Consider the following 115,343-nt stretch of genomic DNA (forward strand, 5'->3'; position numbering starts at 1 on the left):
CCCCGACTCCACCGGAGAGCCGGAGGAGGCCGGGCGCCGCGACCGGCGGGGCCTCGACCAGGGCGTGAGCGGACGGCGCCGCGGGCGGGCGGTCGGCCGGCGCGCGCGCCGGGGGCGCCGCGGGGGGCGCGGGCCGCGCTCCCCCCCCGCCCCGGCCGGCCGCCGGCCGCCCCCCCCCCATATGCGGCGCGCAGAGCACGACCTCATCGGAGACAGGGAAGTGGAGGCCGACGTCTATTGGGGCATCCACACTTTGCGCGCCCTGGAGAACTTCCCCCTCACCGGCCTTCCTCTCTCCTCGCACCCCGAGCTTGTCGTGGCTCTCGCGGCCGTGAAGGAGGCGGCCGCGCTCGCCCACTCGGACCTGGCGACGCTTCCCGAGGAGAAGGTCGGTGCCATCACCAGGGCGTGCCGGGAGATCCGAAAGGGTCGCCTGCACGACCAGTTCGTCGTGGACGTCTTCCAGGGCGGTGCCGGTACGTCGGCCAACATGAACGCCAACGAGGTGATCGCCAACCGGGCCCTCGAACTCATGGGGCATGAGCGAGGCAGCTACGCGGTCCTGCACCCCAATGACGATGTGAACCGCTCGCAGAGCACCAACGACGTGTACCCCACTGCGGCGAAGCTCGCCCTGTACGCCGCCACGGGGCGTCTGCTGGACGCGATGACCGTGCTGCGTAACGCCTTCGCCGAACGGGGAGGGGTGTTCGCGAAGACCGTCAAGCTGGGCCGGACGCAGCTGCAGGACGCCGTGCCCATGACGCTCGGGCAGGAGTTCGACGCGTTCGCCCTGACCGTGCGGGACGACGCCGAACTCATCGGACTCGCCGCGGAGGTCCTCCTTGAGGTCAACCTCGGAGGAACCGCGATCGGTACCGGGCTGAACGCGGACCCAGGCTTCGCTCACCTGGCGGTGACGCACCTGGCCGCCGTCTCCTCGGTGCCGGTCAGGCCGGCACGGGACCTGGTGGAGAGTACGCAGGGGGTGGGGGCGTTCATCCGGCTCTCCGGCGCGCTGAAGCAGTTCGCCCTGCGTCTGACGAAGATCTGCAATGACCTCAGGCTTCTCGCTTCGGGGCCCCGCGCAGGCCTCGGCGAGATCCGGCTTCCGGAGCTGCAGGCCGGTTCGAGCATCATGCCCGGCAAGGTCAATCCCGTCATCCCGGAGGCGGTCACCCAGGTCTGTTTCGACGTGGTGGGCGCTGATGCCGCGGTCTGCGCGGCCGCGCAGGCCGGTCAGCTCCAGCTGAACGCCTTCGAGCCCCTGATCGTCCACCACTTGCTGAAGTCGGCGAACCGGATGCGGGCCGCGTGTCAGCTCCTCGCCGAGCGCTGTGTGGAAGGCATCGAGGCCGACGAGGAGCGTCTGCGCGCGCTCGTGGAGAGCAGTTCGGGTCTCGCCACCGCCCTCAATCCGGTGATCGGATACCAGCAGGCCACGGCCTTGGCCCGGATGTGTCAGGCGACCGGCATACCGGTGCGCGAACTGGCGGCCGGTAGCGGGCTGGTCTCCGACGAGGAGCTTTCCGTCCTGCTCGACCCGTGGCGGCTCGTGCATCCGGCCTGAGACGCGGGCGCCCGGCTCGGATTCCGGCCGGCGGGTGCCGCGACGACGGGAGACCCTGTGGCCGGGCCGCGCGGGCCGGCCACAGGGGTCCGGGGAAGGTCAGCTCTTGGTGACGGTGCAGTCGTAGCCGGCGGTGCCGGAGCCGCTGTATGCCTCCGTCTCGAGGTAGTAGGTGTCCGTGCCGGAGGCGGTGCGGGTGAAGGTGAGGGCCTCGTCGGTGCCGGCGCCGTTGTTGACGGAGCGGGTGAGGGTGCTGCCGTTCGCGTCGAGCCAGTACAGGTCGGCGTCGTAGGCGGAGGGGACGGCGCAGGTGACGGAGGCCGTCTGGCCCGAGGTCAGGCTCAGCTTGAAGTAGTCGCGGTCGCTGGTCGACTTCATGCTGCCGGTCAGAGAGCCGGGGGAGGCCAGGGCGGTGGCGTCGTCGGCCGTGTCGCGCGTGTCGTTCGGCTCGCTCTCGGCCAGTGCGGCCCCGCCGCCCTGACTGCCGCAGGTCGTCACGGGCGTACCGCTGTAGAGGTTGGGGTCGGCGACGCCGCTGGTGACGCTACGGAGGTAGTAGCCGCAGGTGGGACGGTTCTTGAAGTCGAACGTCGAGCCGGGCGTCAGGCGCCAGATCTTGAAGCCCGAGTAGGTCAGCGGCTTGCGGTCCACGGCCTGCTCCGGCTGGTGGTCGGCGAGGACGACGTAGGCGTTCTTCCCGTACTGCGTCGCCATGCCGTTGCGGTCGAGGAACAGGGAGCCGCCTCCCTCCTCCACGCCGACGCCCCAGGCCGCTCCGCCGGGTGCGAGGCCGTCCTTGACGGCGCGTGCGAGGAAGGACATCGTGCGGCCCATGCGGTCACGGGTGACGAAGTGGGAGTCATTGATGACCCCGCCGTAGTTCGGCCACTCGAGCATGCCTGTGGTGAAGCTGATGTACCGGTCGTAGGGGTTGGCGAGGGCTTCGGCGCTGGTGACGCTGCCGTTGCACGCGTCGTAGACGATGGGGCTGTTGATGTGGTGCCCCGCACTCCCACCGCCGGAACCGCCGCCCTTGGTGACGACCGATTCGATGGACGCCTCCAGCGCGGTTCCCTTCCAGGCGGTGTACCGACACTGGTCGCCGCCCGCGAAGTAGACGAACTCGGCGTTCCGGACGTCCGCGTTGACTTGGCTGTTGTTGCCGTCGTTGGCGGCCGTGAGTGTCCACGTCGTGCAGGAGTTGACCCCGGTCAGTCCGGTGATCGCGTCGCACTCGGGGGTCTTGCTTCCCGACGTCGGCGCCGAACCCGAGAGAACGACGACGTCGAGCGATCCCGCACCGCCTCGGATCTCGTCGATGGCCCGGGTCATCGAGGCAGGGACTATGGCGCCGGCGCCGTTCATCGTGAACGCCGGGCCGTTCCACGCGGCACGGGTGACGTCCGAGGCGCTGCCGAGCCGGATCCTTTCGGCCGCCGCGTGCGCCGGCTGCTGCGCGATCAACGCGGAGGCCATGGCGGTCAGCACGACGCCGGCCGAGGCGAATCTGAATGAACGGAGATGCATCTGCGCTCCAAGCAAGGGGACTGGTCGATTCCGCAGCAGCCCGACGAGGGGAGGCGGTTGGTAGCGGAACATACAAGTAACGAGCTGTGGGCGGAAGATGTAAGGCGATGCTCAGCCACGACTGATCTCCTGTTCCGGAAATGCCCTGCCTAAAACGCCCAAAAGTGCCGCAAGTTGAAGCAGGCGGCGCGCGTTACGTGAACGTAATGGGACTTACATCTAGTCAGTGAACGCGTTGCTATGTAACTTCACTGCTGTGCCGGGCGGCCAGATTCCGCCGGCAGAAAATCACCGAGAGGTTCCACGCGATGAACACTCGCTTCGCACGCCCCGCAGCGGCAGCCGCTGTCACGGTCGTCATGCTCGGGTCCCTGTCCGCCTGCGGAGGCGACGACGCCGCCACTCCCTCCGGCAAGGTCGTCGTCGCCGGCCACGAGGTCGCGAAGGACCCGGCGCTGCACGATCTCCTCCCGGAGAAGATCAAGAAGGCCGGTCAGGTCCGCGTCGCGACCGACGTGCCGTACCCGCCCTTCGAGATGTTCGTGAAGGAGGGCGAGCCCACCCTCACGGGACTCGACTACGACCTGGGCCAGGCGCTCGGCGCAAAGCTCGGGGTCAGGTTCTCCTTCACCCCGCAGAAGTTCGACGGCATCGTCCCCGCCATCCAGGCCGGCAAGTTCGACGCCGCGATGTCGGCCATCACCGACAACAAGGACCGCCAGAAGGTCGTCGACTTCGTCGACTACTCCCAGTCCGGCTCGGGCATCCTGGTCGCCGAAGGCAATCCGGCGAAGGTGGCCACCCTGGACGACCTGTGCGGGCGGAAGGTCGCCGTCCAGGCGGCGACCAACCAGCTCGACCTCCTGAAGTCCCACCAGGCCGCCTGCTCGGCCGCGGGCAAGGGCCAGATCGACATCCAGACCTTTCCCAAGGACTCCGACGCCCAGCTCGCGTTGCGTGCCGGCAAGGTGATCGCCCAGGTCCTGACCAAGCCCGCCGCCGGCTGGGTGGCCAAGACCGCCGGCAACGGTGCGACCTTCGACCTCGTTGAGGACCCCGCCGCGCCGGGCGGCTACAACGCCTCTCCCAACGGCATCGCCGTCAGCAAGCAGCTGCCTGAGCTGACGGACGCGATCCTCAAGGCGCTCCAGGCCCTCATCGACGACGGCGACCTCGTCCACATCTACGACAAGTACGGTGTCGCGTCGATCGCCGTCCCCCGGGCCACCAAGAACGCGGCGGTCGACTAAAGATGATCGACACCAAGAGCCCGTCCGTGACCACGCCGCGCGCGCAGGAACTCGACATCGTCCCCGTCCGGAACCACGGGCGCTGGATCGCGGCAATCGCCTCCCTGGCCGCCCTCGTGGGCCTGGTCGGCTCCCTCGCCAAGAACGACAACCTGCACTGGGACATCGTCGGCGACTACCTCTTCGCCGACCTCATCTTCGACGGCTTGAGCACCACGCTCTGGCTGACCGCCGCCGCCATGCTCCTCGGCCTGGCGCTCGGCACGCTGATCGCCGTCGTGCGCCTCTCCTCGAGCCCCGTGCTGTACGGCCTGGCCAACGCCTTCGTCTGGGTGTTTCGCGGCACCCCGCTGCTCGTCCAGATCATCTTCTGGGGATACGCCGCCGCCCTCTACGCGTACGTGAAGATCGGCATCCCGTTCACCGACGTCACGTTCTTCCAGGCCGAGACGAACACCCTGCTGACGCCGGCGATCGCAGCCCTGCTCGCGCTCGGACTCAACGAAGCGGCCTACGCCTCGGAGATCGTCCGCGCCGGCATCCAGTCCGTCGATCCCGGTCAGGCCGAGGCCGCGCACTCCCTCGGCATGCGGCCCGCGCTGACCATGCGCAGGATCGTGCTCCCGCAGGCCATGCGCGTGATCATTCCACCCATGGGCAACGAGACGATCAACATGCTCAAGATGACCGCCCTCGTGTCGGTCATCTCCGCCCACGACCTGATGTCCAACATCCAGGACGTATACGCCCAGAACTACCAGGTCATCCCCATGCTGGTCGTCGCCAGCATCTGGTACCTGGCCCTCGTCACCCTCCTCAGCGTGCCCCAGGCGTGGCTGGAACGGCGCTACGGACGCGGGACCTCCCGCGCCGGACACGTCTCGCCGCTCCGCCGCCTGCTCGGCGGAACCGTGGAGCGACTCGGCAGGAACAACAAGGAGCAGAGCCGATGAGCACCCCGATGGTGCGGGCCGAAGGCGTCCGCAAGCACTTCGGAAGACTGGAGGTCCTCAAGGGCATCGACCTCACCGTCGATCGCGGCCAGGTCTGTTGCCTCCTCGGGCCCTCGGGTTCGGGAAAGTCCACCTTCCTGCGCTGCATCAACCACCTGGAGAAGGTCGACGGCGGCAAGCTCACCGTCGACGGCGAGCTCGTCGGCTACCGCCAGCGCGGCAACAAGCTCCACGAACTGCGCGAACGCGAGGTCGCCGACCGCCGCCGAGACATCGGCATGGTCTTCCAGCGGTTCAACCTCTTCCCGCACATGACCGCCCTCGACAACGTCATGGAGGCCCCGGTCAAGGTCGCGGGGGCCGCCAAGAAGGAGGCCCGGGAGCAGGCCCATGCGCTGCTCGAACGGGTCGGCCTCGGGGACCGCGCCGAGCACTACCCCGCCCAGCTCTCCGGCGGTCAGCAGCAGCGCGTCGCCATCGCCCGCGCACTCGCCATGAAGCCCAAGCTGATGCTGTTCGACGAGCCGACCTCCGCGTTGGACCCCGAACTCGTCGGGGACGTCCTGGACGTCATGCGGCAGCTCGCGGCCGACGGCATGACGATGGTCGTCGTGACCCACGAGATCGGCTTCGCCCGCGAGGTCGGCGACACCGCCGTCTTCATGGACGAGGGCGTGGTCGTCGAGGCGGGCGACCCCCGCCAGGTGCTCGTCCACCCGGAGCAGGAGCGAACCCGCGCCTTCCTGTCCAAGGTCCTGTGAGCGCCCCCACCAGCCGGCGGGAAAGGCTCGACCACTTTCTCGACCTGGCCCGGATACGGCGCCCCCGCTACCTCGACGACCTCGAACAGCTCGTCTCCATCGACTCCGGCTCCTACAGCCCCGACGGTGTCAACGAAGTGGCCGACTGGGTCGAGCGCCGCCTCGAACAGATCGGATTCGACGTCGAACGCGTCAGCTTCCCGCCGTCGCCCGACGGCCGGCGGACCGGCGACGCGCTCATCGGCCGCAGACGTGGCGGACTCCCCGAAGCGGCGGGAGGCCGCAGGATCCTCCTCGCCGCGCACATGGACACGGTCTTCGAGGACGGCACCGCTGCCGACCGGCCCTTCCGCGTCGAAGGCTCCATGGCGTACGGACCCGGGGTCAGCGACGACAAGGGCGGTCTGCTCGCCGGTCTGAGCGCCCTGGAGATCCTCGACGAGCACCGCATCGACGCCTACGACGAGCTGGTCTTCCTCGCCACCCCCGACGAGGAGATCGGCTCCCCGGCCAGCCGCGCCCTCATCGAACGTACCGCCGCGCACATGCACTACGGCCTCGGGCTGGAATGCGCCCGGGAGAACGGCGACGTCGTCATCGCCCGCAAGGGCGTCGCGGACTTCCGCCTCACCGTCACCGGCCGGGCCGCCCACGCCGGCATCGAGCCCGAGCGGGGAGCCAACGCCGCCCTCGCAGCCGCCCATCTCACCGTCGCCATCCAGGCCCTCAACGGTCACTGGGACGACGTGACCGTCAACGTCGGCGTCGTACGGGCCGGTACCCGCGCCAACATCGTCTGCCCCCAGGCCGAACTGCGCATCGAGGTCCGCGCCGCCACGACGACCGACATCCTGCGTGTCACCCGGGCCATCCGGGAAGCGGCGGACCACCCCGGCGTGCCCGGTGTCGCCGTCGAGGTCGAGCAGCTCGACCTCTGCCCGCCCATGGAGGACACCCCCGCGTCCCGGCGCATGCTTGAGCACGCACGCCGCGCGGCCCTCGCGGCAGGCATCGAGTTCGGCGCCGCGGCGACCGGTGGAGTGGGCGACGCCAACCTCATCGCCGGCACCGGAGTCCCCGTCCTCGACGGACTGGGACCCGTGGGAGGAGCCGACCACACCCCCAGGGAATGGCTCGACACCACCAGCGTGCCCCAGCGCGTCGCCGTACTCGCCGACCTGATCGCTTCCCTCGGCGACGCCGGCGCCTCCTGACCGGCCCCTCCGCACGGCGGAGGACGGCTTTCCTCCTCCGCCGTGCGCGCCTGTCGACCGGCCCACACACCACGGACGTCCCTTCACCCCGCTACCGCAGCTGGAGGCACCCTTGCGCATCCCGTCAGCTCCCACGCGCCGCACCGTCGTCGTCGGCGGTCTCGCCGCCGCACTCCTCACCCTCGCTTCCCCCGCCCAGGCCGACCTCCGGCCGCCCCAGGCCCACGCCGGCTCCCTCGTCCTGATCGGCGGCGGCCTGAAGGAGAACAACACCCAGGTGTATGGGGAGATCATCAAGCGGGCCGGTGGCCCGGGGGCCCGCATCGGCGTCATCACCGCCGCCTCCGTGCCCGAGAGCCAGGACCCCCACGCCGATGACCCCGCCCTGTGCAGCAACTCGGCCTGCAACGGCGCCTACTACGCCGACTTCTTCAAGCGTCACGGCGCCGCGGACGCCCAGTGGATCCCCCTCGACATCGACCACGTGGCGAACGCGGACTCGGACGCAGTCGTCGCCCAGGTCGAATCCATGACCGGTTTCTTCTTCGGAGGCGGCGACCAGTACCGCTACGTCACCACCCTCCTGCGCGGCGACCGGCACAAGGACTCCAAGGTCCTCGCCGCCATCCGCGCCAAGCTCGCCCACGGTGCCGTCGTCTCCGGCTCCTCCGCCGGCGCGCAGATCGCCTCCGGTCCCGACATGGTCAGCGGCGGCGAGTCCTACGAGGCCCTCCGAAGCGGCAGCGCACCCGGCTACTTCGACGACCCGGCCCGACTCGGCTACCTACCGCGGGGAGGGTTCGGCTTCCTCCGCTCCGGACTCATCGACACCCACACGGGCGCCTACGGACGCGAGGGCCGAGCACTGCGACTCGCCTCCGACTCCGGGCACGACCGCGTCTACGCCCTGGACGAGAACACCGCCCTGGTCGTCGACCGCCCCGGCACCCGCGACGAGCACGTGACCGTCCTCGGACCGAACGGCGTGGCCGTCCTCGACCTGCGTCAGGCGCGCGCCCGGGAATCCGCCCGCGGCTGGACCCTCCGCAAGGCGCGATACAGCTACCTCACCGACGGCGACCAGTACGACAGCCGTACGTGGAAGGCCCGGGTCGCTCCCGGGAAGCCGGCGTTCACGCCCACGGCCACGACGGCCGTGCCGGCCAACGGCGACGTCTTCTACTCCGCCGCGAACCCCGACGGCGCCGCCTATTCCTTCCGGACCACGGCACGAGCGCTCGCGTCGACGCGAGGACAGGACCGCGCGACCGCGACGACCTTCGAAACCGACCCGCAGTTCACCGTGACCTTCACGAAGGCACGAGGCTTCGCCGCCTTCACCGGTGACGGCGCCACCGCCCGAACGCTCGTCGCGCTCCAGATCGACATCGCCGCCGGCCGGTGAGCCGTGGGCGGAGCCGGCGCGCCTCGGTGACCGGCTCCGCCCGCCCTCCCCGACCGCGCGACACCAGAGGCGGGGGAGGGCTCGCCGCAGTCCCGACCGTACTTCCGCACCCCGGCCGACGGCGTGACGCCCCCGTGCGGAACGCCCCCTCACAGGAGTCCGGTGCGCCGGGCGGTCCTCTCGGCTTGCTTCATGCGTTCGTGGCCTGCGCCGCCGACGCGTTCCAGGACAGCGGCGACGAGCGACTCGGCGATCGCCATCGCGGGGGTCAGGCTGTCGTAGGGCGAGTCCGAGTTGACCTGGGTGATGAGGACGACGTCCGCGTGGGCGGCGGCGGGGGAGAGCCACGGGTCGGTGAACACGATGACCTTGCCGCCGCGCTCCCGGGCCAGTTCGGCGATCAGCGTCTTGTCGGCCTCGTAGCGCCGGTAGTCGAAGAGGACCGTGACGTCACGGCGGCCGAGCTGGGTGAGGAAGGACGTCCGCTCCACGTCCTTGTGGGGCAGGAGGCTCACCTGGTCGCGGAACTGCATCAGATGCAGACCCAGATACTCGGCCAGCAGGTGGGTGAAGCGTCCGCCGGCCAGATGCACCCGTCGCTTGGGGTCGCCGAGGAGGCTCACGGCGTCCTCGAACTCGTGCGGCGCCACCTCGTCGAAGGTCTGCGACACCGCCTGTCGCACGAGCGCCGAGCGTTCCCCGAGATGCGCGGCGAAGGAGCCCTCAGGGGACGCTGCCGCCTGCTGCTCCGCCGGTCCCGCGGCGGTGTACAGGGTGATGGGGGAGGCGTTGCGCGCGTCGAGCTCCTTGCGAAGAACCGCCTGCAGATCGGGAAAGCCCTTGTACCCGAGTCGTGAGGCGCACCTCAGGACCGTGGGTGCCGACACGCCGGCCCGCTCCGCGATGGTGGCGACCGTCTCGAAGACCGCGGCGGGGTATCCCGCCAGGAGAATGCGCGCGACCTTGCGTTCGGCGGGGCTCAGCTCTCCGAGCCGACTGCGGATCTCGTCGGCCAGCGTGGAACTCATGGCTTTCCCTTCTGCGGCGGGCTGCGCCGAGAGCTGAGCGCAGTCGGACGGGCCGCGTGATCCCGCCTCCCACGTTTCAGACAGTGGAGCGTAGGAGGGTAAATGTACTGCCTATTACGGAGCCTGGACACCCCCGTCCGATCGCGTTCATCAGACGGCGGCGCCCCCGAGCCGTGGGCCGAGTTCTACGGCCTGGCCCTCGACGATCTCGGCTGGCGAGGCGAGGCGAGGCGAGCCGGCCTGGTCGCTCGCGGCCCCACCGACGCTACGAACGCGAAGCCGACCGGTTCGCGGGCGCGACGTGCCGCAGGCCCCTCGATCAGGAGAGCGTGACCGGGGTGCGGCTTCTATACGCTGGCGGGGTGACTCATGGGCACCCAGGCGACGCCGAAGCGAGCGACATCAGGGCGGTCGACCTGCAGAGCTTCGCCGTTGCGCTGCGCCGGACGATCTCGGAGATCAGCCGCCTCGTCCACGGCTTCGCCGCCGCGCAGGGATTGCACCCCACCGATGTACAGGCGCTCTCGCTCGTACTCGACAACCCGGATCCGCCTACGCCTGGTCTGTTGCGGGAGCGTCTCGGACTCACTTCGGGCGCGGTGACTGCCTGCCTCGACCGACTCGAGAAGGCCGGCCACATCTACCGCACCAGGGACGACACCGATCGCCGGGTCATTCGCATCCACTACGCGGAGGGTGCCCGGGCGGCGGCGCGCTCGTACTTCATGCCGCTCGCGCAGGCGACCGAAGCGGCACGCGGGCGGTTCACCGACGACGAACTCGCTGTGGTGTTGCGCTACCTCGGCGCCCTGAACGCCGAACTGGCCGAGCTCAGGGTGCCGAGGCGCTGACTCCGGGCGGAGCGAACCGCCTTTTCGTGAATCGGGTGCATCCACGGAGCGGCCCCGCACGGAACCCCTACCGATCCACAGACTCCGTCACTCGTCGGCGGTGGCAGTTACCGGTCATGGTTCAATGTGTCTCAATCATTGAGATTGTTTGTGATCAAGAGATCCTTCCGGGAGTTTTCATGTCCACACCCCTGCGGTGGGCCGGCCGACTGCTGCCGCTCCTCATGCTCGTCGTCTGGCTCGCCATCGGAGGAGGGCTGGGCCCCTACGCGGGCAAACTCGGAGAGGTCGCCACAAACGATCAAGCTGCCTTCCTTCCTCGCAGCGCCGAATCCACCCAGGTCCTGCTGGAGCAGGAAGCCTTCCGTCAGGAAGAGTCCCTGCCTGCCCTGATCGTCTGGACAGCTCCGGGAGGCGGCCGGCTGGACCCCGCGGTGCGAGCGGCGGCGACGCAGGCGCTCGCATCGCTGAAGGGTGCGCCAGGGGTGATCGGCGCGCCCTCTCCGGCGCTGCCGTCCACGGACGGCGAAGCCCTGCGGGGGATCGTTCAACTCCGACCCGACCTGGGCGACGAACTTCCGGCGACGATCGAGAAGATCGATGCCACGGCATCCGCCGTTCCGAACACGGAGGCATGGCTCGGCGGACCTGCCGCCACGCAGGCCGACCTCACCGACGCCTTCGCCGGCATCGACGGTCTTCTGCTGGTGGTCGCCCTGGTGACAGTCCTGGTGATCCTGCTCCTCGTCTACCGAAGCGTCCTGCTCCCGCTGATGATCATCGTGGGAGCCGTGTTCGCCCTCGGACTGGCGTGCGCCATCGTCTACTTCCTGGCCGACCACGACATCGTGCGCGTGGACGGGCAGGTCCAGGGCATCCTGTCCATCCTCGTCATCGGGGCCGCCACCGACTACGCACTGCTGCTGGCCGCCCGCTACCGAGAGGAGCTCGGAGCTCGGGACGGGCAACGCGTGCCCGCCATGCGGGCCGCGCTGCGGCAGTCCATCGGGCCGATCACGGCCAGCGCTGCCACCGTCGCACTCGGTCTTCTCGCCCTCCTCTTCAGCGACCTGACCAACAACCGCGCACTGGGGCCGGTCGGGGCGATCGGCATCGTGTGCGCCGTCTTGAGCGCTGTGACCTTCCTTCCCGCGGTCCTGGTCCTGCTCGGCCGTGCCGCCTACTGGCCCGCACGCCCCAAGGCGACACCCGCCGACGACGCCCACCCGATCTGGCGCAGGATCGCCGCCCTCGTCGACCGGGCGCCCCGCAAGGTATGGGGAGGATCCCTCGCCGCTCTCCTGGTCTGCGCCGCCTTCTCCTTCACCCTCGACTCCAGGGGCGTGCCGCTCGACGAGATCTTCGTCAAGGACGCACCGTCCGTCGCGGCGCAGGCGCGACTCGGCGAACACTTCCCTGGTGGTGCAGGCAATCCGGCTGTCGTCATCGCTGACGCTGGTGCCGCGGAGAAGGTCCGATCCGCTGCCGAGGGGGTCGAAGGAGTCGACTCCGCCACTGTCTTCACGGCCCCCGGGGCTTCCGGGACGACCAAGCCGCTCGTCGCCGACGGGCGCGCGCGCGTCGACGTCACCCTCGTGGATGCCGCGGACACCGATGCCGCGAAGGACACGATCGCCGAACTCCGATCGGTCCTCCATGCCGTACCGGACGCCGACGCCCTGGTCGGTGGATACACCGCGCAGCAGTACGACACTCAGGTCACCGCGGAACGCGACCGCAAGCTCATCGTTCCCGTGGTGCTCGCGATCATCCTGGTGATCCTCTTCGGCCTGCTGCGCTCGATCCTGCTTCCCCTGCTCCTGGTGGCGACGGTCGCGCTCAACTTCGCCGCCACCCTCGGGGTGTCCTCGCTCGTGTTCGAGCACGTCTTCGGATTCACCGGAACAGACTCGGCCGTGCCCTTGTACGGATTCGTCTTCCTGGTGGCCCTCGGCGTCGACTACAACATCTTCCTCATGTCCCGTGTCCGCGAGGAGACCGTCCAGCACGGCACGCGGGAGGGAATGCGGCGGGGCCTGATCGCCACCGGCGGTGTCATCACCTCAGCCGGTGTCGTCCTGGCCGCCACCTTCGCGGCCCTCGGCGTCATCCCGCTCGCCTTCCTGGTGCAGATCGCGTTCATCGTCGCCTTCGGCGTCCTTCTCGACACCCTGGTCGTCCGTTCGCTGCTTGTCCCCGCCCTGGTACGTGACATCGGCCCCGCGGTGTGGTGGCCGGGCGCACTCCGACACCGACCCTGACGGCCGGCACGCCCACCCGGCACCTCCCCGCCCCCTCGCACCGCCCCCTTGGTTCTCGAGTCCGTGAACGAAGGGGGCGTCGTGGTCCGTGCCGCTCCCCGCGCGCGGGCGTGGCCCGTCTCATGTTCTGCATCCACCCGGTGCGCGAGTGGCGAATCGCTGACAGGTCCGGCACCACTGCGGCCCGACACGCGGAGTTCGGCCCCCATGCGCTCGGGGCGACCCACCAGGACGGAGAATTCTCCGCGGAGAACCACTCGGCACGCGCGGGAACCCACCTTCGGGTGCCGGCGCGACGACGCCGACCAGGCTCGGATTCCGGCGGTCTCCGAGCGCCCTGCAACCACTCCATCGGGCCGTTGGCTCTCAGTTCCAGCGCAGAGGCGGGAACAGTTCCGTGGACAGCGATGTAGTCATCATCGGCGCCGGCGCGGCCGGCCTCTCCCTGGCGTGGCGACTGCTGAGCCCCCCGGCAGACCTCACCGCTCCGACAGTCGTCCTCATCGACGCGCCGCCTGGGAGCGGCCTTCGTCCCCCGGAGCGCACATGGTGCTACTGGGAACAGGGCGAAGGCGACTACGACTCCTGGCTGAGCGCGTCATGGCGACAGGTACGAGTGCGGGCGCCCGACGGACGCCCCCTCCTGCGCGACCTGGGAAGCCTGCGCTACAAGATGCTGGGCTCGACCGCGTTCGCGCGGGGACTGGAACCTCGACTTGCCACGGCGCATCGGATCGAAGCCGTCGTCGAAGGCATCGTCGACCATGCCGAAGGAGTCTGTGTGGCCTACCGGGCCGCAGGTCGTCCGCTCCGCCACATCAGTGCCCGCCGGGTGTTCGACTCCCGGCCGCCCACCTCGGCGCCCCCTGCTCGAGTCGCCCTGCTGCAGCACTTCAAAGGCTGGTTCGTCCGTACCGAACGACCCGCGTTCACACCGGACACGGTCGAGCTCATGGACTTCCGCACCCCACAGCCGGAGCACGGCCTCTCCTTCGGATACGTGCTGCCGCTGAGCACCCACGAGGCACTCGTCGAGTACACCGAGTTCAGTGCGGCAGCCCTTGCCGACCACGCCTACGACGCGGCCCTGTGCCACTACACCGAGTCGCTTCTGAGACTGGGCACCTTTCACGTGCGCGCCACCGAGCAGGGGCGCATCCCGATGACCGACGCTCACCACGCCCGGCGCGCGGGCAGAAACGTCTTCCGTATCGGCAGCGCCGGCGGAGCCGTCAGACCATCGACCGGCTACGCCTTCGCCGCCATCCAACGTCAGGCGGCAGCCATCGCGAACGCTCTTCATCGTGGTCTCGAACCGGTGCCGCCTCCCGCCCATTCCCCGCGTTCACTGGCCATGGACGCGATTCTCCTCCGGGGGCTCGGCACCGGCCGTATCGCCGGCCCCGAGTTCTTCACGTCGCTCTTCGACAGGGTTCCCGCCGAACGACTCCTCCGCTTCCTCGATGGTGACACCAGTCGGTCGGAGGAACTCCGCATCGGACTCCACACCCCTGTGCTGGCCATGCTGCGAACCGCCGTGGAGGTCCCCTTCCTCGCCCGCCGCGCCTGAATGACCCGCCCCTCCTCATGAGAGTGAGCACCACCGATGTTCCTCAACGCAAACGCGACCGCGTCGTGGGGACGAGACCGCAAGGCGGTCACCATTCCCGCTCACCACGGTGAGATGCGGCCGCGCGACGGCCGACGGCCTCGGTGCGCCGTCATCGGTGGTGGAATCGCGGGAATCGCCGCCGCCACGATCCTTGCCGAGCGGGGCGTCGAGGTCACCCTCTACGAGCGAGAGGCGTCGCTCGGGGGACGCCTGGCAGGCTGGCCTGACGAACTGCGCGACGGGACGCCCGTCACCATGAGCCGGGGCTTCCACGCCTTCTTCCGCCAGTACTACAACCTTCGCGGACTGCTGCGCCGAGTCGACCCCGCCCTCGACTCGCTCACCCCGCTCCCCGACTACCCCCTGCAACACAGTGCCGGCCTGTACGACAGCTTCGCGAGGGTCCCCCGGACGCCTCCCTGGAACGCACTCGGTTTCGTGGCCCTCAGCCCCAGCTTCACCTGGCGCGACCTGCGACATCTGAGAGCGGGCGCGGCGCTGCCTCTTCTCGATGTCCGACTGCCCCAGATCTACGAGCGCTACGACCACCTCAGCGCCCGCGAGTTCCTCGACGAGATCCGCTTCCCCCCAGCCTCGCAGCATCTTGCGTTCGAGGTGTTCTCCCGAAGCTTCTTCGCCGATCCCCGAGAGCTGTCCGCTGCCGAGCTGGTCCTCATGTTCCACATCTACTTCCTCGGTTCGTCCGAAGGACTGCTCTTCGACGTGCCCAACGAGCCCTACCCGCAGGCCCTGTGGGACCCTCTCGGGCGATATCTCCGCCGGCACGGTGCACGTCTGCACACCGGCACCGCCGTGCACCGTCTCGACCCGGCTCCCGGCGAAGGCCATCTCGTCACGTCGACGGCCGGCGTGCGGCACACCGACGCCGTCGTCATCGCCGTCGACACGAGTGGACTGCGGTCACTCGTCTCGCGGTCCCCGGGCTTGTGTGACGAGCGCTGGCGCGCCGGAGTGAGCCGGCTCAGGACAGCGCCGCCGTTCCTGGTCTCAAGGCTGTGGCTCGACCGGCCGGTGCACGAACACCGGCCCGGCTTCCTCGGCAGCGCCGGATACGGGCCGCTCGACAACATCAGCGTGCTCGAACGCTACGAAGGCGAAGCCGCCCGCTGGGCACGGAGGACGGGCGGCTCGGTCGTCGAACTGCACTCCTACGCCCTCGATCCGGCCGGCGACCCGCATGGAGTCTCGCGAGAACTCCTTGCTCAGCTCCACCGGGTCTACTCGGAGACACGAGGCGCGCGGATCATCGACGAACGACATGAGGTGAGGGAAGACTGTCCGCATTTCGCGGTGGGCGGCTACCAGGACAGGCCCACGGTCCTCACGCCGGATCCGACTGTCACCGTCGCGGGCGACCTCGTCCGCACCGACTACCCGGTCGCGCTGATGGAGCGCGCGGCCACGACCGGATTCATGGCGGCCAACGCCCATCTGCGGCGGTGGGGGCTACGCGGACAGACGTTGTGGACGGTGCCGAACCGGGGCCGCTCAGAGGCTCTGCGTCTCCTTTCCCGGCTGGGCGGCAAGCGCTGAAGCGGCCCGTGGGTTCGCCCGCCTGCCGCTGAAGTCTCTGGAGACGGGATGGGGCCCACGCGGCCGCCGCTCCCCCTGTCTCTTCGGGGCTTCTGCGTCAGCCCGGGAATCGCCCGGTACTCCTGAGCTGCCAGCGGCGTTCGGCGTAAGCCAGGTCATCCCTCCACAGCCGAGCGGCCGTGGAGCGCATGGCGGGTCGCAGCAGCGGCGCCACCGCCCTCGCCACCACGAATCCGCGACGATCGGATGTGGCGACGACAGCCTCCACCACCGCGGTCCGAGGCCGGGCGGCACCTGTCCGGCTGAGCGGGGTCGCGTGTGTCTCCACCACGGAGCCGGTTCCCTCCCCCTCCACGATCCGCATGACGACGGTCCGGGGCCCAGGGGCCGTGAAGAGGGCCTTCACCGGAACCACCGCACGTCCGGCCACTTTGAAGGACACCTGGACGACCAGGGCGTCCTGTTCGTCGGCTGTCTCCCGCTCGGGAACGGAGAGCACCTCCAGGTCCACGAACGAGTACGGGTGCAGCCACGCGCCGTGCCAAGGGTCGAGTCGGTTCGCCACGATGTCCTGAGGTTCGCAGGCACCCACTGCGGTGTACACCGCGCTGATCGCGTTCACGGGCGACGGACGGTTACCGACCACGGGGCGCTCGGTCGGGGCCTCACCGCCCGCACGATCCAGCCGTAGCCACACCAGCACTCCGTCGTCGAACGTCGGCCATGGCTCCCATCCTGCGAAGGGGGCCCCGTTCAGTGCCAGACCGTGCCAGTGGCAGATCAGCGTTCCGCAGCGGACCGCACTGTCCTTCAGGGGGGCTCCCAAGTGTGGACAGGCGCCCGGTCCTGCGTGCAGTGACCCCTGCTCGTCGCGCCAGAGCACCACCTCCGTTCCTGCCACGGTCCGCCCGATGGGCCGGTCCGCGCGGACATCCCGACTGTCCGCGACGACGAACCAGTTCCCGGACGCCCGGTTCGTCGCGCGCCTCAACGCCTCGGCCATCGTCGAGGGCCGGGCCTGATCCCACGTCGCCCGTTGGTCGGCCCATGCGAGCGGGTTGCGCCGCAAGCGCAGAGGCATGCCTCGCCGTCCCCGTCGTCCCTGGTGGCTACTCACCCGCTTCACCCCTCGCCCTCTCGCGATGGTCCCCCGCCGCGCGGAGAGCGACAGGGGAGCCTGCCTCGATCCGTGTGTCGTTCACCGCTGGGAGTCCCCTGCGGACCCAGTGCCGCACCGTCCGCGCGGTGAGGGCCCTCGCGAGACCGGACAGGGCCACCGACGCCCTGCGCCGTCTGTCGACGACGGCCCTTCGGTGCACGACGGCGTAGCCCTCCGCCTCGATCACGTCCAGGATGTCCCGGTACAGCACGAAGGCCGTCCGGATGCAAGGTGAGGACGTGGGATCGAGCAGCGCGATTCCGGGTTCCGCTTCTCGGTAGACGCCACGCGTGACGTCCGCGGCAGCTCGCATGGCGGACGTGATGCGCGAGTCCCTGCTCCCGGTCAGCCGGCTCCACTGCAGGAGTTCCCGGTCCACACCGTGGGCGGCGAGCAGGTCGGACGGCAGGTAGATCCTTCCGCGGTCCAGGTCCTCTCCCACGTCCCTGAGGAAGTTGGTCAGCTGGAAGGCGATGCCCAGGGCGGCCGCATAGGGTTCGGCTTCCTCCCGGGGGCAGACGGTCCCCAGGACGGGGACCATCTGCAGCCCGATGACAGCTGCCGAACCGTACATGTAGGTGCTCAGCTCGTCGTACGTCGCGTACGAGCGCACCGAAAGATCGCAGCGCATCGAGGCCAGGAAGGCGCTGAAGCGTTCGGGCGGAATGCCGTAGCGGGCGCGGGTGTCCGCCGCGGCCGCCACCGCCGGTTCGCTGACCGCTTCCCCGCGGAGCGCCCTGTCCCACTGTGCTTCGAGGTCGGCGAGAGCCGCCGACCTCGAAGCTCGCGAGGAGCGTCGGTCCATGTCGTCGACGATGTCGTCGGCGTACCGGGCGAAGCCGTACAACGCGTGAACGGCGCTGCGCCGTTCCACGGAGAGGAGACGGGTGGCGAGAAAGTACGTCCTGCCGTGGCGCGCGTTGAGTCGTCGGCACCGGGTGTACGCGGCGCGCAGGAACGGGTCGGTCACTCCTGCGGCGTCGAGCTCCCGGGGTGTCAACGTGAGGTCCTTCCGGCGTGAGGGGAGGCGGACGACGGAGGCGTCCGCTCGACCCGCAGTCGGCTGCCCGCGCGCCGGACCTGCTGCCCGGCGATCCGCTGGGCAGCCAGCTTCCCGGAGATCAGTACGGGCGGAACACCTACACCCGGAGTGGTACCGCACCCGGCGAGGACGACGTTCTCGGTGCCGCGCACGAGGTTGCGAGGTCGGAACGGGCCGGTCTGGGTGAACGTATGGGACACAGAGAAGGGTGTGCCCGCGCCGTGTCCCTGAGCCGCCCAATGCGCGGGGGTCACCAGGCATTCCTCGTCGATGGACCGATCCAGTCCGTGCAGGCCCCTGCGCTCCAGCTCGGCGACCAGCGAGTCGCGGTACCTCGGCCCGAGCTCGCCCCAGTGAGCGGCACTGGGGCCGATGTCCGTGTTCGGGCAAGGAGCGAGGATGTAGTGGAGGTGCTTGCCGGGCGGCGCCAGCATGGCGTCCGTCGCGGTCGGGCGGGTGATGAGGAACGACGGATCGCTCATGAGCCTTCCCGTACGCGTGAGTTCACGGAAGGTCGTCGACCAGCCTTCGCCGAAGGAGAGCGTGTGGTGACCGAGCATCGGCCACGTGCGGTCGGTGCCCACGTGGAGGACCACCGCGCTGGGGGAGTGCCGCAGCCCGGCCGGGCGACGGGGTTCGCGCCCGAGGAGCCGGTGGGCCACGGGAAGATCAGGGGTGAGGACGACCGCGTCGCAGGGGATTCGTCCGCGATCGGTGATCACTGCCGTGATCCGTTCCCCTGAGCGCTCCAGTTCGTCGACACGTTCTCCGAAGCGAAGGCGTGCTCCCGCGCGTTCAGCCGCACCCGCCATGGCCGACGGCACCGTGTGCATGCCTCCCCGTGGGAAGAACACGCCCGCGACGGTGTCCATGTACGCGATCACCGCGTAGGCGGCCAGGGCGCGTGAGGGCGGCACTCCCGCGTAGAGCGACTGGAAGGAGAAGACCCGCTGAAGTCTCTCGTCGGAGAGGAAGCTGCTCACGGCGCGGTCGAGCCGGCCCAGGCCGCCGAGAGCAGCGAGTCGTGCCAGATCGGGATGGACAAGCTGAAAGGGTGAGTCGAAGTTGGCGTCGATGAAGCGTCGCTTCTGCACCTCGTACAGCTTGCTCAGCCACTGCCGCATCCTGGTGTAGCCCTGTGCTTCCGGCGCCCCCGCGAAGCGCTCCACCTCGGCAGCCATGACCTCGGCGTCGGTGTGCACGTCGATGCTGCTTCCGTCCCAGAACATCGCCCGGTAGGCCGGATGCAGGGGGATGAGCTCGACCCGGTCGCGCAGCGAGTCGCCCACTGCGGCGAACGCCTCATCGAGGATGTCCGGCATGGTCAGGACCGTCGGGCCGGTGTCCACCCGGTAGCCGTGGAGATCCAGTCGTCCTGCCCTGCCGCCCGGCTGTACCTCCCGTTCGACCACGGTGACAGCACGTCCCGCGCCCAGGAGGTGCAGCGCTGCCGCGAGGCCGGCGAAGCCGGCTCCGACCACCACCACGTGGTCCGTCCTGCCCGGCACCGTTCTCAACGGACACCTCCGATCGCAGATGCGGGGATCCCCGCGAACCGGTCGGCGAGAGGAGCGGCCGTGCGCGTGCTCGGTGCCGCATCCGTGAAGCCGCACGACTCCAGCAACAGTCGGCCGATGTGGCCGGTCGCACTGGAGGAGAGCGGCCCTGAGCTGAGAATCGCCATGCTCCGTGAGCACAGGCGCTCGATGCGCGCGGCGACGCGATCACGGGCTCCACTCGTGACGAGCAGATCGAGGACCCTCGCCACGTCGTCCTCTGCGGCGTCGAAGGACCCGACCACTTCGTCGAGCAGTCGTAGAGCCTCCTCGTCACCCTTCCGTATGCCGATGCTCCGGGCGACGGAGACCAGGTAGGTGGCCTTTCCCTCGCGTAGGTCCTCGCCGGCCGGTTTGCCTGTCACCGCGGGGTCACCGAAGGCCCCCAGCAGGTCGTCGTGGAGCTGGAACGCCATGCCCGCACACAGCCCGGCCCTGCGCAGCTCGCGCACCACATCGCGATCGGCGCCGGCGAGAATCGCCCCGAGCGTCAACGGGTGCGCAGCGGAGTACTGAGCCGTCTTGAGAACTGCCGCTCGCATCGCTCGTCCCGGGGACCGGGAACCAGTGGCTTGCGTATGAAGGTCCAGGTACTGGCCCGCGACCATCTCCGTACGCATCACACGCCACACCCTGCTGAGCTCCAGCGCATGGGGCGTCCTTGCGAGCGCCTCTACGAACGTGTCGTCCGCCCAGGCCAGCGCCAGGTCGCCGGCGAGAACCGCCGCGGCTCCCCCGAAGGTGCCGAACGGACGCCGGCGGTTCTGTGTTCCGTACTGTCGATCAACAGCAGCGTGCACCGAAGGACGCCCTCGCCGCAGTACCGATCCGTCCATCACATCGTCATGGATCAGGGCGCACGTCTGAATCAGTTCCAAAGCGGCCGCGGCCCGCAGAGTCGCCTCCGATTCTGGGGGGCCTCCGCCGCAGGCACGCATCGACCACCACAGCAATTGCGACCGCCGTCGCCTTCCTCCTGTGACGGTGAACGTCACCACGCGCTCGCCGATGTCCGAGGCGAACCTCCTGTGAGCGGCGCTCGACTCGTTCAAGCGGCGGCCGAGCAATTCATCGAGCACGGTGCTGACGGCCGCCGGGACGTCCCTGTCCACCAACAACGGATCCGAAGTGCGCATGGTGGTTTCCTTGCTGCCAGTTGTCGGGCAGAGCGGTTCTTCCTCCGATTCCGTACCGCCGATCCGCACGGATGCATCAGTTCTTCAGCTGTCCGGCGCAACGCTCCAGGGCCAGAGGCTGCGAGCGTCACCCCAATGGCGGGCGGCGTCTTCGACGTACCGCCCCGTCCCGCTACGGGAAACTGAGGGACGACGTCAAAGGAGTGTGCGGATGCCTCTGCTGCGCGACGCGGACCTCGCGAACGCATTCGACCACGCATCGCGAACCTACGATCGGATGACCTCCGCCAGTCCGGGTTACCACGCCCACTTGCGCCGCTCAGCGCGACGACTGGGCCTTCCCGCGGCAGGAGCGGGACTGTCCGTCCTGGATCTCGGGTGCGGAACAGGAGCCTCCACTGCGGCGCTGCTGCGTGCTGCCCCCTTGGCGGCCCTCACGGGGGTCGACGCCTCCGCCGGCATGCTCGCACAGGCGCAACTCAAGAATTGGCCTCCGCACGTGTCTTTCGTCCATGCGGCGGTGGAACGTATGCCCCAGGCGGAACAGCCCGGTTCGTACGATGCGGTCTTCGCCGCCTATCTGTTCCGCAATGTCTCGGACCCCGATCAGACCCTCGGCATCGTGCATCGGCTTCTCCGACCCGGCGGACGTCTCGCCATTCACGAGTACGCTCTCAGCGGCCGCGTCCTCCACAGATTCCTGTGGACGGCGGTCATGAGGGGTTTCGTGGGTCCTTGGGCCCGCCTCAACGGAGACAGCCCCCTCTATGCACACCTGCACCGGAGCGTCCTCGACTTCGACACGGCAACCGAATTCTCCGAAAGGATCCGCCGGGCGGGGTTCACGCGAGTCCGTTGTCTGCCGCAATCGGGTTGGCAGACGGGAATCACGCACACGTTCGTGGCGCAGCGGGAGTAGGAGCGAGCCGACCTGCCTCTGGGGTCACCGGATCCCGGCAGGAGACTCCATGGCGTCGAGCAGGCGGCCGGCAGTCCACTGCGGCCCGCGCTGACGCAGCGCCTCCGACCAGCGGGGCAGCCCCTCGGGGACGTGGTCGAGGAGATCGCGTACCGCGGCACCGGCGTCGTCCTCGGTCAGCGTCGCCGGGTTCAGACACGTGGCCAGCCGTGCGCGCTCGGCGTCGTGGGCGATGGAGAACTGGTCGCTGGAGAAAGGCAGAATCAGAGCCGGAGTCGCCGATGCCACGCACTCGGTGAAGGAGTTGTTGCCTCCGTGGTGCACCATGGCGTCGACCCGGCTCAGCAGCCATCGCTGAGGGACGATCCGCGCGACGTGCACCTTGGGTCCGGCGAACTGCGCCAGTCTGGGCGCCCCCTCGCCCGCGGCGACCACGACTGCCACGTCCGGACAGTGGGCGAGGATGCCCCGGATCAGCAACGCCAGTATGTCGTCGCGCGCGGACAGGAAGGTGCCGAGCGCGATCAGCACCACGCGGCCGGCGCGTGACGTGAGGCGACTGAGTACCCCCTCCCACTCGTCGCCGGGTCCCTTCTCCTCCGGGGGCACGCAATGGCCCCCGTGCAAGAAGCGCGCACCGGACGGCCGGTGTTTCGGCAACCAGGAGAACGGGGGGTAGTTGAAGACGACGGCACGCCTCGATGCCAGGGCGAACGCGCGGCCGGGTGCCGGAACCCGGGGTTCGTGCCCGCGGGCGACCGCGGCGAACCGCTCGGTGAAGGCGACATCGTCGCGCTGGGCGGCCCGCCTCAGCGCGGCCAGCTCCCGCGCCGCGGGACGGATGGCCCGGGGCCAGGCGTAGGGGACACCGAACAAGGCCTCCGGGCCGTGCGGCAGGTACGTGGGATGCCCTGGACAGAACGTGGCGAAGGGGAGCCCGAGGCAATGCAGGGCGAGCGTCACCGAGTAGCTGAGCTGGTCGACCACGAACCAGTCGGGAGCCAGCCGCTCCTGGAGGGCCCGGACCTCGGCGAGGACCTGCTCCGGGGCGGCGAGCATGTCCTCGCCACGGTGCCGGGACTGCGTGAGCAGCGCGGCGATCGCCCCCTTACGCGTGGAGCCGATGAACTCTTCGAGCCGCTCCGACTCCCTTACGCCCTGTCGTGTACTCCGGGCCACACCGGTGTTCGCGTTGCGCGTCACGGTCAACGGGGCGAACCTCGCGCCGGCCTCCTCGGCCAGCCTCGCGAAGGGAGGCGCGCACGCGAAAGTGACGTCGGAGCCTGCCTTGGCCAGAGCGCCGGCCAGCACCGACAACGGCTGGGCATGCGACTGGAAGGGGGGACTGATCACCACGATGTGTGGCATTCCGACCTCCTTCGGCAGGAAGGGTACGTCCACTGCTTCGTCTCGGAACGGCGCAGCGGATGCGCCTCCGTGCCCCTCGGTTCGCTCCGCACTGATCCGACAAGGGCAGTGCGCACCACTCAATCGGGACCGCTCCCATGTTTCATGACTGACCGGACGGATCCGCCGCTCGGAAGCGCTGGAACGGAGACGCTGCGCAGGGGTGCATCCACGTCGGGATGAGACGAGGAAGGCCTGCTGGTCGGATGTATCCCACCAGGAGTCGACATGGAGATCTCTGTCCCGGGCCTGGCACCGCCTGATCGTCACGGCTTCACCGCCGGAGACGGGAAACGTGACGTGTTCACAGAGGCACGGCGGGCCTTCTGGAGCCGGTCCGAAAGTGCGACTGAGTCCTCGCACCCGGCACACCTGCCGTCACCCTCCGGCAGCCTCCTGTCTCACCTGGTCGAAGAGGAGTACGGATCGGGTGCTGGTGAGAGGCGCCACGGGCGGCACGCCCTGGCCACCGATCAGGATGTCGTCGTCGCCCGCCTGCGTAACCGGGTTCGAAGGGGACGGATGCCCTGCCCGGAAGAGTGCGTACGGCTCGTGACCGGGGGAGACGGGGCGCGTGGAGCAGTCTTCGAGGCATGGCCCGAGGTCGTGCGCCTCCATGGAGGAGCCCGAGCCGCGAGATCGCTGCGCTCCGGCCTCCGTACCGCTCAAGCGCCCGAGACGACGGCCATGCTGCTCCACCTCGCGGCTGCGGTCGGCCTCCGGCCCCTCCCGGGAGACGGCGTCCTCCGGCTTGCCCGTGAGGGCTCTCGGAGCGTGCGGCACGCGGCATGGCTGCTGCTCGCCCGGTACGGGCGCCGATGGGGGAACCGGCTCCGGATGATACAGCCCGCAGACACCTACGAGCGCCTCCTGTTGGAAACCCTGCGTCACACGCCGCTCGCGGCAGCTCGGCGTTCGCTCCCCGCTTCGGGGCTGGTCGTCGCACAGTCCATGCTGCTGGGGCGGTTCGACCGGCCGGGCGAGGGCCTGAGCGGCGGCCTCAGTGTCCTCCTCGACTCCGTCGGAGAGGCCCTCGCCTCGACCGTCGGCGTCGCAGGCGTTCTCACCGTGGTCACCGCCTGTCGCCCCGACCTCGAAGACGATCGTGTGCTGTTGCGCCGGCGGAGCACGGGGCACTGGATTCTGCGGCTTCCCGTGGACAGTGATCGCCCGGTCGGTCCACAGGACGTCGGGGAACACCGTGAAGCCCTGGCCTGGTGGGCCACCACGCTGATGTCCGCGCTCGGACGGCGACTCGACGTCCTCCATGTGCGCTACGCCGACGACGGTTCGCTGGCTCTCGCCGAGGCGGCCCGAAGAGTCGGCGCCGGACTCGTCTTCACCGCGACCCCGGATCCTCATCGCCAGATGAGCGAGCGCCTCGACCACCCCGATGCGGATCCCGACCAGGTGCGCCTGGACCTGCACCGTGTGTACCTCGCCGACCGCCTGGCAGACCGAGCCGACCGGGTGGTGGGAATCGCGGGGCGCGGCGGAACGGCGGAACTGGTCCGACATTTCCCGCAGCTCTCCCGTAGGTACGGGACAGGGCGGCTGAGCGCCCCGCCGGAAGGCGTGGCGCCCTACGAGCCGCCGCCCGACGCGGCGAAGCGATGCCGGCTCCTCATCGACAGGATCGGTGGCGCGGCCGGACCTGCCGAGGAGTCCAGGCGAACGGTGCTGTTGAGCGTCGGCCGTCTGCACCCGGTCAAGCAGCAGGACGTTCTGGTACGGGCGTGGATCGAGTCGGGATGCCACCGCGAATCGGTTCTGGTCCTCGTCGGCGGAAGCACACGTGGGCCTGACCCCCAGGAGTCCTTGATACGCGACCGGATCCGGGCGGCGACCCTCGGCAACCCGGAAGCCCGGGAACGCCTGCTCCTTCTTCCCGCGCTCTCCAACGCCGACGTACGGACACTGGAACGCGTGCTCGCCGACTCCGGTCACCGGCTCCGGGCGCGATACGTCTGTCCGAGCGCGAAGGAGGAGTTCGGCCTCGCGGTCCTGGAGGCCATGGAAGCGGGGATGGTCGTGGCCGGGCCTGAGCGCGGCGGCGTACCGCACTACCTGGACGACGGAGTCAACGGTCTGCTCCTGGACACCTCGACCTCGTACGCGTTGGGCCAGGGACTGCGGCGCCTGCTGGCCCTGGACGACGAGACCGCCGAGACCATGGCCCGGCGAGCACAGCACCTCGTTCGCAGCAGGTACTCGGCGGCCGCCATGGCGCAGGCCCTCGCGGGCCACTACGCCGACGTGGCCTCGCGAGGCCGAAGAGAAGCGCCATGAAAGTGGCCGGCCGGACGCCCGACCCGTGATCGAGCCGTCGGCACGACACGGACGGCAGCCAGCTCCCTCGTGGGCCGCCCGACAGGGCGTGAACATGCTGCGTGCCCCTGGACGGCCGCCAGGGGCACGGTGCGACGTGGGACGCGCGGACTGTCAGTTGACGCTGACGAAGCCTTCCGGCACCTCCTCCCGTTCGTAGTTCGCCAGCGCCAACCCCAAGGCGAAGAAGGTGGGCGCCCATTCACCGACGAAGATGCCCCACCGGTCTGCCCTTTCCAGATTCTCGCTTCGTCGCGAGGTGATCCACGAAGCAAGGGACAGGCCGATCGAGCCGACGGCCGCAAGGTAGGCGTGCTCGCTGCTCACTCCCGCGTCATGCAGCTTCTTGACAATCATCTTCTCTCTCGCTTCCGTTGAACCGACAGCGACTCGGTGACCGCACTTCGGGGTCGGCAGGCCCGTCCGCTGTGAGGTGAAGTGGGTTCTTTCTCCTCGTGCTTCGCATTGTCGGTGTTTTCGGATGCATCGCCCTTATGTGGAACGAGCTGCCTCGCAGCGGTCCGTCCGTCGTGCGGTGGCCGCTCGGGTGCCTTCGCGGTCGTCAGGGTTCTCCCCTCCTTCATGGCCGCGGGCTGCCCTCCGGAGCGGCTGGGGACGTGGCACCGACCTCCGTCCCCCGCCAGCGCGTCGCGGAACAGCCAGGTGGGAACGGAGGGAAGAGATGACCGGCCAGGTCGATCCGCCAGAGGTGCCCCCCGGCGCAGTCGCACTCGTAGAGGCCTGCCCTCGGGGTGTACGCGCCGGGCTCATGTGTCTCGACGAAGCTCATGGGATCTCCTTGTCGGCGTGCGGGACCATTGCGTCAGGACTGCGCTGACTCCGCGCCCTCTGGATGCAGCAGCCACCCGTATGGCCCTGCGCCGTCGTCATCGGATTCCCGGCACGGGGATGAGCGGCGGCGCGTCGTCGACCTGCACGTGCATCCAGCGTCGGCCCGAAGTCCGAATCCGCTCATGAAGACGGCGAATGCCATCGCGAGAGGTCTCGCCGTCCCTGGCGGAGGGGGCCGACGAACGGAGCACACCATGCACACGGATCTTCTCGGGACGCCGGTACTTGCGGCGGGTGTCTGGCAATCAGGTCTCGCCCAGGTGCTGGGCGGGCTCGTCGTCGTCGCGGTTCTCATCGGAGCATTCGCGTGGGGCATCCGGGTCATGAACAGGGAACCTTCACCGCCGGACCCCGAGTCCCAGCCGCACCGCCCCGACACGGGCCGACTGCCCGGTGAGGTCTCTGAGTACCGCAAGCCGTCCGAAGTGCCGATGACGGACAACGAGCACCGGCTCATGCCGTACAACCTGAACAGTTCCGGAGAGGTCGACACCGAGCCGCCGAGCGAGGAGAAGCGCAAGTGGCGTGGCATCTCCAGCGGGGGCTTCGGCAGCGGTGGTACGGGTCATGGGGACTGATCCAAGAAGAGCGGCCATGAGAGTGCACGACCGCGTGTGAGCGCCTCAGGCAGGGGGTTCCATGCATCGGCGAAGGGCGTGCAAGGCGCGCCTGATGTGGCTCTTGACCGTGCCGAGTGGGAGTCCGGTCTCCTCTGAGATCTGCGCCTGGGTCATGTCACCGTAGATCGCCATTCCGACCAGGCGTCGTTGGACGGGGGAGAGGAGGCCGAGCTTCTGCAGGACGAGAACTCTGTTCAGAGCCTGCTCGCACTCGTCCTTGCTGTAGTCGCGGACTACTTGCGCGTGCTGACCCGTCAGTGCCCGCTCGAGGTCCGTCCTCCGTGTCCGTGCCGTACGCGTGTCCAGGATGACGTGACGTGCGATGCCGACGAGCCAGCCGCCGATGACGCCGCGCTCTGGCCGGTATCCGGCACGGCCACGCCAGGCGGCGATGAACACTTGCTGGGTGACGTCCTCCGCGTCCTGGGCGTTGCCGAGAGCACGGCGAGCGAGCGAGTACACCAGAGCGGAGTGCTGCTCGTACAAAGCAGCCAACGCGGCCGGATCGCCGTTCGCGAACCGCTGCGCGAGCTCGGCTTCCGACTCGTCGAGCGTCGTCGAGTGTCCAGCCGGACGGGCTGTCCGGGTGGGGGCCGCGTGCAGCGCCTTCTGGCCGCCTTGAGCAGGCGACGTGGGTCGAGCGGAGATCATGGCTTGCTCCTGGGCACGAGGATGCACCGTCCCTCACACCGTCCGCCGAATCAATGCACCCCGGCAAGACGCATTGATGCTGCGTCGAAATGGGGGGGGGAGCGAAACCTGCATCCCGGCCGCGGGAGCGCGGCGAGGCCGGTGACCGTGTCCGTCAGCGGTCTGCCCCCGACTCGGGGCTCCTACGAGGTGTGGCTCATCGGCGTTCCGAATCCGGCAGGGGATCGCCGTAGATGCGGGAAATGGAGTCGAGCGCCTCCCGCAGGCCCCGGGGGCGCAACATGCCGGAGTCGGGCGTCCGGCCCGCCCAGCCGGGGCCGGCCAGCAGCACAAGCGGCGCCGTCCGGGCACCGCGCAGGCCGAACGTCATGCCCGCTACATGGCGTGCCAGTGCGTGGCTCGCCGTCGAACGCGCTTGAGACCACAGCACGACGGCGGGAGGACCACACCTGCGCACTGCGGCATCCAGGGCCTCCGCCGGGACGGCGCCGCCGAACATCAGGGTCGCGATGCGCCGCTCGGAGAGACCCGCGGCAAGTGCCTCGAGCGGCAGCGTATGCGGCTCTGACGGCACGCAGGCAAGCAGCACCGGAGCCGTCTGCTTCCCCACGGAAGCGATGGCGGCGCGGCGAAGGGCGGTCGAGACCTGCCAGGACAGCAGATGCTCGACCTCGACGTAACGGTCGTCCGACGACTCCCATTTGCGGCCGACGGCGTGCAGCGTGGGCACCATCACCTCTTCCCAGGCAGTCACGAGGCCGTAGTCGGAGATCACCTGCGCCAGAAGGGTCTCCATCGCCGGGGCGTCCAACCGCACTGCCGCCCGCGCCAGACCGCGGCACTCCTGCCGCACATCACCCAGGGGCAGCCCACCTCCCCCGGCCCGCTTGGGGCCCGGGGACGGATCGGAGTCGGACGAGGCCGGAGCAGCGCTTTCCCTGCCGATGCCGGCCGCATCCCTTCGGTCGCTCCGGGCAGCCCTCGCGGCTTCCGCAGGGGGGATGCCCGACGCGGTGAGACGGCACATCTCCTCGAGCATCGCGACATCGGAGGGGGACCAGCGCCGGTGTTTGCCGTCGGCGCGGATCGCCGGCCCGATCCCGTAGCGGTGCTCCCAGGAACGAACGGTGGTCGGCGACACGCCCAGCCGTTGGGCCAGGGCCCCTGTGGTGATTCCCAGACTCGTGTCGGGCATGCGATCAACCTTACGGTGCAGAAACGCTGCGCAACCCAGAACGCTGCGCAGACCGGAGTCCGCCCGGTCGGCGCCGGAGGCGCCGCCGACGTGTGCCGACTACTCCCGCGGGGGCACAGGTGACGTCTCCGTACTGGCTCCGAGCTGGTACGGCCGAAGCCGATGCGCCCAGTCGGTGCGGGGAACATCGAAGGGCCTTCGGTACGCGGACATCTCGCCCGGCAGACGGTCGGTGGGGGGTCGCAGCGGATGCGAGGCGGGGTCCGGCGGCGGGGTCTCCTCGTCGCGGACCTTGGTCCCGAGGACGAACGCGCCGATCAGCACGGCGACGACGATCACTCCGATCAGAACGAGCACTGTGGCCTCCCGTGAAGCGATGGATGTATGCGATGTTTCGGTCGTCGGCACGCGTGCGGATGCGCGAGAGGTGAAAGCACTGCCCAGAGGAGGACGAAGGAGGGCGTTCGGCCCCTCGGCACCCGCGCCCTGACACCCTCGGCATCAGCAAGTCCCCCACCGCGCAGTCCGGCCTGGCCACCCTCCGCCATCGGCGCAGCGCCGACCTCGTCGGGCGAGAATCACCGGGGAGCGTCGCCGCGCAGCAGCAGGGCGGCCAGGGCCAGGGCGTTGCCGCGGGGGGAGGCGATGTCGAGGCCGGTGAGCTCGGTGATCCTTGCCAGCCGGTTGTCCACGGTGTTGGGGTGCAGCCCGAGCCGGTGCGCGGTGCCGCGGCGGTCGTGCCGGAGCTCGATGTGCACGCGCAGGGTCTCGATGAGTTCGGGCCGGTCGCCGAGGGGATCGAGGAGCGCGGCGATGCGGTCGCTGCTCTCGTCGTGGCGGGAGAGGTGGTACTCCAGCAGGACGTCGTCCATGCGGTGCACGCCGGCGGGTCGGCCGCAGGCGCGGGCGACCCGGACGATGTCGGTGGCGGTGCGGGCGGCGGTCGGCACGTCCTGGGGGGTGGCGGCGGTGACCGCGGTCACGCGGACATCGTCTCCGCAGACCTGCCGGAGCCGGGCGGTCAGCTCTTCGCAGGCACGGACGCCGTCGGTGTCGTCCGGCCGCCGAGGGGCGATCACGTGTCCGCCGTCGGCGCCGAGCAGGCAAGCGGCCCCCGTGTCGAAGGTGCGGTCCAGGACGGTCTGGACGCGGCGCGTCCGGCGGCGCTCCGCCACGGCCGAGGCATCGGCATCCCGCTCGCACGGCACATACAGGTGGACGACGAGGGTGGGGCCTTCGAGTCCCAGCTCCTCGAAGGCCCGCGTGGGCGGCAGGGAGCCGTCCAGCAGCCCCCGTACGAGGGACCGGTGGTGTTCGCGCCGCTCGGCGAACAGCGCGGCCTGCTCGTCGAGGTAGGTCTCGGCGACGGTTCCGATGACGGCCTCGTGGCTGCGGAGGAGGAGGTCGACGAGTTCCATGAGCGCGCCTTCCTCGCCGGCGGCGGTCTCGTCCCGAAGGGCCTGCCAGAGGACGTGAACGGCCGTGGAGTGGCTGCGCAGCAGGGTGTGCAGGGGCATCCCCTCGTCGGCGCGCTGGGCGGCGCGTTCCCGGAAGAGTCGGTAGTCCCCGGCGTCGTCCCGCCCGTCGCGTACGCGGTGCAGGAAGAGACGCAGCCCGTGCCGGACCGTCGCGGCGACCTCCACGTCCTTCACATCGGTGGGGAGCTCGCTGTATCCGGGCAGCCGCTCGAACGATTCACGGGCCATGCGGCGGGCGAGCTCGTTGACGTGGCTCTCGCACCGGGCGGCGAGCGCCCGGGCCGCGGGCGACAGGGCGGGACGCCCGTCGTCGGGTGCGGACGGCGGGGTCCTGGGCACCGGTGCTCCTCCCGAGGAGATGTGACGGATCACAACGCGGGGCGTCAACGACTGTGAAGGCTGCGGATATCCCTCCGACAGGCTCCGACGCAGACTCTACAGACATCAGACGGCCACACGAGGGGCGCGGGACGCCGCCCCCCGGGGCGACGCACGAGGAGCCGGACGCTATGACGGAACACAATGTCAGCGGTTACATGGAGTACGCGGAAGGGGTCTGGTCCGGGAAGCAGTCGTTGCTGGCCCACTTCACGGGGGAGTTCGCAGGCGGCGGACTCGTGCGGGTCGCCGAGCGGACCGGCTTCTTCCCGGCCTTCGCGAACGTGGCGGTGTTCGACACCGGCGACGGCCTGATGCTGGTCGACTCGGGAGACTTCCGCACGGCGTCCCAGCTGCACGACGCGGTGCGCGGTCGGACCCAGGCCCCCGTGAGTACGGTGGTGTACACCCACGGTCACGTGGACCACGTCTTCGGCGTGGGCCCCTTCGACCGGGAGGCCGCCGACGCCGGCACGGCGCTCCCGGAGGTCGTCGCGCACGAGGCGGTGGCGGCACGCTTCGACCGCTACCGCGAGACCGCCGGCTACAACACCTGGATCAACCGGCGCCAGTTCGGCGTGCCCTCCCTGAACTGGCCGACGGAGTACCGCTACCCGGACACCACCTACCGCGACCGGCTGACTCTGCGCAGGGGAGAGCTGACCTTCGAGCTGGTGCACGCCCGGGGCGAGACGGACGACCACACCTACGTGTGGATCCCGGAGCTGAAGACCCTGTGCGCCGGCGACCTGTTCATCTGGAACTCGCCCAACGCCGGCAACCCGCAGAAGGTGCAGCGCTATCCGGTGGAGTGGGCGCGGGCACTGCGCGCCATGCAGGACCTCGGCGCCGAGGTCCTGCTCCCCGGACATGGCGTGCCGATCGTCGGCGCCGGCCGCATTCGTCAGGCGCTCGGCGACACGGCGGAGCTGCTCGAGTCCTTGTGCACCCAGACCCGGGAGCTGATGAACGCAGGCGCCCGCCTCGACGAGGTGCTGCACGGCGTGAAGGTCCCGCCCGGCCTGCTGGAGAAGCCGTACCTGCACCCCGCGTACGACGAGCCTGAGTTCGTCGTCAGGAACCTGTGGCGGCTGTGGGGCGGCTGGTACGACCAGAACCCCGCGAACCTCAAGCCTGCCCCCGAAGCCGCGCTGGCCGCCGAACTCGCCGAGGCCGCCGGCGGCGCGCGCGCACTGGCGGACCGGGCGGGGCGACTGCTCGCCCGTGGCGAGCTGCGTCTGGCGACGCACCTGGCCGAGACCGCCGCGCTGGCCGCACCCACCGATCCCGACGTGGCCCGGATCCGGGCCGAGGTCTTCACCCGTCGGGCAGCGGCGGAGACCTCGACGATGGCGCGCGGCGTCTTCAACTGGGCCGCAGCGGAGGCCGCCGCCGTGGCGGAGGGTACGGACGTGGCCACCGAGCTGACACGCAGCGAGGAAGGGCGGCGACGGGCCGCGGGAGTCATCAGCGTGGGGGTCGTCGACGACGACAGCTGCGGTTGCGGCGCTGCCATGGACGACATCGCAGAGCAAGGGGTGTGACCGTGGACGCGGTGACGATGCGGGGCTCCAGTCCGACGGCCCCGACGGCAGGTGGCCGGCAGGCGTGGACCACTACCTGGCTCCTGCTGGTCTTCATGTTGGTGAACTTCGCCGACAAGGCGGTCCTGGGGCTGGCCGGGCCGGAGATCATGGAGGAGTTCGGACTCAGCCGTCAGGAGTTCGGCATGGCCCAGGCCGCGTTCTTCAGCCTCTTCTCGCTCTCCGCGCTGGGCGTCTCGTTCCTGACCCGCAAGGTGCGCACGTCGGTGCTGCTCCTGGCGATGGGCCTGCTGTGGGCGGCCGCCCAGCTGCCGATGCTCTGGGGGGCGGCGGGCTTCGCGACGCTGATCGCCACCAGGGTGTTGCTCGGCTTCGCCGAAGGGCCCGCGGCCCCGGTCGCGGTCCACCACGTGCACGGCTGGTTCGAACAGCGTGAGCGCACCCTGCCGACGGCCATCCTCATGGTGGGCGCGGCGGCGGGGGTGGCGGTGGCGGCCCCCACCCTGGGTGCGGTGATCTCCCACTTCGGCTGGCGCTGGGCGTTCGGGGCGGCCGGGCTCGCGGGCCTGCTGTGGGTGGCGGTGTGGAGGGCCAAGGGCACGGAGGGGCCGTCGGCCCCGCCGGTGGGCCGTGACGCTCGTTCCATGGAGGGGATCTCGGGGGCCGCGGACGTACCGCTGCGCGCCGTCTTCCTCTCCGGCACTTTCCTCACGGCGGCACTGGGCGCGTTCGCCGCCTACTGGGTGATGAGTGCCAAACTCACCTGGCTGCCGGACTATCTCCAGACCGTGGTGGGCTGGGACCTCGATCAGGCCGCCGCCGCGGTCGGCGGGGGAGCCGTGGCCAACGGCGCGGTCCTCCTGGCGCACGGGTTGCTGGCACGCCGGGCAGTCCTGCGTGGTACGGGCGGAAGGCTGCCGGCCGGTGCAGGCGCTGGTCTGCTGCTGGTGGCCTCGGCGGGCGCGGTGACCGTGTTCGCCACCGTCGACACGCTGTGGATCAAGGTCCCGATGATGTTCGGCCCGATGGCGGTCGCCCTGGTCATGATCACCGCCGCGCAGACGGCCATCGCCCGCATCACGCCGCCCTCGCAGCGCGGCGTCGTCCTCGGCGCCCTGGTGGCGGTCTTCGCCCTCGGCGGCATCGTCTCGCCCCTGGTCCTCGGCCGGATCGTGGACAGCGCCGCGACGGCCACGGCCGGCTACGAGAACGGCTGGCTCGTGACGGCGGCCCTGTTGCTGGTCACCGGCCTCCTGTCGGCCTTCTTCATGCGTCCTGAACGGGACGCCGAGCGGCTCGGCGTCCCGGAGTCACCGGGCGCGGCGGCCCCCGCCGTCCACTGAGGCGTGCGCCCCGCCGGCTCGGCGCAGACCGCGGCGGGGCACGGGGGGAGCTCCGGATGCGCCCCGGAGACGAGTGTGGAAGTTTATGGCAAAACGTCATAAACGGGTGAGGAGATCGGTGTGCCGGAGTTGACCGTCGAGGAGGCGCGCAGCGCCGCGGCCGAGGGCTGGATCTGGGGATACGCGCTTCTGCAGAACTACCGGACGATGTATCCGCAGGCGGTCGATTCCGATGATCCCCGGTACGTGGGCGGGTTCGGGCGCTTCCGCCACTACTCGGAGCCGTTCACCCCGGCCAACACGGATGTCGTGACCCCGAACAACGACACCCCGTACTCCTGGGCGTGGCTGGACCTGAGGGCGGAGCCCTACGTGGTCTCGGTTCCGGCCGTGGACCGGTACTACGTCCTGCCGCTGCACGACCTGGACACCTCGTACGTCGGCTTCGTCGGCACCCGTACGACCGGCTCGGAGGCGGGCGACTACCTGGTCGCCGGGCCCGGCTGGGACGGCGTGGCCCCCGAGGGCGTCGCGGGCGTGCTGCGCGCCGAGACCTCCCTGGTCGGGATCCTGGGCCGTACGTATCTGGCCGGCCCCGACGACGTACCGGCCCTGCGGGGCATCCAGGAGCGGTACCGGCTGCGCCCCCTGTCGGAGTTCGCCGGTGCCGAAGCGCCGCCGCCGGCCGACGAGCCGGTGTGGCCCGTCTGGCGGGAGGAGGACCTCGGCACCGTCGAGTTCTTCACCCTGCTGGACTTCCTGCTCCAGTTCTTCCCCGTCCTCGGGGCCGAGCGGGAACTGCGTGACCGGCTGGCCGCGTTCGGCGTGCGGGGCGGCGGGGAGTTCGAGCCCGCCGCGCTGAAGCCGGAGATCCGCGCCGCGATCCAGCAGGGCATCGAGGACGCCCGCGCCCGCCTGGAGGAGGCGAAGAAGGACGCGGCCGACTCCACCCACTGGTTCGGCACCCGCGCCGAACACGGCACCGACTACCTGACCCGCGCGGTCGGCGTCGACAAGGGCCTCTACGGGCTGCCGGCGGCGGAGGCCTGGTACGCGGGCTGGGCCCGGGACGACCAGGGCAACCGGCCGCCGAACGCCTCCACGCACGACCACGTCATCCGCTTCGCCCCCGGGAAGCTGCCGCCGGCCCGCTCCTTCTGGTCGGCGACGATGTACCGGCTGCCCGAGCGGCTCCTCGTCGCCAACGAGATCGACCGCTTCTCGATCGGCGACCGGACCCCGGGGCTCGTGTACGACGACGACGGCGGCCTGACCCTGTACGTGAGCAAGGACCGCCCGGCCGAACCGAAGCAGGCGGCGAACTGGCTGCCCGCGCCCGACGGCCCCTTCACCATCGCCATCCGCGTGTACGGCCCCGACGCCTCCGTCCTCGACGGCTCCTGGACCCTGCCCGCCCTGAGCGTCGAAGCCTGAGAGAGGACCCCGTCGTGCCCCACCCGACCGACAGCCTGGCCGACTTGGCCGCGGACGCGTACGTCTACGGCTACCCCCTCGTCTTCGACGTATCGATGATCTCCGCCTTCACGCACAAGGGCTTCGGCTCGCTGCCTCCCACCCCCTTCAACCGGTTCGGCCACTCCACGAAACTGGCCACCCCGGACGCCCACTTCGTCTCCGTCAACAACGACACCGTCTACTCGATCGCCCAGGTCGACCTCTCCGGCGGCCCGGTCCTCCTCCACGCCCCGGACACCGCCGGCGCCTACTACGTCCTCCAGTTCGTGGACGTGTGGAGCAACAACTTCGCGTACCTCGGGAAGCGCGCCACCGGGACGGAGGAAGGCGACTGGCTCCTCACTCCGCCTGGTTGGTCCGGCACCGCTCCCGACGGGGTGCGCGGGGTGATCGAGGCCCCGACCACGGTGATCTCCATCGTCGGCCGCAACGCCTGTGACGGCCCCGAGGACATGCCCCGCGTGCGCGCCCTCCAGCAACAGCTCACGCTCACCCCGCTCGGCAAGGCGACCCACCGGACCGGCCTGCCGGCGCCCGATCCCGACGTGCCCGAAGAGCTGCGCTTCTACGAGCAGCTGCGTGTGTGGATGGCGGACTTCCCGCCCGCCGGCCCCGATCAGGACCACCAGGAACGCTTCCAGCCGCTGGGGCTCCTCGAAGAGGGACCCTCGCCGTACGTGAATGCCGAACCCGCCCTCGTCAAGGCCCTCACCGAGGGACTCGCGACCGGCAGGACGCGCGTCGAGGCAGCGGCGAATCCGCCCGCCGAAGGGGACCGTCCGCCGGGGGCCTGGGTGATGAACCCGCACCTGTTCGACTACAACCTCGACCACTTCGGCGTCGGAACGCTGGACACCCCGCAGTGGCGGATCGCCGACCGGGAGGCGTCCTACCTCGTCCGGGCCGGCGCGGCGCGCTCCGCGCTGTGGGGCAACCACGGCTACGAAGCGGTGTACGCGCACACCTTCACCGACGCCGACGGCAAGCAGCTGAACGGAAGCCGGTCCTACACCCTGCGCTTCGAACAGCCTCCGCCCGTCGAGTCGTTCTGGTCGGTGACCATGTACGACACCCCCGACTACTACCTCGTCGACAACCCGGCCGGCCGCTACTCGCTCGGCGACCGCACCCCCGGCCTCGTGTACGACGAGGACGGCTCCCTCACTGTCTTCATCCAGCGCGAGCGCCCCGAGGACCCGGCCGAGGCGGCGAACTGGCTGCCCGCCCCCGCCGGCGACTTCCGCCCCATGATCCGCCTCTACACGCCCGGCCCGTCCGTCCTCGACGGCACCTACGGGATTCCGTCCCTCACCGCGAGGAAGTGAGGTAGCGATGGGAGACGCCATCGGAGGGATGCTCGCCTCCGCGGTGGGCATCGCCATCAGCCCCCTGCCGCTGATCGCCGTGATCCTCATGCTGGCCACCCCGAAGGGCCGGGGCAACGGCCTCGCCTTCACGGCGGGCTGGGTGGTCTCGCTCGCGGCGCTCGTCACCGTGGTCGTCCTCGCAGGCTCCGGCGGCGACGCGTCGGGCGGCGACGACGGACCGGCCTCCTGGACGCTGTGGCTGAAACTGGGCCTCGGCGTGCTGTTCCTGCTCATGGGCGTCAAGCAGTGGAAGGACCGGCCCCGGGAGGGCCGAGCGGCCGATCCGCCGGGCTGGATGAAGGCGATCGACAGCTTCACCCCGGCCAAGTCGGCCGGACTCGCCGCCGCGCTTGCCGTCGCCAATCCCAAGAACCTGGTCCTGGCGGTCGGCGGCGCCGTCTCCATCGCCGCCAGCACTGCCTCGGCCGGTGGCAAGACGGTCGCCGCCGTCCTGATGGTGCTGATCGCCTCCCTGTGCACCCTGCTGCCGCTCGGCGTCTATCTCCTGGGCGGCGAGAAGTCGGTGAAGGTGCTCGGCGAGTGGAAGGAATGGATGGCCGCCCACAACGCCGCCATCATGACCACGGTCCTGATCGTCCTCGGCGCCAAGTACATCGGCGACGCGGTGAGCGGTCTGGCGGGCTGAAGGTGCGCGTTCCCGTCCGCCGACTCCGGCGCCGCCTCGGCCGCCCGCAGCCCGCGGACGTGGGTTCCGGGCTGGTGACGGGACTCTTCTCGATCCCGGAAGGCATGGCGTACGCGGCGATCGCCGGCTTCAACCCGGTCGCGGGACTCTACGCGGGCGTGGTTCCGGCGATCGTGGGCTCGCTGACCTCCCGTACCGTCCTCATGGTCACGACCCTGACGAGCGCACTCGCGCTGACCTCGCAGAGCGTCCTCTCGGACGCCGGCCTCGACCCGAAGGACGCCGGGAACGTCGCCACCCTGACCCTCATGGCGGGCATGGTGATGCTGCTGATGGGCGTGCTGAGGCTGGGCGTGGTCATGAGCTTCGTCTCCCACGCCGTCATGACCGGCTTCTCCACCGGCATCGCGCTCCAGATCATCACCGGTGTCCTGAAGGACGCCACCGGCTACAAGCCCCAGGGCCACAACCGTCTCCACCAGCTCGTGGACTGGCTCGCCCACATAGGCGCCTGGCAGCTCGCCGCGACCCTCGTGGCCGCCGCCACGATCGCCGTATGGGCGCTGACCCGGCTCGTACGGCGCCTGGAACCGGTCGCCCTGCTCGTGGCCATGGTCGTCGCGTCCGCGGCCGTCGCCGTGCTCGGCACCGACGTCGAGCTCGTCGGCGGGATCGCCCACATCCCCGCCGCACTGCCGGGCTTCTCCGCACCCGACCTGTCCGCGGTGCCCGCGCTCCTCGGCGGCGCGGTCGCGGTCGCGCTCGTCGGCCTCGCGCAGGCGGCGAGCATCGGGCCGTCCGTGCCCAACCCCGACGGCTCCAAGTCCTCCGTGAACGGCGACTTCACCGCCCAGGGCCTCGCCAACCTCGCCGGCGGACTCTTCCAGTCGCTGCCCTCCGGCGGCTCCCTGTCCCGTACGGGCGTCGCCGTCTCGGCCGGTGCGCGCACCCGCTGGGCAGGCGTCCTCTCCGGCGTGCTGCTCGCGCTGATCGTCCTCGTCTGCGCCCCGCTCGCCGAGCACATCCCCATGCCGGTGATCGGCGGCCTGATCCTGGTCGTCGGCGGCGAGCTGATCTGGGGCAAGCGCCACGACATCCTCCTCGTCCTGCGCACGTCCCCGCTGTCGTCCGCCGCGATGGTGCTGACCTTCCTCGCCACCACCCAGCTCCCCCTCCAGCAGGCGATCGTCATCGGCGCCGTCCTGTCCCTGCTGCTGTACTGCGTCCAGGCCGCCCGCCGCTCCCGCCTCGTCGCCCTCACCGCCGACGACACCGGGCACTGGCACCCCGGCGACGTCCCCCAGGCCCTGCCGCCCGGCGAGGTCACCGTCCTCTACTACGACGGCGTCGGCCTCTTCGCCGAACTGCCCCGCATCGAGACGATGCTCCCGCGCACCGACCACGCCCGGAACGCGGTCCTGATCCTCGTCATGCGCGGTGTCCCCGACGTCCCCTCCTCCTCCATGGCCAAGGTCCTGCGCCGCCACGCGCACGACCTCGACCGACAGGGCGGCAGGCTGATCCTCGCGGGCGCCGAACCCGGTCTCGTCCACGCCTTCGAGGCGGCCGGCCTCGACCGGGACCTCGGCCCCGACGGGATCGTCCCCGCGGGCGGCGCCCTCCTCGACCCGCTCGACCGGGCAATGGCCACCGCCCGCGCCTGGATCGAAGACAGGGCCTCGGCGGGGGAGTGACGCCGGGCCGCCGTCCCTGGATCAGGAACCGGCCGCGGGGTCGGTCTGGCCGTGGCAGAGCGCGGCACCGAGGGGGCTGCGCCGGTAGCGGACGTGGCGGCCGTGCCGGATGCGGTCGACGAGGCGGGCCGCGGCGAGGGCGGGACAGGTGCCGGCTGACGGCGGCGGGGGTCACCACGCGCACAGCCTGCCGGCCGCCACCCGCACCCCCGCCCTCGGTCTGCCGCGCGCCGTCAACAACGCCGGCATCGGCGCGGGAGCCGCCCTCGGTGCCGGAGTCGCGGCCTTCGACCACCAGGGCGCCTACCAGGCCGCGACCCTCGCGAACGCCCTCACCTTCCTGCCGGCGCCCCAGGCGCCCCGCCGCCTCGCGGCATGTCAGACAGCGGGCCGTGCGCGGTCGGCCCTACGACGCATCAGGCGAGCAGCGGTGATCGGGCCTCGCGAGCATCTGTCGATATGCGAGTGAATGCGCCAAATGGTCAGATGTAGCGGTGGGACCGCTACCAGGTGGTCGGGGTCGGGCAGGCGGACGCCCCGTTGCCGACCGGAGCGCGGAGCCTGTCGACCACTGAACGGAGCATGAGATGAGCGCCCTGCCCTTCGAGGACACCACCGACTTCGAGAACGCCGACCGCGGTTTCATCGGTGCGTTGGTCCCCGGCGTGGTCGAGTCGGCCGACGGACGTGTGGTGTGGGACAACGACGCCTACGACTTCCTCAAGGGCGAGTGCCCCGAGACGGCGAACCCGAGCCTGTGGCGCCAGGCGCAGCTCGCCTCGAAACAGGGCCTGTACGAGGTCACCGAGGGGATCTACCAGGTCCGGGGCCTCGACCTGTCGAACATGACGCTCGTCGAGGGCGAGCGCGGTGTGGTCGTCATCGACCCGCTCATCTCCGCCGAGACCGCCGCCGCCGCGCTCGCCCTCTACCGCGAGCACCGCGGTGACCGGCCGGTCACCGCCCTGATCTACACCCACTCGCACGGCGACCACTTCGGCGGCGCCCGCGGCGTACTGCCGCGCGGCACCGAGGAGGGCGTGCCGATCCTCGCGCCCGTCGGGTTCCTGGAGCACGCGGTCAGCGAGAACGTCTACGCCGGCAACGCCATGACCCGCCGCGCGGTCTTCATGTACGGCGACCGGCTGCCCAAGGCGCCCGACGGCCAGATCGGCGCCGGCCTCGGCATGACCACCTCCACCGGCACCATCACGCTCATCCCGCCCACCGTGGACATCACGGAGACCGGCCAGGAGGAGACGGTCGACGGCGTCCGCATCGTCTTCCAGCTCACCCCCGGCACCGAGGCCCCGTCGGAGATGAACTTCCTCTTCCCCGACCACCGCGCCCTGTGCCTGGCGGAGAACGCCACCCACAACATGCACAACATCCTGACCCTGCGCGGCGCCGTCGTCCGGGACTCCCGCATCTGGTCCCGCTACCTCGACGAGGCCATCGACCTCTTCGACGGGCAGTACGACGTCGCCTTCGCCTCCCACCACTGGCCCACCTGGGGCCACGACAACGTCGTACGCTTCCTCTCCGAGCAGCGCGACCTCTACGCGTACATGCACGACCAGACCCTGCGCCTGCTCAACAGCGGCCTGACAGGACCGGAGATCGCCGAGGAGATCCAGCTCCCGCCCGCCCTGGAGAACTCCTGGCACACCCGCGGCTACTACGGCTCTCTCAGCCACAACGTCAAGGCGATCTACCAGCGCTACCTCGGCTGGTTCAACGGCAACGTCGCCACCCTGTGGGAGCACCCGCCCGTCGAACTCGCCAAGCGGTACGTCGACCTGGCCGGCGGCCCCGACCAGGCCCTCGCCAAGGCGCGCGACTACATCGAGCAGGGCGACCTCCGCTTCGCCGCCACCCTCCTCAACCACCTCGTCTTCGCCGACCCCGGCGACGCCGAGGCCAAGGAGACCCTCGCGGGGGTCTACGACCGGCTCGGCCACGGCGCCGAGAACGGCCCCTGGCGCAACTTCTACCTCACCTCCGCCATGGAACTGCGCCACGGCGAGAACGCCGCCCTGCTCGACGCCGCCAACCCCGAGATGGTCATGGCGCTGACCACCGGCATGCTCCTCGACTCCCTCGCCGTCCGCATCGACGGCCCGCGCGCCTGGCACGAGGACCTCACCCTCGACCTCGTCCTCACCGACGAGGACGCCCGCCACCGCCTCACCCTCCACAACGGCGCCCTCACCCACCGCCCCCTCTCAGGCGCGCCCCGCACCCCCGCCGGCCTCACCCTCACCCTCACCAAGCCGCAACTCCTCGCTGTCCTCGCGGGTAAGGGACTCGAAGGCATCACCACCGAAGGCGACCCCGCCCTGCTGACCCGCCTCTTCTCCTACGTCACCCAGCCCGACCCCGGCTTCCCGATCGTCACCCCATAGGAACGCCCTGCGGCCTGTCGTCAAACGACCGTTTGACGACAGGCCGGCGGGACGCCCTGCCAGCCGCTGGACGGCGACCCTGGCGCTCCGGCGGTCCCGGAGGCCGCACCCGGACGCTCATGCGTGTCGGGCGAGCTTGGCCGCGGACACGAGCAGGATCACGGCCAGCGCGGGGATGAGGACCAGGTCCGGGAACACGCCAAGGAGCAGTCCGCCCAGTACCGCGCCGGCCGTGGAACCTACGGCCATGACCGCGGTGAAGCGTAGGTTGGCGCCCAGGACGGCGAAGCTGCCGTCGCGGCTGTAGCGGGCGAAGGCCACCATCATGGTCGGCAGAGAGACGAGCAGGGACAGGCTGCCGGCAATCTTGATGTCCTCGCCGAAGAGCAGCACGATCGTCGGGATCAGCAGCTCACCGCCGGCGACACCCATGATCGCTGCGACCACACCGATGCCGAACCCGGCCACGACGCCGGAAGGGATCTGGGCCCAGAGCGGCAGCGCCGGCGTGTCCAGCGTGGTGGTGTGCGTGAGCACCAAGGCGGCTGCCATGAGGACCATGAGCGCGGCCAGCACCTTGTAGAGGGTGACCGACCGCATGCGGACAGCCCAGCTCGCTCCGGCCCAGGCGCCGAGGAGGCTCCCGGCCAACAGGTTGACCGCGACGGGCCAGCGGACGGCGACCTCTGCGGCCGGGACAGCGGCCAGCCGCGCGGGCAATGCGACCAGGACGACGACCAAGCTCATCGCCTTGTTCAGGATGACCGCGGAGAGGGCAGCGAATCCGAAGAGGCTGATCAACAGCGGCAGTCGGAACTCCGCGCCGCCCAGGCCGATCATCCCGCCCAGGACGCCGATGGCCGCTCCCGCCCCGAACACCACGGGTGCCGCGTGCGTCGAGCGGAGAGGAACCACGTTCTGTTCTGCGGTCATGAGAGGCATCCTCGCTGGTGGCTCGCCTCTACTGCTACGGCGCACTCGCACCTTCGGGACAAGGCACCACGCGTCCCCTCCTGACTTGTTCGGACCTCCGAGAATCGGCTGCGAGGCCGACCTGACGCAGGCGCTGGTGGTGAAGGCGAGGAAGTGGTCGGCGGGTAGTCGGTGTGCTCTCGATGGTGGGGGCTGGAGGCGCGAAGCGGTCCTGCTGCGGTGCGGTGCTGACCGGTCGGTGGCCGGAGTCGGTCCCTCTCTGCCCCCGGTGCGGTCCTCCGACAGATCACGAAGGCCCTGGCCGGACACCGCGCCTGGGAGCGGTTCCCCGCCACGCTCTGACGGGTGGGGACCGGACTCATGGCAGGGGTGTGGGGGCCCCACACGGGGGGGTGGGGGCCCCCACCCCCGCCCCGGCCGGGGTAAGAGGGGGGGGGCCCCCCCCCACGCTGGGGGGGGGGGGCCCGGTACTTTGGGGGGGGGTGGGGGCCCCAACCGGGTGTTGTGGGGCCCCCACACCCCTGCCAGTCCGAGGATCAGAGCGGGCGGCCGCCGAACGGCGGGAAGCCGTAGTAGGTGCCCAGCTCCTCGCGGTACCCCGCGTCGCCGAGGTGCTTCTCACGGTGGAACTCGGGGGAGTCCTTGATCTGTTCCTTGGTGAGGTCGACGAAGATCTTCCGGTCCTCCGGATCCACCCGGGTCACCGTGCTCGCCGGCAGGAGGACCTCCTTCCCGAAGATCCACACGCCGGTGTCCACGACGAGGTAGGCGTCACCGACCTCGTCGGAGTGCTTGTCGACCTTCCCGATGCTCCCGTCGGTCGCCTCCACCTTGTAGCCGGTGAGATCGGCGCCGGCCAGGTGGCCCGAGGTCGACCTGAAACTCCACGCATGCTCAGTCATGTGAAAACAACTCCTCCGATAAAGGGAGAACGGCAAGGGAATCGCCTGCCGTCTCCACTTTCCGTACGCCGTCCGCGGCGCACTTCACGTCTTGACCACGTCTTGCCGGAATTCCGCCTACCCGGCTTCCGGTCTCCCATTCGCCTCATCCGTACGGGATGCCGGCGCGGGCCGGTCGGACGGACCCGCTACCACCGATACCACCGGCCACTACCGGACTTGGGGCGGGCGACGAATCCGATCAGCCAGACGACGAGCAGGGCGATCGCGATCCACCAGAGAATCTTCAGCGCGAAGCCGGCACCGAAGAGAAGCAGGATCAGCAGAAGAACGAGAAGCAGGGGAACCATGATTATTACCTCCGGAACACCGTGTGCCCCGCTCTCGTTCTCACACACCTGCGAAATGCGGGACGCCGAATGTTCCATACGACGCGGGGCCTTGGCATCGGAAAGCGGAGCACCCGGTCGAGAGGGCGACAAGGGGCAGCACCCCCGTGCCGGGTGGCCACACGGCCAACGGCGAGGTGTGCGACCGCTGCGTCGCCGAGCAGGGACGAGGACGGCGGCGGGGACAGTACGGTGCGCGGGCGGCGGCCGCGGGTGCGGGTGGGCCCGTGCGGATCTCCCTGGGTGCGGTGGGCCGTGAGCGGCAGGCCGGCATCAGCCTGCCTAGCGGACCGGCAGCCGTACGAGCCCCGCTGCGCGCCTCCGAGCTTCCTCGCCAGAGTGTCCCCGCCCGCGCATCGTTGTGCACCGCCGACATCGACGCCCGCCACTCTCCGCCCGAGTCCGGGCGTCCCGACGGAAAGTCCAAGTCCCGCGGTGATTCGTCCCTATGAGCGATGACGCAGGTGCGAGCAGTCTGAGTGCCGCTCGGCCGGGATGTCGTGCACCCACCGCATCCCTCTCCCCACCCCCGCCCTCACCCCCACCCCACCCAGTCAAGGAGCCCTCCCCCTCGCGGCTCCTCCGATCAGGGAGAACCATGCGCACTCCTCGTAGCAGACTGGCCGCGGCGCTCGTCGCCGCCGCGCTGGTCGTCACCGGCGGCAGCACGCTGGCGACGCCGATGGCGTCGGCGGCGGCCGCAGCGGACGCGGCACCCAGCGCCGCCACGTACACCGTCACCGTCGGCGCCAAGGGTTCGTGGACCCACCCCGACGACACCCCCGCCGGCACGTACATCGACAAGGACGGCACGTTCTACTACCAGCAGGCGCATGCGCTGTACGGCGCGAGCGACCCCCGCAAGTGGACCTTCTCCACCGGAACGAACTTCGACACCGCCACCCGGTCCGCCGCCATCAGCGACGCGGTCAACCCGGCCAACTCCAACGACCGCAACAACGACACCACCTGGCGCTGCAACAACAGCCCGACGGGCGTGGAGTCCACCCAGGCGCCGTCCACCGGCTCGTACGCGCACCGCAACTACTGCGACCTCGCCGGAGTCTGGGTCGACCCGGACACCGGTGACTGGTATGGACTCGTGCACAACGAGTTCACCCCGCAGCCCTTCGGCGACGGCATCCACTACGACGGCATCGACTACGCCGTCTCCAAGGACCAGGGACGTACGTGGACCATCAAGGACCACGTCATCACCTCGCACTACAGCACCAAGCGCGGCGACACCACCGCCTTCCCGCAGCAGACCTACCACTACGGCACCGGTGACCAGCGTCTGTTCGTCGACACGGCCTCCGGCTACTTCTACGCCTTCTACGGTTCCCGGATCGTGAACAAGGGGGGTGGCTGGGCCGCGTTCTACGGGCACGTCGCCCGGGCCCCGATCGCGTCGAAGATGGCGCCCGGCTCCTGGCAGAAGTGGTACGACGGCGCCTGGACCGAGCCCGGCGTCGGAGGCCGCGAGAGCACCATGGTCCCGGTCGGCTCCGGCAGCACCACGGGCTACACCCCGCCGTCGAAGGAGTACGACCCGGCCAGCAGCGGCACCGTGAGCCAGCAGGTGGCCGCCGGTCTGACGCCCCCGACGTCCCCGCTGTTCGTCATGGACATCACGTACAACGCCCATCTCGGCCTGTACATCGGCCAGCCCCAGGCGGTCGACCAGAGCGGCAACGCCTCCCAGGAGATCTACGCCACCGACAACCTGGCCACCCAGAGGTGGTTCCGGCTCGGTGACACCGGCAGCTACAAGAACGCGTCCTGGTACCGCTGGTTCCTCGACAGCGGCAACAAGACCGGCTCCGGGATCGTCGGCAAGAACTTCCGCTCGTACTGCTCCTTCGGCTGTTCCAACGGCACCAGCAGCGAGTACGTCAACCTGACGATCGGCACCACGGAGCCCGCAGCCCCCGTCGACACGACCAAGGCGTACCGCATCTCCAACTCCGGTGGACGTGTCCTCGCCCAGGTCTCCGGCGGTTCGGCCACCACCTCGCTCGCCGCCGCCACCGGTTCCGCACTCGAGTCGTGGACCTTCACCCCGAACGGGGACGGCTCGTACCGCATCGCCAACTCCGCGTCCGGCCGGCTCCTCGGCGTGAGCACCACCTCCACCGTCACGCGGGCCTGGGGCACCAAGCCCACCGTCACGGCCGCCCCGACCGAGGGTCCCACCGTCGGACAGCAGTGGTTCGTCATCCGGGGCACCTCGCCCACCGACGGCACCGCCACCGGCACGTACAAGATCGTCAACCGGTACAGCGGCCTCGTCATCGGGCTCTCCGCCGACACCGGCCGTCTCGCCGAGACCACGCCCACCCGCAGCTGGAGCAACACCACGGGCAACGCGGTCGGCGGCACCCAGACGGCGGGTGAGCAGGCCCTCACACTGACCGCGACCACTCAGGTCCCCGAGACGGTGACCGTCACCCATCCGGGCGACCGGGCGACCACCCTGAACAAGCCCGTCTCCCTCCAGATGGAAGCCGTCGACTCCGCCGGCAAGCCGCTGACCTTCACCGCCACCGGCCTTCCGGCCGGTCTGAGCATCAGCGCCGGCGGACTGATCACCGGCACCCCCACGGGGGCGGGCACGTCCACGGTCACCGTCACCGCGTCCTCCGGCAGCGCCACCGGCACGACCACGTTCACCTGGGCCGTGACCGCCTCCCTCGACGGCGTCCACACCCTCACCGCCGCCGGCAAGGCGCTCGACAACCCCGACCACGGCACCACCGCCGGCACCCGGCTCATCACCTGGTCGCCGACCGGCGGCCTCAACCAGAAGTGGAACCTCACCCAGCAGACCGACGGGAGCTACGAGCTCAAGAACAGCGAGTCCGGGCTGTGCGCCGACGTCGAGGGCGGATCGACCGCCGCCGGTGTACGCGTCATCCAGTGGACCTGCACCAAGGGCGCCAACCAGCGCTGGAACATCGTCCGCCAGAGCGCCGGCACCTACACGGTCGCCTCCGCGGCGAGCGGGCTGCTCCTGACCACCGCATCCGCCGCCGACGGAGCCCTCGTCACCCAGCAGCCCGACACCGGTACGTCGCTCCAGCGGTGGACCATCGACTGACGGTTCCGCCACCGCGCCGCCGACCGGCCCGCCGGGCCCTCGCGCAACCGCGAGGGCCCGGCAGGCGTTCCCTCGCCGGGGGCCGCCGTACGCGCGCGCCGGCGTCGCGCACCCCACCCCGTTCACTCGTTCGGAGTAGTTGAACGATCGTTCCGGGAGCGACGGCCGGACGATGACCCCATGAGCCAGAACACCGCACCCCGCCCGCCCAGCGCCGACGCAGGCACCAGAGGCGCCGCAGGGGGAACCCTGTTCGCCGGTGTCCTCATGGTGGTCATCGGAATCCTGGACGTCCTCCAGGGCATCGCCGCCGTCGCCAAGGACGACGTCTACGCCCGCGTGGGGAACTACGTCTACGAGTTGAACCTGACCAGCTGGGGCTGGACCCACATCGTCCTCGGCGTCCTCGTCGGCCTCGCCGGCGCCGGAATCCTCATGGGCTCCGAGTGGGGACGGATGGGCGGCATCACACTCGCCGTCCTGAACACGGTCGCCCAGTTCCTCTTCCTGCCCTACCACCCCTGGTGGGCACTCTTCTCGATGGCCATCTCGATCATCGTGATCTGGGCCCTGGCCACGGACTCCACCTCCTTCCGGAAGCACGGCGCGGCCTGACCGGCGCGGCCTGATGGCGTGACCGGCCACGGCGGCCTCGTCGCCTCCGAGGCCGCCGTTCACGAGGGCAGCCGTGCCCAGGTGGCGGCGGCGGACCGCGAGGCGAGCGTGACTCCTTGGGGGCTGAAGGGCGTCGCGGCCTCGCCCACGAGGCCCACGAGGTGGCCCCTGGCCGTGACGCGTTCCAGGACCGCGCGGATCAGGGTCTCCGCGGCCGCGTCGACGGCGGTCACCTGCACGAGGTCGATGACAGCGCGTCCGTGGCCGGCTTCGGGCAGGCGCTCCGCCAGGGCGTAGGCCAGCCGTTCGGCGGCCGTGAAGTCGAGCTCTCCCTGCGCGGCGACCCACGTGGGCAGATCACCCGGCACCTCTTCGCCCCCGGCCCGGTACCACGCGGCCCCGGCGGGTCCGTCGCCCGGCCCGGGGTCGATGACCGTCGGGGTGCCGGGCGGAGGGTTGTGCATCAGATGGAGCCCGAGTTCCCGCGACAGCACGGTCAGCGCGGCGACCGCGCGCACGGGGTTCCCAGCCGCGTCGAGCAGGGGGCTGTAGCACCCCATTCCGGACCGCCCCGGGCTCACGGCCACCAAGCCCCCTGAGACACCGCTCTTCGCCGGCAGCCCCACGCGGAGCAGCCAGTCGCCCGAGCCGTCGTACATCCCGCATGTCGCCATGACGGCCAGGACCTGCACGGTCACCGGCTCCGGAACGACCCTCGCGCCGGTGACGGGATTGACCCCGCCGTTCGCGAGCGTCGCGGCCATCACCGCCAGGTCGACGGCATGGACCCGGATCGCGCACTGCCGGAAGTAGACGTCGAGCGCTTCCGACGGGTCACCCGTGAGGGAGCCCGCCGCGCGCATCAGGTGCGCGAGGGCGATGTTCCGGTCACCTGTGGCGGCCTCGGCGCGGTAGACCTCCTCGTCGACGTCCAGGGGCCGCCCGGCGAAGCCGCTCAGCGTCTCCCGGATGCGCGAGAACCGCTGCTCCGCGCTTGCGGCCGGCACCAGGGCGGTGGTCGCGATGGCCCCTGCGTTGATCATGGGGTTCGCCGGCCTGCCCGTCTCCGGATCCAGACTGATCGCGTTGAACGGCTCACCGCTCGGCTCGGCCCCCACGCGGCGGAAGACCTCGGCCGCGCCGAGTTCACTCAGCGCGAGCGCGAGGACGAACGGCTTGGACACCGACTGGATGGTGAAGAGCCTGTCCGCCTCGCCCGCCTGGTAGCGATGCCCCGACGCACTCGCCAGCGCGATGCCGAAGTCCGCGGGATCCGTCTGGGTCAGAGGCGGAATGTACGTGGCGAGGTGCCCGCTGTTCAGTTCCCGGAACTCACGGCACAGATTCGCCAGCACGGCGTTCACCGCATCGACCACGACACCCTTCACCATGCGGCCATCCTCGTCCAGATGCCGATGACGCCCCACCGGAGGACGGCATCGGGGCGCAGGACGTGGCCGCGAGACCGGGTCCGACCGGTCGGTCGTCTGCGGCGGCCCGGTGCGGTGGGGGCGCACCGCGGGATCCGGACCTCGAAGCCGAAGGCCGGGCAGGCCAGGGCGGCCTCGGTGGTGTAGCCGTTCCCACGGCCCGAAGGCGTTGTCAGTGGCCGGGGATAGGTTCGTTCCTGTTCCGCCGCGACGGCGAGAACATCCCCTTTGACGTGCATGGGAGAGGTACGTTGCCGGTCTGGGAGCTGTCGAGCACGGCGCGGGTGGTACCGCCCGCGCGACCGCGGAAACTCGCCAAGGTGCCGTTCGTCGAACTGGCCGACGGACGGTTGCAGGGAGTCGTGTCCAGCGGGTCCGACGCAGGACGCGTGTACGTGTCCTCGATCGCGACCGGGACGTACGCCTTCGCCTGCAGCACGAACAACAACCGCCCCTGCGGCGGCGCTCGGGGCGGCTTCTGCAACCACATCCGGGCACTCGTCGGCGAGGCCGTCCTGCAGTACGGCGCCGAGCGCGTCGCCCGCTACCTGAAGGCCGACACGGGCGACGCGTCGGGCACCGGGACCGACGCGCACACGCTCGTCGCGCTGATGACGGCCACGCGGCCCGCGCAGGGCGACACCTCGGCCGCGGCGCCGGTGTTCAGCCGCTTCCTGCGGCACCTCGCCTATCTGGAACTGGAGACGAGCACCGCGCCGCTGCCCGAGATGCAGTGGTTCCCGCCGACGAGGACGGTCGCCTGATGCGCACGGACCTGTTCACCGACCCCGTCGACGGGCTCGACGAGGCACTGTCAGCCGTCGACGCCTTCGACCGGGCCCTCGTCTCCGGGCTGCTCCGCCCGCAGCCCGACCAGGCCGCGGGACTCGCGGCACTCGCCACCGCCGTCGCGGGAACGCCACTGGCCGCGCAGGTCGCCGAGGCCGCCGACAAGGCCGCCGCCGGTGCCGCGGGCGAGGACCACCTCGTGGCGCTCGCCGCCGCCCGCACCGCCCTCATGGGCTCCGTCCACGACGCCCTGACCGAACGCGTCGCCGACATCACCGGCCGGCCGCGCGTCGAAGGGAACACGGCTGACACCACGGCGGACGAGCCCGGTGCCCACGTGCTGGCCGCCGCACGCGCGTGGCTGTGCGACCTCGCCCGAGCGGGCTGGCAGGGCATCGACCACGATCTGGTCAGCGGCGCCGCGCCCGTCGTCTCCGCGATGCTGCCGGACCTGCGGCTGCGCCGACAGGCCACCCTCCTCGACGGCTTCGCCGCAGAACTCGCGGCCTCCTGCCCCGGGGCCACCCTGGACCGCGTCCCGCTCCGCCGCTGGGCCGACCTCTGGACACGCGCCCTGCTCCTGACCCTGCCGGGCGCCACCCGGACCCCGGCCCTCTCCACCGCCACCGGCCGTCTGCTGCCGCTCGGCGTGGACGTACAGGAACACGCGACCGCCGTACAGGCCCAGGTCCACGCGGTGTTCGAACCCGCCGACGGAACGGAGCCGCGTCTGGTCCGGGCGGCGGTCTCCGCGCCCAAGCCGGACACGGTCGTGGGCGCGGGTCTGTGGCAGCTGCTCCGACCGCGGATGTCGTTGCTCGCCGCCGTGGGGGAGTGCCGTGCCATGGAGCTCGACGGCATGCCGGTCACGGACGAGGGCGACCTCGTCTGGGACGACGAGCGGGCGCGTACGGGAGAGCCGGCCGACCCGTTCGGCACGGCCCGGGTCGTCCTCGCCACCGCCACCGACCCGGCGACCGCGCCGCTGGACCGCCACCCGGCGCGGATCGCCGTCCCCGTCCTCCTGGAGGGGTACACGGTGGAGGCCGACGTCGAGGATGAGGGAGCCGGCCGGCCGGTGTTCGCGCTCGCCGGGCACCGGCTGGCCGTCGACACCGACCGCATCCCGACCGCCGGTCCGCTCACCCCGGAGGCGGTCGCCGCGTCCGGTGCGTGCCTCGGGCTGCTCCGGTGGGACGCGGGGGAGTTCGTCCTCCAGCCGCTGGCCGTCGAGACGACCGTCCGGAAGAAGGCCGTCGCCGCCCACGCGGGCGCGTGGGCCGGAGGCACCACCGACAAGGCGGGTGTCAGGGCGGAGAAGGCGGCCACGGACTCCGTCGCCGTACTGCGCGAACGAGCCGGGAAGCTGCTGCGCGCATGACCGACGCCGACACCTCTTCCCCCGGCCTCCCGCCGACCGGCCTCCCGTCCCCCGGCCTCCCGCCGACCGGCCTCCCGTCCCCCGACCTCCCGTCCCCTGGCCTCCCGCCGGCCGCCCCCGGCCCGGTCGACCTCAGCCCGGTCGGCCTCCCGCCCGCCGACCTTCCGCCGGCCGCCCCCGCCCCCGACCCCGACCCCGACGACAACCGTCGGCAGGTCCTCTACTGGCGGCTCCTCGCTCGGCTCTTCGACCCCGAGGAGCAGGCCGCCCTGGAGGCGGCCAGCCTCGCCGTCGTCGAGGACATCGGCCTGCCGTCCGCGCTGCTCGACCCCGGCGCGTCCGTCGACTCCGTCGTCCAGCGCCATCCGGAACTGGCCGACGAGTTCGACGGGTTGATGACCCCGGAGCCCGAGCCGGACGGCGCCCGCGACCGGGCGGCCGAGGTGCGCCGCGCCGCACTGGCGTCGAAGCTGCTGCTCAACGTCTTCTCCACCGGATCGGGAACGGTCTCCGCCGGGCAGCTGGCGCGCTGGCAGTCGGACGCCGGCTGGCTCGAGCGTTCGCTCGGCTGCCCGCCCGGCGGGCTGCGCGGCGGCCGGGGAGCCGGGGCCGTCGCCGCCGGCGGCGGCGCGGGGCTCGAACTCGGCACCGTCGAGGCCGACCTCGTCCGCCGGATGCACCTGCGCGAAGTGCTGGCCGATCCCGCCCTCGCCGCCCGGCTCACCCCCAGCATGTCCCTGATCGAGCAGCTCCTGCGCGACAAGGGAAACCTCTCCGGGATCGCCCTCGCCAACGCCAAGTCCCTCATCAGGCGCTACGTCGACGAGGTCGCACAGGTGCTCCGCACCCAGGTGGAGAAGGCCACCGTCGGGGAGCTGGACCGCTCGGTCCCGCCCAAGCGGGTCTTCCGCAACCTCGACCTCGACCGCACCATCTGGAAGAACCTCACCAACTGGAGCCCGGAGGAGGAGCGGCTCTACGTCGACCGCCTCTACTACCGGCACACCGTTCGCCGGACCACACCGCAGCGGCTCGTGGTCGTCGTGGACCAGTCCGGCTCCATGGTCGACTCGATGGTCAACTGCACCATCCTCGCCTCGATCTTCGCCGGACTGCCGAAGGTGGACGTCCACCTCATCGCGTACGACACCCGCGCGATCGACCTCACCCCCTGGGTGCACGACCCGTTCGACGTGCTCCTGCGCACCAACCTCGGCGGCGGCAACGACGGGCCCGTGGCGATGGCCATGGCCCGACCGAAGATCGCCGAGCCGAAGAACACCGTCATGGTGTGGATCTCCGACTTCTACGAGTTCGACCGCTCACAGCCCCTCTTCGAGGGCATCGAGGCGGTCCACCGGTCCGGCGTGCGGTTCATCCCCGTCGGCTCGGTGACCAGCTCGGGACGGCAGGAGGTCAACCCCTGGTTCCGGGAGCGGTTCAAGGCGCTCGGCACCCCGGTGGTCTCCGGCCACATCGACAAGCTCGTGCACGAACTCAAGACCTTCCTCACCTGAGCCGCCCAGAAAGGCCCTCGCATGTCCGACCTGCTCCGCGCCCCCGCCGAGATCAAGTACGCCGAGGAACTCGACTGGCTCGAGTCGATCGACGACAACCCCAAGCCGTTCTCGTGGCGTCTCTCCCCGAAGATGGTCCGCCTCTTCATCCTCGGCTCCGAGCGGGCCGACGGCCTGGACCGGGAGGTGACGCAGAAGTGGTTCGGCGACCGCAGCTTCGTCGAGCGCTCCATCGTCACCCTCGCCTCCGATCGCGGTCTGCTCCTGATCGGAGACCCCGGCACCGGCAAGAGCTGGCTCGCGGAGCTCCTCTCCGCAGCGATCAGCCGCAACTCCACCCAGGTCGTCCAGGGCACCGCTGGCACCACCGAGGACCACATCAAGTACTCGTGGAACGTCTCGATGGTCATCGCCAAGGGCCAGTCCCGCGAGTCGATGATCCCCTCGCCGATCATGACCGCGATGGAGACCGGCACCATCGGCCGCTTCGAGGAGCTCACCCGCTCCACCAGCGACGTCCAGGACGCACTCATCTCGATCCTCTCCGAGAAGTACATCTCGGTCCCCGAACTCGACAGCGCCGGCGGTGAGAACATCGTCTTCGCCCAGCCGGGGTTCTCGGTCATCGCCACCGCCAACAGCCGCGACCGCGGGGTCAACGACCTTTCCTCCGCGCTCAAGCGCCGGTTCAACTTCGTCCGCATCCCGGTCGTCACCAACAAGAAGAGCGAAGCCGAGATCGTCCGCTTCCGCACCGAGGAACTCCTGCGGCGGCACTCGATCGAGCTGGACGTGCCGCCGACCCTCCTCGACGTCCTCCTCCAGAGCTTCGCCGACCTCCGCGCCTCCTCCGCCGCCGCCGGGAGCGACGACGAGAAGCTGGAGTCCGCCCTGTCCACCGCCGAGCAGATCGGCGTCCTGGAGGACGCGGTCCTGCACAGCGACTTCTTCGGCGAGCGCACCCTCACGGCCCGCGCCCTCGCCTCCTCCCTGGTCGGTACGCTCGCCCGCCGCGAGCCCGAGGACCTGGCCATCCTCAACAAGTACCTGCACGGCGTCGTCGAGCCGCGCGGCAAGGAGCAGGGCGGCTCCTGGCCCGAGTTCCTCGAGGGCGGCCGCGAGGCGATCGCGAAGCTGGCATGAGCACCACCCCGGAGAAGCCGACAAGCGCCTCCTTCGCCGCCCTGCGCGGGCAACTCCACGAAGCGGCGGCCGAGTTCGCCGGAGGTCAGGACGCTCTGGAAGGCATCCTGCTCGGCATGGTCGACGACGTCGACCGGGCCGTCGCCGAGCCGTTGGAGATCTTCCCCGTCTGCCACCACTCACCGGCCTCGGCCCTCGCCATGGCCCGCCGGCTGCGCGAGAAGCAGCCCAAGGTCGTGTACCTGGAGCTGTGCGAGGACATGGCCCCGCTCCTCACCGAGCTCCGCAACTGCCGGCTGCCCGTCGCCGTGCAGGCCTTCGCGAGCGAGATCGACGGCTTCCCGCCCGACTGGGCCCCGCTCTCGGTCGTCGCCCCGATCACGGAGGCCTCCGCCGAGTACCAGGCCATCGCGTACGCCCTCGACACCCCCGGCGTGGAGCTCGTCCTCGTCGACCGCTCCTCCGACCATGTCTTCCAGTGGGACACCCGGCAGCCTGCCGACGGCGGGTCGGGCGCCGCCGAGACCGGGGCCGAGACCGTGGCCGCGGCCGGGACGGAGCCCGAGGCGGCCCTCCACGGCGAGGCCGTCGGCGTCGAGATCGGCGACCTGCGTCCGCGCTTCGCTGAACTGGAGGAGCACCTGCTGCGGCACGGCAAGGTGCGGCACTGGTCGGAGTGGTGGCACCAGTACGTCGAGGTCCCCCTCGGCGACAGCGACCACGACACCTACCGCCAGGTCATGTTCCTCATCGGCAGCCTGTTCCGGCGACTCGCCCCGGGCCGGGGCGAGCGGGTACGGGTCGACGAGGACCGCGAGCGCTACATGTGGACCCGCATGCGCGAGCACCTCACCGCGACCGGCACCGACCCGGCGGACTGCCTGTACGTGTGCGGCGCCTTCCACGCGGCCAGCCGCGTCGACGAGTTCGGCGTGCACGGCACGGGCGACTTCGCCATCTCCCCCCGGACCGCCACGACCTGGCAGTACGGGCTGATCCCCTCCAGCCACGCGGCGATCGAGGCGCAGTTCGGCCTCGCGTCCGGGTCGGTGTCGATCGCCGCGACGGAATGGGCGAAGAACCTCAAGCGCACCCGGGTGAAGCAGTACCGCCTGGAGGGCCAGTCCGGCACGAGGAAGCCGAGCGCGAAGAAGACGGCGGCGAAGACCCCGACGGCCACGCTCCCGCCCGCACCCGCGTCCGACCCCACGACCGGTCCCGTCCCCGGTCCGGCCTCAGGTCCCGTCCCCGGTCCGGCCTCAGGTCCTGTCCCCGGTCCGGCCTCAGGGCCCGTCTCAGGTCCGGCCGAGGACCGGCTCACCGGCTTCCTCCGGCAGCCGCCCGTCCTCCACACCCTCGACGAGGCCGAACTGCTCGGCTGGTCCGTGGACATCGTGCGCGCCGCCCGCCGCAGCGGCTACCTGGCCTCCACCGCCGACGCCATCGCCGTCTTCGAGACGTCGATCCTGCTCGCCGCCATGCGGGACCGGGCCAAACCGACGCCGTACGACTTCCAGGACGCGGCGGTCACCTGCATCGAGAAGGACACCGTCCCCGGCCGGCGGGACGTGCGACGGCTCGTCGAGATCATGATGGGCGGCGACCGGATCGGCCAGGTCGGCTACGCCGCGCTGCCGCCCCTCGCCCGTGACGTGCACGACCGGTTGGCGCCCCTGGAGCTGAACCTCCAGCAGCGAGGCGTGCGCCGGGCCCTGCTCGACATGGCGTCCCGGCCGGAGCTGCGCGCCTGCTCGGACGTCCTGTGGATGCTGCGCCGTCTGCTGCCGCCGGGCGCGGCCCGCACGGTGATGGGGGAGCGGCGGCTCGGCGAGCGGTCGATCCAGGAGTCCTGGGACCTCTCGCTCGGCACCCACCAGCGTGCGCTCATCGAGCTCGGGTACGAGGGCGTGAGCCTGGAGCAGGTGCTGGAGCAGCGGCTGCGCCGCGCGGCGTACGGACCGCAGGCCACCACGGCCGAGGTCCTCGCGGCCGTCGAGGACGCGACGCTCCACCTCGGCGGCCGACGCCTCCCGGACGAGCTCGGCACCAGGGCTCTGGAAGTCCTCGCCGGTGAGCGCACGGTGGACGGCGCCCCGGCGGTACTGCGCCGGGTGCGCGGTCTCCTGGCGTACTACCGCACCAGCGAACCGGTCCTCCCGCCGTGGATCGAGTCCTTCGTCAGAGCCGGGTACGCGCACTACTGCACTCTGCTGCCGACGGCCTTCCGGGACGAGGAGGCGACCGTGGGGCAGGTGGCGGCGATGCTGGGCTTCCTGTTCAGCATGGAGAGCCTGGCGCTCTCGCTGGGCTGCGACCGGACCCAGCTGGAGCTCGCGGTCGCGCAGTCGCACCCGAACGACCCGGCCAAGACGGCCCTGCTGTGGGCCGCCCGGGTCCAGCTCGGCACGCTGTCCCGGGGCGAACTGCGCGGCCGCTGCGACGAACTCCTCGGCAACCCCCTGGTGGTGCCCTCGTACCCCCGCTACCTCAGCGGCTTCGTGCACGCCCTGGAGCCGGTCCCGGGACTCGCGGACATCGTCGTGGAGGCCGTGTCGAACGCCTTCGGACGGCTCCCCGACCCCGTCCTGCTGCCGTGGCTGCCCACCCTCATCACCACGCTGCGGTCCCAGGCCGCCGAGCTGGCCCCGCTGATCGTCCGCGAGGCGGGCCGGATCTTCCCGGCCCGGCTGGCGGCCCTGGACGCCTGGGTCCCCCCGTGGCACGCACAGCCGGCGCCCCGGGCGCCGCTGGCCGCGCCCGCGCCGCGCGGCGCGGCGCTGCTGCCCCTCCACCCGGAGACCTGCGACGCGGTCGCGGACCTCCTGGGCTGCACGGACGGATGGGCCCCTGCGGACGGACCGACGACGGGCGCGACGGCCCCGTCGGGCGCGGTGCTCCTGTTCACCCACCGCGCCACCTGCGACGCCGTGGCGGACCTCCTGGGCGCCGCCGATCCCTGGGCGCCCGCGGTCCCGGCGCTTCCCTCGTCGTCCCTGACGACGAAACACCCCGCCACGGCCCACGCGGTGGCGGCGCTCCTCGCGACCCCGTGACCGGGCACCGGCCGCCGGGTCATCGGACCCCGGCGGCCGGTGCGGGTGAGGGAGAGCGGTCGTCGGACGGATCAGTCGTCGATGGCGTCCAGGACGGTGCCGAGGTCGACGAACTTGAAGTCGGTCGCGGGGCGGTCACCGTCGCCGGGGGTGTCGTGGCCGTCCTGCACGACGAGGAGGCCGTTCGGGTACTGCGCACCCAGGGGGGCGTTCAGGGCGGCGGCGCCGTCGCACTCCTCGGAGCCGTCGAGGGTGCTGCTCGCGGGCGCGATCCGGAAGCCGCCCTCGTACTCGTTGCGGTCCGAGAGTTCCCGGTCGTAGGCGGCGAAGGTGTTGTCGCCCTGGCTGGAGGCGAGCAGGTATCCGTCGCCGTCGGACTCGGTGACGAGCGTCAGACCCTCGACGTCCGAGGAGATCCTGGTCCCGCCGTAGCCGGGGTCGGCGCCGGGGGTGCACTCCTCGGTCTCCTCGTCGTAGACGCCGGGGACGCCGTACCCGCGGACCTTGTCGAGCAGCTTCGGCGTGCCGGTGAGGTCGGCGTGCAGCCGCCAGATGCCGATGTCCTCCTGACCGGCGTACAGGGTGCCGTCGGCGGGGTCGACGACCATGCCCTCGACCTGCGGCAGCTCGCCGGGCTCCCCGCACGGGGCCCATGACGTGCCGTTCGGCAGCCGGAACGTGGCAGGCAGGTTCAGAGTGCGGATCTTGCGGTACGTGACCGTGCCGCCGGCGGCCGGGAGCAGTTCGAGCAGGGCGATGCTGGTCCGCTCGCGGCGGCTGACGAGCGCGAAGGACTTCCCGGACGCCGGGTCCGTCCAAGTAGCCAGACCGTACGCGGTCCGCTGGTCGTTGATCTCGGCCTGGTCCCGCGAGAAGACGGCCGGGGCGGCGGGATCGGTGACATCGGTCAGCGGGCCGCCGGCGCGGTCGCGGTCGATGCGGTAGAACCGCAGCCGGTCGTGGCCGCGGTCGCTGGTGACGGCGAGGTCGGCCCGTCCCGAGGAGAGCCGCAGACCCTGGACGAGATCCACGTTGTTGAACCGGCCGGGGGCGTCGTCCGGCCCGTCCGCCGGGGGCGCGGCTATCGACTGCACCGGGCGCGCGTCCAGGTCGTAGACGCGGAGCCCACCCTCCTTGGCGGTCGCGATGACGAGGCTGCGGCCGGGGGCGGCGGCGTTGCGCCAGATGGCCGGGTCGTCCGCGTCGGCGTTGCCGCCCGCGTCGTCGTCGTGCAGCACCGGCGTCTCCGCGCGGGGGGTCACGGCCGGCAGCGAGCCGGCGGGACCACGGTCGCGGGCCTGCGTCCGCGGCTGCGCCTGCGCGTGGGCATCGGCGTCGGCATCGGCCTGGGCGGGCACGGCGAGGGCGGCCGCGGCGAGCGCCGTGGTGACGGCGAGCACGAGCGACCGGGTGGTACGGGGGCGAGTCACGCAAGTCTCCTCAGGAGGGGGGCTTGTACGTCCTGCGTGAGCGTGGTGCCCTTCCGTGTCGGCTCGGCGGCCTCCGCCCGACCGGGGGTCCGAAGTCCAGGTGTACGCACGATGAACCGCGGCGCGGGCCGCGGCAGTGTGCCGCGGCCCGCCCTTGCTGCTGTGTCGGGCGATCGGACGATCAGGCGGGGTTCTTCACGTCCGCCAGGTAGTTCGCCCCGATGAGGCAGTCGCGCATCTCGTAGCGGGGCGCGACGGTGCCCGTCCAGCGGAGGAACCCGGTCGTCCCGGTCGCCGTCGACATGTCGATGAACCGGCAACCGTCGTACAGCACCTTGCCGTACGTGGTCGGGGTGGACCCGGTCGACACCTGGTGCGAACCCATGAGCCCGCAGTCCACGTACCGCACCATCGGGCCCCGGGCGCCGTTGGCGTTGAAGTCGTAGACGTGCGTGACGGCGTTCGGCGCCCAGGACTTGAAGCTCAGGGCGGTGTCGTCGCAGGACTCGAAGGTGATGTTGCCCTTGTACCACTGGGAGTCGATGACCTTGTGGCCGACACCGCGCAGCTCGAACCGGATGCCCTGCGCGAACAGCCGCGTGACGGAGTCGGCCCGCGTGGTGGCGTCGGGGGTGAGTTTGAAGAACGTGCCGGTGGACGCGGCGTCGGTGAGGATGTACGAGCCGCCGATGAAGTTCATCGAACCGCCGCGGTTGTTCTTCACGAACACACCGGACTGGTACTCCACCTTGCAGTCGCGGAACCAGTAGTTGAGGAACTGGTCCTGCTGGGTCGCGGCCGTCGTCATCCCCATGACGAGGAACGCGTCCGAGTAGGAGCCGCCGACCTGGCAGTGGTCCCAGCCCATCTCGCTGTTCAGGTTGGACGTGGTGGCCGGCCCGTCCAGGCCGATGCCGCGCTTCCAGCTGCCGCGCCACTCCACGTCGCTGTACCAGGTGTCCTGGACGCCGTACTCGGCCGACGAGTAGGCGTAGTTGAAGCTCGACGTGGCGTTGGTGCTGGTGAACGTCAGGCCCGAGATGCGGATGTTCTTGTAGCGCTGGTAGTTGGTCCAGAGCGTGGTGTCGTCGGCGGCCGGCGAGTAGACGATCCGCGACAGCCGCTTCCCGTAGCCGGTGATCGACACTCCGTCGACGATTCCGCCGTTGCCCTCGCCGTTGACGTTCGGCAGGAGCGAGTCCGGCTGGGTCAGGAGATACGTGCCGGGCGGGACGACCAGGACCTTCTTCGGGATGGCCCCGGAGATCGGACCGGGCTGGAACGAGGCGAGCACCTCGGCTGCGGCCGCACGGAAGGCGGCGTCGCTCGGGGTGGCACCGGTCGGGTCCGCACCCTTGCTGATGACATCGACGCTGTACGGGTCGCCCCCGGAGCCGGCCGCGTACGCGGTACCGCCCCCCATGGTCAGAGCGCCTGCGGCGGCCCCGACTCCCGCTGTCGCCACGCCGCGTATGACGGAACGACGGTCCATGCCTCTGGTCATTTCTGCCCCCTGGTAATGATCACAACAAAGCCCTGAATATGATCACGAGGAGGTCTCAAAGGGCAAGATTCCAGCCAAGGTTACGCGATGTGTTCGCTCAGGGCGAGCAGAGGCGCCTCCACGAGAGTCGTCTCGTCGGGTGGTGTGCGGTCGGCCCGCTGGACGCGCACGCGTGGGTCGTCGGTGTCCGGTCGCAGACACCCGACTTCGGTGCCGATGACGCCCTATGGCGTGGCGGCGGACCGTTCACCCCTCGGCGGCCGATCACCCCCCGGCGACCGATGCCCCCTCGCGCCACGCCGTCTCCACGGCCGCCGGGATGTCCACCACCGGGAACTGCACGTGCCGTACGGTCCGTTCGCGATCCACGACCAGGATCGCGCGCTTCAGCCGGAGGGCCTGTCCCGCGCGGAACGTCGGGAGCCGGAGTGCCGCCGAGAGCCCGCTGTCCATGTCGGAGAGGAGCGGGAAGGGGATCTCCTCGGCCGTCGCGAACGCCCGCTGCTCGTCAGGGCGTTGGGTGCTGACGCCGCGCACCGCGACCCCTGCCGACGTGAACCTCTCGTACGCCTCCCGGAACAGCCGGTTCTCCAGCGTGCACCCCGCGGCGCCGGGGATGTCCGTCCAGTCGTCCGGCAGCGGGGCGGGCCTGGCCGTCGCGGGGAAGCAGAACAGGACGGTGGCGCCGGCTCCGGTGTCGACCGGGTCGAGCGCGCCGCCCGTGTGCGCCGGCAGCGTGAGCCGCGGCAGCCGGGTGCCGGGCAGGTCGTGGACGCGGTGCGCCTCGGCGCTCCGCTCGTCGGCGGAGGCGGTCAGCGAGCCGTCGCCGAGCAGCCAGCGGTCGGCCCAGTCCTGCATGGTGACCAGGACGGGCAGCAGTGCCCGCCCGGCGTCGCTCAGCCGGTACTCGAACCGCACCGGTCCCTCCTGGTAAGGGACCTTGTCGAGCACCCCGCTGTCGACGAGGTGGTGGAGCCGCTCGGTGAGCACCTTGCGGGAGATGTCCAGCTCGCGCTGGAGCTCGTCGAACCGGTGCCGCCCCCGCGCCGTCTCGCGGACGAGGAGCAGGCTCCACCAGTCGCCGACGACGGCCGCGGCCTGGGCGATGGCGCAGGCGGCGTCGCGGTCGGGAACGGCTCGTGCCATGACGTGTCCTCCTCGTTCGGGTCACCGGCCCGGGGTCCCGGGGTCCGGTCCGGGGTCCGGTCCCGGCCCGGACCGGACGGACCGGCCCGGACAGGTCCGTACCGGGCCCGTCGGTGATCCATCTTGCGCCATCGAGTGAGTTCCCGATAGAAACTCATTGTAAGTTCCCCATGGGAACTCACTTGGTTCCAGTGTTCTTCGGGGGAGGGATCCTTTTCATGCCCACAGCCTGGGCAACCGCCTGGCGCACCTGGCAGATGACCCGTCGCGCCTACCCATGGACGTACGCCGTCGGCACCGTCCTGCCCGCCGCGCTCACCATCGCGCTCGCCTACCTCGGCTTCCACGTCATCGGCGGCGGCGCCGACTTCGCCGCGGGCAGCGGCACCACCGCCTACCTCGCCTACATCGTCGTCGGCACCACCGCCTTCCACTTCGCCGTCCGACTGATCCTCTGGTCCGCGAAGGCCCTCATCACCGAACAGCGGCAGGGCACCCTCGGCGCCCTGCTCATCGCCCCTGCCGGCCGTCTCCCGTACCTGCTGGGCTTCACCGGCTTCGCGGTGCTCAGCAGCGTCCTGGAGTTCCTGACCCTCGGCCTGGTCGTCGCCGTCCTCGGCATCACCGTGCCGGTCTCCTCCGTGCCCGGCGCGCTGCTCGGCGCCCTCGCGTTGGTCGCGGCCGTCTTCGCGCTCTCGGTGGGGCTCGGCGGACTGATGATCGCGGCGGGCGAGGCCCACATCTCGCAGAACACCGTGTTCATCGTGCTCGGCCTGGTCGGCGGCTTCACCTTCCCGCGCGACTACCTGCCGGAACCGGCCCGCTGGTTCGCCGAACTCCTCCCCACCACCTCCGCCATGGACGTCCTGCACGGCAGCTTCACCGGCGGCCAGTCCCTCCCCGCACTCCTCCCGAGGCTCGCGGTCTGCGCCGCCCTCAGCTGCGCCTACCTCTTCCTGGGGCTGAGGTACCTGCCGCGGGCCGAGGCCCGTGCCGTCGAAAGGACGTACTGATGACCACGACCATGACCACGGCGATCGAAGTCCGCGGCCTGCGCAAGGACTTTCCCGTACGGGAGAAGGGGATTCTCGGCCCCCGCACCCTCAAGCGGGCCGTCGACGGCCTCGACCTCGACATCCCCCGCGGCCGCGTCACCGGGCTGCTCGGCCTCAACGGCGCCGGGAAGACCACCACCATCAAGATCCTCGCCACGCTCCTGCGGCCCAGCGCCGGCACCGTCCGCGTCGACGGCCGCGACGCGGACGCCGACGCCCGCGCCGTACGCCGTCGCATCAACCTCATCGCCGGCGGCGAGCGCATGGTCTACACCCGGATGACCGGTCGCGAGAACCTCTGGTACTTCGGCCAGCTCTACGACGTCCCGAAGGCCGAGCTGCGCCGCAGGACCGGTGAACTCCTCGACCTCGTCGGCCTGTCCGACGCGGCCGACACCATGGTCGAGCGGTACTCCCGCGGCATGACCCAGCGGCTCGCCATCGCCCGCGGCCTCATCAACCGCCCGGACTACCTCCTCCTCGACGAGCCGACCCTCGGCCTCGACGCCCCCATCGCCCGCGACCTGCGCCGGGTCGTCGCCGACCTCGCCGCGCACGACGGCACCGGGGTGCTGCTGACCTCGCACTACCTGGCCGAGGTCGAGGAACTCTGCGGCCATGTGTACGTGATCTCCGCCGGCCGTCACCTCGCCCAGGGCAGCCCGGCCGAGCTGAAGGCCGCGACCGGCAGCCACCGGACGGTCCGGCTGACCGTCACCGACCCGACGGAGCGCACCCGGGCCGTCGCGGAGGCCTTCGGGGCCACGCGCGAGACCCTTCCCGACGGCGGAGAGGTGATCACCCTGCGCCACCCCGGCGACATGGCGGGACCACTGACGGCGGCGGTGTTCGAGGCGGGCGGCTCCATCGGCGGTCTGGAGATCGCCGAGGCGAGCCTGGAGGACGCGATCCTGACCCTCGCGGAGCGGGGCGAGGCCGGCCTCGCGGGCCCGGGGTCCGATCGGCCCGACGCCACGCCCGCCCGGGCTGACGCCACGCCCGCCCGGGCTGACGCCATGCCCGTCCGGGCCGTCGCCGCGACCGTGCCGGCCGACGCCATGCCCGTCCCCTCGGAGGCCGCGACCGCCGGGGCCGAGGGCGGTACCCCGTGAACCGTCTCCGTCACGCCCTGCGGGTCTTCGCCGCGGAGACGCTCAAGCAGCACCGCAGGCTCTTCGGCCAGCCGCTCGTCGTCTTCTCCATGCTCGTCTGGCCCGTCCTCCAACTGGCCACCACCTACTACACCCTGCGCCCCGTCGCCACGGCCTCGCGGGCCGCCGAGAACTGGCCGCTCGCCGCCGACCCCGAGCGCCTGCTCGCCTTCCTGGCCACCGGCACCCTCGCGTACGCCTTCTTCTTCTCCCTCGTCCAGAGCGCCTGGCACCTCTCCTTCGAGCGGACCACCGGCACCCTCGAACTGCTCTTCCTCTCCCCGGCCGGCCGGCTCACCCTGATGATCGCCAACGGCGCCGGCGCGCTCCTCCAGAACGCCTGGCTGCTCACCTGCTTCACCGTCGCCGCCCTGACCGGCTTCGGCACGCTGTCGGTGTCGGCCTGGTGGATGTACGGGATCGTCCTCCTGGCCCTGCTGATCCCGGCGGTGGCGTGGGGAGCGTTCCTCAACAGCCTCCTGGTCTTCTCGCGGGACTCCGCCTTCCTGTACACGATCCTCGACGAGCCCCTCTGGTTCGTCTCGGGCGTCCGGCTCCCGCACTTCGCGCTGCCGGCAGCCGTCCAGGTCGTCGGCGCGGTCTTCCCGCTCACCGGCAGCCTGCTCGCCGTCCGCGGCGCCCTGCTCGAACACCGCACGGCAGGCGAACTCGCCCCGACCCTGCTCGGCCTCGGAGCATTGAGCGCCCTGCTCCTCGTGGCCGCCGCGCTGATCCTGCGGGTGGGCGAGGCCCGCGCCCGGCAGACGGGCGCGCTGAGCCTGGCCTGACAGGGCGGGCCGCCGGAACGGGGCGCGGTCACCCGATCCGCGCGGCCAGCCGCGTCATCGCCTGCTCCAGCTCGCGCCGCGCGCCGAACGGCACCAGCGCCGCCCGCCCGGGGACCCGTACGCCACCGGTGAGCGCGACCCGCGTGTGCCCGCCCTCCTCCTCGGCCTCCACGGCCGCCATCCCGATCACCAGGAACCGGCTCTGCAGCCAGCACCAGCCGGGCCGCAGCACGCCGTGGAAGTGCGCCCGCAGCCCGTACCGGCTGCGGGCGAGGGCCTCCACCCGTTCGCCGTCGCGCCGCAGGATCCGGACCGACCGCATGTCGGGCTGGAACTCCCCGAAGCCCTCCTCCAGATCACCCATCACCTGCCAGACCCGGGGGAGCGGCGCGGGCAGCACCCGCTCGACGAGCCGGGCACCCCGGACACCCGCGACCATGACGTGCATCCGCCGCACGTCGTCGAGCAGCAGGCCACCTGTGCCCTTCTCGCTCGCGCCGCCCCCACGGTTCGCGCCGCCCCCACGGTTCGCCTCGCTCTCGTTGCTCGCGTCGCTGTCGTTCACGCGGACCACGCCTTTCGGAAGCTCTGCCGGGCCCGGTGGAGCCGGGACTTCGCCGTGCCGGTCGGTACGCCGAGGAGCGCCGCCGCGGATTCCTCGTCCATCCCCTCGATGTCCCTCAGCACGAGCACGGCCCGGTGCCCGGGCGACAGGCGCGCGAGGACGTCGTCGATGTCGGCGGCCAGTTGTGGATCTCCCCGCTCCGGTACGTCGGCGAGCTCGGCCGGCCGCGCCCGCCCCGCCCGCTTCGCCACCCGCACCGCCTCCCGTACGGAGATGGCCCGCACCCACGCGTAGAGCGCCTCCGGCTCCCGCAGCGAGCGCAGCGAGGTGAAGACCGCGACCAGGGCCTCCTGCGTGGCGTCGGGCCCGTCGTCCAGCGCGATGGGACGGCAGATCCGGGAGATGTACGGGGTGAGGTGATCGAGCAGGTCGTGCAGGGCCAGTGTGTCGCCGCGCCGGGCGGCCCGGACCAGTAAGACTCCTCGGTCGGCGGGGGCGGCGATGTCGGCGGACCGGGCGGCGTGGACGGAGTCAGCGGGCGGCACGCAGAGCCGCCCCTCCGAAGACCAGGCACAGCGGTGTGTACACGAGCGCGTTCAGCCACGGGAACGCCGCTCCCGAGCCGTCCTTGCCGACGACGATCCACACCAGCCCGGCGGTCCCGCGGAGCAGGATCCCGGCGGCGACGGCAGCCGTGACCAGGCGCGGGATTCCGCGTCGGCGGCCACCACCGCGCGCGTGGAGCGCGACGGCGAACGCCGCGCAGCCCTCGAGCGCCGCGAGCGGAAGGACCACGGCCGGCCCGAAGGAGACGACGCTGCCGAGGACGGCGAGCGACAGGGCCCGCTCGTCGGCGGCGGGCCAGGTCAGGCCGGTGGCCCAGATGAGGTGCACGAGCGCGAGGACGGCGAGCAGCGCGGCGACGCCGCGTCCGCCGATGATCGTGCGAGGCCGCTCGATGTCGATGACCGCCATGGTGTTCCCCTCCGTTCCGAGGCCGACGCCGCAGCGCGCCGACACCCCGAGGAGGAGCAGCACGGCCCGAAGGTTCCCTGTGATCCGGCTCACGTCGATGAGTCCGGGGTGCCGGGGCGCTGGGGAACCAGGGGCCGGGAACGCAGACGACCCGTGGGCCTTGGTCCCGTCCGCTCGAGTTCGGACGGGAGCCGGCCGGATTACCGGCGGCCCACGGGTCGGGTGACTGCGTGGTTTTCGGCAGGTGACCTGCCGAGGTGCACAGAGTGCGACGGCAGGCCGTTAGCCCGCAGTCACCTCACGAATCCGAAAAGAAACCATGTTCTCGGATCACCTCCTTTCAGCGTGTGACCACAGCCTAGGAAAGCCCGCGGCGACGCTCAAGTCATTTATCGCGCGCCTTTTTTCTGATCAGCGGAGTTCCGGTCAGCGGAGCTCCGCCGCCACCAGCGCGGCCGCGTCGGCCACCAGGGGATCGACGGGCGCCGCGTCCTCCGCGAAACGCGTGGTCAGCACGGTGAGCACGATCGGGCCGCCGTCCGGTGGCCAGGTGACGCCCGCGTCGTTGTTGCCGCCGTAGCGACCGCCGCCGGTCTTGTCGGCGAGTATCCAGTCGGCGGGCAGTCCCTTGCGGAACCGCTCACCGCTGGTCGTGTTTCCGAGCAGCCACGCCGTGAGCCGCTCCCGGTCCTCGCGTGGGAGGGCGTCGCCGAGGACGAGGCGTCCGTAGCTGCGTCCGATGGCGCGGGGCGTCGAGGTGTCGGTCCCGCGCCACGGTTCCGCCGAGTTCAGCTCGGGCTCCCAGCGGTCCAGCCGGGTCGTACGGTCGCCGATCGACCGGGCGAAGCGGGTGACGGCGGTCGGACCGCCCAGCTCGCGCAGGAGCAGATTGGCGGCGGTGTTGTCGCTGAAGCGCAGCGTGGCGTCGCACAGTTCGGCGACGGTCATCCCGTGGGCGAGGTTCTCGGGCAGCCCGGTCTTCGGGGACCAGCCGGACCGCTCGACCTCCGCCGCCGTGTACCGGATGCGCCGTGCGAGGAAGGAGCCGTCGTGGTCGAGGTCCCGCAGCACGGCCGCGACGGCGAAGGTCTTGAAGACCGAGCACATGGGGAAGCGCTCGTCGGCGCGGTACGCCACGGAACGCCCGGACCGCACGTCGTGGGCGAACACCCCGAGCCGTGCGGAGTGCCGCTCCTCCAGCTCCCGGAGCCGGGCGACGAGGCCCTCCCCGCCGGGTGTGGAGGCGTACGCCGTCCCGCCGAGCGGTAACGCGACGGCGAGCGCGGCACCGGCACCGAGCACACTGCGGCGGGACGGGCTGAAACCTGTGATGGGCAAGGTGTCTCCCTTTCCGGAGCGATCACTGCACAGGGAGACACGCACAGGTACCCCCGAGCGGTTTCGACCCGCGCGGACGGGCCCCGGGGAGCGGCACGGACCTCCGACACGCGACGGCCGCAGCCGCCGCCGCCCGCTGTCAGCCGCGCCGCCGTCAGCCGTCCCGTCCCTGCCACGTCGTGACGCAGGCCTCGTTGCCCTCCCGGTCGGCCAGGACCCAGAAGGCCGGGGCCCGGTCATCGGACACGAGACGGCCGCCCGCCGTCAGCGCGGCGTCGATCCTCCGCAGCGCCTCGTCGTGCGGCACGCAGAGGTCGAAGTGGATGCGGTTGCGCTGCGGGCGCGGAACGTCCATCTGCTGGAACCACACCGCCGGGCCCTGCCAGAGGGGGTCGACGAGCGCGTCGGTGGGTCCGTCGTGGCCCTGTTCGTCCGCGTACCCGAGGAGCGCCTTCCAGAACGGCCGGATCGCGGCGATGTCGAGCGCGTCGATCGCGATCTCCAGGAGCTGGAGCGACCGCGGTGCCCCCGTCGCGATCTCGGGTTCGGTGCGCAGCCCCAGCTCGCCGACGGCGGCGGACACCCGGTGCGCGAGTGCGACGTCCAGGGTGGTGACGCCCGCGTGCTCGGCGGACTGCAGGGTGAGAAGGATCCGCCCGGGCCGGATGTCGAGGGCCAGGTGCCCGTCGGCGTCTTCACCGCACGCGGCGACCGCGACCGCCGCGACGTCGACGGCCCGCGCCATCGGACCGACGGGGACCACCGTGCGGAGCCCGCCCAGCAGATAGCGCCAACCCGCATCACCGACCGCGGCCGAGGCGCGCGGGCCGTTCAGTGTCGTCTCCATGCCGGCCATCCTCGCAGCCACGGGCACCGGGGCGACGCGCCATCGAGGAAACCGGGGTGCGGCCCCGCCAGGGTCACCGCACTGACAGGGTCACCGCACTGACAGGGGTTGCCGCACCGACAGAGCTGCGGCACGCAGAGGTTGCCGCAGATCGGCAGGATCGCCGCACCACCAGGGCGGGATCAACGCCCGTCGAACGTCCAGGCCTCGATGTCGCGGTACCGGATGGGTCCCGGTCCCCGGCCGAAGTCGCTGGCCACCAGGTGGAGCTTCTCGGCCCGCCAGGGGCGACCGGTGAAGCCGGCAAGACCGGCGGCCACGTCCACCACGCTCGACGGGTCGTCGCGGCGGGCGCGGGCCAGCGTCAGATGGGGGCGCAGCGGCCGGTCCTCGAAGGGGATGCCGCACTCCTTGACCACACCTCGCACGTCGGTGGCGAGCCGGTGCAGCCCGTCGACGTCCCCGTCGATCCCGCTCCACAGCACCCGCTCGTCGAAGTGCCCGCCGCCCCGCAGTGCCAGTTCGACCGGCCCGCGCGAGGCCGCGAGGTCCGCGAGCGGCGGCCCGAGCAGCGGCACGGTCCCGACCGGCAGCTCGCCGAGGAACGCCAGGGTGATGTGCCAGTCCTCGATGCGGTTCCACCGCATCCGGGGGTACGCGTCGTACGCGCGGCGGAGCTCCCGCTCCAGCTCGTCCTTCGCCGCGTCGGGCGGGGCGAGCGCGATGAAGACGCGAACCGTCGCCGCCCGGTCCCGGTCCTCCCGATCCCGCTCGCCCCCACCGGGCTCCGTTCCCTGCCCCCGTGCCTGAGTCATGATCCGTTCCCTGCTCGCCGGCCGACGTGCTCGCCCTGCCGGCCGTGCTCGCCCTGCTCGTCCTGCACCCGGCGAGGCCGGTGCCCGTTTCGGATGTGAGGGTACGCGCTGTCCGAGCGTCCCCCGCTGCCGGGACCTCGACCGTCAGCGCGCGAACAGGGCGCCGACGAGACGCTGGGCGACCAGCCGGGGCGGCGTTCCCGGCCGGGCCCGAGGTGCCCGTCGCGTAGACCGCGCGCAGGTTCAGGTCACGGGTGGCGGAGACACCGCTCCGGTACCCCGTGTCCGAGCCCGTCTTGCCTGACCGGCGGCGCGGCAGGGACGAGGAACGACGCACGGGAACTCCCCGGGAAGGTGATGATCGGCTTCTTCGAGTCTGCCCGCCCGCCCGGCCCGGTGCGCCAGGGACCGCCCCGGGCTCCACCCTGAACCGTCCCTGACACCACATCAGGGAACGGTTCCCGCCACCACAGGGCCGACTCAGGAGCAACCACCGCATGCCGGCCGAGGCGGGCAGCCCCGGCGGGCCGGGATCGCGCCCCGTGCGCTCCCTCGCGGGGGTGGTTCGCGGGGGCCGGTGGGCGTAGTCCGGCACGGCCCGCGGGGACGGGGCCCGCTCCGCCACGAAGCTGTGCGCTGCTCCCCGTACACCACGAAGACGGAGGTTCGTACGCAGATGACCCACGTACAGCTGAGACCGGCGGATCGGCGGCGCAGGCCCGGCGGAAGGGCCGGGGTGCCGGTCGCACTCGGCATGGCGCTCGTCCTCGCGCTGCCCGGCACCGCCTTCGCCGCGCCCGGCGATCTGGATCCGTCGTTCGGCCCCGACGGCCGGGTGACGACTCCGATCACCGGCTACGCGGAAGGCCACGACATCGCGCGCCAGGCCGACGGCAGGGTGGTCGTGGTCGGTGTGAGCGAGGCCGGCTTCACGCTCGCCCGCTACGACACCGACGGCGGCCTCGACACCGGCTTCGGCGGGGACGGCATCGTGACCAGCGACTTCGGCGGTGGCGGTCACACCGCCAACGCCGTCGCGATCCAGCCGTCCGACGGGAAGATCGTCGTGGTGGGCACCACCGAGGTGATCGCGGAGGAGGGCGGCGGATGCTGCTTCTTCTCCGTGGCCCGGTACAACACCGACGGCAGCCTCGACGCGGGCTTCGGCGACGGCGGCCTGGTGCGCGTCGAGGAGTTCGGCGGGTCCGCGGACGGCGCGGACGTGGCCGTCCAGCCCGACGGCAGGATCGTCGCCGCGGGCAAGGGCGGCGGTGGAGGCTTCGCGCTCGTCCGCCTCGGCACCGACGGCACCCTCGACCCCGGCCTCGGCGGCGACGGGGCGGTCGTCGCGGGCTTCACGCCCACCTCGCCGCAGGACGGCGGTGGTATCGCCCGGGGCATGGCGCTCCAGCCGGACGGCAGGATTGTGTCCGTCGGCTACGTGGGCAACACCGCGTTCGACATCGGCGTGGCCCGCTACAACAGCGACGGAACCCTCGACACCACCTTCAGCGGTGACGGCATGGTGACCGCGGACTTCGGCGGCACCGAGTTCGGCAACGCCGTGGCCGTCCAGCCCGACGGCAGGATCGTCGCCGCGGGTTCGGGCGGTCTCGGCTTCGCCGTCCTCCGCTACAACGCCAACGGCACCCCGGACGCCGGCTTCGGCACGGGCGGTCGTACGTCGGTGAACGCCCCCGGCGACGGAGGCATCGCGTACGGTCTGGCGCTCCAGCAGAACGGCAAGATCGTGCTTGCCGGACGCGCGGACGACCCGAACAGCTCCGAGGCCAACGACTTCGGCCTGGCCCGTCTCCACGTCAACGGCGCGGTGGACACCGGCTTCGGCGGTGACGGCTTCGTCGTGACCGGCTTCAACGACTTCGACGAGGCGCGTGGTGTGCTCGTCCAGCCCGACGGCAAGATCGTCGCGGCCGGGTACGGAGCGGGCTTCGCCTTCGCGCTCGCCCGCTACCAGGGGGGTGACGGCACGACTCCGCCTCCGCCGCGCGCCGATCTGTCGGTGACGAAGACCGGGACGGCCGCGGTGAGCATCGGCGACCGCGCCACCTACACGGTGCGGGTCACCAACGCCACGACGTCCACGGCCACAGCGACCGGCGTGTCGCTCTCCGACACGCTCTCGGGGGCCGGTGCGACGCTCGTCTCGGCCGTTCCCTCACAGGGCACCTGTACGACGACCGCGACCGGTGCGACCTGCGCCCTCGGCTCCCTGGCCCCGGGCGCGAGCGCGACCGTCACGGTCACGGCCGAGCCCCGGGCCGTCGGCACCCTCACCAACGCGGTCGGCGTCAGCGGCTCGCCGCAGGACCCGGTGACCTCCGACAACACGGCCACCGCGACCACGTCGGTGAACAACGCGCGCGGGTGCACCGTCATCGGCACCAGTGCCGCGGAGACCATCAACGGTGGTTTCGGTAACGAGGTGATCTGCGGCCTCGGCGGCAACGACACCATCCGGTCGAGCTACGGCAACGACACGGTCCACGGCGGCTTCGGGAACGACAACATCGACGGCGGCTACGGCGACGACACCCTCAACGGCGGCCCGGGCAACGACACCCTGGCCGGCTCCTACGGCAACGACCGCCTCACCACCACCGACGGCGTCTCGGGCAACGACACCGCCAACGGCGGCGCCGGCACGGACACCTGCACCACCGACCCGGGCGACAGTCGCATCAGCTGCCCCTGACGAGAACCGGGAAGGCCGCCTCGTCTCGCGCCCGTACGCCGTGGTCAGCCGAGGTCGGTGAGCGCGTCGGACACGGCGCCGGGGCGTCCGGGCCTCAGGAGCTTCTCGAAGACGGTGAGGACCAGTTCGTCGGTCTCGTCCAGGGGAAGGTGATCGTCGCGGCTGACGTGCCCGTCCCGGGGGCGGAAGCCGTGCTTGACGAACGACGCGATGCGGGCGCCGTCCCGCATCGCGTCCGCGCTCCGGCCGTCGGTGTGCACGAACGTGTAGCTCCGGCCGTGGACGCCCGCCCGCCCGGTCTTCTCCCGGCGACGCCCGTCGGCGCCGCCGTCGCTGACGTAGGCCCCCGGGTCCTGCGGACTCAGCGAGATCGCGCTCGGCCCACGGGCCGGCAGGGACGGGCCGTCGGCCTCGAACGCGCGGCTCGTGACCGCGTTCTGGCGCTTGGCGAACCACCCCGTGAAGTGCTGCACGGGTTCGATGGGGACGGACGCCCGGACGCTGCCCCCGGCGTCGATCACGTCGGCGCGGGTGCGGGCGTCGTCGACGTCGATGCGCCAGCCGCTGCGGGTGGGCCGACGCCAGAGGGGCATGTCCGTCATGGTCACAGCCTCTCAGACGAGGTGCTCCCGCCTTCGCACGCCCTTGGGCTCCGCCCGTCCGCCGCGGCCGCCGCCAGCCACGCGCGCGCGATGACGCGGTGGCCGAGCGGGCTCGGATGGACCCCGTCCGGGGCGATGGCCCCAGCGCCGTACACCTCGGCGGCGCGGGCCAGTTCCAGGTCCGTGCGGACCACCGTCGCGCCGTGAGCGGTCGCCGTGCGCAGGACGGCGTCGGTGCGGGGTGTGAGGTCCTCGAACCAGGTCTCCTGTTCGGGGCGGGCCGGGAGCAGGAACGGCGTCATGACGAACAGCCGGGCGGCGCACCTCTCGTCGGCGAGGGTGAGGACGCGGTCGAGGGAAGCCTCGAACTCCGGTACCGGGCTGAGGAGTCCGCGGTCGTACCGGCGCCAGGTGTCGTTGATGCCGATCAGGACGGTGACGACCGAGGGGGCGAGGGCGAGGACGTCAGTGGCCCAGCGTGCCTCCAGGTCGTGGACCCGATGGCCGTTGACGCCCTTGTTGACGACGGTGGCGGGGGAGGGCAGGGCCTCGGCGATCATCCGTACGTAGCCGTCGCCGAGGGACGTGGGGTCCTCGCGGTCGCGGCCGGAGTCCGTGACGGAGTCACCGATGAAGAGCAGCCGGTGGTCCCGGGTGAACCGCATGCGCGTCTCCTGTCAGGCCTGTCGGAAGGTCTGGCGCATGGTGCCGAGGCCGTCGATTCCGCACTCCACCACGTCGCCGTGCCGCAGGTAGGGCCGCGGCTCGGGCCGGCCGAGGGCCACACCGGCCGGGGTGCCGGTGTTGATGACGTCCCCGGGGTACAGGACCATGAACCGGCTGAGGTACCGGATGATTCCGGCGACGGGGAACACCATGTCCGCGGTCGATCCGTGCTGACGCTCGACGCCGTTCACCGTCAGCCGGAGCGAGAGCTTCTGCGGGTCGGGGATCTCGTCCGGGGTGACGAGCCACGGGCCGAGCGGGTTGAACGTCTCGCAGCTCTTCCCCTTGTCCCACTGACCGCCCCGCTCCAGTTGGAACGCGCGCTCGGAGACGTCGTGCGAGACGGCGTACCCGGCGACGCACGCGAGCGCGTCCTCGTCGCTCTCCAGGTACCGGGCGGTCCTGCCGATCACCACGGCCAACTCGACCTCGTAGTCGGTCTTCACGCTGCCCCGCGGAATCAGCACCTCGTCGTGCGGCCCCGAGACCGTCCACGGGTCCTTCATGAAGACCACGGGCTCGGCGGGGAGTTCGGATCCCGTCTCCGCCGCGTGGTCACGGTAGTTGAGGCCGATGCAGACGACCTTCCCGGGCCGTGCGACCGGCGCCCCGACGCGTACGCGGTCGGCCGGACGGTCCATGGCCGGCAGGGCGCCCGCCGCCACGGCCTCGGCGAGCCGGTCGAGCACGCCGTCGGAGAGCGAGCGGTGGTCGATGTCGTCGGCGATGCCGGAGGCGTCGAGCAGCCCGCCGTCCCCGCCCAGGACCGCGAGGCGCTCCGCCCCCGCTTCCCCGATCCTCAGCACGCGCATGCCAGCCATCCTTCACGATAGACATCGGATGTATCGACTCTGGAATGCAAGCAATCGCCCACACTTTTGTCCAGCCCTTTCACCGGATCAGGTTTGTCCTCCGATGTATCGTGTGGCCCGCCGATACCGCCACGCCCCAGGAGGCCGAGCCGATGGCAGCTGCGACAACAACGCCCCACGTCCTACTGGTCATGGAGGAGGAGCGCAGAGCCGATGTCTATCCGGCTCACGTCCTGGAGGACATCGGACGCCTGGGGCGCTGGCGCGCCCCCGCCCTCACCCGGGACGCCCTCCTTGCGGACCCCGGGGTGCTGGAAGGGGTCGACGTCCTGCTCACCGGCTGGGGAGCCCCGGTGCTCGACGCGGCGCTGCTCCGCCATGCGCCGAGGCTGAACGCGGTGATGGTGGCGGCCGGTTCGGTACGGCACCTCACGCCACCGGAGTTCTGGGCGCGCGGCATCCCCGTCGTCTCCGCGGCCGCGGCCAACGCCGTCCCCGTCGCCGAGTTCAGCCTCGCCCAGATCCTGCTCGGCCTGAAGCAGGTCCACCGCCTCGGTCGCGAGGTGACGGTCACCCGCCGCTTCCCGCACGACCCGCGGGTGTCCGGAGGGTACGGCTCCCGCGTGGGCCTGCTCGGACTGGGCGAGATCGGCCGGCTCGTCGCCCGGCACCTGCGGGCCTTCGGCGTCGAGGTGCTCGCCTTCGACCCGGTGATCGATCCGGCCGCCGCCGGGGAACTGGGTGTCCGACTGGCGGGCATCGACGAGCTGTTCGCCTCCTGTGACGTCGTGAGCGTCCACGCCCCCCTCCTGCCCGAGACCGAAGGCCTCGTGGGCGGGCGGCTGATGGCGCTCCTTCCCGAGGGCGCGACCCTGGTCAACACGGCCCGCGGGGCCGTGCTGGACGAGCCGGAGGTGATCGGAGTGCTCCGTGACCGGCCCGATCTCACCGCCGTGCTCGACGTGACCTGGCCCGAACCGCCCGCCCCCGACTCGCCGCTCTTCACGCTGCCGAACGTGCTGCTCACCCCGCACCTGGCCGGTGCCATGGGCCGGGAGCGCGCCCGCCTGGGTGAGCTCGTACGCGACGAACTGCGGCGGCTGGTACGCGGCGAGCCCCTGCGGCACGCCGTCGCACCCGCCCAGGCCTCGACCCGGGCGTAGCCTGGCCTGTTTCCCGCGGCCCGAGCCCTCGCGTCCGCTCAGACATCGGAGCTTTGATCGATGTCTGAGCGATGCCCCTCGGGAGCGCTCCCCGCGTCCAGGCGAAGCGCTTCGCCTCCCCACCCTGCTCCCTGACTGCTCAAGAGGGTGATGAGAGCCTCGACGGGGACGCGTCATCCAGCACCTTCCTTCGTTCCAACTCTTTTCATTCATCGGACTATTGACCCTCGTTCGGCCGAGCGTTAGCGTCCCCGGCAAGCGCTTACAGGCCAGCTGCCGAGGGCGGCGAACAGGAGTTGTCATGCAGAGAACGCGATGGATCGGTGCGGGTCTTCTCGCCTCGGCGTTGGCCCTGACGAGCTGTACGTCCGGTCCTGCCGGGGCGGACGCCAAGCAGGACTCCACGGCGGAACTGGAGCTGTGGACCAGGACGACACCCGGCGGCCCCGGGGAGAAGGCCACCCTGCGGCTGGTCGCAGGCTTCGAGAAGGCCACCGGGCACAAGGTCAAGGTCACGGCGATCTTCGACGACTTCGAGACGAAGCTCCAGCAGCGAGCCGCCCAGCGGCAGTTGCCCGACATCGTCATGAACGACGTCACCCAGCTCGGCGCGATGCACAGCCAGGGGCTCCTCAGGGAGATCGACCTGGACAAGATCAAGAACAGTGGGGACCTCGTCGAGCAGGGCCTGAACTCCGGCAAGAGCGTCGACGGAAAGCAGTACGGCATCCCGTACTCCGCCCAGGCCGGTGCCCTCCTCCTCCGCAAGGACTGGCGCGAGAACCTGGGACTGGAGGCCCCGAAGACCTGGGACGACCTCGCCGCGCTCGCCACCGCCTTCACCACCCGCGACCCCGACGGCAACGGCAGGCAGGACACCTACGGCCTCGCCGCCCCGCTGTCGACCAAACGCGGCTACGCCTCCTGGTACTTCTCCAACTTCCTCTGGGCCGCGGGCGGGGACTTCATCACCGAGGCCGGCCAGGGCACGTACAGACCGTCGATGACGAGCAAGGAGTCGACGGAGGCCATGCGCTGGTTCCGCGCCCTCGGCTGCGACCGGAAGGTCGTCCAGCCCGGCGCCGTCACCATGGACACCCCGCCGACGAACGAGACGTTCGAAGCGGGCAGGACCGGCATGTTCGTCGTCGGCCCCTACCTCATGCCCCGCTTCGACAAGTCCCTCGGCAAGGACAAGTACGAGGTCGTCCCCATGCCCAGGGGACCGAAGGACGCCACCGTGCTCGCCGAAGGCGGCACCGTCTATCTCATGGCCGGTTCGGAGAACCACGCCGGACAGGACGCGTTCGCCGGATACGCCATCTCCGCCGAGGGCCAGAAGATCGGCATGGAGGGCGTCGACGGCTCCACCGTCCAGCTCCCCGTGAACAAGACGGTCGACGTCACCGAGGTACGCCCCGACCTCCGCTGGAAGACGTACGCCGACGTCTACCGCTCCTCCGGGCGCTACGCCCCCTCCATCCCCAACTGGACCCCCGTACGGCAGACCACCGCCGAGACCGTCAACGCGCTGATGGCCGACTGCTCCCTCGACCTCGGCGAGAAGCTGCGTGAACTCGACACGAAGCTCGCCGGGATCCTCCAGGAGCAGGGAATCGCCGGATGACGAGCCTCGACCAGGTGAAGACGGCCGCGGACCCGGCGGCCGGCTCCACCCCGCCCGCCCGGCGCGGGCAGGCGCCGACCGCGCGAGGAGGAGGCGCGCCGCCCGTCTCCCGCCGCGTGAGGAACCGCCGCGGCGGCCGTTGGTGGACTCCGTGGCTCTTTCTCGCCCCGGCCCTGATCCTCTTCCTCTACTTCAAGTTCATCCCCATGGCCAGCGCGCTGACCATGTCCTTCCAGGAAGTCCAGCCCTACCTCGGCAACCGGTGGGTCGGCGGCGAGAACTACGCCACCGTGCTCTCCTCGGACGGCTTCCGCGAGGCCGCCTGGCACACCGTCGTCCTCGCCGTCGGCCAGACCGCAGGCTCGATGCTCCTCGGCCTCACCCTCGCCCTCCTCATGGAAGGACAGGGCCGCAAGCTCGGCTTCGTCCGCTCGGCCGCCTTCCTCCCCGTCGTCGTGCCGATCGCGGTCGTCGCCGAACTCTGGCGGATCATGTACCACCCCACCGAGGACGGCATGCTCAACTCCCTCCTCGGACTCGTGGGGTTCGGCCCGTCGGGATTCATCAACGACCCCGACACCTCGATGGCCTCCCTCATGCTCACCGGCATCTGGCGGGGCGCCCCCTACGACATGATGATCTTCCTCGCGGGTCTCGCCGGAGTGGACCGCGGACTGTACGAGGCCGCCAAGGTCGACGGAGCCTCCAGGTTCCAGCGCATCCGCCACGTGACGCTCCCCGGCCTGCGCGCCGTCCTCACCATCCTCTTCATCCTCGCCGCCATCCGGGGCCTGCGCGTCTTCACCGAGGTCTTCCTGCTCACCAACGGCGGCCCCGACGGCTCGACCGAAGTCGTCATGACCGTGATCTACAAACTGGGCCTCGAACAGAACCGGCTCGGCGTCGGCGCCGCCGGAGCCGTCCTGCTGTTCCTGGCGACGCTGCTCCTCACGGTCGGCGTCCACCTGTTCCGACGGAGGGGCAACGAATGAGCGCGCCGACCGAGACCGCCCTCGGGCTGACCGAGAGCCGCAGCGCCGCAGGCCGCGCCCTGAAGGTCCTCACGTACCTCCTCGTGCTCGTGGTCTTCGCGGGACCGCTGCTCGCCCTGCTCGTCAGCGCCTTCAACCACGTCAAGGACCCCACCCAGCTCAGCGTCGTCCCCTCCGACCCCACCGTCGACAACTTCACCGTCGCCTTCGACCAAGGCGTCCTGAAGTACCTCCTCAACTCGTTCTTCGTCGTCGGCTTCGGACTGCTGCTCCAGGTCGCCGTCTCCGTCCTCGCGGGCTACGCCCTCGCCAGGAAGCGGTTCCGCGGCATGACCCTCGCGTTCGTCGCGATCCTGGCCACGCTGATGCTGCCCGAGGAGATCCTGGCCATCCCGCTCTCCGTGATCCTCGCCGACCTGCCGGTCGTCCACATCGACCTGATCGGCTCCCTCGCCGGCATGATCGTGCCCGTCGGCGCCTGGGCGTTCTCCATCCTCGTCATGACCGAGTTCATGAAGGAGGTACCGAAGGAGCTGGAGGAGGCGGCGCGCATCGACGGCGCCGGAGACCTGCGGATCTTCGCGCAGATCATCCTCCCCATGTGCAAGCCCGCACTCGGCGTCATCGGAGTCTTCGGCTTCACGATGATCTGGGACCAGTACCTGCTGCCCCTGCTCGTGGCCACCGACTCCTCCTCGTACACCCTGCCGCTCGCCCTGCGCACGCTGCGGGTCGACCCCCTCGTCACCCCCGGCGTGGTGATGGCCGCGTCGCTGCTCGCCCTGCTGCCGTCCGTCATCGTCTTCCTCTTCTTCCAGCGCTCCTTCGTCCACGGCCTGTCCAGCGGCGCCCTCAAGGGCTGACCCGAACGGCCGACCCCTCCGAAAGGACCACCTCCCGTGCTCCCGTCCGGTCTGATGTCCTTCCCGCTCACGCCGTTCACCCCCGCCGACGAGGTGGACACGAGCGTGTTCGCCGACCACATCGAGGACCAGCTCGCCCACGGCCCCGCCGCACTCTTCGTCGCCTGCGGCACGGGGGAGTACTCCTCGCTCAGCGCCGCCGAGTACGCCGAGGTCGTCCGGCACGCCGTATGCGTCGTCGCCGGCCGCGTGCCCGTCTACGCCGGCGCCGGAGGAGGCCTCGGCAACGCCCGGGCAGCCGTCACCGCCGCCACGGACGCGGGCGCCGACGGGATCCTGCTGCTGCCCCCGTACCTCGTCGGCGGCACCGAGGACGGCTACCTCGGATACGTGGAGTCCGTCGCCCGCGCCGGACACCTCCCCGTCCTCGTCTACCGGCGCGGCCTCGCCAGGATCGGTGTCTCCACCGCCCTCAGGCTCCTCTCCGTACCCCAGGTCGCCGGGATCAAGGAGGGCGACGGCGACCTGGACTCGATGGCCCGCATGGTCACCGCCGTACGCACCAGCGGCCACCCCCGCGCCGAGACCTTCGCCTTCCTCAACGGACTGCCCACCGCCGAGGTCAGCGCCACCGCCTGCCGGGCCATCGGCATCCGCGACTACTCCTCCGCCGTCCTCTGCTTCGCCCCCGACATCGCCCGCCACTTCCACACGGCCCTGACGACCGGCGACACCGCCACCACCGGCCGGCTCCTCGCCGATTTCTACCTGCCGCTCACCGCCCTCCGCGACCAGGTCCCCGGCTACGCCGTCTCCCTCGTCAAGGCCGGAGCCCGCCTGCGCGGGCTCGACGTCGGCCACGTCCGAGCCCCGCTGGTGGACGCGGCACCCGACCACGTCGACCAGCTGAAGGACCTCCTGGCCCGGGGACGGCGCGCCCTGGCCGACGTGACGGGCGGCGGCGCCGGCTCCCCCGTGACGGAAGGCGCCGACGCAGAACTCGCGCCGGAACAAGGTGCCCCCGCCGTGGCGGTCGCCTCGTGAAGGTCACCTCCGTCGTCGTCACCCCCGTCGCCTTCGCCGACCCGCCGCTGCTCAACGCCGTCGGCGTCCACGAGCCGTACGCCCTGCGCGCGGTGGTGGAGATCAGGACCGACACCGGCGCCTACGGCCTGGGCGAGAGCTACGGCGACGCCGCCCACCTCGAACTGCTCCGCGCCGTCGCCGACGACCTGCCGGGCCTCGACCCCTTCGACCTCAAAGAACTCTCCCGGAGAGCCTCCGCGATCGTCGGCGGCCGGGTGGCGCGCGACGCCCACGGCCTCATCGGCGCAGGCGGAGCGGCCAAGACGGTCGCGAGCGTCACCTCGCCGTTCGAGGTGGCCTGCCACGACCTCCAGGGCAAGCACCTCGGCAGGCCCGTGTCCGACCTCCTCGGCGGCGCCACCCGCGACCGCGTCGACTTCTGCGGCTACCTGTTCGCGAAATGGGCCGCGCACCCCGGCCACGAGCCGGACGCGTGGGGACCGGCCCTCGACCCGGCCGGACTCGTGGCGCAGGCCCGGCTCCTGGCGGACCGCTTCGGCTTCCGCTCGTTCAAGCTCAAGGGCGGCGTCCTCCCTCCCGACGACGAGGTCGCCGCGATCCGTGCCCTGCGCGAGGCGTTCCCGGACCATCCGCTCCGCCTCGACCCCAACGCGAGCTGGGACCCGGAGACCGCCGCCCGGGTGGCCGACGAGCTGACGGGAGTACTGGAGTACCTGGAGGACCCGGTCGCCGGCATCCCCGCCATGGCGTACCTCGCCAGGACCGCCCCGATGCCCCTCGCCACCAACATGTGCGTGGTCACCTGGGAGCACCTCACCGAGGCGATCCCCGCCCGGGCCGTCGGCGTCCTGCTCGGCGACCACCACTTCTGGGGCGGCCTCAAGGCCACCCAGCAACTGGCGGCCGTCTGCCACCACTTCGGCGTCGCGATGTCCATGCACTCCAACTCCCACCTCGGGATCAGCCTCGCCGCGATGGTCCACCTCGCCGCCGCCACCCCCGCCCTCACCCACGACCTGGACACCCACTGGCCCTGGAAGCGGCCCGAGGACGACGTCGTCACCTCACCGTGGAGCCTCGCCGACGGCGCGATCACCGTCCCGCGCACACCCGGACTCGGCATCGAACTCGACCGCGACGCACTGGACCGGCTCCACGAGCAGTACCTGGCGTGCGGCCTCACCCGCCGCGACGACACCGGCTACCTGGCCCGCGTCGCCCCCGACGTGCGACTCCGCGAGGACGTCCACGAACCGGCCTGACCGCTTCGCCGTCCCGTCCCGCCCCTCCCCACCGCACAGGAACGATGCCCCATGACCTCCACCAGCGCCGACGCCGACCGCCCCACGGCCCCTTCGCCCGACACGACCTGGTTCACCCACGACCGCTTCGGCATGTTCGTCCACTGGGGCCTCTACTCCCTCGCCGCGCGCCACGAGTGGGTGAAGACCCGGGAGAAGATGACGGACGACCAGTACCAGGTGTACTTCGACCACTTCGACCCCGACCGCTACGACCCGGTCCGGTGGGCGCGGACGGCGAAGGCCGCCGGCATGCGGTACGTCGTCCTGACCACCAAGCACCACGACGGCTTCTGCCTCTGGGACAGCCGGCTCACCGACTACAAGGTGACGAAGACACCCCACGGCCGCGACCTGGTCGGACCCTTCGTCGACGCCTGCCGCGCCGAAGGGCTCAAGGTCGGCTTCTACCACTCCCTGATCGACTGGCACCACCCGTCGTTCCCCGTCGACGGAACGCACCCGCAGCGCGACGACGAGGAGTTCAAGGCCGCGGCGGCCGACCGCGACATCCGGGAGTACCAGGAGTACCTGCACGGCCAGGTCCGCGAACTGCTCACCGAGTACGGACGCGTCGACTACCTCTTCTTCGACTTCTCCTACGCGGGCCGCGAATGGTGGGGCGGCAAAGGCCCCGACGACTGGGACTCCCCGCGACTCATGGCGATGGTCCGCGAACTCCAGCCGCGCATCCTGGTCAACGACCGGGCCGGCCTCCCCGGGGACTTCGTCACGCCCGAGCAGTACCAGCCGTCCGCCCCGATGACCCTCGGCGGCCGCCCCGTCCTGTGGGAGGCCTGCCAGACCCTCAACGGAAGCTGGGGCTACGACCGCGACAACCTCGACCACAAGAGCCCCGACCTGCTGATCCGGATGCTCGTCGACGGCGTCTCCAAGGGCGGCAACCTGCTGCTGAACGTCGGCCCCACCGGCCGGGGCGACCTCGACCCGCGCGACACCGCCGCACTCGCCGAGATCGGCCGCTGGACCGACCTGCACGAACGGTCCGTACGCGGCTGCGGCCCCTCCCCGTACACGCCGAGCGCCGACTGCCGCTACACCCAGCGTGGCGACCGGCTCTACGTCCACCTCTTCTCCTGGCCGCTGCGCCATCTGCACCTGCCCGGTCTCGCGGGCCGGGTGCGGTACGCCCAGCTCCTGAACGACGCCTCGGAGATCCTCCAGGAGCCGCTCGACCCCGACCGCCCGGCGATGAACACCCAGATGGGCGGCCAGCCGGCGGGCACCCTCACGCTCCGGCTCCCGGTGCGGCGGCCCGACACACCCGTGCCCGTCATCGAGCTGCACCTGACGGACCCGTCCGGGCCCGGCGCCTCGATGTGACGGGCCGTACGCGTACCACTCATCCGACTCGTCCGACCGATCACGGAGGCACCATGCAACGACGCACGTTCCTCGCCGGCACCGCGGCAGGGGCGGCAGCCGCCGTCCTGCCCCTCTCCGCCCCCGCGTACGCGGACGCCGCCCGGCGCAAGCCCGCGCGCCCCCTGGGGCCCACCGTCGACGTCGGCTCCCTGGACGACCTCCAGGACGCGATCGACGCGGCGGGACCCGGCACCCGCATCGTCGTCGCGAACGGCACCTACACCGTCCCCGCCGCCAAGCCCCTCACCATCACCGGCCAGCACGGCTCCCGCACCGCGCCCATCACCATCGTCGCCGCGTCACGGGGAGGCGCCGTACTGCGCGGCGAGCGGAGCTTCGTCCTCGACGCGTCCAGCAACGTGACCGTGAGCGGTTTCTCCTTCCGCCAGAGCACCACCCTGGAGATCCCGCCGACCTGCACGTACATCCGGCTCACCCGCAACGACTTCCAGCTCGCGGACATCGAGGGCCTGCACTGGGTCATGGTGCGCGGCGACGAGGCCGTGATCGACCGCAACCACTTCCACGGCAAGACCACGCTCGGCATCTTCCTCGGCATCGAGGGCGCGGGCAGCGAGGCCATGGCCCAGGGCGTGCACGTCCACCGCAACCACTTCTCCGACCACACCTTCACCGGCGCCAACGGCGGCGAACCGATCCGCCTCGGCGTCAGCCCCCGCGCCCTGTCCAGCGCGCACGCGCTCGTGGAGTACAACCTGTTCGAGCGGGCCGACGGCGACCCCGAGGCCATCTCCGTCAAGAGCTCCGACAACGTCATCCGGTACAACACCATCCGCGACAGCCTCGGCGGCATCGTCCTGCGCCACGGCAACGGCACCCTCGTCGACGGCAACTACCTCATCGGCGGCGAGGAGGGCGTGCGGATCTACGGCAACGACCACGTCATCGTCAACAACTACCTGGCCGGCCTCAGCGGGCGGGCGATGGTCATCGGCAGCGGCACGGAACGCGACCACGTCCCCGGCGAATCGGCCGAGGCCCGCCGGGGCAACGACGCACCCGACCGCGTCCTCATCGCCCACAACACCCTCCTCGACAACGCGGGCGGCGCACTGTCGGGCGAGAGCCACCGCCCGCACGAACCCCGCGACGTCACCGTCGCCGACAACCTCCTTGTCGGCCAGACCGGCAGCCTGGTCGAGATGGCGACCACGGTCCGCTTCACCTGGCAGAGCAACATCCTGTTCGGCGCGGCGGCCGACGGGAACATCCCCGCCGGCGGGTTCCTGCGGGCCGATCCCCGCCTGGTACGGGGCTCCGACGGGGTGTACCGGCTGTCGAGCACGAGCCGGGCGATCGGCGCGGCCACGCTGTCCCCCGCGCCGGTCACCCATGACATCGACGGCGATGCGCGGGGCGGCGTGCGCGATGTCGGTGCCGACGAGTACGCGACGGCGACGCCGATCCGCCGACCGCTGACCCCGGCGGACGTGGGCCCCCACGCCCGCTGACGGACAAGGGGGCGGGGAGGGGCACGGGGGAGGGGCGCGGACCCTGCAGTAAGGTGGGCGCCCAGCAGACACATCCGATGTATTTGGCCTTGCACAGGAGGACGCCTTGGCAGTCACGGACGAGGCGATCGGCAAGATCAAGGAGATGATCGTCTCCGGAGCGCTCCGCCCGGGCGACCGGCTGCCCAAGGAGGCCGACCTCGCCGCCGAGCTCGGCCTCTCGCGCAACTCCCTGCGTGAGGCGGTGAAGGCCCTGTCCCTCCTGAACATTCTCGACGTACGGCAGGGCGACGGCACGTACGTCTCCAGCCTCGAACCACCGCTGCTGCTGGAGGCGGTGTCGTTCGTCCTGGACTTCCACCAGGACGACCAGGCGCTCCAGGCCCTGAAGGTACGGGGCATCCTGGAGCCGGCGGCGACGGCGCTGGCGGCGGAGCGCATCGCCGAGGACGAGATCAGGGAGCTCGGGGAGCTCCTCGACCGGCTCGGTGACGCCCCGAGCCTGGACGAACTCGTGGCCAGTGACCTGGAGTTCCACCGGCGCATCGCCGCGGCCTCCGGGATTCCCCTGCTGTGCTCGCTCCTCGACAGCATCTCCGGGGCCACCGTGCGGGCGCGGCTGTGGCGCGGCATCACCGAGGAGACCGCCGTGGCCAGGACCCTGGCGGAGCACCGGGCGATCCTGGACGCGCTCGCCGCCCGGGACGCGAGGACGGCGGAGGCCTGGGCGACGATCCACATCTCCAACGTCGTCCGCTGGCTCGACAGCGTGTGGTGAGCTGCCGGCCCGGCACCTTCCTCCGCCTCCTTCGCCCCTGGCGTCCGACGAGGGCGGGCGCCCCCGAGGGGCGCCCGCCCTCGTCGGCGTGCCGTGCGTGAGGCCCTCGCGGCGCCGTTCGTGGTGCCGTTCTCAAGGTCCGAGAAACATCCGATGTCTACTTGCCCCACCTCTCGGGCTCGCCGTATCGTTCTCGCTCAACAGGCCAATCACCCGATCTGTGCTGATGGTTGGGGCTGCTCCGCGTCGCTCGGGCAGACGAAGCCGAACACCGAGCAGGCAGCCCAGGTGTGAAAGGAACCCCGTTGTCCACTGACATCACGCGGGTCATCGCGATGGACACCTACGACATCCGTTTTCCGACCTCCCGCCAACTCGACGGATCCGACGCGATGAACCCGGACCCCGACTACTCCGCGGCCTACCTCGTCCTGCGTACGAACGAGCCCGACGGCCCCACGGGACACGGCTTCACCTTCACCATCGGGCGTGGCAACGATGTCCAGGTCGCCGCGATCGAAGCACTGCGCCCCCACGTCATCGGCCGGTCCGTGGAGGACCTCTGCGCCGACCCCGGACTCGTCAGCCGGGCGCTGATCGGCGACAGCCAGCTCCGCTGGCTCGGGCCCGAGAAAGGCGTCATGCACATGGCCGTCGGGGCCGTGGTCAACGCCGTGTGGGACCTGGCCGCCAAGCGGCAGCGGAAGCCGCTGTGGAAGCTGCTCGCCGACGCCGACCCCGAGTGGCTCGTCTCGCAGGTCGACTTCCGCTACATCACCGACGCCCTCACCCCCGAGGAGGCCCTCGACCTCCTCAGGCGCGGCAAGGCCGGGCGGGGCGAGCGCGAAAGCGTCCTGCGGGCCCGGGGCTACCCCGCGTACACCACATCGCCCGGCTGGCTCGGCTACTCCGACGAGAAGCTGACCCGACTCGCCAAGGAAGCGGTGGCGGCCGGTTTCACCCAGATCAAGCTGAAGGTCGGCGCCGACCTCGCGGACGACGTCCGCCGCTGCCGCGCCGCCCGCGCGGCCGTCGGCGCGGACGTCCGCCTGGCCGTCGACGCCAACCAGCGGTGGAACGTGACCGAGGCCATCGACTGGACGCGGGCGCTCGCCGAGTTCGACCCCTACTGGATCGAGGAGCCGACCAGCCCGGACGACATCCTCGGGCACGCGCGCGTGCGGGCCGCCGTCGCCCCCGTCAAGGTGGCGACGGGCGAGCACGTACAGAACCGGATCGTGTTCAAGCAACTCCTCCAGGCGAACGCCGTCGACATCGTCCAGCTCGACGCGGCCCGGGTCGGCGGCGTGAACGAGAACCTCGCCATCCTGCTCCTCGCCGCCAAGTTCGGGGTGCCCGTCTGCCCGCACGCCGGCGGGGTCGGACTGTGCGAACTGGTCCAGCACCTCGCGATGTTCGACTTCGTGGCGCTCAGCGGAACCACCGACGACCGGGTCATCGAGTTCGTCGACCATCTGCACGAGCACTTCGCCCACCCGGCCGTCATACGCGAGGGCGCCTACACGGCGCCCCTCGCCCCCGGCTTCTCGGCCGACATGCACGAGGCCTCCCTCGCCACCTTCGCCTACCCCCACGGCACGTTCTGGGCCGCCGATCTGGCGGGAGCGCTCGCCGACGAAGCCACCGTGGAGGTGATCGCATGACCGCCCACCCGCTCGCCGGGCTCCGCGCCATCGTCACCGGCGGCGCCTCCGGCATCGGACGCGCCGTCGCCCGTCTCCTCGACGCGCAGGGCGCCGCCGTCGCCGTCCTCGACCTCGAACCGGCGGCCGCCCACGACACGCTCACCGCGTTCCGCGCGGATGTCGCCGACGACACCTCGGTACGCGAGGCCGTCGCGGCGGCCGCCGCGACACTCGGCGGAATCGACATCCTCGTCAACAACGCGGGCATCGGCGCCGCCGGCACGGTCGAGGACAACCCCGACGACCAGTGGTACGCCGTCCTCGACGTCAACCTCCTCGGCGTCGTCCGCACCACCCGTGCCGCCCTGCCCCACCTGCGCCGCTCGGACCACGGAGCCGTCGTCAACATCTGCTCCATCGCCGCCACCGCGGGCCTGCCGCAGCGGGCCCTGTACTCCGCGAGCAAGGGGGCGGTCCTCTCCCTGACCCTCGCCATGGCCGCCGACCATGTGCGGGAGGGAATCCGGGTCAACTGCGTCAACCCCGGGACCGTCGACACCCCGTGGGTCGCCCGCCTGCTCGACGCGGCCCCGGACCCGGAGGCCGAACGCGCGGCACTCGGCGCCCGCCAGCCCACGGGTCGGCTCGTCGGCGCCGACGAGGTCGCGGCGGCCGTCGTCTACCTCGCGTCCCCGGCGGCGGCCTCGGTGACGGGCACCGCCCTCGCCGTCGACGGCGGCATGGCGGGACTCCGACTCCGGCCGGCGGGCACATGAGCGCCGACACGCGGGCCACGGGCGAGCGGGCGGCCGGCGGCGGGGCCGCAGACGAACGGGCCGCAGAGGAACCGGCCGCGAGAGAACGGGCTGCCGGCGAACGGGCCACGGACGGAAGCGCCGCCGACCCCGCGAGCCTCGCCCGCGCCGCAGACCCCGCGAGCCTTACCCGTGCCGCCGACCCCGCAGGCCTCGCCCGTGCCGCCGACCCCGCAGGCCTCGCCCGCGCCGCCGACCCCGCAGGCCTCGCCCGAGTCCCCCTCACCCGCGTCCCCCTCGGCCGGACCAGCGCCTGGACGACCCGCCTCGCCTTCGGCGCGGCCGGCATCGGCAACCTCTACAGCACCGTCACCGACGAGGACGCCCACCGGACCCTCGCGACCGCCTGGGACCGTGGCATCCGTTCCTTCGACACCGCACCCCATTACGGCCTCGGCCTGTCCGAGCGCCGGCTCGGCGCCTTCCTCCGGGACCGGCCCCGTGACACGTATACCCTCTCGACGAAGGTCGGGCGCCGCCTCGTCCCCGACCCCGGCGCGACCGGCGACGACCTCGCCCACGGCTTCGCGGTACCCGCCGCGTACCGCAGGGTCTGGGACTTCGGCGCGGACGGCATCCGGCGCGGCCTGGAGGAGAGCCTGGAGCGGCTCGGGCTCGACCGCGTCGACATCGTGTACCTGCACGATCCCGACGACCACGCCGACCAGGCACTGCGCGAGGCGTACCCCGCGCTGGAACGATTGCGGGCCGAGGGAGTCGTCCGGGCCATCGGCGTGGGCATGAACCAGACCGCGATCCCCACCCGCTTCGTCACCGAGACCGACATCGACGTCGTCCTGCTCGCCGGTCGCTACACCCTGCTCGACCGGAGCGGCCTCGCCGAACTCCTGCCGGCCGCGCAGCGCCGCGGTGTGTCGGTCGTGGCCGGAGGGGTGTTCAACTCGGGCCTCCTCGCGGATCCGCGGCCGGGCGCCACGTACGACTACGCGGCGGCTCCGCCGCAGACCCTGGCCAGGGCCCTTCGGCTGCGGGAGGTCTGCGAGCGCCACGGAGTGCCACTGAGGGCCGTGGCAGCCCGCTTCCCACTGGGCCATCCCGCTGTGGCGGGCGTCCTCCTCGGCCTGCGCAGCCCGGCCGAGGTCACGGACGCCGCCGACATGCTGGCCCGCGAGATACCCGAGGCCCTCTGGGCGGAGCTGCGCCGCGAGCGCCACACCCCTGGGTCCGATGCCGCCCCGGACTGCGGGTGAGGCGCCGATGAGGATCGGACTCCGCACGACCGCGACGGGCGCCGGCGCCGCCACGGTCGAACTCCTCGCCGCACGTGTAGCCGACCACCGTGCCGTCGGACGCCGGGCCCTGTCCCCGGTCCCGGACCACATCGAACCGCAACGCGCCGAAGGCGTCCACGGCCCCCGCGTCCTCGACGCCGTCCTGGTCGTCACCGGCACCTCTGGAGCGCACCCATGAGAATCGCCCTGCACACCCGGGTCCGCGCGGACCGCATCGCCGCGTACGAGGAGGCGCACCGCGAGGTCCCCACCGAGCTGACCCGCGCGATCCGGGCCGCCGGCTGCACCTCCTGGACGATCTGGCGCAGCGGCACCGACCTCTTCCATCTGCTCGACTGCGAGGACTACGCGCGTCTCCTGGCCGAGCTGGAGACACTTCCGGTCAACGTCGGGTGGCAGGCCCGGATGGCCGAACTCCTCGAGGTCGTCCACGACTACTCCGGCGACGGCGCGGACGCGGGACTGCCCGTGGTGTGGCACCTGTGAGCACCCTCCGCGGCCCCCTCGTCGTCGACGCCCACCACCACCTCTGGGACCTGTCCGTGCGCGACCAGGACTGGATCACCGGACCCGCCCTCGCGCCCCTGCGCCGCACCTTCACGGAGCGCGACCTGCGGGCCGAGACCACCCCGGCGGGGGTGGCGGCCACCGTCCTCGTCCAGACGGTCACCCTCGCCGACGAGACACCCGAGATGCTGGCCACCGCCCGCGACAGCGACCTGATCGCCGGCGTCGTCGGCTGGACCGACCTGACGGCGCCCGACATCGCCGACACCCTGGCCGCGCTGCTCGCCCTGCCGGGCGGCGAACGCCTCGTGGGCATCCGCCACCAGGTCCAGTCGGAACCGGACCCTGCCTGGCTGCTCCGTCCCGACGTCCGCCACGGCCTCACCGCGGTGGCCGCCGCCGGGCTCGCGTACGACCTGGTGATCCTCCCGCACCAGCTGCCGGCCGCGACGAGGACCGCGAGAGACCTGCCGGAGCTGACCTTCGTCCTCGACCACGCGGCGAAACCGCCCGTCGCGAGCGGAGACCTCGAACCCTGGGCCGCCCACCTGCGCGCCTTCGCGGCCCTGCCCCACACCGCCGGCAAGCTCTCCGGCCTGCACACCGAGGCCGACTGGCGCGGCTGGACCGTGCGGGACCTGCGGCCGTACGCCGACACCCTGCTCGACGCGTTCGGCCCGAGCCGCCTGATGTTCGGTTCCGACTGGCCGGTGTGCACGCTCGCGGCGTCGTACGGACGGACCCTCGCGACGGCGCGGCAGCTCACGGAGGCACTGAGCCCGGGCGAGCGGGCGGCGGTCTTCGGCGGCACGGCGGTGGAGACCTACCGACTGGAGGAGCGCGTCGCTCACCGGGCGGGCCCGCCGGCGGTCACGTAGGGTCGTGATGCCGCTACGACAGTCGCGGTGCCACGACGAGGGTGAACGCCTCGTCGCCGCAGGCGCGGGCGGGGGCGCCGCTCGACCGATCTGGGGTGCCCATGACAGGACAGTTCGAAGCGACGTTCGAGGTCGACCGGCCGGTGGAGGACGTGTTCGCCTTTCTCGCCGACGGACGCAACGATCCGGAGTTCAGCCCCCGGGTGCTGAGGATCGAGCGGGTCCCGGACGCGCCGACCGCCGTGGGCACCGTCTTCCGGAGCACCGTCAAGGACGCCGGGATGAAGACCGCGAGGGAGTTCCGCATCACCGCCCTCGAAGCACCCGTGAAGATCCGCTGGGCCGAGGTGTCGAAGAACCTCGTCACGGCGAGTGAGGGTGGCTACGACCTGGAGCCGCTCACCGACGGCCGGACCCAGGTCCGGATCTACAACGTCCTCGAAGGCCATGGCGTGGGCAGACTCCTCGCCGGCCTGGCGCTCTCGGCAGCCCGCAAGGACGCCCCCGGTTTCGGCGCCCGGATCAAGGCGGCGGCGGAGGCGGGGATCGCCCCGCGCTGAGACCGCGGGCGAGCCGCCTACCGGCCCCCGTCCCCGGGGCGCGGGACCGACACGCCCCGCGACTCCCGCGGCGGGGCGCTGAAGCGGACCGGCACGCCCGGCGAGTAGAGCACGCTCACGGGCGGACCGGGCGGCTGCTCCAGGCCGGCCGCGCTGAGCAGCGTCTCGTCGCAGGTGAGCAGCCGGGCGCGGTGCAGCGTCCAGCGCGGGTGGGTGTTCGGGAGGTAGAGCGGTCGCCCCCGGTACGAGCTGTGCATGCCCCAGCGGGCGGTCAGGAAGTGTTCGAGCGCGGTGGGTTCCCTCACCGCCTCGCCGATCTCCACACTGATCGCGCTGCGCGCGCCGCGCGGGCCGGGCCAGCGACGGCTGCTGGTGTACGTCACGGTGGAACCGTCGTGCCGGATGCTCATCCTGGACCAGACGTACGGGATCCGGAACGCCCACCGTCCGATGGTCACCGGGATCAGCCGGGACGCGTCGAGGGAGCGGAAGACGACACCCCTGCGCCCGTCGGCGTCCACGGAGTAGAGCCGGACGTTGGTCTCGGGAAAGGTGCCGAGATACGGGATCGGGGGGAGCCGGAGCCAGCCGACCCGGTGCATCCGGAAGGCGACCAGGCCCACGTAGGTGACGCCGTCGCGGGTGTCGGGGACGGTGCCGGCGGGCAGGAGCGGGGCCACGTCGGCGGGGTCCACGGCCCAGTGCAGGAAGGCCAGGTCGAGCCAGGACTGGGTGAGCAGGGTGAGGTCCGGGCGGTGCGGCGGGTCGGCCGATATCGGCTCGGGGAGCGCGGCGGGCGGCGTCTGCGGCATCTCAGCAGTATCGGGGACGGAACGGACGGAAGTGGCCCTCCACGGGTGTGTGGAGGGCCACTTGTCCACCTCTCGTCGGGGCCGGGCCCGGCCCCGACGAGAGGTGGGTGTGGTGTTACGGAGTCACCTTGAGGAGCTTGTTCGCGGTGCCGGAGGACGCGTTCTTGATGGCGTCCGCGGTGGCCCCGCCGGTCAGCGCGGCGGCCGTGTCGGCCGGCGTCGCCGACGGGTTGGCCGCCAGGTAGAGGGCCGCGGCACCCGCCACGTGCGGGCTGGCCATCGACGTTCCGGAGATCGTCTTGACGCCCGTGTCGCTGTCGTTCCAGGCGGAGGTGATCTCCGAGCCGGGCGCGTACAGGTCCACCACGGAGCCGAAGTTCGAGAACTCCGACTGCTCGTCGTCCTTGGTGCTGGACGCCACGGTGAGCGCCTCCGGCACCCGGGAGGGCGAGCCCTGACCGGCGTCGGAGGACTCGTTGCCGGCCGCCACCGCGAAGGTCACACCGGAGGCGATGGCCCGCTGGACCGCCGCGTCCAGGGCCTCGTCGGCGCCGCCGCCGAGGCTCATGTTCGCGACGGAGGGCCCGGAGTGGTTCTTGGTCACCCAGTCGATGCCGGCCACGACCTGCTCGGTGGTGCCGGAGCCGTTGTCGTCGAGGACGCGGACGGCCACGACCTTGGCCTTCTTGGCGACTCCGTGGGCGGTGCCGGCGATGGTGCCCGCCACGTGGGTGCCGTGGCCGTTGCCGTCGTCGGCGCTGTCGTCGTTGTCCACGGCGTCGAAGCCGTGGGCCGCCCGGCCGCCGAAGTCCTGGTGCGAGATGCGGACGCCGGTGTCGATGACGTACGCGGTCACGCCCTGCCCGCCGTTGTCGGGGTACGTGTACTTCTGGTCGCCGGCCGTGTCCGCCTGGTCGATCCGGTCCAGGCCCCAGGACGGGGGCTGTTCCTGGGTCTCCTTGATGCTGAACCGCTTGTTCTGGACGACGGTCCCGACCGCGGGGTCGGCGGCGAGGCGCTTGGCCTCGTCGACGGACAGACCGGACGCCGAGAAGCCGTTGACCTCCGAGCCGTAGGAGCGGACGAGCTTGCCGCCGTACTTCTTGGCGAGGTCTCCCTTGTTCGCGGACGCGTCGAGGATGACGATGAAGCTGCCGTCGACGGCACCCGGGGCGCCGAGTCCGTGGACGGTGCCCTCGGCGGGGGTGGAGGCCCCGGCGAGATTGCCCGCGAACAGCGCTGCGGCGGCCGCGGCCGCGGTACCCGTGGCTATGGCTGCGTTGCGAAGTCCGTGGGATCGCTTGTGAGTTGCCATGAAAGTGGATCTCTCCTCGTGTTGACGTGTGGGGCGTCAAACGTTCGAGAGAACCCTGTTCGGATTGGCAGGAGCAAATCAAGAGCGAACCAGGGGTAAAGGCTTATTCAACAAGGTTTCTTAAACAGCTCTCCGCACCGCCTCCATGTCACACACATGCCCTGGCCGACTCCTCCGCCGAATGGTCACGTTCGACCCTCCTGCCCGCGGGGCCCCGCCGGCCTACGGGCCCCGGTTGACGTCGACCGTGTGCAGCGGCGACGGTGACCGGCATGGGGAGAGAACACCGACTGCTCGTCCTGCTGGTCTGCCTGGTCCTGGGGGGTGCCCTCACCGCCGCCGTCCTGGCGGCGTCCGAAGGGGAAGGGCCGCACGACGCGGCGTCCGGCGCGATGACCGGCGCCGGGCACGGAGCGCCCGCGCCGGGCGACTTCGTCGACATCCGTGACGTACCGCCGACCCGGGAACGGGCGACGCGACCCGGCCCCGACGCCTCGACGGGCTCTTTCACCGTCGACTGCGGCCGCAACGAGGACGGCCACTACAACCAGGACAACCCGGTGATCTCACCCGGACTCCGCCACGGCGCCCACCACACCCACGCCTACGTCGGCAACCTCTCCACCGACGCGTTCTCCACCGACGAGAGCCTCGCCGCCGCCCCCACCACCTGCCGCGGCGGCGACCGTTCCACCTACTACTGGCCCGTCCTCCGCCGCCCCGACCTCCCCGCGACACGGCCGTACGAGAAGGCGGCGGCCCACGGCAACACGGGACGCATCCTCACGCCCGCCGACGTACGCCTGGCGTTCCACGGCAACCCGGCAGGGCAGGTCGTCCCCATGCCGCGCTTCCTGCGCGCCTTCACCGGCGACGCCGTCGCCCTCACCGCACGCGGCGACGGGGGCGTCAAGGCGCGCTGGGGCTGCGCGAGCCTGCCCGACCGCGCCACCACCCGCTACCCGCGCTGCCCGGCAGGTGACCGCCTCACCCGCACCCTGGTCTTCCCCAGTTGCTGGAACGGCCTCGACACCGCCGACCCCGAACGCACCCACCTGCTCTTCCCCGCCGCCAACGGCGTCTGTCCCCAGAACACCTTCGCCGTCCCCGAACTGCGCATCACCCTGGCCTACGACGCGCCCCCGGCCGGCGCGCCGCTCGCCCTGGACTCCTTCCCCGAGCAGCGCCACAGCCCGAAGACCGACCACGCGATGTTCGTCAACGTGATGACGGACGACCGGATGGCGAAGCTCGTCACCTGCGTCAACACGGGCCGGCACTGCTGAAGGAGCATCAGGGTGACCCACGTCACATGAACCAGGTGCCCCCGGGCCACGTGTGGGGCACGGCGCGGACGGCGCCGACGATGCTGGCACCGCAGACGGAGTGGATGGGATGGCCGGACCACGATGGCCCCGCAACAGACGGGGATCGACCGACGAAGCACTGATCAGGGCGGTGTACGAGGAACACGGCAACGCCCTCCTCGCGTACGCCACCCGACTGACCGGCGACCGGGCCACCGCGGAGGATGTCGTACAGGAGACCCTCATCCGCGCCTGGCGCCACTCCGAGGCCCTCGTCAACGGCAAGGGTTCGGTCCGCGGCTGGCTCCTCACGGTCGCCCGGAACATCATCACCGACCGCTACCGGGCCAAGGCCGCGCGCCCCGCCGAGGTGGCCGAATCCCCCGCGACACCCCCCGTCGAGGAGGACCACGCCGACTCGGTCGTCGACACGATGACCGTCCTGGGCGCCCTCGACCGGCTGTCGCCCGAGCACCGCGACGTGCTCACCGAGCTGTACTACCGCGAACGCAGCGTCGCGGAGGCGGCCGACACCCTGGGCATCCCGGCCGGCACAGTGAAGTCCCGCTCGCACTACGCGCTGAAGGCGCTGCGCGAGACGTTCAGAGAAGGAAACCGGCCGAGCGCGCCGCAGCAGCCCGCCGGACTCAGGGAGGTGGTCGCATGAACCGGCAGCAGCATGAAGAGGAGGAACTCCTCGGCCCGTACGTGCTCGGCGTACTCGACACGGCCGACACGCGGCGCTTGGAAGCACACGTGAACGACTGCGCGGCATGCCGGGAGGAGCTGTCCGCGTTGCGTGAGATGGAAGCGGCGCTCGGCGAAGTGCCGCCGGAATCCTTCCTCGACGGCCCGCCCCAGGGCGGCGACCTGCTCCTGCAGCGCACCCTGCGGCAGATGCGCGGCGAGAGCACGCGCGCGCGGAACCGCCGCGGCGGACTGATCGGCCTCGCGGCGGCGGCAGCACTCGCCGGCGTCTTCTGGGCCGGTACGGCGACCTCGGGCGCCGGCGATCCGGTCGCCCTGCCCCCGACCCCGCCGCCGACGTCCACGACGACCCCCGCCACCCCGCCGCCGGGCACCCGAGTGGCCTCGGCCACCGACGCGACCAGCGGCGCCCGGATGACCGTACGGGTGACCCCGGCGGCGGCCTGGGTCCGCGTCCACGCGGCGGTGACCGGACTGCCCCCGGGGGAGCGCTGCAAGCTCGTCGTGGTCGGCCGCGACGGCGGCAGGACCACGGCAGGGAGCTGGGTCGTGGGCAGGGCCCCGGGAGCCGGCGAGGGCAAGGGAGCCTCGCTCGACGGCTCGGCGGCCGTCGATCCGGCGGACGTGCAGGCCGTCGTGGTCGAGAACGAGGCGGGAAAGACCTTCGTGACCGTCCCGGTGTAGCGGGCGAAGGCGGAACCGGTCCATCGGTACGAGAACGCCGGTCGGGGACACCCCCGGCCGGCGCTCTCGTGCGAGAGGCCCCGAAAAGAATCTCCGGATCCGTTGAACCGGCCCCGTACGGCCCGCGTGTCTCCGGTGCAGACAGAGACCAACGAAGTACCGGATAAGAGGAGTTCTCATGATGAACCTGCGCAAGCTCACCATCGCCGCAGCCGGGACCGCACTCGTGCTCGGGGCGACGGCCTGTGGAACGCAGGGCACCACGAACGGCTCCCCGCAGCAGGCCCCGGCGCAGACGGCCGCCCCCGCCGCCGACGGCGACAGCAGCGCCGACGCGTACGGCAACGGCGCGGCCACCGGCACCGAAGCCGCCGCCGGGACCGCGTCCGGCCCGCTGGCGGTCCGCGACGACGCCAAGCTGGGCCCGCTCGTGGCCGACGCGGCGGGCTTCACCCTCTACCGCTTCGACAAGGACACCGCCGACCCCTCCTCGTCCGCCTGCGCCGGCGACTGCGCCAAGGCCTGGCCCCCGGTCCCCGCCTCCGCCACCAAGCTCGGCGGCGTCGGCGCCGCCGAGACCGGCTCGGTCAAGCGGGCCGACGGAACCGAGCAGCTGACCATCGCCGGCTGGCCGGTGTACCGCTTCGCCAAGGACACCGCGCCGGGCCAGACGAACGGCCAGGGAGTGGGCGGCACCTGGTTCGCCGTCACCCCGGACGGCAAGAAGGCGGGCGTGCGGGAGGCGGCCGAGCCGCTCCCGGCCCTCTCCCTCACCGACGACGCGAAGCTCGGCAAGATCATCCGCGACGCCAAGGGCCGCACCCTCTACCGCTTCACCAAGGACACCGCCTGGCCCATGAAGTCCAACTGCGAGGGCGCCTGCCTCGAGAAGTGGCGCCCCGCCAAGCTGGTCGACCTCGACGACGTCGACGGCATCGACCCGAAGAAGCTCATCACCTACACCCGCTCGGACGGCACGAAGCAGCTCACGATCGACTGCTGGCCCCTCTACTGGTTCACCGGAGACAAGACCCCCGGCGACACCAACGGCCACGGCGTCGGCGGCACCTGGTTCGCCGTCACGGCGACCGGCAAGCCGGCCAAGTAGCCCTACGATCCACGCCGCCCGCCGCACCCCGCCCCCTGCCGACACGGGGCGGGGTGCGGCACGTGGTCAGCCGGAGCGGGTCGCCGCCTCTCAGGCCTCGAAGACCGCGATCGCCCGCTTCCCGTGACGCCGGCACCGCGGCAACAGCGCACGCGGACAGAACCGTCTCTTTGATCTTCACGATCTTCTGCCCCGGAACCACTGGTCAGATGGTGCGATCGATCCTGCCCGGCAAGGCCTGCGCCGATCAAAGGACTTGAGCCACCTCTGAGCTCGGGCCCGCATGCGTGGCAGGTGACACCGGCGGGAAGCCGTCCAGATCGTCGTCCTTGACGGCGACGGCGTGACCCAGGAGATGCAGGGGGCCCGCTGTGACTCCCGCCGTTTCCATCCCCCGCCAGTACGCCAGCGCGAGCCTCGCGTCCACCAGACCGTGTACCAGCGGGAGTTCCGGGTCGGCGGCGTGCAGCAGCGACTCCAGCCGGCAGGAGGCGATCGTGTCGGGGAGCCACGAGCGCGCGGCGTATCCCGCTGCCGCGGCGGGCGGCAGCCCCGGAGCCGTACGACGTTCCACGGTTCCACCGACGCCGGCGGATCGACTTGCTCCTCCCGCGCCGACCGAGAGCAGACCCCCGCCGACGATCAGGACGTCGCGCCGCTCCCGCATCCGGGCCAGCGCCTTCGTCGTGTCGAAGCAGTGGGGGAAGGAGTCGTCGACGACGATCGTGCCCGGCCGGAGGCGCGCCACGTCGAGCGGCGCGCCGCCGCCGCTCACGGCCGTGACGAGGAGATCGGCCTCGTAGACCGCGGCCGGAAGGTCGGACCGGCCGGACTCGTGGATCTCCACGTTCCGGGCCAGACCGCGGCCGATGAGGCCGTCCGCCAGCGTGCGCAGCCGTGACGTGCTGCCCGGGACATCGCACAGGAGCAGCCGGGCGGGCGGCTCGGGCGCCAGGGTCAGAAGCAGTTCGAGCGACGAACTGCCGATGGAGCCCAGACCCACCACGGCGACGGAGAGATCAGTGAGGTCACTTAGCTCACCGGGCTGACCGGGCTCGCCGGGATCACTGAGCTGACCGAGCTGACCGAGCTGACCGGGGTCACCGAGCTGACCGGTATCACCCGGCTCATCGAGGCGACGTCGACCGACGCGTTCGCGGCCCGTCCGGACCAGCGCGGCATGGACCGTCTTGACCACGGACACCGCGGTCGCCGCATGCCCGGTCGTCAACGCCGTCGGACCCTCCGTCTCCCGCAGGACGCCGAAGCCGTATGCGGTCAGGGACGGGATCATCCCCGCGAGCGAGACGGAGCGGGCGCCCGAAGACGCCGCCAGCTCGACGGCCCGGGCCGTCCGAGCGGCGAGGTCGGGCGTCGACGCGAGCTCGTCCGCGAACAGCGGCAGGCACACGAATCCCGACCGTCCCAGAGGCGTGTCGATCTCCTCCACGAGCCGTGGGTGCCCGCCCGGGAAGAGCAACTCCCGGAGCTGCTCACGCGACGCCGCCGCGTCGGCGGCGGCCGACGCGCCGAGACTGCCCGCGCGGCCGGGCCCGCTGACTCCACCGTGCTCGCTGTGCCCGCCGGGTCCGCCGACCGCTGCCAGCGCGGCAAGCTGCCCCGGCGGCGGGAGGTACCCGACGAGCGCGGAGTCCAGGACGCCGGGGGCCGAAGCCTCGACCGAGTGGCGTGGCCGCCTTCCCGCCGTCCCGACCGCGTTCTCGGTCAACCCGTTCCGCAAGGCCCCGGTGAACGCGGCGAACGCCGCCTCCTCGGGGAACGCCGTGGTGGCCGCGCGCAGCGTCACCCGTAGCTGTCCCTCCCCTACCGGCCGTACCGTCAGGAACGTGTCCGTGCCCACCGGCGGAGGCGCGAGTTCGGCGTCGGAGTCGTCCCACCGCACGCTCAGCGTGTCGCCGCTCAGCGGTCCGAGGGCGGAGAAGTCCAGGAACGTGAAGAAGAACTGGGCCGCAGGCGGAAGCCCGCCGTCACCCCGAGGGGGCTGGACCCCCTGGGAACGGGCCGCCTCGACCTCCTCCACGACCGACCGAAGGTCGTCGGCGAACGTGCGGCGGACCTCCCTTCCGGCAGCGGGCCGGAGTCCGGACCGGAGTCCGGGCCGGAGCGGCACGGCCGCGGCGTAGGGACCGAAGACCAGGTGGGCGTCCGGATGCGCGTCGTCGCGACCGGACACGGCGAGACCGAGGACCAGATCCTCCTGCCCGGTCGTGGCCGCCAGCGTCCGGTAGTACGCGGTGAGGACCGGGGCGAAGAGCGTCGTCCCCGCGGCGGTGGCGATCCGGCGCAGCGCCGCCACCTCGTCGGCGGCCAGGGTGAATCCGGTCGAGCGGTACGGAGGTGCCTCGGGGCCCTCGGCGGACGTCCGTTCGCCGGCACGGCCTCCGAGGACCGGGCGCCGGTACGGCTCGTCGCGTCGGGCGGCCGCCCGGCGGGTCTCGGTGCCGCCGGACGCGGACCGCCGTTCCTGCAGATCGACGTGGTCGCGGAACGTGCCCCGCAGCGGCGGGAGTTCGGTGCTCTCACCCCGTACGACACGGTCGTAGACGGCGAGCAACTCCCGGCCGAGCAGCGCCACACTGTAGCCGTCGCCGATCAGGTGGTGGGCATGGACGACCAGCGCGTGTTCGTCCGGCCCGAGGGTGAGCACGCGCAGCCGCAGCAGCGGCCATGCCCAGGACTCGAAGCGCCGTTCGCGCTCCTCGGCGATCCGCGACGCGAGGAGGTCCGGCGCGGCGAGGGTCTCGAAGTCGACCGGGAGCCGCAGGGTGGGCGGAAGTTCCTGCTGGACGGGCGGTCGCACTCCGGCGGGGAACACGGTCCGCAGCATCGGATGGCGTACGACGCAGGCGTCGACGGCCTGCTGGAACGCGTCGGGCCGTAGGGGCCCGTCGACCCGCAGACAGGCGAGCCACGCCGTGGGCGAGCCGGGCGCCATGGCCTCCGCGAGCAGGAACCCGCGCTGGGAGGGGGAGAGGGGGAAGGGCGAGGGCTGGGGGGAAGGGGAGGACGTTCCGTCCTGCGGGCGCTCGACGACGCAGGTCCTCCCCTGATCGGCCGCCGCGGGTTCGTCCACCGGTCCGCGGTCGATGGCCGCCGCGAGCGTGGCCAGTGTCCGGTGGGTGTACACCACGGTGGGACGGGGCAGGGCCGGAATCGTCTCCCGCAGCCGGGCGAACACCTGGAGGATGAGCAGGGAGTCTCCACCGAGGGCGAAGAAGTCGTCCTCGCGACGGATCGCCTCCGCGTCCGCGTCGAGGAACTCGGACCAGACGCGGGACAACAGGACCTCGGTCGAGGTCGAGGGGCGCGATCCCCCTGCTCCCCGCACGGGCTGCCGCGGTTCGGTCGCCGGGGGCCTCAGACCGGCGCGGTCGATCTTGCCGGTCCCCGTCAGGGGGAGTTCCCCGACGAGGTGGATCCGGGTCGGGAGCATGTACTCCGGGAGCGTCCCCGCCAGGTGGGCGCGCACTGCCGTGGCATCCGGGGCCGTCACGCCCGGCAGGCACTGCACGAAGGCGCTGAGCCGTTCCTCACGGTGGACCACTGCCACGCGGGCGACCGCCGGATGCGTGAGGAGCGCCGACTCGATCTCGCCGAGTTCCACCCGGTGGCCACGGATCTTCACCTGGTCGTCGAGGCGTCCGAGGAACTCCAGGACACCGTCCCTGCCGCGTCGGACCCGGTCGCCGCTGCGATACCAACGGCGCCCGTCACGTTCGGTGAACGCGGCGGCGGTCAGCTCCGGGGCGTGGAGATAGCCGGGCGTGAGTCCCACGCCCGTGATGAGCAGTTCGCCGGGCTCACCCGGTGCGCAGCGCCGCCCGCCGTCGGCCGTGACGACGTCGACCTCCGTGCCGGTGAGGGGGATCCCGATGGGGAGCGTCCGCACGTCGTCGGCGGGCCGGGTCTCGATGATGTGGAAGGTGGCGTTGATGGTGGATTCGGTGGGCCCGTAGAGGTTGGCGATCCGGTGTCCGGGCCCGAACAGGTCGTACCAGCGGCGTACATGAGCGGGCGGGAGAGCCTCGCCGCCCACGTGGATCCAGCGCAGGGCCGACAGGTCCGGCGCGGGCCCGCCCTGCCGTACACGCGTCTCTGCTGCTTCGAGCAGCCGGGACCACAGGCTGGGGACCGAACTCCACACCGATATCCGGGCCTGCTCGACCCGTTCGAGCAGTGCCTCGGGGTCCCGGAGGAGCTGCCGAGGCAGGGTGACGACCGTCGCCCCGACGAGGAGGGGCGCGAGGAGCTGGCGCACGGAGGCGTCGAAGCACAGCGACGCCGTCTGGGCGAGCCGGTCGCCTTCGCCGTAACCGAAGGTGGCGAGCGCCCAGTCGAGGTAGTTGGTCATCGAACGCCGGGTGATGGGCACTGCCTTGGGGCGCCCGGTGGAGCCGGACGTGAAGATGACGTAGGCGAGGGAGTCGGGATGAGCGGCGGGGGACTCCTCCGGGGAGGGGGAGCGCGGTCCAGGGGCGGAGGTGTGATCTCCGGGAGCGGAGGCGTGCGGTCCGGGGGAGGAGGCGTGGGGCCCGGGGGAGAGGGCGTCGGTCGCGACCAGCGTGATGTTCGCCGTCGAGGCGAGCGCGGTGGCCGAGTCCTTGGTCGCGTCGTGGCAGACGAGTGCCCCGGCACCGGACCGATTCAGCTGGTCAGCCAGGCGTACGGGGGGATGGGCGGCGTCCATGGGGACCCAGCCCGCACCGGCCCGCAGGATGCCGACCACACCGATGACGGCGTCGGCGCCCGGTTCGGTGAGAAGGCCCACCAGGTCACCCGGGACCACGCCGCAGGCGCGCAGCCGGGCGGCGAGGGCGCCCGACGCCCGGTCCAGCTCGGCGTAGGTGAGGGTGGCGCCGTCCGTGTCGACGGCGACCGCGTCCGGTGTCGCCCCGAACTGGGCGCGCAGCCGGGCGACGATGTCACCGGCCAGGGGCGCGCTGTCGGGAGCGGTCTCGTCGAACTCGGCCGTGGCATCCGCCGGTTCGTCTGCCGAGTCGAGCGCGTCCGTCCTGTCGACTCCGGCTGGTGGCCTGTCCAGCCCGGCCGCCTCGGTGAGTTCGGCCATGTGCTCGGCGGCGAGACGTGCGATCGTGGACCGGTCGAAGAGCCGTGACGGGAAGTTCCACGAGAAGGCCAGCTCCCCGTCGGACTCCCAGCACAGCAGGCTGAGCCGGGTGGCGGCGGAGGCCGTTCCGGCCGAGGTCGGACGAACCTCCACCGGGCAGTGGGGGTCCAGGGCGACAGGGAACCGGGCGAAGCTGAAGGACGCGGGCGCGGCGGTGCGGGGTCCTGCGCCGTCCGCCGGAAGGAGCCGGGCGAGGTCCAGGCTCGTGAGACGGCTGCGCCGTTCACTCTCGGGCCACGCGTCGCGGAGGCGTACCGCGAGCGCATGCACCGAGTCGTCCGATCCGACGCGGACGGGAATCGGGAGGGTGTCGGCCAGCGGTCCCACCAGCCGGTCGATTCCGGGCAGTCGCGTCTCACGACGGGCCCTGGCGACGTTCACGGACACGTCCTCCCGCCCGCCGCTCCACCGAGAGAGGCAGCGCGCGTAGGCGGCGAGGAGCAGGTGGAAGAGGGACACGCCGTGGGCGGCGGCCGTCTCCCGGAGCGCGGCGGTCAGGTCGGGGCCGGGAGCCACCTGGCGGGCGAGGAGCGGGGGTTCGGGGAGACCCAGCGGATCACCGTCGTACGGGAGCGCGAGCGGTTCGCCCTGCCCGCTCAGTACCTCACGCCAGTACGTCCGGTCCTCGGCGAGGGCGGAGTCCGAACGCTCTGACTGCTCGTGGGTGGCGTAGGCGGCGAAGTCGGTGCCGAGTGGCGGGAGTTCTGGTGTGTATCCCCGCGACAGGGCGGTGTAGAGGGTCCAGAGTTCCTCGCCGAGGATGTTCAGGCTGAAGCCGTCGGCGGCGGCGTGATGGACGACGAGCACGAGACGGGTGAACTGCTCGGCTGCTCCAACGCCGGCGCTTCCAGCGCCGCCGGCACCGTTCGCGCCGTCGGCCCGGGCGAGCACGGCACGGATCGGAGCCTCGACGGTGAGGTCGAACGGGCGGTTGCACAGGGCCTCTTCGAGCGCCCTGAACTCCTCCTCCGGCGTACGGGCTCCGGGCAGTGCACGGACCTCGTACCAGTCGGGAATCCCCGGGTCGTCGTGCGACGCGGCCGGTGCGACGGCCTGGGTGGGAGCGGACTCCTGGCGAAGGAACCGGATGCGCAGCATCGCGTGACGGTCGGCGAGCAGGCCGAGCGCCTTGCCGAGGAGGTCGGGGTCGAGAGGGCCGCGGACGTCCTGGGTCACGTACCCGTAGGCGGGGACGTCCGGGTACAGCCCGCCCTGGGTGTGGAAGGCGAGCTGGACCGGGGTCAGGGAGAAGGGGACACCGGCGTCGTCCGACGGCGGAGCCGCAGACCCCACGAGGGTGGGGGAGAGGCCCTCCTCGGACTCGCCCGGGTCGCGGGCGGGGACGCGGGCGGCTTCACGACCCGGTTCGAGGGCCGGTTCACGATCCAGTTCGCGGGCGAGCTCGCCCAGCGTCCGGTGCTCGAAGAACAGCGTGATGGGCAGGGAGCGGTCCAGCTCCTGTTCCAGCCGCTTGACGAGATCGACGGCCATGAGCGAGTCGAGCCCGAGGCCGAGGAGCGGTTCGTCGTCACCGAGGGCGTCGGGCGAGACATGGAGCGCGTCGGACAGCAGCCGTCGCAGGACGTCCGACACACCGCCGGATCGGGTGGTCACCGCCGGTGCCGTGCGTGGGGGAGCCGTCCGAACGGCGGCGGGCAGCGGGGGTACGCCGACGTCGGCCGAGGTACGAGGCGCGGGGGCCCTCCGGCCGAGGTCGGCGACGATGAGCTGGGCGGCGTCGATGCCGCAGGCCGTACGAAGGGCCTCCAGCGCCTCGCCGGTCGCCAGCGGCACGGGGCCGCGCGCGGCGCCGACCGCAGCACGGGAGCCGGCAGCGGCACCGGCACGCCGGCCGAGGGAGCTCGTACCGGAGACGAGTCCCTTACGGGCGACGAATCCTGGACCGGCCACGAGTCCCGTACCGGCCGCGAGTCCCGTGTCCGCGAAGGCGGCGAAGTTGACTGCCAGCCACGGCCGACCGGCCGCGCGTTCGGCGGCGGCGAAGGCGTCGAGGTAGGCGTTCGCGGCGGCGTAGTCGCCGATCGCACCCGCCAGGCTCGGCAGGACCGAGGCGACCGAGGAGAACGCCACGCACAGGGAGGGGCGCAGGCCGTGCTCGACGACCCCACGGGCGAGCAGTTCGGTGCCCCGCGTCTTGGCGGCCAGGACCTCGGCCATCTCGTCGGGTGTCTTGGCCCGCAGAGTGCCGGGACGTACGACCCCGGCCGCGTGGATCAGCACGTCGAGTCGCGGCAGCCCGGCAAGCAGCGTGTCGACGTCGGCCCCGCGGGCGACATCGGCGGCGCGGTAGCCCACGGTGGCGCCGAGCGCGCCGAGTTCGGCGAGCAGCCCGGCGGGCGGCTCGGCGGAGCGACCGGTCAGCAGCAGGGTCGGTCGGCCCCGCCCCGCGAGATCACGGGCCAACGCGGCGCCGACACCGCCCGCCCCACCGGTGATCAGATACGTGCCGTGAGGCAGCAACGCCGCAATCCCGGCGCCAGGTCCATTCCCGGCGCCAGGTCCAGTACCAGGCCCCGTCGTGACCGGCTCGGTCGTCCGGCCGAGGCGTCGCCCCGCCCGCCAGGCGACGGCGTGCGCGGGGCGAAGGCCCGCGCCGTCGTCCGGCGCCGCGGGCCGAGCGGCGAGCTCGTGGTCGAGCGCGTCGAGCCGTGCGCCCATCTCGTCGAGGGACGACAGGTCGACGCTGTGGGCGACCACACCGGGGAACTCCTCAGGCAGCGCCAGGGTCAGCCCGGTCAGGACCGCCTGCGCCGGGCGCGGACGCTCGGGTCCGGCACCGGTGACGTGGACGTCCTCGGTCACGACGAGCACGCGCGGACGGTGGAGCGCCAGCTCCGGCAGGAGGTCCTGAAGCCCGGTCGCCATGGCACGGTGGGCCGCGTCGAGTGCGTCGGCGGAGTCCGGCTCCACGGCGGGACCTGCGAGCAGTACGACGACCTCAGGGGTCGGCGTCCCCTCGGACACCGGCCCCCTGCCGGCCGGCGCGTCTCCGGCGGTCCGTGCGACCGTGACACCCCGCCCCGCGAGCCGGTCCGCGAACGCACGGGAGAGCGGCGAATCCGGTCCCGCCAGAAGGACGGAACGAGGCCCGGGTCCGACGGTCAGCGGGGCGTCGTCCCACCCGAGCCGGTGCAGCAGCGGCAGCGGCTGGGGCGGTGACAGCGGCTGGGCCGGCGGCACGGGCGGCCGGGTTCGGGGAGCGGAGGCCGGCCGGTAGCGGCGCCGCTGGAAGGGATACGGGGGGACGTCGGAGATCCGGGCCCGGCCCGCGTCCAGCCTGCTGCGGTCCAGCGGCACACCCCGTTCCCAGAGCCGGCCGACGGTCTCAAGGAGCCCCCGCGCACCGCCCCGGTGCCCTGCGGCGAGGGCGACCGTCCCGCCTCCGCGCGCGTGCGCGGCCGCGACGGCACGCACGGAGCCACCGAGTGAGCCGGCGCCGAGCTCGACGAACGTGTCGTACCCGTCGCCGAGCAGCCGCTCGACCGCAGCGCCGAAGAGCACCGGTTGCCGGGCATGGCCACGGAGGTAGGCCGGGTCCAGGACGGGCTGCCAAGCGGCGGTGACCGTACTGATCAGCGGTGTCGACGTCACCGGTGTCGTCGCACCCTCCGACGGCCGGAGCACGAGCGTCCGCGCGGCTTCGGCGAGCGCGTCGAGGGCCGGGTCCATCAGGGACGAGTGGAAGGCCCGGGACACACCCAGCCGGCGAGCGACGACGCCCCGAGCGGACAGGGTGGTGATCGCACGCTCGACAGCGGACTCGGTTCCGGCGAGGACGACCTGGTCGGGACCGTTGACGGCGGCGACGCTGAGAGCGCCCCGCGCGCGGCCCACCAGGTCGGCGACCGCGTCCTCGCTGCAGCGCACCGCCGCCATGGCGCCGGGGGCGCACAATTCGGCCATCAGGCGGCCTCGTTCGGCGGCGAACCGTACGGCGTCGGCGAGGGGGAGCGTCCCCGCGACGCACGCGGCGGCGATCTCGCCGACGCTGTGCCCGGCGACGGCGTCCGGTGTGATGCCCCAGGCCCGCACCTGACGGGCGAGCGCGACTCCGTACGCGACGAGGAGCGGCTGGGCGATGTCGGTACGGGCGAGCGCGTCGTCCGAAGCCGCGTCGTCGTCGAGGCACCAGGCGGCGAGACTGCGCCCCCCGATCAACCCGACGTGGCCGGACGCCTCGTCCAGCGTCTCGCGGAAGGCGGGCGCGTCGGCGTACAAGGCGCGGGCCTGTCCGTGCGGCCGTACGCCCTGCCCGGGAAGGAGAAGGACGAGGCGAGCCCGGGACCGTGCGGGGGGACCGGCCGGCGTCACCCCGTCGCGCACGGCTTCCAGCCGCGCGGCGAGATCGCCGTCGGAGACGAGGGAGAGGCGATCGGGCCCCTCGTCACGGGCGGCGGCTACAGCGGCGCAGACATCCCCCTCGTCGAGACGGGGGCGGTCACGAAGACGGGCGGCGAGTCCGGCGGCAGCGGCACGCAGCCCGTCCTGCCCATGGGCCGACAGCGTGAGCAGTCGGGGCCCGTGCGACGGCACGCGCTCCGGCCGCCGCGGGGCAGGCGGTTCCTCCAGTACGGCATGGGCGTTGGTGCCACCGAAACCGAAGGCATTGATCCCCGCGACGAGCGGACCGGGCGCTTCCCAGTCTCGTACGGCATCCACCAGGGCGAACCCGGAACCGGCCAGGTCGGGGGAGGGGGAGGGCGCAGCCGAAGTCGCGGGCGAGGTCCCGGTCGGGGTCGAGGCCGAGGTCGGGGTCCCGGTCGCGGTCGGGGTCGCGTTCGCGGTCGAGGCGGAGGCCACGTTCGAGGTCGCGGTCCGGAGCGGTGACGGCGGCAGGCGCCGCTCACCGAGCGCGAGGACCACCTTCACCAGGCTCGGCATCCCGGCGGCGTTCAAGAGATGGCCGATGTTCGTCTTGACCGAGCCGAGCAGCCGGAGCCGTCCGTCGGGAAGCGGCGGAAAGGCGTGGGCGAGCGAGCGCACCTCGACGGGGTCGCCGAGGGGCGTGCCGGTGCCGTGGGCCTCCACGTACGACACGCTCTCGGGGGAGATGCCCGCGTCGCGGTAGGCCTGCGTGATGACGTCACGCTGGGTCAGGGGGTTGGGTGCCATCAGGCTGAGGGAACGCCCGTCGTTGTTCACGGCGGTGCCGCGAAGCACCGCGAGCACGGGATCCCCCGCCTCCTGGGCCTCGTCGAGCCGGGTCAGAACGAGCGCCGCACCGCCCTCCCCGGGGACGAACCCGTCGGCCGCCGCGCCGAACGCGTGGCAACGGCCGGTCGGGGAGAGCGCCCCCGCCTTCTCCAGGAGTGTGTACCCGGTCGGCGTGAGCTGGAGATGGACGCCGCCGACGACGGCGATGTCGCACTCGCCCGCCTGAAGACTGCGGCGCGCCAGGTGGAGCGCGACGAGGGCCGAGGAGCAGGCGGTGTCGACCGCGAGCGCGGGCCCGGTCAGGTCGAGGCAGTGTGCGACGCGCGCGGCGAGCATGTTGGGAAGGTTCCCGGTGAGGGCGGCGGCGGGCAACCCGCCCTCGCCGTGGCCTTCTTCGAGAACGCGCCGATAGCCGCTGTCACCCGCGGCCACGAACACCCCCACCCGCCGCCCGCGCCGCCGCGGCCCGGCGTAACCGGCCCGCTCCAGGGCCTCGTGGGCGAGTTCCAGCAGAATCCGCGCCTGAGGATCGGTCGCCCGCGCCTCCTCCTCCCCGATGCCGAAGAACCCGGCGTCGAAACCGTCGGGTTCGTCGAGGAACGCACCCCACCGGGCGTGTCCGTCGCCCGGATCGGCCCATCGCCCGTCAGGTACGGGGGTGACGGCGTCGTAGCCGTCGAGGAGCCGGTCCCAGAAGGCCTCGGGGGTATCGGCGCCGGGGAAGCGACAAGCGAGCGCGGAGACGGCGACCAACGGCGTGAGGGCCTGGGCCGACCCGTCCGGAGCGGCCTGCGCCGAGTCGTGGGGAGTGGCCTGCGCCGAGTCGTGTGGAGCGGCCTGCGCCGCGGCGAGCATCAGCCCGGCGAGGGCGGCCACGGTGGTGTGATCACGTACGTCGGACGGGCGCAGCACCACGCCGAACGCGTCCTCAAGCCCGGCCAGGACCTCCATGGCCTTGAGCGACGAGCCTCCGAGCGCCCGGAAGTCGTGGTCCAGCCCTATGGCACTCTCCGGCAGTCCGAGCACGCGCGCCCAGATACTGCGCACGACGGCCTCGACGTCAGGCCGGGACAGCGGTGCGGCGGTCGAGGCAAGGACGCCGGACGGAGCATCGGCGGCACGGGAGGCATCCGCCCCACCCGCACCACGAGAGCCGGCCTCGTCGACCGCGCCGTCGACGAGCGTGTCCGGACGAACGACGGGCCCGGAGCGAACCGGAACGGCGCCCCCGCCCGCACCCACCGAGGTGTTCCCACTCCAGCTCCCGCTCCGCTCTCCACTCCGCTTCCCGTCCCGCTGCCGAGGCAGGGAGTCGGACGGCCGCCGCACCTCCTCGCCCGGATCCTTCACGGCCGCCAGGGTTCCCCTCCCCACGACCCCCACGGCCGCCCGCCCCGCGATCTCCGGATACTCCCCGCCCTCGAAGCGCTCGCGGAGCACCCCGCGACGAACCTTGCCGCTCGTCGTACGCGGGAACCCGCGTGCGGGCAGTGCCACCACCCGTACGTCGTCGTGTCCCAGAGCCTCGCGAACCCGGCCGCGGACCGCGTGCAGGAGCTCGGCGGTCACGGAGGACAGGGGAGGCGCGGGCGCGAGGAAGACGACGACCCGCTCGCCGCCACCGTCCGCAGGGTCGGTCGATCCCACGACCGCGACCGGGCAGCGACCGAGCCCCGGTGTGTTCGCCACGACCTCCTCCAGGTCCGACGCGTGGAGCGTGCGCCCGTCGACGAAGACGACGTCCTTGGACCGGCCGGTCACGCACAGGCGCCCCTCGCGCAGGAACCCCAGGTCACCGGTGCGCAGCCAGTCACCACGAAACGCCTCCGCCGTCGCCTCCGGGGCGCCGTGGTAGCCGCGGGCCACCTGGGGCCCGCTGACCTCGATGTGACCGACCCGCCGCTCCTCGACGGGGTGCCCCGTGTCGTCGGTGATCCGTACGGCGCACCCGTGCACGGGGATGCCCACGTCCATCAGTTCCACCGCGTCCGGTCCGGGCGAGGTGTCCACGGCGCGGCCGCGCCCGAGCGCGGCCCTGTCCAGGGCGAGCGGCCGTGCGACCTCGCCGGGAGGCGGGAAGGTGACGGCAAGGGTGGCCTCCGCGAGGCCGTACACAGGACTGGGCGCGCACGCCGGGAGTCCGGTCGGGCGCATCCGCCCGACGAAGGCCCGCCACACGGCCGGCGAGATCGGCTCGGCGCCGACCAGGATCATCCGTGCACACGTCAGGTCAAGACGCGCGAGCGCGTCCGCGGGCACGCGCCGCTCGACGAGTGCCAGGGCGAAGTTGGCGGCCGAGAGCAGCGTCGCCCGGTGCCGGGAGGCGGCCTCCAGCCACCGAAGGGGCCGCTTGGCGAACGTCAGCGGTTCGAGCCGCACTTGCTTGATCCGTGCCGACATCGGCACGAGGTGGGTGCCGATGAGTCCCATGTCGTGGAAGTACGGCATCCAGGTGGCGAGCACATCAGCGGAGTGGATACCTGCTGCGGCTCGGATCTGCGCCAGATTGGCGAGAACGGCCGCGTGCGTCAGCTCGACCCCCTTGGGCGCCCCTGTGCTGCCGGAGGAGAACTGCAGAAACGCCACGTCGTCGGGCGCCCGCGTCGGCAGCGTCAGAGGGGCGGGGTGCTCGCGGAGCTCGCCGAGCATCAGGGAACGTACGGAGCCGGGCAGGGCGTCGAGGACCGGCGCGGTGGACGCCCCGACGGCGACCGGCGGTTCGTCGAGAATCTCCCACACGGGCAGCACTCGCCGTACGTCCGGGGCGAGCGGCACCGGTACGAGCCCGGCGGCGACGGCGCCCCAGAAGAGCGGCAGGAACTCCTCGCTCCGCTCAGCGGGCAGCACCACGTGGCTTCCCGGCGCGAGCCCGGCGTCGAGGAACCCTCCGGCAACGCGCAGGGCGTCGGCGAACAGCGCGCGATGACTGACGGTCCTCTCCGCGCCGTCGCCGTCGACATGGACGATGCCCTCGCCGGGCGCGGCCTCGGCCGCACCGGCCAACACGTCCAGCAGCACTGTCTCGCCGTATCCCCGCATCAACGCCCCCGTGCATCTGCCCGAGGCAGGCCCTCCCGCGGCCGTGCGAGAAGGACCGTCCCCGGTCTGCTCTGTTCTGATCTCTGACTGGAATGGATCGAACTGAACTGAACTGAACTGAATTGAACCGAACTAGGCCAAACCGGACTGGACTGGTCTGTCTCCAGTCTCCGGTCATCATGAATGATCACAGATCCCGCACAGCACCGTGCGGCGCGCCTGCGGCAGAGCGGCCCGATGCCCGGCGCTAGCGGCACCGCCGGCCGGTGTGACGGTACGGCGGTGCGACGGTGCGACTGAAGGACCGGTGGGCCATCGGGGTGATCGGGCCCGAGGGCCGGCGGCGGAGGCCCATGCGGCGTGACCTCTTCGAGTAGACCGGGGTGGGGGCGGGGTGCTGTGCGGAGGAAGCACCTCCGCACAGCACCCCGCCCACGACCACCACCGCTGGTCGGCGCTGCTCCCGTCCGTCGTCCGGGCCGCGCCGACCCTCATGACCCGGAGTCGTCCATGCCGCGTTTCACAGGCCTAGCGCTCGTCCTGGCCCTGGCCGCCCTTGCCACCTGTTCCACCGCCTCGGCCGCCTCCGCCGTCGCAGGGGCACCGACCCCGGTGGACCACCTCACCGTGACGGTGACCGACAGCGGCGACCGGGCCGCCGACGGCACGTACGAACTCACCTGCCACCCAGCGGGCGGCACGCATCCCACACCGCAGGCGGCCTGTGACCGGCTCGACGAAGTGACCACGTGGGGCACCGACCCCTTCGCACCGACGCAACCGGACTCCCTCTGCACCATGCAGTACGGAGGACCGGCCACGGCCCACGTCACGGGCACCTGGGCGGGTCGCCCGGTGGACGCGAGCTTCAAGCGGACCGACGGCTGCGAGATCGCCCGCTGGGACGACTTCACGCCCGTGCTGCCCACGACGACGGGCGCCTGACCAGGCTCAGAGCGCGCCCGCCTGTGTCGACCCACCCGACCGCCGGATGGGCCGACACGGGGTCGCGGCGGAAACCGAGTCTCCGGCTGCGAACGTGGTTCCCGAGACGTCGCATGTCGCGCCATCCTCGCAGAGCCCCCTGGAGCGGCGCAGAGCTGTCTTCCCGGTCGGTGCACACGCGGTGCACGCGCATCAACTGCACGGTGGCAGGCTGCGGTTATGGAACAGGCTGAGGTATTGCTCATCGGAGGGCGCGCCGGCGTCGGAAAGACGACGGTGGCATGGGAGGTCTCAGCACATCTGCGTGCCGAGACGGTTGCTCACTGTGTGATCGAGGGCGACTTCATGGGGCAGGCGCATCCCGCTCCGGAGGGGGATCCACGCCGCAGGAAGATCAGCGAGCGCAACCTGACGGCGCTCTGGTCGAACTACGCCGAGCTCGGGTACCGCCGTTTGATCTACACGCACACGGTGAGTGTCCTCGCCGAGAACGAGGGCATGTTCCGGCGGGCCATGGGTGCGAACGTCAGGATCATCCGGGTGGTGCTCACCGCGTCCGATGCGACCGCTCGCGAGCGGCTGACTGGCCGGGAACTGGGGTCGGAGCTGGAGCACGAGGTGGCGGGCAGCGCCCGCAAGGCCCGGATTCTGGACGAGCAGATGCCCCCGGACACGGTGCGAGTGGAGACCGACGGACGTGCCGTGGTCGACATAGCGCGCGAAGTGGCGAGTGCCACCAGCTGGCTGCCGAGTGCCTCCGGGTAGATTCCTTGCGGCTCCTTGCCGGGAGCCCGGTGGAGGATGGCAGCGCGCCGGCTCGTCGGATGCCCGTGGATGCGTCAGCACACAGACGTGCGCGGTATCGGCGGGCCGGGCGCGGTATCCCGCCGCGGCCACCACGTCCGTTCCTTCGCGTACGACGAACGCGGGAGAGGTGATCTCCTCCATGCCACTCTCCGCCAAGCCCCCCGGCTCGGCTGCCCGCAACAGCCCCTGAAAGGCGGGGTGGGAGGAGGCCAGGGGCTCGACAGCGCCACGCGGTGCGGGCGCGGATGCGGATGCGGATGCGTGGGACGGAAGTCGGTGCCGGCGCGGGGTACGCCAGGCTCGCCGGACCCAGCGCATCCGACACCGGCAGTACGGCCACCACTTCCGGCCGGGTGAGCGAGTCGACCGGCCCCGTAGCGAGCGCGCGACGCAGTACCAGGGCGGCGCTCTCCGTGGGCACGGTGGCGATCGCCGCGCCGCCCAGGACCACGATTCTCGGACATGTCAGCATCCATGACCTGATCCGCTCCGGTTACGAACTCGCTCTCACCGTTCAGCGTCGAGAGTCCTGGTCAAGGACTGTCGATGAGCTCGCCGAGCCGCATGGCGAGCCACGGCCTACGACCGCCGGCCCGCATCCGGCCGGACGCGATCGCCTTCCACACGGGCATGCGGCGGAAGGAGACGAGCAGGAACGCGACCGGTTCCGCCGTGATCCGGCAGTCGTACGGGCGCGACGGGGCGTCACGGGTCACGGTCGCCGCCCCGTTCCCGACGACGACCGCCAGTCGCGGACCGCCCTTGATGACCAGGTCGAGCGAGATGCTGACGCCCCTCGCTCTGTCCGCGTCCAGGCCCAACGGCATCATCGTCGGCATCGACTGCCCCAGTACGAGCCTCGCCTCGTCGGGGCCGATCGTCCACGGGAGCCCGGCACCTCGGGCGATGTCCAGGCCGTGGACGAGGCTCTCGCTGAGCATCAGGCCGGTCGCCGCCAGCGTGAGGGACGGATCCTTCCCGAGCCAGGGGGCGTTGACCGGTGTGTCAGGTGCGAGTCCCTCGGTGACCCGCAGAAACTTCTCGCTGCGCTCGCCGATGAACTCGCCGATGCGGGTGCGCTCTTCACCGTCGAAGAGGCCGATGGAGGGGGCGTTCACGGCCGCGATCCGTTCGCTGAACGAGCCGCTGTCCGGCGGGAGGAGGGCGTCCCAGTCCAGACTCCGGTCGAGGAAACCGGCTGAGTACGCGAAGTGCACGCCCGCGAGGTGCGCGCCGACGTCCCCCACGGTCCACACGGGGACCCCGGAGGCCGCTTCCGTGTCCGGAACGTCCCGCAGGAGCCGAACCAGACGCAGGACCATGGTCGGTCGGCTGCGGAATTACGGCCCGGATTCCGCGGCTGCGAAGGTGCTCGCGAATCGCCCTCGACGAGTAGGCCCGGTCGGCGAGGACGACATCGGGTCGGGTGCGTGGTCGGCCGAGCAGCCGGGGCACTCGCAGGGCGGTCATGATGTGCTCGAACGCGGGTGCGTCGGTTGGCCTGGCCTGGGGTGAGATAGAAGCACATCGGACGGCAGCGGCTGTCGGCGGCGAGGTGGATCTTGGTTGTCAGGCCGCCGCGGGAACGCCCGATGGAGTGGTGGTCAGGTTCGGGGCCGGAGCCCCTGTTCTCCGGGCTCCGGCCGCGTTCTGGTGGGCGCGCACGATCGTGGAATCTACTGCGACGACCCAGTCCAGGTCGCCTTCGGCGTCGGCCTGGGCGAGCAGGGCGGTGAAGACGCGGGCCCAGGTGCCGTCGATCGCCCAGTTCCGTAGCCGGGTGTAGACGCCCTTCCACGAGCCGTACTCGGCAGGCAAGTGCACCCACTGCGAGCCTGTGCGGAACTTCCACGCGATCGCGTCGATCACCTGCCGGTGATCGCGCCACCGCCCGCCCCGCTTGGGCGTCCGGGCTGGCAACAACGGCTCTATCCGCACCCACTGGGCGTCTGTCAACGGCACAGCCCACCAACGAGCCGGTGCCCGAGCGGGAACGCAGTTGGTAGCAGGTCAGATGGGGCGGTGCAGTCAGACGCGGTTCGCCAGCCAGCCGAAGACGAATGCCTCGTTCTGCTCCCGAGACTCAGCGATCTCGATGTACCGCGCACCCTGCAGGCTGGAGATCGCCTTGAGGACTACGGTTTCGCCCTGCGGCTTTCGCTTGGTCATGAAAGTCACGAACGCCGAGACAGTCTTCGGGCCGATCGCGCCGTCCACCGTCATGTCTGCGTAGTCGGCCTGCTTCCGGTTCAGTGCGTTCAGGCTGCGCTGCAGGAACTTCGCCGCCGTGCCGATGCCCATGTTGACGCCAGTATCGAACAGTTTCATGGCGACCGGCTGCGACACCTCGGCGATGTCATCCAGGCGAAGCGGCTTCCAGTAGCTGTCCCGGTAGATGTTCTTGGCCGTCTCCAGCGGAAGCTCCGACATCTCGCCGACGTACCCCGCCTTCCTGGCGACAGCCTCCGTGATGCCGTAGGCGCTCGCGCCCGTCGGATCGCCGCCCTCCAGCTTTACCGTGTGATCGAAGGCATCGTCGAACGTGCTCATGATGAACCCCTCTTGTCTCTGCTTCGTGTTCCGGTGCAGCCGACGCTAGTGATCACTGGGGCGGATTTCGTATGAGCCATCCGAGTCCCACCCGAAGGAGTGATCCGGGGGCGTTGCAGCTCCCGCGAATGAACCTCCGGCGCCGAGCGCCCTCTGGTCCGCCCGATGATCCAAAAGAGAGCTCCTAGTTGCGCCTTGCGTCCCCCCGTCGCCCCCTGTGTCGCGGTCGTGTCCAGGGTGGCGACGGGGACGTGTGGGACGGCCTCAGTGCTGTGTGGCGACGGCGCGGAAGTGGCTGCGCGGGTGGTCGGCTCTCACGGCGCGAGCGTGGGCGCCGGCGGAGTCCAGCGTCGGGTGCGGGACGGCGCGTCCGGGACGCCGTACTCCTTCCTGAGGTGTTCGGGGATGGCGTAGTGCATGACGCGTCCCCGGGTGAGCGAGGACAGCTCGAAGATCGTCGTGAGGTGCCCCAGCCGGTCGAGGGCCCAGGCACCGAGCGGTGAGCGGTCCTCGATGGTCTCCAACACGCCCAGCAGATGGGGCACGGCCTTGACGACGGTGTCCCAGGGCGTGCTCGGGACCTCGAGCCAGTCGGCGCTCGTGTCGCCGACGAGGTACCGGACCAGAGCGGCCACGACCGGGTCGAGCAGCGTCCCGGGCACGATGTCCTCGTAGAGCTGGATGAGCTGCCGGGTCAGATGGGCACCCTCCGGGGACGGCCCCATGTACCTGACCATGTACTGATCGAGGAACCGGCGCGACTCCTCAAGGGACTTGGGGACAGCGCCCTGGTCGACACCGAGCATGGCTCCGACCACACGCCAGGCGTAGGAGTACGCCTCCGCTCCCTCCTGCGACATGTGGATGCCGAGGCGATGCAGGCTGTCGAGGACGAGCAGCGAGAAGAACATCTGCCCGCCGATCATGTCCTCCTGGCAGATCGGCACCCCCGACGTCCCGACGTCCCAGCGGTCCTCGCGCGTGAGGTGGTGGCGGATGGAGGCGTGGAGCAGACGCACCTTCTGCGCGGCCGGGATGAAACGGCTGCCCGTCTCGAAGGCATCGGGCTGCATCAGATAGACGGTGAACTGGCCGGTCGCCGCCATACGCGTCGAGGGGTAGTTCAGACCGTGGGTCGTCGACAGCAGCTTCGCCACGTGGGGGACGAGATAGCAGGCGGGCATGGAGGCGAAGGAGAGGGCGGTGGCGATGTGCACGTTGTTGTCGATGAAGAACAACCGGGCCCGTTCCATCTCGTCCCAGTCCACCCAGGCAGGAGGGGCACTCGTGGCCTCAAGGTACTCCCTGGCGACATCGGGCAACCCGTCCGGAACGGGCGCGCCGGCCGTGGAGAAGAAGCGCATCAAGGTGTTGAAGGTGCCCATCTCGCCGCGCTCGAACAGAGCGGCGACGGTGGCGTCGGCGAGCTCGTCGCCGCTCTGCCGGAGGGCGTCCATCGATGTCTCGGTGTGGAGCATGGGGAGACTCCTTCGTCTCTGTCGAGTGTGGGGGAGGAGGAGAGCTGCGGAGAAGCGGTGGCCGGCCCCGACAGGCCCCGTGAGGTTCTGGCGGTTCCTCGCGAGGTAGGCCCCGCGAGGTTCTGGCGGTTCCTCGCGAGGTAGGCCCCGCGACCCAGGTCAGGACACGCGTACCGCGGCCGAATGCGCCAAGCCGGTCAGGGCGTGGGCCGCAGCCGCGGGTACGTCCAACTCGTGGAGCGCGCCGAGGGCCTCCTCGACCCGGGCGCTGATCATGTTCTCGACCCGGTCGGGCGTCTTGAGCCGCCGCATCACCCCGCGTACGGCCTCCAGACCGTCCTCGTCGAGATCGTGCCGCCCCAGCAGGGCGCGCAGCCGCTCGCGCTCGTCGGCACCGGCGATGCGCCACGTCTCCGCGAGGAGTGCGGTGGGCCGATGGCCGCGTACGTCGTCGGCGTTGGCCTTGCCGGTGTGCCGAGTGTCGCCGAACAGGCCGAGCAGATCGTCCCTGAGCTGGAAGGCCTCGCCCAGCGGCAGCCCGTAGGCGCTGTACCCCTCGCGCAGCCGGTCCCCGGCCCCGGCGAGTGCACCGCCGATCAACAGGGGTTGCTCCACGGTGTACTTGGCGGTCTTGTAGCGGATCACCTTCAGCGACGCCGTCGTGTCCGGCGTGACGCCCGTGTGCAGGATCTCCAGGCATTCACCGGCGACGAGATCGCGGGCCAGCGCCGCCCACAGCGGGCGGGCCCGGCCGAGGTAGGCGGCGGGCAGGCCGCTCGTGGCGAACAGCTGCCCGGCGAGCGACATGAGCAGATCCCCGACGAGCATCGCGAGGGACCGGGCGGCATCCGCGGCCTGCGGATGGTGCCGTACGGCGCTCCCGAGGGCGACGTGGGCGGTGGGCCGTCCGTGCCGCAGGGGACTGTCGTCGATGAGGTCGTCGTGTACGACGGCGGCCGCGTGCACCAGCTCCATGGAGGCCGCCGCCCGCACCAGCGCGTCGCTGTCGGGCTGCCGGGCCGCCCGCCAGCCCCAGTAGCAGAACGCCGCCCGTAACCTCTTCCCGACCGAGAC

At 71.6% G+C, this 115,343-nt stretch carries 89 protein-coding genes and 1 pseudogene (1 of these 90 running past the window's edge); 54 read left to right on the top strand and 36 right to left on the bottom strand.

Translation table 11 applies throughout. The features are described from left to right. Positions 1 to 181 precede the first annotated feature (181 nt). Complete coding sequence (locus ACIP84_RS13960) at positions 182 to 1,570, top strand: aspartate ammonia-lyase (protein WP_401797990.1); 1,389 nt, start codon at positions 182 to 184, stop codon at positions 1,568 to 1,570. A 99-nt stretch (positions 1,571 to 1,669) separates the two neighbouring features. Here ACIP84_RS13960 and ACIP84_RS13965 read toward each other — a convergent pair whose 3' ends face one another. Beyond that, complete coding sequence (locus ACIP84_RS13965) at positions 1,670 to 3,097, bottom strand: hypothetical protein (RefSeq protein WP_401797991.1); 1,428 nt, start codon at positions 3,095 to 3,097, stop codon at positions 1,670 to 1,672. A 308-nt stretch (positions 3,098 to 3,405) separates the two neighbouring features. Here ACIP84_RS13965 and ACIP84_RS13970 point away from each other — a divergent pair, with 308 nt between their 5' ends. The 5 genes from ACIP84_RS13970 (at position 3,406) to ACIP84_RS13990 (ending at position 8,680) form a co-directional block, all read left to right on the top strand. Next, positions 3,406 to 4,347: an ABC transporter substrate-binding protein gene (locus tag ACIP84_RS13970; RefSeq protein ID WP_401797992.1), complete on the top strand. Its 942-nt coding sequence runs from the start codon at positions 3,406 to 3,408 to the stop codon at positions 4,345 to 4,347. A 2-nt stretch (positions 4,348 to 4,349) separates the two neighbouring features. Beyond that, positions 4,350 to 5,300 carry an amino acid ABC transporter permease gene (locus tag ACIP84_RS13975; protein WP_401797993.1) on the top strand — a complete coding sequence of 317 codons (951 nt, stop codon included), beginning with the start codon at positions 4,350 to 4,352 and terminating at the stop codon, positions 5,298 to 5,300. 8 nt (positions 5,301 to 5,308) lie between these two features. Beyond that, positions 5,309 to 6,061 carry an amino acid ABC transporter ATP-binding protein gene (locus ACIP84_RS13980; protein WP_355966850.1) on the top strand — a complete coding sequence of 251 codons (753 nt, stop codon included), beginning with the start codon at positions 5,309 to 5,311 and terminating at the stop codon, positions 6,059 to 6,061. Next, entirely contained in the window at positions 6,058 to 7,275 is a 1,218-nt protein-coding gene (locus ACIP84_RS13985) for a M20 family metallopeptidase (RefSeq protein WP_401797994.1), read from the top strand. Before ACIP84_RS13980 ends, ACIP84_RS13985 begins: the two co-directional genes overlap by 4 nt. Before the next feature lie 112 nt (positions 7,276 to 7,387). Then, positions 7,388 to 8,680: a cyanophycinase gene (locus ACIP84_RS13990; RefSeq protein ID WP_401797995.1), complete on the top strand. Its 1,293-nt coding sequence runs from the start codon at positions 7,388 to 7,390 to the stop codon at positions 8,678 to 8,680. Positions 8,681 to 8,829: 149 nt separating this feature from the next. Here the strand turns inward: ACIP84_RS13990 and ACIP84_RS13995 are convergent, their stop codons facing one another. Next, positions 8,830 to 9,708 (bottom strand): MurR/RpiR family transcriptional regulator, encoded by an 879-nt coding sequence (locus ACIP84_RS13995; protein ID WP_355966773.1) that lies wholly within the window; start codon positions 9,706 to 9,708, stop codon positions 8,830 to 8,832. A 362-nt stretch (positions 9,709 to 10,070) separates the two neighbouring features. On the opposite strand from ACIP84_RS13995, the gene ACIP84_RS14000 reads away from it, so the two are divergent. From ACIP84_RS14000 to ACIP84_RS14015, 4 genes are all read left to right on the top strand, one after another. Further along, positions 10,071 to 10,559, top strand: coding sequence for a MarR family winged helix-turn-helix transcriptional regulator (locus ACIP84_RS14000; RefSeq protein ID WP_401798352.1), 489 nt, complete (start codon positions 10,071 to 10,073; stop codon positions 10,557 to 10,559). Positions 10,560 to 10,738: 179 nt separating this feature from the next. Further along, positions 10,739 to 12,820 carry an MMPL family transporter gene (locus ACIP84_RS14005; protein ID WP_401797996.1) on the top strand — a complete coding sequence of 694 codons (2,082 nt, stop codon included), beginning with the start codon at positions 10,739 to 10,741 and terminating at the stop codon, positions 12,818 to 12,820. A 397-nt stretch (positions 12,821 to 13,217) separates the two neighbouring features. Beyond that, entirely contained in the window at positions 13,218 to 14,390 is a 1,173-nt protein-coding gene (locus tag ACIP84_RS14010; RefSeq protein WP_401797997.1) for a lycopene cyclase family protein, read from the top strand. Between the two features lie 36 nt (positions 14,391 to 14,426). Continuing rightward, positions 14,427 to 15,986 (top strand): FAD-dependent oxidoreductase, encoded by a 1,560-nt coding sequence (locus ACIP84_RS14015; RefSeq protein ID WP_355966784.1) that lies wholly within the window; start codon positions 14,427 to 14,429, stop codon positions 15,984 to 15,986. A 97-nt stretch (positions 15,987 to 16,083) separates the two neighbouring features. On the opposite strand, the gene ACIP84_RS14020 is transcribed toward ACIP84_RS14015, so the two are convergent. Genes ACIP84_RS14020 through ACIP84_RS14035 form a run of 4 tightly spaced genes read right to left on the bottom strand, consistent with a single transcriptional unit; the run spans position 16,084 to position 20,879 of the window. Then, on the bottom strand, positions 16,084 to 17,067 hold the full coding sequence (locus ACIP84_RS14020; RefSeq protein WP_401797998.1) for a DUF5914 domain-containing protein: 984 nt from the start codon (positions 17,065 to 17,067) through the stop codon (positions 16,084 to 16,086). Positions 17,068 to 17,095: 28 nt separating this feature from the next. Continuing rightward, positions 17,096 to 18,145: a phytoene/squalene synthase family protein gene (locus ACIP84_RS14025; protein ID WP_401797999.1), complete on the bottom strand. Its 1,050-nt coding sequence runs from the start codon at positions 18,143 to 18,145 to the stop codon at positions 17,096 to 17,098. Continuing rightward, a complete protein-coding gene (crtI, locus tag ACIP84_RS14030) occupies positions 18,142 to 19,704 on the bottom strand; it encodes a phytoene desaturase family protein (protein ID WP_401798000.1) in 1,563 nt (520 codons plus the stop codon). Before crtI ends, ACIP84_RS14025 begins: the two co-directional genes overlap by 4 nt. Further along, on the bottom strand, positions 19,701 to 20,879 hold the full coding sequence (locus ACIP84_RS14035; protein ID WP_401798001.1) for a polyprenyl synthetase family protein: 1,179 nt from the start codon (positions 20,877 to 20,879) through the stop codon (positions 19,701 to 19,703). Before ACIP84_RS14035 ends, crtI begins: the two co-directional genes overlap by 4 nt. 211 nt (positions 20,880 to 21,090) lie before the next feature. Between ACIP84_RS14035 and ACIP84_RS14040 the strand changes: the two genes are divergently transcribed. After that, positions 21,091 to 21,798, top strand: coding sequence for a class I SAM-dependent methyltransferase (locus tag ACIP84_RS14040; protein ID WP_355966795.1), 708 nt, complete (start codon positions 21,091 to 21,093; stop codon positions 21,796 to 21,798). Between the two features lie 24 nt (positions 21,799 to 21,822). Here the strand turns inward: ACIP84_RS14040 and ACIP84_RS14045 are convergent, their stop codons facing one another. Beyond that, positions 21,823 to 23,166 carry a glycosyltransferase gene (locus ACIP84_RS14045; RefSeq protein WP_401798002.1) on the bottom strand — a complete coding sequence of 448 codons (1,344 nt, stop codon included), beginning with the start codon at positions 23,164 to 23,166 and terminating at the stop codon, positions 21,823 to 21,825. An 876-nt stretch (positions 23,167 to 24,042) separates the two neighbouring features. Between ACIP84_RS14045 and ACIP84_RS14050 the strand changes: the two genes are divergently transcribed. Beyond that, a complete protein-coding gene (locus ACIP84_RS14050) occupies positions 24,043 to 25,494 on the top strand; it encodes a glycosyltransferase (protein ID WP_401798003.1) in 1,452 nt (483 codons plus the stop codon). 153 nt (positions 25,495 to 25,647) lie between these two features. Here the strand turns inward: ACIP84_RS14050 and ACIP84_RS14055 are convergent, their stop codons facing one another. After that, entirely contained in the window at positions 25,648 to 25,890 is a 243-nt protein-coding gene (locus ACIP84_RS14055; RefSeq protein WP_355966803.1) for a hypothetical protein, read from the bottom strand. Positions 25,891 to 26,579: 689 nt separating this feature from the next. Between ACIP84_RS14055 and ACIP84_RS14060 the strand changes: the two genes are divergently transcribed. Next, positions 26,580 to 26,963 (top strand): DUF6479 family protein, encoded by a 384-nt coding sequence (locus ACIP84_RS14060; protein ID WP_355966806.1) that lies wholly within the window; start codon positions 26,580 to 26,582, stop codon positions 26,961 to 26,963. Positions 26,964 to 27,008: 45 nt separating this feature from the next. On the opposite strand, the gene ACIP84_RS14065 is transcribed toward ACIP84_RS14060, so the two are convergent. The 4 genes from ACIP84_RS14065 to ACIP84_RS14080 form a co-directional block, all read right to left on the bottom strand. Beyond that, positions 27,009 to 27,656 carry an RNA polymerase sigma factor gene (locus ACIP84_RS14065; protein ID WP_401798004.1) on the bottom strand — a complete coding sequence of 216 codons (648 nt, stop codon included), beginning with the start codon at positions 27,654 to 27,656 and terminating at the stop codon, positions 27,009 to 27,011. Positions 27,657 to 27,852: 196 nt separating this feature from the next. Next, positions 27,853 to 28,851, bottom strand: coding sequence for a MerR family transcriptional regulator (locus tag ACIP84_RS14070; protein WP_401798005.1), 999 nt, complete (start codon positions 28,849 to 28,851; stop codon positions 27,853 to 27,855). 99 nt (positions 28,852 to 28,950) lie between these two features. Further along, positions 28,951 to 29,208, bottom strand: coding sequence for a DUF6479 family protein (locus ACIP84_RS14075; protein ID WP_319312534.1), 258 nt, complete (start codon positions 29,206 to 29,208; stop codon positions 28,951 to 28,953). Between the two features lie 221 nt (positions 29,209 to 29,429). Then, positions 29,430 to 30,668 carry a PucR family transcriptional regulator gene (locus tag ACIP84_RS14080; protein WP_401798006.1) on the bottom strand — a complete coding sequence of 413 codons (1,239 nt, stop codon included), beginning with the start codon at positions 30,666 to 30,668 and terminating at the stop codon, positions 29,430 to 29,432. A gap of 170 nt (positions 30,669 to 30,838) precedes the next feature. On the opposite strand from ACIP84_RS14080, the gene ACIP84_RS14085 reads away from it, so the two are divergent. From ACIP84_RS14085 to ACIP84_RS14120, 8 genes are all read left to right on the top strand, one after another. Further along, positions 30,839 to 32,251 carry an alkyl sulfatase dimerization domain-containing protein gene (locus tag ACIP84_RS14085; protein ID WP_401798007.1) on the top strand — a complete coding sequence of 471 codons (1,413 nt, stop codon included), beginning with the start codon at positions 30,839 to 30,841 and terminating at the stop codon, positions 32,249 to 32,251. 2 nt (positions 32,252 to 32,253) lie between these two features. Continuing rightward, entirely contained in the window at positions 32,254 to 33,594 is a 1,341-nt protein-coding gene (locus ACIP84_RS14090) for an MFS transporter (protein WP_401798008.1), read from the top strand. 120 nt (positions 33,595 to 33,714) lie between these two features. Beyond that, complete coding sequence (locus ACIP84_RS14095; RefSeq protein WP_401798009.1) at positions 33,715 to 35,028, top strand: DUF1254 domain-containing protein; 1,314 nt, start codon at positions 33,715 to 33,717, stop codon at positions 35,026 to 35,028. Positions 35,029 to 35,042: 14 nt separating this feature from the next. Then, entirely contained in the window at positions 35,043 to 36,395 is a 1,353-nt protein-coding gene (locus ACIP84_RS14100) for a DUF1254 domain-containing protein (RefSeq protein WP_401798010.1), read from the top strand. A 7-nt stretch (positions 36,396 to 36,402) separates the two neighbouring features. After that, positions 36,403 to 37,083 (top strand): GAP family protein, encoded by a 681-nt coding sequence (locus ACIP84_RS14105; RefSeq protein WP_401798011.1) that lies wholly within the window; start codon positions 36,403 to 36,405, stop codon positions 37,081 to 37,083. A gap of 59 nt (positions 37,084 to 37,142) precedes the next feature. Then, positions 37,143 to 38,777, top strand: coding sequence for a SulP family inorganic anion transporter (locus ACIP84_RS14110; protein WP_401798012.1), 1,635 nt, complete (start codon positions 37,143 to 37,145; stop codon positions 38,775 to 38,777). 148 nt (positions 38,778 to 38,925) lie between these two features. Further along, on the top strand, positions 38,926 to 39,246 hold the full coding sequence (locus tag ACIP84_RS14115; RefSeq protein ID WP_401798013.1) for a hypothetical protein: 321 nt from the start codon (positions 38,926 to 38,928) through the stop codon (positions 39,244 to 39,246). A gap of 118 nt (positions 39,247 to 39,364) precedes the next feature. Beyond that, complete coding sequence (locus ACIP84_RS14120; protein ID WP_401798014.1) at positions 39,365 to 41,182, top strand: alkyl/aryl-sulfatase; 1,818 nt, start codon at positions 39,365 to 39,367, stop codon at positions 41,180 to 41,182. Positions 41,183 to 41,299: 117 nt separating this feature from the next. On the opposite strand, the gene ACIP84_RS14125 is transcribed toward ACIP84_RS14120, so the two are convergent. The 3 genes from ACIP84_RS14125 to ACIP84_RS14135 all read right to left on the bottom strand — a co-directional run bounded on the left by ACIP84_RS14125 (position 41,300) and on the right by ACIP84_RS14135 (position 43,367). Then, positions 41,300 to 42,115: a sulfite exporter TauE/SafE family protein gene (locus tag ACIP84_RS14125; RefSeq protein ID WP_401798015.1), complete on the bottom strand. Its 816-nt coding sequence runs from the start codon at positions 42,113 to 42,115 to the stop codon at positions 41,300 to 41,302. A 536-nt stretch (positions 42,116 to 42,651) separates the two neighbouring features. Then, positions 42,652 to 43,017: a PRC-barrel domain-containing protein gene (locus ACIP84_RS14130; protein WP_401798016.1), complete on the bottom strand. Its 366-nt coding sequence runs from the start codon at positions 43,015 to 43,017 to the stop codon at positions 42,652 to 42,654. A gap of 188 nt (positions 43,018 to 43,205) precedes the next feature. Then, entirely contained in the window at positions 43,206 to 43,367 is a 162-nt protein-coding gene (locus ACIP84_RS14135) for a hydrophobic protein (RefSeq protein WP_355967979.1), read from the bottom strand. 637 nt (positions 43,368 to 44,004) lie between these two features. On the opposite strand from ACIP84_RS14135, the gene ACIP84_RS14140 reads away from it, so the two are divergent. Together ACIP84_RS14140 and ACIP84_RS14145 are read left to right on the top strand one after the other, a co-directional pair. After that, positions 44,005 to 46,506 (top strand): RICIN domain-containing protein, encoded by a 2,502-nt coding sequence (locus tag ACIP84_RS14140; RefSeq protein WP_401798017.1) that lies wholly within the window; start codon positions 44,005 to 44,007, stop codon positions 46,504 to 46,506. A 180-nt stretch (positions 46,507 to 46,686) separates the two neighbouring features. Next, positions 46,687 to 47,121: a hypothetical protein gene (locus tag ACIP84_RS14145; RefSeq protein WP_401798018.1), complete on the top strand. Its 435-nt coding sequence runs from the start codon at positions 46,687 to 46,689 to the stop codon at positions 47,119 to 47,121. Between the two features lie 59 nt (positions 47,122 to 47,180). On the opposite strand, the gene glsA is transcribed toward ACIP84_RS14145, so the two are convergent. Continuing rightward, the gene (gene glsA, locus ACIP84_RS14150) at positions 47,181 to 48,512 is read right to left on the bottom strand and encodes a glutaminase A (RefSeq protein WP_401798019.1); all 1,332 of its coding nucleotides are present in this window, start codon (positions 48,510 to 48,512) and stop codon (positions 47,181 to 47,183) included. A 290-nt stretch (positions 48,513 to 48,802) separates the two neighbouring features. On the opposite strand from glsA, the gene ACIP84_RS14155 reads away from it, so the two are divergent. From ACIP84_RS14155 to ACIP84_RS14175, 5 genes are read left to right on the top strand one after another with little or no spacing between them, the layout of a single operon-like run. Beyond that, on the top strand, positions 48,803 to 49,315 hold the full coding sequence (locus ACIP84_RS14155; RefSeq protein WP_401798020.1) for a hypothetical protein: 513 nt from the start codon (positions 48,803 to 48,805) through the stop codon (positions 49,313 to 49,315). Continuing rightward, positions 49,315 to 50,721: a hypothetical protein gene (locus ACIP84_RS14160; RefSeq protein ID WP_401798021.1), complete on the top strand. Its 1,407-nt coding sequence runs from the start codon at positions 49,315 to 49,317 to the stop codon at positions 50,719 to 50,721. The genes ACIP84_RS14155 and ACIP84_RS14160 overlap by 1 nt, the downstream gene beginning before the upstream one ends. Further along, positions 50,718 to 52,238 carry a VWA domain-containing protein gene (locus tag ACIP84_RS14165; RefSeq protein WP_401798022.1) on the top strand — a complete coding sequence of 507 codons (1,521 nt, stop codon included), beginning with the start codon at positions 50,718 to 50,720 and terminating at the stop codon, positions 52,236 to 52,238. Before ACIP84_RS14160 ends, ACIP84_RS14165 begins: the two co-directional genes overlap by 4 nt. Before the next feature lie 21 nt (positions 52,239 to 52,259). Beyond that, positions 52,260 to 53,381 carry an AAA family ATPase gene (locus ACIP84_RS14170; protein ID WP_355967997.1) on the top strand — a complete coding sequence of 374 codons (1,122 nt, stop codon included), beginning with the start codon at positions 52,260 to 52,262 and terminating at the stop codon, positions 53,379 to 53,381. Beyond that, complete coding sequence (locus tag ACIP84_RS14175; protein ID WP_401798023.1) at positions 53,378 to 56,434, top strand: hypothetical protein; 3,057 nt, start codon at positions 53,378 to 53,380, stop codon at positions 56,432 to 56,434. The genes ACIP84_RS14170 and ACIP84_RS14175 overlap by 4 nt, the downstream gene beginning before the upstream one ends. Before the next feature lie 71 nt (positions 56,435 to 56,505). Here ACIP84_RS14175 and ACIP84_RS14180 read toward each other — a convergent pair whose 3' ends face one another. The 3 genes from ACIP84_RS14180 to ACIP84_RS14190 form a co-directional block, all read right to left on the bottom strand. Beyond that, a complete protein-coding gene (locus ACIP84_RS14180) occupies positions 56,506 to 57,864 on the bottom strand; it encodes a phytase (protein WP_401798024.1) in 1,359 nt (452 codons plus the stop codon). 181 nt (positions 57,865 to 58,045) lie between these two features. Continuing rightward, positions 58,046 to 59,287: a hypothetical protein gene (locus ACIP84_RS14185; RefSeq protein ID WP_401798025.1), complete on the bottom strand. Its 1,242-nt coding sequence runs from the start codon at positions 59,285 to 59,287 to the stop codon at positions 58,046 to 58,048. Between the two features lie 345 nt (positions 59,288 to 59,632). Next, a complete protein-coding gene (locus tag ACIP84_RS14190; protein WP_401798026.1) occupies positions 59,633 to 60,514 on the bottom strand; it encodes a winged helix-turn-helix transcriptional regulator in 882 nt (293 codons plus the stop codon). Between the two features lie 218 nt (positions 60,515 to 60,732). Here ACIP84_RS14190 and ACIP84_RS14195 point away from each other — a divergent pair, with 218 nt between their 5' ends. From ACIP84_RS14195 to ACIP84_RS14205, 3 genes are read left to right on the top strand one after another with little or no spacing between them, the layout of a single operon-like run. Continuing rightward, positions 60,733 to 61,527 (top strand): ABC transporter permease, encoded by a 795-nt coding sequence (locus ACIP84_RS14195; RefSeq protein WP_401798027.1) that lies wholly within the window; start codon positions 60,733 to 60,735, stop codon positions 61,525 to 61,527. Beyond that, positions 61,527 to 62,681, top strand: a complete 1,155-nt coding sequence (locus ACIP84_RS14200) for an ABC transporter ATP-binding protein (protein WP_401798028.1) — start codon at positions 61,527 to 61,529, stop codon at positions 62,679 to 62,681. Before ACIP84_RS14195 ends, ACIP84_RS14200 begins: the two co-directional genes overlap by 1 nt. Then, positions 62,678 to 63,508, top strand: coding sequence for an ABC transporter permease (locus tag ACIP84_RS14205; RefSeq protein WP_355968016.1), 831 nt, complete (start codon positions 62,678 to 62,680; stop codon positions 63,506 to 63,508). Before ACIP84_RS14200 ends, ACIP84_RS14205 begins: the two co-directional genes overlap by 4 nt. 28 nt (positions 63,509 to 63,536) lie before the next feature. On the opposite strand, the gene ACIP84_RS14210 is transcribed toward ACIP84_RS14205, so the two are convergent. From ACIP84_RS14210 to thpR, 6 genes are all read right to left on the bottom strand, one after another. Next, complete coding sequence (locus tag ACIP84_RS14210; RefSeq protein WP_401798029.1) at positions 63,537 to 64,073, bottom strand: hypothetical protein; 537 nt, start codon at positions 64,071 to 64,073, stop codon at positions 63,537 to 63,539. Continuing rightward, positions 64,070 to 64,618: an RNA polymerase sigma factor gene (locus ACIP84_RS14215; protein ID WP_401798030.1), complete on the bottom strand. Its 549-nt coding sequence runs from the start codon at positions 64,616 to 64,618 to the stop codon at positions 64,070 to 64,072. The genes ACIP84_RS14210 and ACIP84_RS14215 overlap by 4 nt, the downstream gene beginning before the upstream one ends. After that, positions 64,605 to 65,111 (bottom strand): DUF3995 domain-containing protein, encoded by a 507-nt coding sequence (locus ACIP84_RS14220; protein WP_355968025.1) that lies wholly within the window; start codon positions 65,109 to 65,111, stop codon positions 64,605 to 64,607. The genes ACIP84_RS14215 and ACIP84_RS14220 overlap by 14 nt, the downstream gene beginning before the upstream one ends. A gap of 363 nt (positions 65,112 to 65,474) precedes the next feature. Next, positions 65,475 to 66,380, bottom strand: a complete 906-nt coding sequence (gene bla / locus ACIP84_RS14225; RefSeq protein ID WP_401798353.1) for a class A beta-lactamase — start codon at positions 66,378 to 66,380, stop codon at positions 65,475 to 65,477. A gap of 160 nt (positions 66,381 to 66,540) precedes the next feature. Beyond that, positions 66,541 to 67,233: a VOC family protein gene (locus ACIP84_RS14230; protein WP_401798031.1), complete on the bottom strand. Its 693-nt coding sequence runs from the start codon at positions 67,231 to 67,233 to the stop codon at positions 66,541 to 66,543. Between the two features lie 182 nt (positions 67,234 to 67,415). Beyond that, complete coding sequence (gene thpR / locus ACIP84_RS14235; protein WP_401798032.1) at positions 67,416 to 68,048, bottom strand: RNA 2',3'-cyclic phosphodiesterase; 633 nt, start codon at positions 68,046 to 68,048, stop codon at positions 67,416 to 67,418. 736 nt (positions 68,049 to 68,784) lie between these two features. Between thpR and ACIP84_RS14240 the strand changes: the two genes are divergently transcribed. Beyond that, the gene (locus tag ACIP84_RS14240) at positions 68,785 to 70,764 is read left to right on the top strand and encodes a calcium-binding protein (RefSeq protein WP_401798033.1); all 1,980 of its coding nucleotides are present in this window, start codon (positions 68,785 to 68,787) and stop codon (positions 70,762 to 70,764) included. 44 nt (positions 70,765 to 70,808) lie between these two features. Here the strand turns inward: ACIP84_RS14240 and ACIP84_RS14245 are convergent, their stop codons facing one another. The 3 genes from ACIP84_RS14245 to ACIP84_RS14255 are packed head-to-tail and all read right to left on the bottom strand — an operon-like array spanning position 70,809 to position 72,904. Next, positions 70,809 to 71,357, bottom strand: a complete 549-nt coding sequence (locus ACIP84_RS14245) for a hypothetical protein (RefSeq protein WP_401798034.1) — start codon at positions 71,355 to 71,357, stop codon at positions 70,809 to 70,811. Positions 71,358 to 71,368: 11 nt separating this feature from the next. Then, entirely contained in the window at positions 71,369 to 72,031 is a 663-nt protein-coding gene (locus ACIP84_RS14250) for a GDSL-type esterase/lipase family protein (protein ID WP_401798035.1), read from the bottom strand. Between the two features lie 12 nt (positions 72,032 to 72,043). Beyond that, entirely contained in the window at positions 72,044 to 72,904 is an 861-nt protein-coding gene (locus ACIP84_RS14255) for a fumarylacetoacetate hydrolase family protein (RefSeq protein ID WP_401798036.1), read from the bottom strand. A gap of 152 nt (positions 72,905 to 73,056) precedes the next feature. Between ACIP84_RS14255 and ACIP84_RS14260 the strand changes: the two genes are divergently transcribed. From ACIP84_RS14260 to ACIP84_RS14335, 16 genes are all read left to right on the top strand, one after another. Then, a complete protein-coding gene (locus ACIP84_RS14260; protein ID WP_401798037.1) occupies positions 73,057 to 74,067 on the top strand; it encodes a hydroxyacid dehydrogenase in 1,011 nt (336 codons plus the stop codon). A 301-nt stretch (positions 74,068 to 74,368) separates the two neighbouring features. Then, a complete protein-coding gene (locus ACIP84_RS14265) occupies positions 74,369 to 75,694 on the top strand; it encodes an ABC transporter substrate-binding protein (RefSeq protein WP_401798038.1) in 1,326 nt (441 codons plus the stop codon). After that, positions 75,691 to 76,686, top strand: a complete 996-nt coding sequence (locus ACIP84_RS14270) for a carbohydrate ABC transporter permease (protein ID WP_401798039.1) — start codon at positions 75,691 to 75,693, stop codon at positions 76,684 to 76,686. The genes ACIP84_RS14265 and ACIP84_RS14270 overlap by 4 nt, the downstream gene beginning before the upstream one ends. After that, positions 76,683 to 77,549 (top strand): carbohydrate ABC transporter permease, encoded by an 867-nt coding sequence (locus ACIP84_RS14275; protein WP_355968058.1) that lies wholly within the window; start codon positions 76,683 to 76,685, stop codon positions 77,547 to 77,549. The genes ACIP84_RS14270 and ACIP84_RS14275 overlap by 4 nt, the downstream gene beginning before the upstream one ends. Positions 77,550 to 77,585: 36 nt before the next feature. Beyond that, a complete protein-coding gene (locus tag ACIP84_RS14280) occupies positions 77,586 to 78,593 on the top strand; it encodes a 5-dehydro-4-deoxyglucarate dehydratase (protein WP_401798040.1) in 1,008 nt (335 codons plus the stop codon). After that, positions 78,590 to 79,858, top strand: a complete 1,269-nt coding sequence (locus ACIP84_RS14285; protein ID WP_401798041.1) for an enolase C-terminal domain-like protein — start codon at positions 78,590 to 78,592, stop codon at positions 79,856 to 79,858. Before ACIP84_RS14280 ends, ACIP84_RS14285 begins: the two co-directional genes overlap by 4 nt. Before the next feature lie 51 nt (positions 79,859 to 79,909). Then, on the top strand, positions 79,910 to 81,241 hold the full coding sequence (locus tag ACIP84_RS14290) for an alpha-L-fucosidase (protein ID WP_401798042.1): 1,332 nt from the start codon (positions 79,910 to 79,912) through the stop codon (positions 81,239 to 81,241). A gap of 53 nt (positions 81,242 to 81,294) precedes the next feature. Next, complete coding sequence (locus tag ACIP84_RS14295; RefSeq protein WP_401798043.1) at positions 81,295 to 82,755, top strand: polysaccharide lyase 6 family protein; 1,461 nt, start codon at positions 81,295 to 81,297, stop codon at positions 82,753 to 82,755. Between the two features lie 106 nt (positions 82,756 to 82,861). Further along, entirely contained in the window at positions 82,862 to 83,533 is a 672-nt protein-coding gene (locus ACIP84_RS14300) for a FadR/GntR family transcriptional regulator (RefSeq protein WP_401798044.1), read from the top strand. A gap of 335 nt (positions 83,534 to 83,868) precedes the next feature. Continuing rightward, the gene (locus ACIP84_RS14305) at positions 83,869 to 85,197 is read left to right on the top strand and encodes an enolase C-terminal domain-like protein (RefSeq protein ID WP_355968094.1); all 1,329 of its coding nucleotides are present in this window, start codon (positions 83,869 to 83,871) and stop codon (positions 85,195 to 85,197) included. Next, the gene (locus ACIP84_RS14310; RefSeq protein WP_401798045.1) at positions 85,194 to 85,955 is read left to right on the top strand and encodes an SDR family NAD(P)-dependent oxidoreductase; all 762 of its coding nucleotides are present in this window, start codon (positions 85,194 to 85,196) and stop codon (positions 85,953 to 85,955) included. The genes ACIP84_RS14305 and ACIP84_RS14310 overlap by 4 nt, the downstream gene beginning before the upstream one ends. Further along, positions 85,952 to 87,205: an aldo/keto reductase gene (locus ACIP84_RS14315; RefSeq protein WP_401798046.1), complete on the top strand. Its 1,254-nt coding sequence runs from the start codon at positions 85,952 to 85,954 to the stop codon at positions 87,203 to 87,205. Before ACIP84_RS14310 ends, ACIP84_RS14315 begins: the two co-directional genes overlap by 4 nt. A 7-nt stretch (positions 87,206 to 87,212) precedes the next feature. Further along, positions 87,213 to 87,425, top strand: a complete 213-nt coding sequence (locus ACIP84_RS14320; RefSeq protein ID WP_401798047.1) for a hypothetical protein — start codon at positions 87,213 to 87,215, stop codon at positions 87,423 to 87,425. Beyond that, positions 87,422 to 87,733 carry an L-rhamnose mutarotase gene (locus ACIP84_RS14325; RefSeq protein ID WP_401798048.1) on the top strand — a complete coding sequence of 104 codons (312 nt, stop codon included), beginning with the start codon at positions 87,422 to 87,424 and terminating at the stop codon, positions 87,731 to 87,733. Before ACIP84_RS14320 ends, ACIP84_RS14325 begins: the two co-directional genes overlap by 4 nt. Then, positions 87,721 to 88,632: an amidohydrolase family protein gene (locus ACIP84_RS14330; protein ID WP_401798049.1), complete on the top strand. Its 912-nt coding sequence runs from the start codon at positions 87,721 to 87,723 to the stop codon at positions 88,630 to 88,632. Before ACIP84_RS14325 ends, ACIP84_RS14330 begins: the two co-directional genes overlap by 13 nt. 101 nt (positions 88,633 to 88,733) lie before the next feature. Next, positions 88,734 to 89,192 (top strand): SRPBCC family protein, encoded by a 459-nt coding sequence (locus tag ACIP84_RS14335; protein WP_401798050.1) that lies wholly within the window; start codon positions 88,734 to 88,736, stop codon positions 89,190 to 89,192. Between the two features lie 17 nt (positions 89,193 to 89,209). Here ACIP84_RS14335 and ACIP84_RS14340 read toward each other — a convergent pair whose 3' ends face one another. Then, positions 89,210 to 90,004, bottom strand: coding sequence for a YqjF family protein (locus tag ACIP84_RS14340; protein ID WP_401798051.1), 795 nt, complete (start codon positions 90,002 to 90,004; stop codon positions 89,210 to 89,212). Positions 90,005 to 90,119: 115 nt separating this feature from the next. Beyond that, a complete protein-coding gene (locus ACIP84_RS14345) occupies positions 90,120 to 91,319 on the bottom strand; it encodes a S8 family serine peptidase (RefSeq protein ID WP_401798052.1) in 1,200 nt (399 codons plus the stop codon). 272 nt (positions 91,320 to 91,591) lie between these two features. On the opposite strand from ACIP84_RS14345, the gene ACIP84_RS14350 reads away from it, so the two are divergent. The 4 genes from ACIP84_RS14350 to ACIP84_RS14365 all read left to right on the top strand — a co-directional run bounded on the left by ACIP84_RS14350 (position 91,592) and on the right by ACIP84_RS14365 (position 95,126). Then, complete coding sequence (locus ACIP84_RS14350; RefSeq protein ID WP_401798053.1) at positions 91,592 to 92,605, top strand: DUF1996 domain-containing protein; 1,014 nt, start codon at positions 91,592 to 91,594, stop codon at positions 92,603 to 92,605. Between the two features lie 109 nt (positions 92,606 to 92,714). Next, on the top strand, positions 92,715 to 93,293 hold the full coding sequence (locus tag ACIP84_RS14355) for a sigma-70 family RNA polymerase sigma factor (RefSeq protein ID WP_401798054.1): 579 nt from the start codon (positions 92,715 to 92,717) through the stop codon (positions 93,291 to 93,293). Then, entirely contained in the window at positions 93,290 to 94,018 is a 729-nt protein-coding gene (locus ACIP84_RS14360) for a zf-HC2 domain-containing protein (protein ID WP_401798055.1), read from the top strand. The genes ACIP84_RS14355 and ACIP84_RS14360 overlap by 4 nt, the downstream gene beginning before the upstream one ends. A gap of 178 nt (positions 94,019 to 94,196) precedes the next feature. Continuing rightward, the gene (locus ACIP84_RS14365) at positions 94,197 to 95,126 is read left to right on the top strand and encodes an SCO0930 family lipoprotein (RefSeq protein WP_401798056.1); all 930 of its coding nucleotides are present in this window, start codon (positions 94,197 to 94,199) and stop codon (positions 95,124 to 95,126) included. Between the two features lie 247 nt (positions 95,127 to 95,373). On the opposite strand, the gene ACIP84_RS14370 is transcribed toward ACIP84_RS14365, so the two are convergent. After that, positions 95,374 to 108,489, bottom strand: a complete 13,116-nt coding sequence (locus ACIP84_RS14370) for an amino acid adenylation domain-containing protein (protein WP_401798057.1) — start codon at positions 108,487 to 108,489, stop codon at positions 95,374 to 95,376. Positions 108,490 to 108,999: 510 nt separating this feature from the next. On the opposite strand from ACIP84_RS14370, the gene ACIP84_RS14375 reads away from it, so the two are divergent. Next, entirely contained in the window at positions 109,000 to 109,434 is a 435-nt protein-coding gene (locus ACIP84_RS14375; protein ID WP_355964512.1) for an SSI family serine proteinase inhibitor, read from the top strand. A 219-nt stretch (positions 109,435 to 109,653) separates the two neighbouring features. Next, positions 109,654 to 110,199, top strand: coding sequence for an AAA family ATPase (locus tag ACIP84_RS14380; RefSeq protein WP_401798058.1), 546 nt, complete (start codon positions 109,654 to 109,656; stop codon positions 110,197 to 110,199). Between the two features lie 575 nt (positions 110,200 to 110,774). On the opposite strand, the gene ACIP84_RS14385 is transcribed toward ACIP84_RS14380, so the two are convergent. The 5 genes and pseudogenes from ACIP84_RS14385 to ACIP84_RS14405 all read right to left on the bottom strand — a co-directional run. After that, a complete protein-coding gene (locus tag ACIP84_RS14385; protein ID WP_401798059.1) occupies positions 110,775 to 111,563 on the bottom strand; it encodes a maleylpyruvate isomerase N-terminal domain-containing protein in 789 nt (262 codons plus the stop codon). Further along, positions 111,535 to 112,203 (bottom strand): annotated as a pseudogene (locus ACIP84_RS14390) (IS5 family transposase); the annotation flags it as partial. The pseudogene ACIP84_RS14390 and the gene ACIP84_RS14385, both read right to left, overlap by 29 nt. A 66-nt stretch (positions 112,204 to 112,269) precedes the next feature. Beyond that, positions 112,270 to 112,791 (bottom strand): glycoside hydrolase family 108 protein, encoded by a 522-nt coding sequence (locus tag ACIP84_RS14395; RefSeq protein WP_401798060.1) that lies wholly within the window; start codon positions 112,789 to 112,791, stop codon positions 112,270 to 112,272. A gap of 314 nt (positions 112,792 to 113,105) precedes the next feature. Then, on the bottom strand, positions 113,106 to 114,269 hold the full coding sequence (locus tag ACIP84_RS14400; protein WP_401798061.1) for an oxygenase MpaB family protein: 1,164 nt from the start codon (positions 114,267 to 114,269) through the stop codon (positions 113,106 to 113,108). A gap of 159 nt (positions 114,270 to 114,428) precedes the next feature. Further along, positions 114,429 to 115,343: the 3' portion of a polyprenyl synthetase family protein gene (locus ACIP84_RS14405; RefSeq protein ID WP_401798062.1), read on the bottom strand. The gene runs 138 nt beyond the window's last position; 915 of the gene's 1,053 nt are visible here — the last part of the coding sequence; the start codon falls outside the window, past its right edge; the stop codon is at positions 114,429 to 114,431.

The sequence above is a fragment of the Streptomyces sp. NPDC088707 genome (genome assembly GCF_044752725.1).
GTDB lineage: Bacteria > Actinomycetota > Actinomycetes > Streptomycetales > Streptomycetaceae > Streptomyces.

Excerpts from the sequence above, each read along its gene's own strand:
- ACIP84_RS13960 (WP_401797990.1), top strand. The coding sequence starts at position 182 with ATGCGGCGCGCAGAGCACGACCTCATCGGAGACAGGGAAGTGGAGGCC.
- ACIP84_RS13965 (WP_401797991.1), bottom strand. The coding sequence starts at position 3,097 with ATGCATCTCCGTTCATTCAGATTCGCCTCGGCCGGCGTCGTGCTGACC.
- ACIP84_RS13970 (WP_401797992.1), top strand. The coding sequence starts at position 3,406 with ATGAACACTCGCTTCGCACGCCCCGCAGCGGCAGCCGCTGTCACGGTC.
- ACIP84_RS13975 (WP_401797993.1), top strand. The coding sequence starts at position 4,350 with ATGATCGACACCAAGAGCCCGTCCGTGACCACGCCGCGCGCGCAGGAA.
- ACIP84_RS13980 (WP_355966850.1), top strand. The coding sequence starts at position 5,309 with ATGGTGCGGGCCGAAGGCGTCCGCAAGCACTTCGGAAGACTGGAGGTC.
- ACIP84_RS13995 (WP_355966773.1), bottom strand. The coding sequence starts at position 9,708 with ATGAGTTCCACGCTGGCCGACGAGATCCGCAGTCGGCTCGGAGAGCTG.
- ACIP84_RS14005 (WP_401797996.1), top strand. The coding sequence starts at position 10,739 with ATGTCCACACCCCTGCGGTGGGCCGGCCGACTGCTGCCGCTCCTCATG.
- ACIP84_RS14015 (WP_355966784.1), top strand. The coding sequence starts at position 14,427 with ATGTTCCTCAACGCAAACGCGACCGCGTCGTGGGGACGAGACCGCAAG.
- ACIP84_RS14020 (WP_401797998.1), bottom strand. The coding sequence starts at position 17,067 with ATGCCTCTGCGCTTGCGGCGCAACCCGCTCGCATGGGCCGACCAACGG.
- ACIP84_RS14035 (WP_401798001.1), bottom strand. The coding sequence starts at position 20,879 with ATGCGCACTTCGGATCCGTTGTTGGTGGACAGGGACGTCCCGGCGGCC.
- ACIP84_RS14040 (WP_355966795.1), top strand. The coding sequence starts at position 21,091 with ATGCCTCTGCTGCGCGACGCGGACCTCGCGAACGCATTCGACCACGCA.
- ACIP84_RS14045 (WP_401798002.1), bottom strand. The coding sequence starts at position 23,166 with ATGCCACACATCGTGGTGATCAGTCCCCCCTTCCAGTCGCATGCCCAG.
- ACIP84_RS14050 (WP_401798003.1), top strand. The coding sequence starts at position 24,043 with ATGATACAGCCCGCAGACACCTACGAGCGCCTCCTGTTGGAAACCCTG.
- ACIP84_RS14055 (WP_355966803.1), bottom strand. The coding sequence starts at position 25,890 with ATGATTGTCAAGAAGCTGCATGACGCGGGAGTGAGCAGCGAGCACGCC.
- ACIP84_RS14060 (WP_355966806.1), top strand. The coding sequence starts at position 26,580 with ATGCACACGGATCTTCTCGGGACGCCGGTACTTGCGGCGGGTGTCTGG.
- ACIP84_RS14065 (WP_401798004.1), bottom strand. The coding sequence starts at position 27,656 with ATGATCTCCGCTCGACCCACGTCGCCTGCTCAAGGCGGCCAGAAGGCG.
- ACIP84_RS14070 (WP_401798005.1), bottom strand. The coding sequence starts at position 28,851 with ATGCCCGACACGAGTCTGGGAATCACCACAGGGGCCCTGGCCCAACGG.
- ACIP84_RS14085 (WP_401798007.1), top strand. The coding sequence starts at position 30,839 with ATGACGGAACACAATGTCAGCGGTTACATGGAGTACGCGGAAGGGGTC.
- ACIP84_RS14105 (WP_401798011.1), top strand. The coding sequence starts at position 36,403 with ATGGGAGACGCCATCGGAGGGATGCTCGCCTCCGCGGTGGGCATCGCC.
- ACIP84_RS14120 (WP_401798014.1), top strand. The coding sequence starts at position 39,365 with ATGAGCGCCCTGCCCTTCGAGGACACCACCGACTTCGAGAACGCCGAC.
- ACIP84_RS14125 (WP_401798015.1), bottom strand. The coding sequence starts at position 42,115 with ATGACCGCAGAACAGAACGTGGTTCCTCTCCGCTCGACGCACGCGGCA.
- ACIP84_RS14130 (WP_401798016.1), bottom strand. The coding sequence starts at position 43,017 with ATGACTGAGCATGCGTGGAGTTTCAGGTCGACCTCGGGCCACCTGGCC.
- ACIP84_RS14135 (WP_355967979.1), bottom strand. The coding sequence starts at position 43,367 with ATGGTTCCCCTGCTTCTCGTTCTTCTGCTGATCCTGCTTCTCTTCGGT.
- ACIP84_RS14140 (WP_401798017.1), top strand. The coding sequence starts at position 44,005 with ATGCGCACTCCTCGTAGCAGACTGGCCGCGGCGCTCGTCGCCGCCGCG.
- ACIP84_RS14145 (WP_401798018.1), top strand. The coding sequence starts at position 46,687 with ATGAGCCAGAACACCGCACCCCGCCCGCCCAGCGCCGACGCAGGCACC.
- glsA (WP_401798019.1), bottom strand. The coding sequence starts at position 48,512 with ATGGTGAAGGGTGTCGTGGTCGATGCGGTGAACGCCGTGCTGGCGAAT.
- ACIP84_RS14160 (WP_401798021.1), top strand. The coding sequence starts at position 49,315 with ATGCGCACGGACCTGTTCACCGACCCCGTCGACGGGCTCGACGAGGCA.
- ACIP84_RS14165 (WP_401798022.1), top strand. The coding sequence starts at position 50,718 with ATGACCGACGCCGACACCTCTTCCCCCGGCCTCCCGCCGACCGGCCTC.
- ACIP84_RS14170 (WP_355967997.1), top strand. The coding sequence starts at position 52,260 with ATGTCCGACCTGCTCCGCGCCCCCGCCGAGATCAAGTACGCCGAGGAA.
- ACIP84_RS14175 (WP_401798023.1), top strand. The coding sequence starts at position 53,378 with ATGAGCACCACCCCGGAGAAGCCGACAAGCGCCTCCTTCGCCGCCCTG.
- ACIP84_RS14185 (WP_401798025.1), bottom strand. The coding sequence starts at position 59,287 with ATGGGGGGCGGTACCGCGTACGCGGCCGGCTCCGGGGGCGACCCGTAC.
- ACIP84_RS14190 (WP_401798026.1), bottom strand. The coding sequence starts at position 60,514 with ATGGCACGAGCCGTTCCCGACCGCGACGCCGCCTGCGCCATCGCCCAG.
- ACIP84_RS14195 (WP_401798027.1), top strand. The coding sequence starts at position 60,733 with ATGCCCACAGCCTGGGCAACCGCCTGGCGCACCTGGCAGATGACCCGT.
- ACIP84_RS14200 (WP_401798028.1), top strand. The coding sequence starts at position 61,527 with ATGACCACGACCATGACCACGGCGATCGAAGTCCGCGGCCTGCGCAAG.
- ACIP84_RS14230 (WP_401798031.1), bottom strand. The coding sequence starts at position 67,233 with ATGGAGACGACACTGAACGGCCCGCGCGCCTCGGCCGCGGTCGGTGAT.
- thpR (WP_401798032.1), bottom strand. The coding sequence starts at position 68,048 with ATGACTCAGGCACGGGGGCAGGGAACGGAGCCCGGTGGGGGCGAGCGG.
- ACIP84_RS14245 (WP_401798034.1), bottom strand. The coding sequence starts at position 71,357 with ATGCCCCTCTGGCGTCGGCCCACCCGCAGCGGCTGGCGCATCGACGTC.
- ACIP84_RS14250 (WP_401798035.1), bottom strand. The coding sequence starts at position 72,031 with ATGCGGTTCACCCGGGACCACCGGCTGCTCTTCATCGGTGACTCCGTC.
- ACIP84_RS14255 (WP_401798036.1), bottom strand. The coding sequence starts at position 72,904 with ATGCGCGTGCTGAGGATCGGGGAAGCGGGGGCGGAGCGCCTCGCGGTC.
- ACIP84_RS14260 (WP_401798037.1), top strand. The coding sequence starts at position 73,057 with ATGGCAGCTGCGACAACAACGCCCCACGTCCTACTGGTCATGGAGGAG.
- ACIP84_RS14265 (WP_401798038.1), top strand. The coding sequence starts at position 74,369 with ATGCAGAGAACGCGATGGATCGGTGCGGGTCTTCTCGCCTCGGCGTTG.
- ACIP84_RS14270 (WP_401798039.1), top strand. The coding sequence starts at position 75,691 with ATGACGAGCCTCGACCAGGTGAAGACGGCCGCGGACCCGGCGGCCGGC.
- ACIP84_RS14275 (WP_355968058.1), top strand. The coding sequence starts at position 76,683 with ATGAGCGCGCCGACCGAGACCGCCCTCGGGCTGACCGAGAGCCGCAGC.
- ACIP84_RS14290 (WP_401798042.1), top strand. The coding sequence starts at position 79,910 with ATGACCTCCACCAGCGCCGACGCCGACCGCCCCACGGCCCCTTCGCCC.
- ACIP84_RS14295 (WP_401798043.1), top strand. The coding sequence starts at position 81,295 with ATGCAACGACGCACGTTCCTCGCCGGCACCGCGGCAGGGGCGGCAGCC.
- ACIP84_RS14305 (WP_355968094.1), top strand. The coding sequence starts at position 83,869 with ATGGACACCTACGACATCCGTTTTCCGACCTCCCGCCAACTCGACGGA.
- ACIP84_RS14310 (WP_401798045.1), top strand. The coding sequence starts at position 85,194 with ATGACCGCCCACCCGCTCGCCGGGCTCCGCGCCATCGTCACCGGCGGC.
- ACIP84_RS14315 (WP_401798046.1), top strand. The coding sequence starts at position 85,952 with ATGAGCGCCGACACGCGGGCCACGGGCGAGCGGGCGGCCGGCGGCGGG.
- ACIP84_RS14320 (WP_401798047.1), top strand. The coding sequence starts at position 87,213 with ATGAGGATCGGACTCCGCACGACCGCGACGGGCGCCGGCGCCGCCACG.
- ACIP84_RS14325 (WP_401798048.1), top strand. The coding sequence starts at position 87,422 with ATGAGAATCGCCCTGCACACCCGGGTCCGCGCGGACCGCATCGCCGCG.
- ACIP84_RS14335 (WP_401798050.1), top strand. The coding sequence starts at position 88,734 with ATGACAGGACAGTTCGAAGCGACGTTCGAGGTCGACCGGCCGGTGGAG.
- ACIP84_RS14340 (WP_401798051.1), bottom strand. The coding sequence starts at position 90,004 with ATGCCGCAGACGCCGCCCGCCGCGCTCCCCGAGCCGATATCGGCCGAC.
- ACIP84_RS14345 (WP_401798052.1), bottom strand. The coding sequence starts at position 91,319 with ATGGCAACTCACAAGCGATCCCACGGACTTCGCAACGCAGCCATAGCC.
- ACIP84_RS14350 (WP_401798053.1), top strand. The coding sequence starts at position 91,592 with ATGGGGAGAGAACACCGACTGCTCGTCCTGCTGGTCTGCCTGGTCCTG.
- ACIP84_RS14355 (WP_401798054.1), top strand. The coding sequence starts at position 92,715 with ATGGCCGGACCACGATGGCCCCGCAACAGACGGGGATCGACCGACGAA.
- ACIP84_RS14360 (WP_401798055.1), top strand. The coding sequence starts at position 93,290 with ATGAACCGGCAGCAGCATGAAGAGGAGGAACTCCTCGGCCCGTACGTG.
- ACIP84_RS14365 (WP_401798056.1), top strand. The coding sequence starts at position 94,197 with ATGATGAACCTGCGCAAGCTCACCATCGCCGCAGCCGGGACCGCACTC.
- ACIP84_RS14370 (WP_401798057.1), bottom strand. The coding sequence starts at position 108,489 with ATGCGGGGATACGGCGAGACAGTGCTGCTGGACGTGTTGGCCGGTGCG.
- ACIP84_RS14375 (WP_355964512.1), top strand. The coding sequence starts at position 109,000 with ATGCCGCGTTTCACAGGCCTAGCGCTCGTCCTGGCCCTGGCCGCCCTT.
- ACIP84_RS14380 (WP_401798058.1), top strand. The coding sequence starts at position 109,654 with ATGGAACAGGCTGAGGTATTGCTCATCGGAGGGCGCGCCGGCGTCGGA.
- ACIP84_RS14385 (WP_401798059.1), bottom strand. The coding sequence starts at position 111,563 with ATGGTCCTGCGTCTGGTTCGGCTCCTGCGGGACGTTCCGGACACGGAA.
- ACIP84_RS14395 (WP_401798060.1), bottom strand. The coding sequence starts at position 112,791 with ATGAGCACGTTCGACGATGCCTTCGATCACACGGTAAAGCTGGAGGGC.
- ACIP84_RS14400 (WP_401798061.1), bottom strand. The coding sequence starts at position 114,269 with ATGCTCCACACCGAGACATCGATGGACGCCCTCCGGCAGAGCGGCGAC.